The organism is Streptomyces albicerus (assembly GCF_008905045.1).
GTDB lineage: Bacteria > Actinomycetota > Actinomycetes > Streptomycetales > Streptomycetaceae > Streptomyces > Streptomyces albicerus.
The window spans coordinates 1-84,994 of the sequence record NZ_VWMY01000051.1 but is presented as its reverse complement, the minus strand read 5'-3'; the positions used below and the strand labels follow the sequence as shown (position 1 = coordinate 84,994).

Below are 84,994 nucleotides of genomic sequence, written 5' to 3'. Positions count from 1 at the left end.
GATCCCACTCCGCATTCGTTAAATCCCCACGGCCCATACCGCCAGCCTGACCCCAACACCCCACTCACATCAGGAGATCCGAGAAACAGTGCCTAGGGGAATACCGGATCATGGCGGCAACCCAACTGCTGCACCGCCAGTGAGAACGGGCGCCACTCGACGACCCGCCCGAGAACGCCCCGTTCATTCCGATCAGCGGAGGGGGCAACAACCCCAACGCGAACACGAGGCCACCACGGACGGCGGCATCTGCCGGATCGTCAACGACCCCATCGCCTGGTTGGCCGCCCATGCATTCAGCGGCGGGCGGCCAACCCAGCAGACCAATACGCTCTAAACCACGGCCTAGTGGACGCTGTTGCCGCAGCCCATGGACGCCCCCAGGTGAGTGTCCTGCCCGCCCGAGTTGCCCTCGCCGTTGAGCGCATTGCCCAGCACGCCGTTGAGCACGCCGACCTGGCCGAGGACATCGACGTTCAGGTCGTGCGACTTGCAGTTGGAGCTCTGCAGGACGGACTTGCCCCCGTCCTTGCCGCCGTGACCGCCGTCGCCGCCACCCTGGGCGTTGGCGGTGCCGGCGCTCAGGAGTCCGACGCTGCCGATGGCGGCGACCAGGACGGCAGCCTTGCGAAGCTTGTGCATGTCATCTCCGGTGGAGTGAGGTGGTTGCGATCCGCAAGAGATCGACTTCGTACAGTTACGAAAGATAATATGAAAAATTCCAAGATGTGCGGATGACGCGCCAAGATTCGTGATCTCATAGTGGAAGTACCCGGGCAGGGGCAACAGGGTCGCCGGTCAGCCGCCTTCGCCGCCAGCGTCAGCGGACCGCCGCACCCACGGCACAGCCGCGGCCCGGTGTCGTCGTCCGTGACCCCGACCAGCCGCAGCCGGGGAACGCCGTCCCTGACCATGCCGCCCCCATACGAACGGTCGCCTTGGCAGACACGGGACCGATCACGTCACCCGGCCCATGAGCACGGAGACCTGGACCCTTTCGAGATACGGGCCCGACGGAAGCGACTGGTGAATCCGCTCGGCAAACGCCGGCCGATCGTCCCGTCCGGGAAGTTCGTCTGCGGGGATCGCGGAGTAGACGCCGCCGATGAGCTCGTCGAAGCTCAGCTCATCGCTGTAGTCGATCAGCGTTTCCCGCACACCTGCGAACCCTGCGGCCTGGAGCGCTTCCGCGTATCGACGCCGGTCCTGCGCGCTGGTCCCACAGGTCGCCTCCAGCCTCGTGCCGAAGTGATCCTCCAGACAGGCCCGCAGAGCACGCGACCAGGCACAGTCCTGCAACCACAACGGTGTGCCGTTGGCCACCACGGCGACACCCCCTCCCGCGCGAAACAAAGGCACCAATGCGCGGAAAAGCTCCTCGTGCCGCATCCAATGCAGTGCCTGCCCAATCACCGTCATCGCCACGGACTTCTGCCCCAACAGCGCCCCCACCGCGGGAACATCACTGTCGGCGCCCAGCACCCATGTCACGTTGCGCACGCCCTGCCCCGTGGCCGTTTCCCCGGCGAGCCGGAGCATGTCCGGTTCCGGGTCCATCCCGATAACGGAACGGACCCGGCTAGCGAGCGGGAGAGCGAGCTGGCCGGTGCCGCATCCGAGGTCCAGCACGACGTCATCAGCATCCAGTGCGAAGGCTGCTTGCAGAGCCTCGATGACCGGAGACGGGTAGCCGCGACGGTACTTCGCGTAGTACTCGGCAACCTCACCACTGAAACCCACCGTCATGCCCCTCACCCTGGCAAGAGCAGGCCGATCAGAACAGCTCCTCAGCACGCTGATCGCTGCCAGCAGAAGACAAGACCGGCTCCGCGACCTCCCAAGTGTCCGACGAGAGCTCAGCACCAATCAGGAGCCTTCGACAACTGCCCAGGCCAGATGCCCATTCCTATGTCATTGCAAGCTCAGACACAGGCTCTTAGAGGGCGTTTGATCTAGGTGGATTGCCCTTTATCTCCTAGTAAGTTCCTCGCCAGGTGGGTGTCGTCTCGTCCGTTATGCGCTTGGTGAGGTTGTCGATCGAGGCGACGTGGATCATGGCCTCGGAGCTGGCGGGCAGGGTCTCGTAGTCTCGGGCGAGGCGCCGGTGCAACATGATCCAGCCAATACTTCGTTCGACAACCCAGCGCCTTTTGACAACGTGGAAGCCGCGGACTCCTGGGTTTCTGTTGACGACTTCGACGTCGATTCCGAGGCTGGCGCCGTGCTCGATGACGGCGTTCTTGAAGCCGGTGTCGACCCAGCTCTTGGAGATGCTGGGGTAGGTCTTCTTGGCCTGGTCGAGGAGCTGGATTCCGACGGCGTTCTCGGACAGGCTTGCGGCGGTGACGGTCACGGCGAGGAGTAGACCGAGTGTGTCGGTGATGATGCCCCGCTTCCTGCCGACGATCTTCTTGGCGGCGTCGGTTCCCTGGCTGGTCAGAGGCACATTGGTGGAGGTCTTCACGCTCTGGGTGTCGATCACGGAAGCGGTCGGTTCGGGCTTGCGTCCTTCCTTTACGCGGGCCAGGCCGGTGAGGTCGTAGTTGAGCTGGGTGAGGATTCCCTCGTCGCGCCAGGCGGCGTAGTAGGCGTAGACGGTGCCGTGGTTGGGGAAGTCGTGCGGGAGGTATTTCCAGGGGATTCCGGTGCGGTTGATGTAGGGGAGTGCGTTGAATACGTCGCGCAGGTCGACCTTGGCCGGCTGCCCGGTGGGCCTGCGGTCGAGCCGAGCCTTTCTCCAGGCTGTCAACGTCGGCTCGATTAAGGCCCATCGGGCGTCGGACAGGTCGCTGGGGTACGGCTTCCGCTGGCTCACGCCGTAGCGTGATCATGGATGCGGCGGATGGTGCTGTTTCGCTGCCGCTGGGCGTTTCTGTCTGATCTTCAAACCAGACGGACTTCGTACACGAGAACCGGAGCAAACGGGCGGCCAAATCCACAGCTCGATGGACGCGAGGGTGCACATATGGAGCAAATACCTCAAACCTGACGGCCGTGAAAGTCACTTACCGCCATAGAGCATCTCTAAATGCCCACTAAGTGGGTGTTCTGTGAGGATTCGCCAGGTTCTGCTTTGACGTGGGTGGCATCGGGCGTGGCAGCGTGAACAACCCGGGCTCGGGTTCGGTGAGAATGCCGCGGCTGACCAGGCGTTTGAGCTTGGCCCGGGTGTTTTCGACGTGGCGGTTCTCGGTGCCGGTTCCCAGCGCCTGGCGGACCTCTCGGGCGCGCAAGCCGTCTTCGGTGCCTTCGAACAGGGCGAGGATGTGCCGGTAGGCGGAAGGGAGGAGCTCGTCGGTGCCCTGTGAGTGCTCGACGGTGGCAACGACCTGCTCGATGGCTTCGATGTCTGCGGCGTGTGTCGCGAATTCCGTGGTCATGTGAACCACGGTGCTGGCACAAGCACGGTTGAGGTCAAGAGGTGATCGATCCCTCGGAATCGATCATCCCTCCAGCGCAACATCGGGCGCCGCGAGTACTGCGACGAGACCCACCAGGCTGTCGCCGGATCGGTCTCCGACCACGCAGTCCTGCGGTAGTCACCCACCAGCCAACCTCCCAGGGCACAAGACCCCGACCTCAATCGCGCACTACGCCGTAGCCGTAAGGGTCAAGCCCCCTTTCCGAAGACAAGCACCTCGGTGGAGGCGACGCCCATGGGGGCCAGGAAGCTGGCCTCCAGGCTGCAGCCGAGGGTCGCGAAGAGGTCCACGCATGTCTGGCGAGGCATGGCGGCTGGGTAGGAGCCGTGCCCGGCGCCGCCCTTCGTTGCCCAGGCACGCACCGTGGCCGGGTCCAGGCAGGTCTCCGTCATTACGTCTAAGACGATCCGACCACCGGGTCGCGTGACACGTGCCATCTCGAAGAAGTAGCGGGAGGCGCAGAGGAAGGTCACGGTGTTGAAGACCTTGTGGGCCTGAACGAGGTCGATGCTGCCGTCGGGTGTCGAGGCGAGACTGCATCCTGCGGTCGGTTGGGCGACCACGCCGAATGTGTCCACCAGGTAGTTGGACCAGGGCGCTGCCGTCTCGTAGATCTCGTAGCGGCCTGGTGAACACTCCTTCAGCGTCTTCTCCAGGTACCGTCCGGACCCGGGGCCGATCTCCAGCACCGTGTCCGGGTTGGCAGTGAAGACGCCGAGAGCGCGTAGTTCATCGATGGTGAACCGGGTGGCGCCAGGCGTCCCGTTCATGACCTCGTCGATGTAGTCACCGACCGACAAGCCGGCCGCCCGTGCAGCCCGCATCGTTGCCTCGAAGGGGATGAAGTCGTCCACTCCACCCCGGTTGTTGTTGGTGCGCACGATGTCGAATCCCGCACGTCCCAAGAGCCGCTTGACCCCCGACTTCAATGCTGACGTTCCCCGCACTGCTGGGCTCACCAGGCATGCCCCCGCTCGTTTCCACCCCTCGGTACCCAAAGCATAGGATCACGGACGCGGACGCGCAGAGGAACGGCGAACTTCGCTACGCGGCAGTCGAGGGCCGGTCCACGGCGCCGGGCTCTCACGCCCGACTGCTCCTTCCCGGTAAGGCTGCTGGTCGATCCTTGGTGGCCGGCACGCGAGTCTCGGCCGGCGCCTCGGCTTCCTTCGCAGCCGCGCGACTTCCCCGCAGCCCCTCTTCTCCCCGCCTCCGGCAGTCGCCGTGCCGACGGCACCAGCCACCTCCATCAGCGAGCACGAGCCGACGAACAACCCGATACCTCCCGCCGTCGGCGGCAGTTCGCGCCCACCCAGAGGCCGGCGCATGCCTGGGTCGTAAGGCCCGTTTGGCGCTTTGAGGCCCGACAGTCGGCCCGAAGGGTCAAGAATCATTTCGGCCCCACTGTCCATGACATCTTTCCGATGTCCTCGCACATGGAGTGCGTCGCCATTCTCGAGCCAGTCCGACAGGCAGCCTGAACTGCGGTTTGGCTGCTTGCCGGCGCCACTGGGCCACTTGACGCACGGATGACGCCGTACTGAGCGGACGTCAATTGCAGGGAGGCGGGCGTGCTGACATATCGTGGCTCCGGCATGGGAAAGCGATCCAGAACCAGAATTCGCGGAGTGTTGACCCGCGGACTTTCCAACGGCGGTTCACCGCGACCGCCTCGTTGGTTAGGGTGGCAAGTAGAGACTGATTTTGATGCCTTGACCAGAGTGATGGACAGGACGGCGAGTTCGGGGCTGCACGGACTGACGGCTCCCGCGCGGGCCAAGTCAGACACAATGGGGGGCTGTGGGTGGGAAGTTGGCGCGGGCAGAAGCCGAAGACCACGTCGACCAGCATCAGTGGCGTTGGATCGCGCAGTCGAAGCGGGCCCGGAAATCGGCCCGGCCCGGTTCGCGCTTGACGTGTTTGCAATCCTGCTCGGTCCAGTCGCGCGCAGCCCGTACATCTGACAGTCCCGGCGATCTCGGCGGGCGGCAGTGGGCAGTTCTCGGGGCGCGGTATCGCGGTGGCGGCGGGTGACATGGCGTAGGCCTCGACGGGAGGGGGAGGTGCATCACATCTGTCGGATGGTTTGCGACGGTGCGCGGGCTTTTCCCGGTCTCGGTCATGAGCGGGCTGTTCGGCTCGACCGCCACCGAGCAGGGGGTCGTGGCGCGGTCGAGTTCGGCGATGAAGTGCGGTCATCCGCCGGGGTTGCAGGGGCCGTCGGCGACCAGAGCCCGAAACGCGATGCACGCGGCGCGTGCCCGGACCACCAGGTGGGCGGCTGGTTGGCCTTTGGTGCGAATCGCCGGATCGGCGGGCTCTTGCAGCAGGGTGGGAGCCGACTGGTGACGAACAGTTTGCGGGGGACAATGCACGCGCTCATAGGCCTGGGCGGTGGTGGCCGCGACGATGCCGTTTCCGACCTGTCCGCGGGAGCCGAGGTACTGGCGGGACCTATAGGCCGCGGCGTGCCCGGACTTACAGTCACCGGAGTCGTCCGGAAACAACGCCCCCGCGTCGTGAGGCGCGATCGCCGACGCGGGCATCAGCAGGTCGGTCCACCGGTCGGTGACCGGCTCGTGGTCCCACAGGGACCGGGACATGAACCACTGCTGCGCATGGCAGACAAGAAGGTCACCGAAAGCAGGCCGGGCAGTCTTCAAGAGGGCCTGGAGCGGGGGAAACAGGAAGCTGCTGATTTATGGCTGCCCACGGGTCGGATGAAGGGGCGCACCGTCACCCTGCCTCAAGAAGTCAAGGTCCGGAACATCATCTACCGATCAGGGCAAAGTACCGCAGGTCGACCGGACGCGGTGGGCGTGTGACCGGCCGGTCGGCGCCCGCCGTGCTGCACCCATCGGTGCGCGCGTGGCTCGGGCTGATCGCGGCCCTCGCCGCGCTGGTGGTCGTGGTGCTCGGGGCCGTGTACGCCGGCCACAGCGAGCCCGGCAGGATGGACAGGTGGATCATCCAGCCGACGGCGGACAGTGTGCGGCCGCCGTGGCGGCGCGTCGCTCTGGCCACGGACTTCCTGGGGGAGCCCGCCGGAGCGGCGATGCTGGTCGTGGCCTCCGTGACGGGCTGCCTGCTGCTTCGGTGGCCTCGCGCGGCGGTGCTCGTCGTTGCCGGTGCCGGCATGGCCGTGGCGACGACGACGCTGCTCAAGTCGCTGGTGGGACGCACCATCCACGGCGATGGCAACCTGTCCTATCCGAGCGGGCACACCGCCTTCGTCACCGCGCTCGCCCTCATGGTGGCGCTGCTCGCGACCGGCTGGCTCGGCCTCGGTAGGACAGCGGGCACGTTGCTCGTGCTCGCCGCGGCGTTGGTTGCCGGCGCCGCGATGGGGTGGGCGCAGGTTGCCTTGGGCGCGCACTACCCGACCGACGTCCTCGGCGGCTGGTGCACCGCGCTGGCGGTGATGCCGGCGACCGCGTGGCTGGTCGACCGGATGGCCGACGCCGGTCGGTGGGACCGCCGCTGACGTCACGTCACGCCAAGCGGCGGAATACGGGCTTCACCGGTCGCCCGGCCAGCCAGGGGGTGGGGTCGGAGGCGTCCAGTGCTTTCCGGTACACCCCACATGCCTGGGTCACCACGTCGACGGTGCGGTCGATGTCGGCGTCGCTGAGCGCGCTGCTCACCACGAACGACGGGGCCAGCACCCCGCCCGCGAGGAGTTGGCGCAGGAACAGGGTGCGGTACTGCTGCGACGGCTGGTGGTTCTCGTCGAGGGTGGCGAAGACCAGGTTGCTGGCCCGGCCCCGGACGACGATGTGGTCGCCGACGCCCATGGTGGCCGCCGCGTCGCGGACACCGGCGGCCAACCGCTCGCCGAGGGTGTGCAGCCGCGCGGTGATGCCCTCCTCGACGTAGGTGGTCTGCACGGCCATCGCGGCGGCGAGCGAGTGTGTTTCGGCACCGTGCGTGGTCGACAGCAGGAACACCCGTTCGCCGGAGTGACGCAGTCCGCCCAGCTCCATCAGATCACGGCGCCCGGCCAGTGCGGAGACGGCGAACCCGTTGCCCAGCGCCTTTCCGAACGTGGAGAGGTCGGGGACGACGCCGTACAGGTCCTGGGCCCCGGCCTCGGACCAGCGGAAGCCGGTGATCATCTCGTCGAAGATCAGTATGCAGCCGTGCCGGTCGGCCAGCTCGCGCAGGCCGGCGAGGTATCCGGGTAGCGGCTCGGTGTGGGTGGCGGGTTCGAGGATCAGACAGGCGACCTCGTCCTGGTACCGGGTGAGCAGTTCCTCCGTGGCGGCCAGGTCCCCGTAGGGGAATGCCACGGTCAGCTCGTTGGTCGCCGCCGGAATGCCGGCGGACATCGGCGTGGTGCCGATGAACCAGTCGTCGGTGGAGAAGAACGGATGGTCGGCGCAGAGGGCCACCCGCGGGCGCCCGGTGGCGGCGCGGGCGAGGCGCACCGCGGCGGTGGTGGCGTCGGAGCCGTTCTTCGCGAACTTCACCATTTCGGCGGTCGGCACGGTGGCCAGGAAGCGTTCCGCCGCCTCGACCTCCACGATGGACGGCCGGACGAAGTTGCTGCCGCGGTCGAGTTCTCGCCGCACCGCCTCGATCACGCGTGGGTGGGCGTGGCCGAGGCTGACCGACCGCAGGCCGGAGCCGTACTCGATGTAGCGGTTGCCGTCGATGTCCCACACGTGGGCACCGTGGCCGTGGCTGATGACCGGGGCCAGGTTCTCGGGGTACTGGTCGTCGCCCTTGGCGTAGGTGTGCGCGCCCCCGGGGATCATGGCGTGCAGCCGCTCATTCGCCGTCCGCGACCGGGGCAGGAGGAACTCCTCGGTTTCTTCGGTGTGTTCGGTGTCCACGCCGACCCTCACTTCTCTCTTCGCTTCAGGACCTCGGCGAGGCTCGGCGCCTCCCGGTCCCGCTGGGACATCGATGTGACCGGCAGCGGCCAGGGAATGGCGAGCTCCGGGTCGTCGAAGGCAATCGTCACGTCCTCGGCCGGATCGTGCGGGCGGTCGATCCGGTACGAGGTGTCGGCGGTTTCGGTCAACGCCTGGAAACCGTGCGCGCACCCCGCCGGGATGTACAGGGTCATCTGCGTCTCGTCGGACAGCTCGAAGAAGGCCCGGTTGCGGTAGGTCGGCGAGTCCGTCCGCAGGTCCACGACGACGTCGAAGATCCTCCCGTACGAGCAACGCACCAGCTTGGACTCGCCGGCGCCGGAGCGCAGGTGCAGGCCGCGCAGCACGCCCCGGATCGAGCGGGACAGGCTGTCCTGGATGAAGGCGTCCGGGTCGAGGCCCACCGCGCGGACCACGTCGGCGTCGAAGGTGCGGCAGAAGAAGCCGCGCTCGTCGGCGTACGGCGTCGGCTGGAACAGGTACGCGCCGGCGATCTCCGGGACTTCGGTCGCTTTCATGGAGCCTTCCGCATGGTGTGGGCGTGGGTGTGGTCGGTCGCCGGGAACAGAGCCGCGGTCAAGGCGGTGAACTGGTCCTCGAGTTGTCGGGCGGCGACCAGGTTCCGCTCGGAGAGGGTCCGCCGCAGCTCCGCCGATCGCTTCTCCAGCGCCCGGAACTGATCGAGCAGCCGGTCGGCGTCGACGTCGCGAGCCGGGTGGCAGTAGGCGGCAAGGCCCATCCGATCCATGAGCGCGTCGCTCTTCGCCGCATAGCTGAGTGCGAGCGTCGGCGTGCCGACCTTCAGCGCGCAGATCAGGTTGTGGTAGCGGGTCGCCACCACGGTGTCAGCGGCCGCCGTCTCCTTCATCAGGTCGGCCAGCGAGGACGCTTCGGCAGCGGTGACCATCGGCGAGTCCACCGCGTCGAGGATCGCGGCGACCACCGGCGCATCGCACTCGTCGCCAGTGAGCAGCCGGACCGTCCTGCCGTCCTCGACCAGCGCGCGGACGAAGCGGGTCGTCCCGTCGAGGTAGTGCCGGTGGATCTCCTCGGCCCGGGCGCGGTCGTCGTTGCCGCCGTGGAAGGCCATGACGCCGACGCAGACCGGGCCCGGCGGGCCCGATGGCGCGCTCGCCGGCGGCGTCGGCAGGGCGAAGGCGAGGTCCGGGTAGACCTCGTCGCGCGCGGTGTCCACACCCATCGCCCGCATCGCGTCGCGGGACAGCGCGTCCCGGTACGAGCGGTACGTGGCCAGCCGCGCCGACCAGCGCACCAGGGCCCGGGTCGGCCGGTCGCTGATCGCGTCAGCGCCGACGCCGACCAGCGCGACCCGGGTGCGAAGCAGCCGGCCGGATGCGCAGAGCAGGAACAGCGCATACGGGAAGCCCCACGGCCGCAGCGGCAGCGTGGCCTCCAGGACGCCCATGCCCGGCACGATCACCACGTCGTGCCGGCGCACCCAGGCGGCGGTGCGGAAGGCGTCGACGAGTTTGCCCAGACCCTTCGCCGCGATCGCGCTCGCACGGGACGCGGTCCGGTACTCCCCGCGGTACCAGTGCAGCCGTGTCGCGGGGATCCCGTACCGGGCCGCGACGACCTCGGGTCCGCCGCACAGCGCGTCCACGACCGCCTCCGGGTGCTCGGCGCGGAGGTACCCGAGCACGGCCTGGAGCGACCCGTCGTTGCCGAGGTTGCCGGAGCCGAGCAGGCCGAACACCCCGACGCGCACCGGAGTTTCGTGTCCGGACGTCATGCCTGCCTCCCCTCACGCCCGGCGACGAGGGCGTCGACGGAGACATTGAGCCCGCCCGGGTCGACCGGGGCGCGGTCCTCGACCCGCTCGCCGGCGCCCGGCCGGACCCGGCTGGTCATCCATGTGGCCAGGTGGCGGTAGCACGCGCGCCGGTCGGCCGGGGACAGCGGCGCCCGCCGGATCGCCGTGACGAAGCCCCAGACGTACTCGGCGAGCAGCCGGGGAGTCGGGTGCAGCGGGCCGGCCCGGCGCGGGTCCAGGTTGACGCACCGGGAGCGCTTGCTCGGGTTCGCCCGCTCCGCGCGTGTGGGGTGGTCGCGGCGGAAGTACAGCAGCTCGGGCACCTGGTGGAAGGGCCCGTGCAGGGTGATCTCGGCGACGAACGTGCGATCCGCGTGGTGGTAGCTGTCGTGCGGCTTCACCCGGCGCAGCACGTCGGCCCGCATCACCCCGTAGAAGTCGTCACCGCCGGGCTCGAACAGCAGACTCCGGAAGCGCTCCGGCGCGTGCGGCGAGTCGGTGGCGAGCCCGTACTCGTACGGAACCTTCACCTGGCCGTCGCCGTCGATGACGGCCTGGCCGGAGTGCGCAAGGATCACGTCCGGCCGCTCGTCCAGCGCCTGAACGCAGCGCCGCAGCAGGTCGCGAGCGTAAAGGTCGTCGTGCGAGGCCCACTTGAACAGCTCGCCGCGGCACTCGGTGAACACGTAGTTGTGGTTCGGTGCGGCACCGATGTTCCGGGACAGCCTTATGTACCGGACACGCGAGTCCCGCGCGGCGTACTTGCGGCAGATGTCCTGGGTCCCGTCGACCGAGGCGTTGTCGGAGATGACCAGCTCGAAGTCCTCGTAGGTCTGGCCGAGCAGGGCGTCGAGCGCCTCGGCAAGGTATTCCTCGCCGTTGTACACGGGCAGGCCGATGCTCAGCCTGGGAAGGGCGGTCATGAGGTCCTCACTTCGGGGATGGGGTTCCGGTGGCGCTCGCGCCGGGCGGACCGCAGCTGCAGCCACCACACGGCCGAGCCGCTGATGGTCGCGGCGGCGACGCCCCACGCCGAGCCGACCGTGCCGGCGACGGCCGCCCCGCCGAGCCCGCCGCTGACATAGCAGGCAGAGGCGAACAGCTGGGAGCGCAGGCTGTGCCGGGCCGCGCCGAGCGCGCGCAGCCCGGCCGCCGCGCCGGTGCCGAGGCCGGCGCCCGCGACGCCGAGGGTGACCGGCACGATGAGCTGTGCGGCGGAGTGCCAGACGTCGCCGAGCACGAACTCGCCGAGCCGGTCGGGCATCAGCAGCAGCGCCCCGCCCCAGAGCAGCGCGGCGGCGGCCTGCCCGCCGCCCAGCAGGAGACAGAACGAGCCAAGGCGGTGTGGAGCCCGCCGCAGCACCCGTGCCGCCTCCGGGACTGTGACCAGCGAAAGACCCATCAGCACGGCGAGGAACGGGCCGAGCAGGAGCTCGGCGCCCCGCACCGCACCCACCGCGCCGACCCCGACGATCGCGCCGAGCCCGTACGCCCGCAGCTGGCCCGCGCCGCTGTTGCTGACGTTCTCGGCCAGGTACCGGTAGCCGAGATCGCGGTGCTCGCGAAGCCACCCGCGCGCCCTGGTCACCCGGGGCCGGATGCCGGACTGGATGTAGCCGTAGCCCGCCGCCACCGTGGCGGACGTGCCCCAGGCGAGCACGAAAGCGGCCACGCTGCCCACGCGGGCTGCCACCACCATGGCCGGGACGAGCGCGACACCCCACACGAGGTCGTTGACGAACGCCTTCCGCCCGGTGCCGGCGGCGAAGAACGCGAACCGCCATGCGTCCTGCAGCAGCAGCCCCGGGAGTACGACACCGAGGCAGACGAACGCGGGCCCCACACTGCCGCCGAGAGCAAGGCCGACCACCAGAGACGCCGCGCCCAGGGCGGCACCGACGCCGAGCGCGGTACCCGACGACCAGGCCACCGCCGTGCGCCAGGACGCGGCCGACACGCCGCTGAAGCGCACCACGAGCGGGTCTGTGGCCAGTCCGCGGGAGACATTGAGCACCACGCCGTAGGTCACCCAGGCCAGGCTGAACACGCCGAACGCGGTCAGCCCCAGCGAGCGCGCCACGTAGATCCCCACCGCGAAGTTGGTCATGCTGGAGGCCGCCTGGTCGGCCAGTCCCCAGGACAGCCGGCCGGCGAGGGCCCGCCGGGCGGATCCGGCCGGTCTCGTCGTCTTCTCCCCTTCGGCGGTCATTGGCGTCATGCCTTGATCAGCCCGGCGCCGTGCAGGGCGTCGGCCGCGGCGGCGACGGTGTCGAACGGCAGACCGGACCGCTCGGCGACGTCCAGCAGACTGTGCTCGCCGTCGGACAGGTTGAGCACCCAGAGCATGGCCATCTGGGCCTGCTTGGTGTCGCTGCGGCCGCCGAGCGCGTCGTACAACCCGCGTCTGCCCAGCTGTGGTTCGCCGTAGGGGCTGAGGTTGACGTACTGCCGGTTGCGGTCGAGGACGGCGGACGCCTCGCGGCAGACGGCAAGGGTGTCCGCCATCGCCTCCGGGGAGACGAAGTCCAGGTTGTCCGCCGAGGTGTGGTACTCGGGGTAGCCGGTGTACGGGGTGCGGGTGAGCGAGCCCACGCCGAGATTGAACCCGGGCGAGCAGAACTGCCGCTCGTCGTAGCCGTACGGAGTGAACTCGGTGACGTGGTGCGGGCGTTCGGAGGCGGCCAGCACGTGCCGCATCACCCGGTCGATCTCCGCGTCGCCGCGTCTGCTCTGCTTGTACGTCAGTTGGCCCGGGTCGCCGGCGCAGGCCAGCACCAGGCCGTGCTTGACGCGCTCCACCCGCTCCTGGTTGCGGGCCAGCCAGGTGATCGCCCCGATGGTGCCGGGCGCGAAGATGAACCGGTAGGTGTAGTACGGCGTCTGCTGGGCCAGCGCCCGGGCCAGGAACGTCGCCACCGCGATGCCGGCCAGGTTGTCGTTGGCCAGTGACGGGTGGCAGACGTGGCAGGAGACGATCACCTCATCGGGGACCTGTCCCGGGACCACGTGCTCGGCGTAGGTGAGGTGTCCGTCGGCGAGGGTGGAGTCGATGCGTACCTCGTACTCGCCGTCCGGCATCGCGTCCAGCGTCTCCTGGGCCAGGCAGAACCCCCATTCCGGCTTGTAGTAACTGGTGCGGTACGGCACCCAACTCGGGTGCTCCGGCAGGGTGTGCAGGTGTTCACGCAGCTCGGCCAGCGGCAGGGTCTGCGACACCGGCACGCTGTAGCCGAGTACGTGCAGGCTGGACGCGGCGAAGTCGACGACCCGGTGGCCGGCGGTGTCGGCGATGTACGCGTCCCGGATGTTCCACTCCTGTGGCACCGTCCAGTCGAGTACCTGGGTCCCGGTCGGGACCTCGTGCACCTGCAGCGGGATGTACTCCCCGACGATGTCCAGGGTGGCGCGCACACCGTCGCCCGTGATGCTCCGGCACAGCGGGTACAGCCGCTCCACCAGCGCGTACATCTCTTCGCCGGCGATGGTCATCGGCTGTTCGCCGACCGCGGTCATCGGCGCCACCGCAGGGTGTCGTCGACGGTGCCGGCGTCGGTCGCCGCGCGCAGCACGGCAAGGCGGGTGAAGCGCCGCTCGAAGTCCTCCCGGGTCAACGCGAACTTCCGGTAGGCGTCGGCGAGTTCGAGCGCGCCCTGCTTCACCGTCCACTCGCAGTCGAAGCCGGGTATCGCGGCGCGGAACCGGGAGAAGTCCACCCGGTACGACCGGGGATCGGCACCGTTCTCCCCGGTGATCACCACCTTCGAGCCGGACACCGCCTCGGCGACCTGTTCGGCGATCTCGGCGACCGTGACGTTGTTGATCTCGCTGCCGATGTTGAACGCCCGGTCGTGCACCGCTTCGCGCGGCGCGGTCAGCGCGGCCGTGAAGGCCCGTGCGATGTCGGCGGCGTGCACCAGCGGGCGCCAGGGGGTGCCGTCGGAGAGCACAAGGACCTCGCCGGACAGGAGCGCGTGGCCCACTAGGTTGTTCAGCACGATGTCGGCGCGCAGCCGGGGTGAGTAGCCGAAGGCGGTGGCGTTGCGCATGAACACCGGGCTGAAGTCGCCGTCGGCCAGGGCGTGCAGGTCGTCCTCCACCCGCACCTTGGACTCCGCGTACGGCGTCACCGGGCGCAGCGGGGCGTCCTCGCCCACCAGGTCGTCGCCGCCGGCGGCGCCGTAGACCGAGCAGGTCGACGCGTACAGGAAGCGCCGCACTCCGGCGTCGCGGGCCAGCCGGGCAAGGCGTACGGACGCGTGGTGGTTGATGTCGTAGGTGAGGTCCGGCGCCAGCGATCCCAGCGGGTCGTTGGACAGCGCGGCCAGGTGGATCACGGCATCCACCCCGGCCACGTGTTCGGCCGTGACGTCGCGCAGGTCCACCCGCTGTCCCGGCGGGTCCGCGGGCGGCTCGCCCAGTACGCAGTCGGCGAACAGGCCGGCGTCAAGGCCGACGACTTCGTGCCCGGCGGCCGCGAGGACCGGGACCATCACGGTGCCCAGGTAGCCCTGGTGTCCGGTCAGCAGTACGCGCAAGGTTCATCCCCCCAGATTGAGCGTGAGTTTGGTGACGGCGAACGCCTCGGCGTAGTGCGCGTGGCTTTCGATGCCGCGGATTCGTGCAAGGCCGAGGAAGGCCTCCCGGTCGTACCAGGGCCGGTGCCGCTGCGAGGGGTAGTGCTCCTGCAGCAGCCGCACCTTCTGTTCGGCGATCTCCGGCGACAGCGGCTGGTACGCCGCCGGACGGCCGAGATCGCCGTCCCACTTGACGATCTCGTAGCCGAGCACGAGGTGGTCCCGGAATGCGGTGGGTATCAGCTTCGCCAGGCCGCGGTGATCCTGGTGCGCGTCATCGGTGCGCGGGGCCAGCACGAGATCCGGCTCGGTCTGCCCGCGCAGCTCCTCGATTGCGGCCTTGGCTTCTTCCCAGTGCGCGGGCAGTCGGCCGTCCGGCAGCTTGAGCACGGTCAGCCGCAGGTCGGCGCCCGGACAGAAGGCGGCGAGCGCGGCCTGCTCCTCCTGCTCGCGCTCGCTGCCACCGCCGGAGAGCACCAGTGCGTCGACGCGGATACCCGGGTGCGCGAGGCACAGCGTCAGCAGCGTGCCGCCGGCGCCGATGGCGATGTCGTCGCAGTGCGCGCCCACCGCGACGATACGGTCCAAACGCCCGGCGCTGAGCTGGATCATGCGGTCCCCACTCCGGTGCTCGCCCCCGCGCCGTCCCGTTCCCATACGGCCCACGGGCGGTCGCCCCGGGCGTAGGCGTCGTCGAGCGCGGCCCGCTCCTTCACGGTGTCGGTCGGCTTCCAGAAGCCCCGGTGCTGGTGCGCCACCAACCGGCCGCCCTTGGCGAGTTGGGCGCATCCGTCGGCGACCAGGTCCCCGTTCTCCGGGATGTGGTCGAAGACCTCCTGGCGGAGCACGAAGTAGCCGCCGTTCTCCCACAGCGGCAGTTCGCTCACCGCGGTGATGCCCCCCACCAGGCCGTCCTCGCCCAACTCCACGCAGTGGAACGACGATTGCGGCGGCACCACCATCATCGACGCACCGGCGTCGCGCCGGGCGAACCGGTCGATCATCTCCGGCAGCGGGGCGTCGGTGAGCACGTCGGCGTAGTTGGCGAGGAACATCTCGTCGCCGTCCAGGTGATGCCGCACCCGGCGCAGCCGCTCCCCGATCGGTGACTCGATGCCGGTCTGCGCGAACGTGATGGTCCAGTCGGCGATGTCGGTGGACAGCAGCTCGGTCCGCCCGCCCCGCAGCACGAAGTCGTTGGACACCGTCTCCTCGTAGTTGAGGAAGAAGTCCTTGATGTGGTGAGCCCCGTACCCGAGACACAGGATGAACTCCGTGTGCCCGTAGTACGCGTAGTAGCGCATGACGTGCCAGATCAGCGGCCGCGGACCGACCATCGCCATCGGCTTGGGCATGTCGTCGGAGGCTCCGCTGCGCATACGCAGCCCATAACCGCCGCAGAACAGAACGACCTTCATGGCTTGACCTCGACAATGCTCAGTTCCGGTATGGGAAAGACCAGCCGGCCGCCCCAGTCGTGCACGAAGGACAGCTGCTCGACCAGCTCGGCCCGCAGGTTCCACGGGAGGATGAGGACGTAGTCCGGTCTGTCGGCGGATATCTGCTCGGGCGACAGGATCGGGATGCGGGTGCCCGGGGTGAACCTGCCGTGCTTGTAGGGGTTGCGGTCGACCGTGTACGGGAGCAGGTCGGGCCGGATGCCGCAGTGGTTGAGCAGGGTGTTGCCCTTGCCCGGGGCGCCGTAGCCGACCACCGTCTCGCCGCGCTCGGCCGCCTCGATGAGGAACCGCAGCAGGTCCCGGCGCACCTTGGCCACTCGGGTGGAGAACTCGGTGTAGCCGGACAGCTCCTGTAGCCCGGCCGCCTTTTCCCGGTCCAGCACGTCGGCCACCCGCTGCGTCGGCTCGCCGGCCACCTCGGCCGGCCGGGCCCACAGCCGGATGGAGCCGCCGTGCGTGGGCAGCAGCTCGACGTCCACGAGCGTGAGCCCGCCGCTCGCAAGGGCCCGGGTCGCGGACGCGACCGTGTAGTACTGGAAATGCTCGTGGTAGATCGTGTCGTACTGGTTCTCCTCGATCAGGGTCAGCAGGTGCTGCACCTCGATGGAGACCCATCCGTCGTCGGCGACCAGGGCGCGCAGCCCCTGGGTGAACCCGACGACGTCGGGGATGTGCGCGTACACGTTGTTGGCCACGACCAGGTCCGCCGGGCCGTGCTCGGCGCGGACGCCCGCGCCGGTGTCCGGGTCCAGGAACTCCGTGAGCGTGGGCACGCCCGCCTCGCGCGCCGCGGCGCCGACGTTCACCGACGGCTCGATGCCGAGGCAGCGGATCCCCCGGTCCACCATGTGCCTCAGCAGGTATCCGTCGTTGCTCGCGACCTCGACCACGAAGGCGTCGGGGCCGAGCGCAAGGCGCTGTACGGCGTCGGCGACGAACGTGCGCGCGTGCTCCACCCAGGAGGTCGAGTAGGAGGAGAAGTACGCGTACTGCGTGAACGTCTCCTCCGGCGTGATCAGCGGAGGTATCTGCGCCAGCCAGCAGTCGGTGCAGACCCGCAGGTGCAGCGGGTACGCGGGCTCCGGTTGATCCAGTTGGTCCGCGGCGAGAAAGCTCTCACACGGTGGCGTCGCCCCGAGATCGACGACGCTCGCCATCGCTTCCGAGCCGCAGAGTCGGCATCGTGTCATCTACTGTCCCCATCCCCCCTGCTCGCGCGGGTGTCTCCGCCGCGAGCCAGTGCTGACCGACCCGCGATCGCGGTGCGGTACTCATCCACCAGGCGCTCAAGGCCGACGGCCGGGCTGAAACCCTGCTCGTAACGGCGCCGGGCCGCCTGGCCCATCTCCCGGTTGCGGGTCGGCTCGGCCGTGATCCGGCGTATGCAGGACGCGAGCGAGGCGGGCTCGCCCGGCCGGTGCAGCAGCCCGGTCACCCCGTCCTCGACGAGTTCGACGAAGGCGCCGTGGCCGGCGGCGACGGTCGGCACCCCCGCCGCCATCGCCTCCACGACCACCAGGCCGAACGCCTCCAGCCACGTCGAGGGAGCCACGACGGCGACCGACCGCGCGACGGCCTTCCGGCTCTCCGCCGTGTCATACAGGCCGACGTAGCGCACGTCGTCCCGGCCCGCCGCCCAGGCGGTCACCTCTTGCGCCAGTGGCCCCGCGCCGGCGATCACGAGCGGCACGCCCACACCGCCGCTCGCTGCGATCTCGTCCCACGCGGCCATGAGCAGCCGCACGCCCTTAACCTCCGCGAGACGGCCGAGATAGAGCAGATGCTCGCCGTCACCCGCTCGGCGGGCGCCCGGCTCTGGCACGAAGTTGTGCTTCACCGCCAGCCGCTCGGCCGGCATGCCGGCCCGCACCAGGACGTCGCGCTGCGCCGCGGAGAGGCAGAAGAACCGCTCCACGCCGGACCACCACCGCCGCCGGTTGACCGACAGGCTGACCGCGAGCGGCACCGTCGCCAGCCGGGAGTTCCGGTAGCAGCCGTGCCGGACGGCGGGCAGTGGCGCAGAGCCGACGCACTCGGTGCACGGCCGGCCGTCCCGCTGCAGCGTGCCGGGCGGGCAGACCTGGGTGTAGTTGTGCAGCGTGGCGACGGCGGGCACGCCGGCGTCGGCGCAGGCGGCAAGCACCGCCGGCGACAGAAGCGGGAAGACGTTGTGGACGTGCACCACGTCCGGGCGCTCGGCGCGAAGACGGGCGGCGAGCTCCGCGCGGACCGCCGGGTTCCACGGCACAAGCAGCGGCACCGCGGCCTTGCCGAGCAGGGACCGGTCGGCGATGTCGTCGCTGCGCCGCTCGAACACCTCGACCCGGTGGCCGGCCGCGCGCAGCAGTTCCACCTCCTGGTCGACGACCTTGTTCTCCCCGCTCGGCTGCGCCGAGGCGTAGCGGTTGTGCACCACGAGGACGTGCATGCTCAGGTCACCTCCGATCTTTGGGCCCAGCGCGGGAAGCGTCGTCGAGGGGCTTCGGGCGTCGATTCGGGCGTCGAGAGGGGAGCGGCCTCGGCAGGTGCCGCCAACAGCGAGGCGGCCAGGGCCAGATGCAGCAGATACGGCGAGGCGTCGCCAAGCCCGGCCTCGGTGTACGACGCGATCGCGCAGTAGCTGATCAGGAAGATCGCACAGGCCCTCGACAGCGACGGTGGCCGCAGCAACGCGACGCCGGCAAGCACGATGATGATTGCCGCCACCAAGGCGATGCCGATCAGACCCTGTTCGTGGTAAACGGCCAGCCAGCTGTTGTCGATCGGCAGCCCGCCGAACGACTTGTCGCCCAGGCCCATGCCGAACACCTTGTCCGCGGTCGTCCTGGGCGCTGCCAGCAGGGCCTCCCAGACCTTGGCCCGACCGGTGAGGTTGGAGAAGTTCTCCTGGCTCTGTCCGCGCAGGAACCACGCCTGGAGCGCGGAGCTGAACCCCACCGCGGCCACCGTGGCGCACAGCACCGTCCAGCTGAAGAACCGGCGGGCCGCGACGCTGGTCAGGATGAGCGAGCCGATCGCCAGCGCAAGGCCGATGATCAGGCCCAGCGTGGCCGTCCGGGTATGGGTCAACGCGAGCAGGACGAGTGACGGCACGATGACCACCGCCGCGCTGGCCCGGTCGGTCCGGCGGCCCAGAAGGAGCAGCATGGTGAGCCCGATGATCACCGCTGCGTACTGTCCGATCTGCGGCGGGGTGAGCGGCCACAACGCGCCGACCAGGCGTCCGCCGTAGATCTCGGGCAGGGCCGCGCCCGGTGAGATGACCAGGCCGGCGGCCACCGATCCGAGCACCGCGAAGTAGATCCGGATGTGGTGCCGGACGAACGCCAGGCCGCCATCCCACCAGCGGCTGAGCAGCCACAGCGTGCCGATGAACAGAGCCAGCCTGGTGCAGCGGAACAGCGCGCCGAACCCGGACTCCAGGTTCGCGCTGGCGATCACGCTCGGCACCAGCAGCAGGGTGAGCAGGAACAGGTAGGCACTCGCTCGGATGCGCAGCCGGAGATTGACCGCGAGCGCCAGCGCGAACGCGGCGACCAGCGCGCCCATGGTGGCCATCTGGATGAGGGAGCGGGGCAGCGGGACGATGGTCTTCGCCCCGGCGGAGCCGAGCGTGTTGAGGATCAGCAACCCCCAGACGATTCCGACGATCCTCGGTGTGCCGGCCGGGCGCGGTTCGGCGCCGGGCCGTGTGCCTGCCGTGTCCGGTCCGCCCGGCAGCCCCCCGCGCCGCAGGTCTGCGCCCATCTCAACCACCGGCCCGTGCCCGGAAGGTGCTGCCCGCGTCCTGCTGGTACGGCGTGCCCTGCCACTTCCCGAAGGTGAGTACCCGGCTCGGGTCGTAGGCGACGAATTTCCACGGTCCGAGGTAGACGTTGTCGTGCCAGCGGTTGTCCTGCTTGCGGGTGATCGCCTCGGCCACCCGCTCGCCCTTGTACGGCGACCAGTCCGGATAGGTGCCGTAGTTGGCAAGGACCGCCATGCGGTCGCACTTCGCCGTGCACTTGACGACGGACTTGTCCAGCACGAAGCGGTTGTCGTGGATGTCCACCCGCTGGGTCTTCCACCGGCAGTCGGCGTAGAGCGGTGGCTTGGCGATCGCCGGCTGCGCGCAGCGGTCTGAGTCCGGCACCAGCAAGGTGCAGTCACCGGACGAGGTGTTGGCCGGGCTGTTGCAGAACCGGTCGGCATTCTCCCACAGGGTGATCCCGGACCAGTTGTTCTCCAGCACGTTCCGGTAGACCTCGACCTTGTCGGTGCGTGCTTTGACCCGTGGTTCGCCGCCGGACTCGGACAGGTAGACGGTCGCGAACGGGAAGTTGTCGCCGCGGGCGGCTTCCCTGCGGCCCTCGACCCAGTTGTTCTGCCGGATCTTGTTGTTCCGGATGACCGCGTTGTAGCTGGTCTCGTAGATCAGCGCGGCACCGTCGTTGGCCTCGAGCACGTTGTTCTCGATGCGGAAGTCGTTGTTGTTCGTGTCCGCCCACAACCCTGTTCCGCGGTTGTCGTGCACCCAGTTGCCGCGTATGTCGGCGCCGTTGACGGCCCAGAACTTGATGCCTCCGGTGCAGCCACAGCCCTCCCGCCGCCGCTCCCAGTCGCCGGTGTTGTTGCCCACGATCTCGTTGCCCTCGACCACCAGGCCGCGGATGGAGTCACCGGCCTTGTACGCGTTCATGCCGTACTGCCCGTTGTCGCGCAGGCAGCTGGCGCGGACCTGCTGGCGGGCCCCGGCCATCAGCCCGGCGGCGGAGTTGTACTGGATCGTCGCGTGCTCGATCACCCACCCGTCGGCCGAGTCGTGGTTGACCACGCCCTCGTCGTGCGGTGCGACGAAACGCTGCACGGTCAGATAGCGGATCGTGACGTTGTCGGCACTGCCGCCGAACGCGTACTGGTTCTTCTTCCCGCCGTCGAGCACCGCGCCCGGCGCGCCGATGTAGCGGTTCCCCTCCTTGGGAAGGACCTGGGCGTAGCGGTCCGGGTCGAGCCTGTGCTTGCCCGGTCGAAGCCAGAACGTGGTGCTCGGGGGGCTGCTCTTGGTCTTCGCTGCCAAGTCACCGACCACCGCGGGATCGACCGTCACCGCGCCCGCCGGCGCCTTCGCCGGCCCGGCCGCGGGCTTGGCGCATACCCGGGCCACGGACGTGGACGACGGCGCGGGGGTCGGCTTTGCCCCGGCGTCCGACGTGCCGTCACAGCCGGTCGCCGCCAGCAGGGCCAGCGCCAGCGGTGCCGCCGCCGACGCCCAGTGCCGCCTCTTGATCCCCACGCGCCCCCCTATCCGCGAAACCTGAGTGCGGTGGTGAACTCCTCCGCGCCGACGGCGAAACCGGTGCCGACCAGCGTTGTGGTGGGTTCCTTGCGCCCGAAGCCGGGGGAGTACCAGCCCAGCGGCGGGTCGGTCTCACCGCGATGCGCCCGCCAGCTCAGCTGCCCGGGCAGGTCAAGCACCGCGGAGCGCCCCTCGCCCTCCCGGATCCAGGTGAGCACGGCCCGGTTCCCCACCAGGTCCGCGGCGATCGCCGGGCCGAGGTGGAACGCCAGGCGTACGTCCCGGCGCGGGCTGTGTTGGCCGCGGACCTCGTCCACGACCCTCAGCTCCTGGCTCGCGGCCGTCAGTTCCACCCGGCGGCGGTGCATGGAGCGCTGGTAACCGTCGTGCTCGGCACACCAGCGGGCCGTCCCCCCGTCGGAGGTACCGGATGTGTCCGCGGCCAGGACGCGGCTCGTGGCATGCCGCGTCCACAGGAACGGGCCGCCGGAGACGGACTGGTCACTGCCGTCCAGCTGCAGGGTGTTGTGGCCGAGGGTCGAGCGGAAGTACTGCCGCCACTGGGGCTGCCCGTGGTAGCAGTACGTCCCCGCGTCGGCGAGCACGTCGACCCCGTCGTGCCGGACCTCCACGGACAGCGCGTCCGCGTGGGCATGCGCGGCGATGGACAGGAAGCCGTGCGGACCACCGTCGCTGCGGCACCAGATCTCCTCCGGACCGCGCAGGATGGTCATGCCCGCGTCGGCGAAGTGGGCCGGTCGGCTTGCCGGGCGGGTCACGGCCGGTGCGGTTCCACTGTCCGAGTACGGCCGGATGAGCGCGGCCAGCAGCGGGGTGCGCACATCGGTGCCGGTCACCGCCGGCCACCAGGCGAGCCGGCCGAACACGGCGTCCCCGGTGGCCAGCAGCGAGGCCCAGCGGTCGGTGCCCGCGCCGTCCAGGACCAGACCGTGCCCGTCGTCCGCGTCCCCCTGGCGCGGTGGCCGTAGCCGGTTGTCCACGATGGCCGCGAGCGCGTCGGTCATCCGCAGCAGCACCAGCCGGATGGACGCGGGGACCGGCACGCTGGCGGCATCCGCCTCGGCCACCGCGGCCAGGCCGAGCTCCAGCACGAGTCCGTGATACTCGGTGGCCAGCTCGCGGTTGAGGCCGGAGGGGAAGGTGTTGCTTCGCAGGTGCCGCTCAAGGGATCGCAGCGCCTCGGCTCGCCAACGCGCCGAGGAGGGGAACCAGCCGAACGCGCAGGACGCTGCGAGCTGCCCGGCGGCCTCGGCGATGACGTGGTTGTTCGCCGAAGACCCCCGGCTGGGGAAGGCGGCCAGCCAGCGCTGGTGGTGCCAGATCTGGTTCAGCGCCACCGGGTTGCCCTCGAAAAGACCGGCCACGCCCGGCCAGCCGTCGAGCAGCCGGCGGATCCACACCCAGGAAAGCAGCCGGATGCCCAGCTCGATGCCGCTGATCCAGTGCACGCCGCGCAGCGGTGGGTTGGCCGCCCACCACGACCGCAGGTGCTCGGCCACGCGCTCGGCGTACCGCTCGTTCCCGGTGATCGCGTAAGCGGCGGCGAGCTGGGTGAGGTACTGATGCCGCGACAGCTCCCAGATCTGCTTGATGTCCCCGACCGCGTTCTCGTTCCGGTAGGGCACGTCGAAGGCGTAGCCCCACGGAGCCCGGCGCCCGGTCTTCGGGTCGCACCACCAGTCCGGGTCGGTCAGGTCGTCGCGGACCACCCCGAAGTACTCGGCGTGCCCGTACATCAGCCGGTCCGCCTCGGCGATGAGACGTTTCGCGGCGTCCGGTGGCACCGCGGCGATCGTCCCGGCGGGCAGTACCGCGGTGAACCGGGCGCCGGTCACCGTCGGGCAGTTGGGCCGCGCCGACCGCCACCGCCGCCTGCGCACCGCGTCGCCCACCCGGCCGCCGACCTCCCGCGGTCCCATCCGGGACAGCCGTCGCAGGTACCAGCCCGCGCTCATCGTCATCGCGCCCTCGCCAACGTCACCGGCGCGCCGCCCGCCAGGCCGGCCTGCACGGCGAGGGTGGCCGCCGTGGTGGCGACCAGCGACTCCAGCGGCACCGGCATCGGCCCGCCGGTCCGCACAGCCTTGATGAACGCGGCCAGTTCGGCGTTCTGGCCCTTGTCCCGGGCCTTGGGCAGCCGCGAACTGACCCACCGCTTGCGGCCGTAGACCGAGGCACGGACGAAGTCGTCGAGCCGCAGCACCTTGCCGTCCGCGACAAGGTCCAGTGTCTCCTTGGGGAAGCTGGGCGCGCCGGTGGTGACGTAGCTGATGGTGGCGGTGGACCCATCCGGGTAGCGCAGCACGACCTGCAGGTCCTCGTTGCCGGACGTGGCGGCCGCGTACACCGAGACCGGGTCGGCCGCGAGCAGCCAGCTCGCCGTGTCGATGAAGTGTCCGCCCTCGCCGGCGAACCGCGAGCCCTCGGTGCCCTGTTGGAGGTACCAGCTGCCATGCTGCAGCCGGCCCGCGTTGACCAGATAGCGGAGACTCGCCGGACCGGTCCGGGCGCCGAACCGCTTTCTGGCCTCCTGCAGCAGCGGCGCGAACCGGCGATTGAAGCCCACCTGCAGCCGGTCGTTGCCGGACTCCTCCACCGCCGCGAGCACGCCGGCCAGCTCGTCCTCGGTGAGAGCCAGGGGCTTCTCCACGAACACCGTCTTGCCGGCAAGGAGCGCTCTGCGGGTCAGTTCGGCGTGTGAGCTGTGCCGGGTGACCACGAACACCGCGTCGATGGACTTGTCGCCGAGCACGGCGTCGAGATCGGTGGTTGCCTCGGCGAAGCCGAACTTCCGCTGCGCGTTGGCCGCGGACAGCGCCGTCGTGGTGACGACGGTCGACAACTCGACGCCGTCGCGCTGTGCCAGGTGCGGCAGCAGCATCGACGTCGCGTAGTTTCCCGCGCCGACGAACGCGAGGCGCACCGGCGCCTTGGCGGCCCGGGCCGGCGTGGACACTCCGCCGCTGGGTCGCTTCACCGCGGGCACGGCCACCGCCGGGGCCCCCGCTTCCGCCGCTTCCGCTGTGTGTTCAACGGGGCCGGGGTACCGGAACAGCACAGCCACGGCCTTCAGGTCGCCGTCCTTCAGGCTCTGGTACGTCTCGACGGCGTCATCGAAGTCGGCGATGTGGGAGACCAAGGGCTCCACGTCGACGCTGCCGTGGGCGAGGAGATCGAGGAAGCACGCCAGGTTGCGGCGCTCGGTCCAACGCACGTAGCCGATCGGGTAGTCCCGTCCCTCCAGTTCGTACGACGGGTCGTAGCGCCCGGGGCCGTAACTGCGGGAGAACCGGACGTCGAGCTCCTTCTCGTAGTACGCGTTCCACGGCAGGTCCAGGCGGCACTTGCCGATGTCGACGACCCGGCCGCGGTCCCGGCAGAGCCGGGCGGCCAGCTCGACGGGCTGGTTGCTGCCGCCGCCGGCGGCCAGGTACACCTGGTCCACGCCGTGACCGCCGGTGAGCTCGGCGACGGTGGCTTCCACGGCCGCCGACGCGGGATCGCCGCAGGCCGCGGCGCCCAGCCGCTCGGCCAGCTCGCAGCGCACCGGGTCGGGGTCGACCCCGACGACGCGGACTCCCGAGGCGGTAAGGAGCTGCACCACCAGCTGCCCGATCAGCCCGAGGCCGATGACCAGTGCCACTTCGCCGAGCTGCGACTCGCCTTGGCGGACGCCCTGCATCGCGATCGACCCGACGGTGCCGAAGGCCGCGTGCCGCGGCGCGAGGCCGTCCGGCACCGGGGCGTAGAGGTTCTTCGGCACCCAGTTCAGCTCGGCGTGCAACGCGTGCTCGTTGCCGGCGCAGGCTACGAGGTCGCCGACCTTCACGTCGTCGATGCCGGCGCCGACCTGCTCGACCACCCCGCACAGCGAGTAGCCCAGCGGAGTGTAGGAGTCCAGCTTGCCCATCACCTTGCGGTAGGTGGCGGGCACCCCGTTGGTGGCCACGCTCTGCATGACCTTGGCCACCTGGTCCGGCCGGGAGCGGGCCTTGCCCAGCATCGACATACCGGCCTCGGACACCTTCATGAGCTCGGTTCCGGTCGATATCAGCGAGTAGGCGCTGCGGACCAGCACACCGCCCGGCTTGCACCCCGGCACCGGCACGTCGAGCACCGCCAGCTCGCCGCTCTTGTAGTTCTGCACAACCTGTTTCACCCGAACTCCTCTGATTCCTAAGCCGATAACCGAGTGCTCTGGCCGGACCCAGAGGTCGCGCCGCGATACCAGTACTCGAGGGTCAGCACATGCCACAGATGCTTGGAGAAGTCCCGCTGCCCGGCGGCGTCCTCGGCGACCATCCGCGCCAGCGCGTCGCGGCGCAGGAAACCGGAATTGACGAGCACGCCGTCGTTCACCACCTCGCGCACCAGCGGCGCCAGATCCCGGCTCATCCAGGCGCGCAGCGGGGCGCTGAACAGGCCCTTGGGCCGGTACACGATCTCCCGGGGCAGGATCGAGGACGCCGCCTCCTTGAGGACGGCCTTGCCCTGCCGTCCGACGATCTTGCGATCGCCGGGCACGGCGAACGCCGCCTTGACCACCTCGACGTCCACGTACGGCACCCGCACCTCGGTCGACGCGGCCATGCTCGACCGGTCCGTGTAGGCGAGGTTCAGGCCCGGCAGGAACATCCGGGCGTCGCCCAGGCACATGCGGTTGACGAAGTCGTCGAGGTCGTTGTCCTGGTAGATGTCCGCATGCTCGGTCAGCACGTCGTCGACCGTCCCGGCCAGGTCCGGATCGACCAGGGCGAGCAGCTCGTCCTGGTCGTACATGGTGTAGCTGCGCCGGAACGCGGTCTCCTCCGGCAGATCGGCGAAGGAGAGGAACCGCTTCGCGAAGCGCACCGACCGGTACCCCCGGCGGGCGGTGGCGACCGGCAGCCGGTCCACGGCCCTGGACAGGCCACGCCGCAGGGGCCGCGGGACGCGCTGGTAGCGCAGCGCGAGCAGGTTGGCCAGGTGCTTGCGGTACCCGGCGAACAGCTCGTCGGCCCCCATCCCCGAGAGCATCACCTTGACCCCGGCCTCCCGGGCGGCCTCGCAGATCAGGAACGTGTTGATCGCGGCGGGGTCGCCGATCGGCTCGTCCAGGTGGTACGTCATCTGCGGCAGCAGGTCGAGCACGTTCGGAGCGATTTCGATCTCATGCAGGTCGACGCCGAACCGCTCGGCCACTTGCCGGGCATAGCGAAGATCGTCCGGCATGGCCTCGAATCTGGCGTCCTCGGCGCGGAACCCGATCGTGTAAGCGGAGATCCCGGGTCGGTCGCGGGCCGCCAGCGCGGTCAGGTAGCTGGAGTCGAGGCCGCCGGAGAGAAAGGTCGCCACGGGCACGTCGGAGAGCAGATGGCGCCGAGTCGACTCCTCGACGATGGCACCTATGTCCGGCTGCTCGCCGGCCCGCGCCCGCTCCCGGCCCTCCGCGGCGACGTCCTTGAGGTGCCAGTACCGGCCGCGCTCCACCCGGCCGTCGGGCCGGAACCTCATCCAGCTCCCCGGCGGCAGCTTCTCCGCTTCGCGGAACGCGCACCGTGAGTCCGGCACCCAGTAGTACAGCAGCGAGGCCACCAGCGCCCCATGGTCCACCTCCAGCGACCCGCCGGTCGCGGCGGCGAGCGCCTTGAGCTCGGAGGCGAACACCAGGCCCCCGCCGCGCCGGAGCAGGAACAGCGGCTTGATGCCGAGCTGGTCGCGGGCGAGCACCAGTTCACCGGTTCGCTCGTCGAAGATCCCGAACGCGAACATGCCGCGCAGCCGGGGCAGGCAGTCCGTGCCCCAGCGCCGCCAGGCCTCGAGCAGCACCTCGGTGTCGGAGGTACCGCGGAAGCGCACCCCAGCGGCTGCCAGCTCGGCACGCAGCTCGGGCGCGTTGTACAGCTCGCCGTTGTACGTGAGCGCCAGGCCGTCCGAGACCATCGGCTGGGCGCCGGTCTCGGACAGGTCGATGATGGCCAGCCGGCGGTGCCCGAGTTGCACGTCGCCGTCACCGAAGGCGTGGCTGTACCGGCCCGCGCCGTCCGGACCGCGGTGGGCGAGGGTATCGGTGAGCCGGTCGGTCACGACCTTGCCGTCCGGCCATCGGTAAGTGCCTGCGATGCCACACATGTCCTACCGCGCCTCCTGGTCGTTGTCCGGGCCCTTTGCGGCCCACACCGGCAGCCGCTCCGTCCGCCGCCGGTCCGTCCCGTTCTGCCGGGCCAGCCGCTCGGTCTGGCCGCGCAGCGCGGTGTGCTGCCCGTCCCACAGCGTGCCGTCGGTCCGGTCACGGGGATCGGGGTCGATCAGCACCACACCGATCACCGGAATGCGCTGGTCCGCGAGCTGCCGCGCCACGGTGTGCAGCCATGCGGCGCTGCCGTGACCGGCACGCACGACGAGCACGGTCTGGGTGCCGAGGTACTGGAGGTCGGTCCACGCGGTGCCGGGCGCGACCGAGCCGACACCGATCCGGCGCTCCTGTGGCGACACCTCCGCGGCACGCTCGCCGCTGACCACGGCCGGGCCTCCTGGCTTCTGGCGGCGCTTGGCGAGCTGCGGGCCGGGCAGACCATCGATGATCACCACTGGCCCCTCCGCCGCCAGTGCCCCGGCGAGGTTCAGGGCGATCACGCTCGTGCTGCGCGCACAGCCCAGTTCCAGCAGCGACAGCGGTTCCGCGGAGCCGCGCACGGTGCGGGCCAGGGTCGTGGTGAGCCGTTCGCGTGCCGCCCGGGTCCGTCGGCGCTGCCACAGTCTGCCCGACCGGCGGGGCAGCTCCGCGATGACCGAGGCGCCCAGGTTCGCCGCGATCTGTCGGCGCAGCACGGGGCGGTCCGCCACCACCGCGCCGACCGCGGCCAGCGCGAGCCCGAGGACGAGCCCCAGTACGAGCCCGATAGCGGTGTTGGTGACGGCGGCCTTGGGCAGGGAGTGCTGGACCGCGCGCGGGGCGTCCACGATCTGTGTGCCGGCGAGGACCTTGGGCGTGCCGGTGCGCGCCTCCGCGGCGCGCTGGTCGAAATCGGCGATCCGCGAGTTGAGGGCGGCCCGGCGGGCGAAGAGCGACTCGATGCTCGCCGCATCCTGCGGGTCGCTCTCCGGCGACCGGTCTCCGATCTCCTCATTGACCTTGGTGAGCTCGTCCCGCATGCGGTCACGCTGGTCGAACAGCGCCTTGGCCTCGGCCTTCGCGGTCTCCTCCATCCTTTTCACATGGTCCGCGACGAACGCCTCGGCCAGCGCCTTGGCCCGGGCCACCGCCTCCGCGTCGCTGTCACCCGTCACAACGATCTGCAGCAGGTTGTTGGTCAGGCCGGTGCCCCGGTAGTCCCGCATGAAGTCCTCAGGTTTTTCCCGGGACTTGAGGGACTGCAGGGCCTTGTCGGCGATCCGCGTGGTCCCCAGTAGCTCGACATCGGTGCGGATCAGCGTTCCGGTGTCGTTCGCCTGGTCCTCCGCATGCACGACCAGCACCTTGGTCACCGCGGTCGGCGGCGGCGGCCGCAGGACCGCCACCGCCGCGCCGATCAGCAGTCCGAGGAGTGCCAGGGAGCACCAGAGGCGGCGGCGCCTGCGTACTGCCACCACCAGCGTCTGCAGGTCGAGCAGCGGAGTGGATGCCGACGACTCCGAAGTCGTGTCCGTCGTCATGCCGAACCTCCCGTTGCGTGGCCGTGGACCGCCAGTGCCGGAGTGGCTTCCTCCGGTGGACGGCCGGCAGTCCGCGCCGGACGGGCCGAGGCCGTACCGGCGACGACGACGCCGACGACCTCATGCCTGCCCTCCGCACACGCCTCGGCGATGCCGCCGAGCTCCTCCGCGGTCCATTGGCCCGCGCTGAGGACGACCAGAGCACCGGACTCGGTGCCGCGGTCCGGCACCAGCGGCCCGGACACCGAAACGTTCACCACCCGCAGCAGCGGATCACTCCCGGCCTCGGCGACGAGCTGCCCGGCGGCTTGGCGGGCGATGTCGTCGCCGTCCGGTACGACAACCAGCAACTGCCGGGGGGCCGGCAGCTGGTCCCGGAGGCGAGCGCACACCCGCCGGTAGCGGATCCGCCGGTCGGCCTCGTCGCCGGACCGCTGCAGGGTCGGTACGTCCCACCGGGTGTCGACGGCGAGCATCCGGCGGATCCGGGCCTGCGGGCCACGCACTTCCGGCCGGTGCTCGCCCAGTTCACCAGGAACGTCGACGGTGCCGAGGAGCGTCGAGCCCAGCGCCGCGGCGATCTCCCGTTCGGTGCGCAGCCGACGGTTCATCCGTGCGGCGGCGAGATGGCCGATGACCGAGAGCAGGAAGAACAGCAGCGCCCCGGCGACGATGAGCTGCATCCTCGTCGGCGGCGCCTCGCCGGCCGGCCGGGCCGCCGGCCCCATGACGACCATGCCGGCCTTGTTGGCCGACGGGTCGGACTCGGCCAGCGTCTTCATGGCCTCCTCCAGCGAGGTGCGCAGCCTCTCCAGCGAGGTGCGGGCCTGCACGCCCTCCACGGTCTTGCCCGGATCGGCCGCTTTGGCCAGGTCGGTGATGCGCCCGTTGGTCTTCTCCACCTCCTGCCGGAGCGTCTCGAGCCCCGTAGTCGCTTCGGAGTCGGTGCCGCCGCCTGCGATCCGGGCGGCGAATGTGACGAATTCCTTGGCCATCCGGTCGGCGAGCTGCTGCGCACGCTCCGGGGTTTCGGCCGTACCCGAGATCTTGACGATGTTCCCGTCGGCGGTCGTGGCGCTCACCTGGTCCCGCAGCTCGGTGCCGCTGACGCCGGGCCGGTCGAGAGCGGCGGCCGCGCGGTCGACCACCTTCGAACTGGTCGCGATGTCCACCTGGGTCAGCAGCTCGCGCTCCTCCCACTGCCCCGGCAGCAGCACCGATGCCGACGTCGTGTAGCGCGGCGGAAACAGCACCGAGGTGCCGTAGCCGACGAGCGCGCCCACCACGGTGAGGACGGCGAGAAGCCGCCAACGCCGACGGAGAATCCGCCCGATCGTGGCCAGGCGGATCGTGTCATCGCTCAACGGTGCTGCCTCTTCCCTGTCCTGACTTGGCCGCTCGCCGACACCGGAGTGTGGTCACGGCAGGCAGCGGCGTAGGCCGCGAGCAGCGACGCCTGCGAGTTCCGCCAGGAAAGCTGCCCGCCGATCCGCTCCTGGCCGATCTTGCCCATCCGGGCCCGCTTCTCCGGATCGTCGAGGAGCAGCGCGATGAGCCCCGCGAATTCGGCCTCGTCGTTGGCGGGCGCGTAGACGGCGGCGTCACCGGCGGAGACTCGCGCCTCCCGGAGATCGAACGAGACGATCGGCCGGCCCATCGCCATGTACTCCAGGACCTTGTTCATGGTCGACACGTCATTGAGCGGATTGCGCGGGTCGGGGGAGAGGCACACGTCCGCGGTGGACAGGTAGCGCACCAGGTCGGCGTCCGGAATGCGCCCGGTGAACTGCACCTGCTCGGAGAGCCCGAGCCGCCGGGACAGCTCCACCATTGCGTCGAAGGCGTCGCCGGAGCCGACGAACACCGCATGCCAGTCGGTCCGCCCGAACTCGTCGCGCAGCTTCGCGAGGGCGCGCAAGGCATAGTCGACGCCGTCCTGCGGGCCCATGACGCCGAGATAACACAGCAGATGAGGCTTGCCGCGCTTCAACTCCGGCTCGGGCGGCACCGGTTGGAACCGGTCGACCGCGGGTGCGCTGCGCACCACGAAAACGTCCTCAGGGCGCCGGCCGCCACGGCGCATCGCGACGTCACGGTAGCTCTCGTTCGTGGCGAGGACGACGTCCGCCGCCCGGTAGGTCCGCCGTTCCAGCGCGCACACGGCCCGGTAGAGCAGATCCTCGCCGCGGTCGAACCGGGAGAGGTACAGCTCGGGTACCAGGTCGTGCTGGTCGAAGACGAATCTCGCGCCGCGCCGCTTCAGCCACAGTGCCGGCAGGAACAGCAGGTCGGGCGGGTTGCAGGCGTGGACCACGTGGACTGGGCCGACCTTGCGGGCCAGCCGGACCGTGTGCCACAACGCCGATCCGTACTCCCGCAGGTAGCCGGCCGGTCCTCCGGTGGCCGCGCGCAACGGGTAGCGGTGGATCCGCACCCCGTCGATCTCCGCCTCCGGCTCCGTGTCCCGGTTTTCCCCCCGGGGGCAGATGACGTGCACCTTCCAGCCCGCGTCGCGCAGAGTCGTGCACTCCTGCCACACCCGCCGGTCGAACGGCACCGAAAGGTTCTCCACCAGGATCAGCGCGCGTCGGTTCGACCCGTCGCCGCTGATTGCGTTACCAAGCAAGGCCCATGTACCCCGGTTCGGTCCGGCGCGTCTCGGCGTCGGGAAGGTGGATGAGGTCGACGATCACCGGGCCGTCGCCATGGGGCAGCGCCGACAGCACGGCCGGATCTCTGGTCCCGACCAGGCACACGTCGGCGTGCTCGAGCACCTCGTCGACGGAGTCCGCGAGCAGCTGCGCGAGGTGCGGCAGCCGGGTCTCGATGTACTCGCGATTCGCGCCGATCAGCCGGGAGAGGCTCACGTTGGCGTCGTAGATCCGCAGGTCGTACCCCTTGCCGAAGAGTCTCTCCGCCAGCTCGACGAGCGGGCTCTCGCGGAGGTCGTCGGTGCCGGGTTTGAAGGACAACCCGAACAGGCCCACCCGGCGCTTGCCGGTGCGCTCGACCAGCTCGACCGCTCGCTGCAGATGGTCGGAGTTGGAGGGCAGCACGTGGGCGAGGATGGGCACCGAGATGTCGGCCCGCTGCGCCGCGTGGACCAGGCTGCGCAGGTCCTTGGGCAGGCAGGAGCCACCGAAGGCGAAGCCGGGCCGCAGGTAGGCGGGGCTGATGTTCAGCTTGCGGTCGGCCAGGAACACGTCCATCACCTGGTGCGAGTCCACCCCGAGCGCCTGGCACACCGCGCCCAGCTCGTTCGCGAAGCCGATCTTGAGGCCGTGGAACGCGTTGTCCGCGTATTTGATCGCCTCGGCCGTCGGGACCGGCACCCGGAACACCTCTCCGGGCAAGCCGTCGTACAGCGCCATCACCGCATCGCCGCTTGCCGGGTCGAGCTCGCCGATGACGGTCTTGGGCGGGTCGAAGAAGTCCCGCACGCTCGTGCCTTCGCGCAGGAACTCCGGGTTGACCGCGACCCCGATGTCCACCCCGGCCGTGCCGCCGACGTACTTCTCCAGGATCGGTACCAGCAGGTTCAGGCAGGTGCCCGGGAGCATGGTGCTGCGGAACACGACGGTGTGCCGCCCACCCCGGTCGGCCAGCGCGGCGCCGATCTGCTCGGCGACCCGCTCCAAGTACGTGGTGCACAGGCTGCCGTTGGGCTCCGACGGCGTGCCCACGCAGACCAGCGACACCTCGCTGTCCATGATCGCCTCGCGGACGTCGTCGGTAGCGCGTAGCGCTCCGGTCCGCACGACCTCGGCGATGAGCTCGCCGATCCGCTCCTCGACTACCGGGGCCTTGCCGGCGTTGACGAGGTCGACCTTCACCTGGTTCACGTCCACCCCGATGACCTCGTGCCCCATGCTGGCCAGGCACGCGGCCGACACGCAGCCCACGTAGCCGAGCCCGAAAACGCTGACTCTCATGACCCGTTCCTCCCCCCAGGCAGGCCCTTGTGGCCTGCGGTCCGCGCGTCGGCCGGGCGACGGCTCCCGCGCATCAGTAGGCGCCCTGCCCATGGAGCACCGCACGCAGCGTCTTCCACAAGATCACTGTGTCCAGGGCGAGCGACCAGTCCTCCACGTACCGCAGGTCAAGGCGGACCGCTTCCTCCCACGGCAGGTCGCTGCGTCCGCTTATCTGCCACAGGCCGGTGAGTCCGGGCTTGACAAGCAGCCGCCGCCGGATGTCCGGGCCGTACGCAGCGGTCTCCTCCGGTAGCGGAGGCCGCGGACCGACGAGCGACATCGATCCGGTGAGCACGTTGAGAAGCTGCGGGAGTTCGTCGATCGAGTACCGGCGCAGTACTGCTCCCACCCGGGTCACCCGCGGATCCCGGCGGAGCTTGAACAGCAGGCCTGCGCCCTCGTTGCAGTCGGCTAGCGCGGCACGTACCCCGTGAGCCCCGGCGACCATGGTGCGGAACTTGAGAATGGTGAACTCGCGGCCGTCCTTGCCGACTCTGCGCTGGCGGTAGAACACCCCGCCCCGACTGTCCACCAGCACGAGCAGCCCGACGAGCACCATCAGCGGCGCGAACAGCATCAGCAGGATCGCCGCGCCCATCCGATCGACGACCCCTTTGATCGCCCGGCGCCCCCCGGTGAAGGTCGGCATGCTGACCCGCAACAGCGGGATCCCGAGTACCGCGTCGACGTGCAGCCGCGGGCCGGCCACCTCCATCAGCACGGGGGCCACGACCATCTCGGCGTCGCTGCCTTCGAGGTTCCAGGCCAGCCGCTGCAGTCGGTCCGGTGACCAGTGCGGGTCCGGTGTGACCGCGACGACACGGTAGCCGTCGTGGCGAACGTGCTTGGCGACGTCGGCCAGTTGACCGACGACCGGCACTCCGTCCAGGTGGTCACCGTCGAGCCCGAGACCGTCCGTCGTGCACACCCCGTCCACCCGCCAGCCGAGGTGCGGCAACTTTCGGGTTCGGCTGATCAGGTCGCGCACGGTGTCCGGGCTCCCGGCAGCGAGCACCGGTCTCAGGCACTGTCCTTCCTTCCGCTGTTTGTGCAGCCGCAAGCGGAGCAGATACCGCGCGGTCATGGTGACGAGCGCGATCGCGGGGATCGCGACGAAGATCCAGAGCTTGATGTTGCGCGAGGTGAGGGCGATCCCGCCGAGCGCCAGTACGACGGTCGCCGTGAAAAGCGAGCGTCCGAGCCGGCGGAATTCCTCGGCGCCCTGGCCGAGCACGGCCGGAGACCACGACCGGCTCACCGCAAGCGCTCCCAGCACCAGCAGCTCGGTGCCGAATGCGAGAATTCCCCACTTCTCGTGCCAGTTGGCCGCGTCCCGGGCCCCGAAGAAGTTGCCGATCGCCGCCACCACGAAGGCGGTGGCCACGGTATCGCTGGTGATCACGGTACGGCGGTACCGCTGCTCCCAATCGATTACAGGCCGGCTGATTGCCCCGTTCGTCAGATTCCCGCGCGCCGACGAAAAAGGGTCGACTATTCCCCCCTGCCGCACAGAACCCCCCGGTTCCCAGTGGTACGACGTGATCGCCTAACACTGTTCCTCCCCCGGGAGGCCCCACCCCCCCGCACCTTCCTTCCCTCCCCGCAAGAGGCACCCGCCCCTCCGCGCACGACATCACGGCTCTTTGAGCGATACTTGAACAACTCACCCTGGCGGCAGTGGACTCGTACGTCCTGCCAGACTCTCAAGGTGTGCGGGAACCCGTCGAAACCTCGGGTGCTCCCCGCACCCGAAGCCCTCTCGCGGGCTCACAAGAATTGATCATCCCCACGCGTGGCGTGGAGGACGCGACTGCTGGCCTTTTGTAGTGCCGGACCTATAGATCATTACTGGTCGCCTCGTGTCCGATCAGCTGAAGCACGGTCAATCTAGACCATCGGGGCCGGTCTGTAGAGGGGGTGTGTGTAATTTGTGGTCAATCTATGAGGCTGGATCCACCTACCGGTGACCGCCTACAGGTCACTGACGCCACCGCGCACTCCAGCAGCTCGCCCGACGGCCCCGGGCGCTGCCTCTATGCGGTAGTGGCGGTAGTGATCGACGAGCTGTAGCGGGCCTTCTGCGGTGCCCGGTTCGACAACAACTTCCCGCTGTTCGTGCGCCACGGCATGCCCCTGTGGGTCCCCCCGAGGTGGGCTGGGCGATCGACTCCCGCTACCTGTCGTCCTTCGCGTCGAATGGGAGTGAGCAGCTACGTTCGACGGGTGCACAAGATTCTGTAAGACCTCTTCGGTCGTCTTGCTTACCGGTCTCGATGCGCGCCCTGCCGCTCGCGCGATCTGTACTTGTGAATTCCGGGAGCTGCGTGGCGGGGACAGGGCGCACACAAGGTCGCGCGCCTGCCCAATTGGGCATGAGTGGTCGAATCCCGGCGTCGGCTCCGTAGGAGTCGCGGTAGATCGAGGATCCCGATTGGAGGGCGCATCTTGAACGTGCCCAGGGCCTGAGGAAATTGCCGGCAGATTGTCCGAAACGGCGCCGAACCCCGGCCTTTTGGTGTCTGCGCACCGCATGGAGTAGCGGGGATGGCAGCACGGCATCGTCCGGACGGGGCCTTCGCAGGTTGGCGCGTTCGCAGCTTTCTCGCGCCGTTCGCTCCACCGGGGGCCGCGCCGGTACTTGCCGGCGCCGTGTCAGTGCCGGCATCCACAACGGCTCCCGTCCGTCTGGTTGGTTGCCCAATGGGGCTGCCCGGAGGTGCGAATGATCGAGGGCCGGCTGCTGATCGCCATCGTCGTGATCGCTACCACCTGCCCTCGAGCAGGTCATTGCGTGCCGTTGTTCGGCCTGCCGTGCCGCATCGGTGAGATGAAATCCGTGGGACCGGCCCCGGCCATGGTGTCGTAAGCGGTGGGTCTGTTTGCCGGACTGCTCCAAGTGGCGGGGTCGGTATCCCGACTCGACCGAACCGTTGAGGCGCATGCCGCCGAGCCTGGCTTCTGTCATCACGCGGCTGAAGACAAGACGCCGACCGGGCCGGAGTCCGACCACCCTTCCTGCTCGGTCCGGGCCGCCGGCCTTCCTCGCACACAGTGGCGGCGAGTGAGGGCAGTTGCTCGACATCAGCAGCCGTCTGGTGCTGGCCGGGCAGTGTGGCGGGTCGGCCGCTTTTGACCGTGTCGCGTCACTCGCAGTGCCCGTCCTCGCCGGGGCAAGTCCGAGAACGCCAGCTAGTTACGGGATGGCGCTCGCAGCGAAGGTTCGGCCGATGAGAGCCGGACAGGCGGGAAATGGTCTCTTCGATCACCCGCCTGCGGTGGACCGGACGTTGAACCGGACTCGATGACGTCGCGGGCGATCCGGACTCCAACGCGGCCGCCGTGCAACCGTCTTCAACAGATCCCGGCAGTCGTAGGCCGTGTCGGCGTGCAGGCCCCGGCCTGCGCAGGAGCGAAGGTGGCCCCGGCGCTGCACGCTCGGACTTGCTGAGCGCCGACCGGCGGGATTCAGCCGGTTCTGCGACGAAGACGTTCCCTCGAACGATTCGCACCGGCAGGTACATCTCGACGGCCCGTCGGCCAGAGCCGCCTCAGAGCGCAAGGCCCGCATACAGGCTCCGACTTGCCGGCTCTTGGCCGAAGCGGGGCGATGGAAAAGTCAGAGTTCGTTGCAGGTTCTTCTCGACGAGCGGAATGCGGTGGGTGAGGCGACGAGGCTGCCCGGCGGAGGCTGAGGGAACAGACTCCTTTACTCGGCTGAGTACGCTGGCCAGTGACCTCGAAGAACGACCCGTCGCACGCCGCTCAGACCTCACCTGACTGGGTGGCAAGGGGTCGCAGGTTCAAATCCTGTCGTCCCGACAGTGTGAAGGGTCTTCGCAGGTAAGCACCTGCGGGGGCCCTTTTCGTATGGGTCGTTTCCGATCTTCGAGGTTGAGCACGCCGCTCATCGACGCCTTTACTCGGAGGTTTGCGAGGATGCCGCTGCTGGACCTGGACAAGACCACTACGGGGCTGTCGAGGACGTGGTCGGGGTTCCTGCGGGACTGGGACCGCTCGCTGCGGTCGGGGAGCTATCCGGAGACCACCCGGCATGACGAGGAGACCACGAAGGTCCTCGGCACCTGCAAGGGCAGGGATTTCGTGCAGCTGCGGGACGAGGCAATCATCCGGCTGTACTGCAATACAGGGGCGTGGCTTTCCGAGGTTGGCAACCTGGCACTCGACGACATCGACCTGACCACGGAATCCGTCCACTGCCTCGGCAAGGGCAGCAAGGATCGCCGTGTGCGGTTCGGGCCGAAGACCGCGCGGGCCGTCAGCCGTTATCTGCGGGCCCGCGCCAAGCACAAGGCGGCCGACCTGCCGGATATGTGGCTGGCCGAGCGACGATGTGGTGCTGGCGACCACGCTAATCGGAACCGAGGCCTGGGGTGTGAACGGCTGCGCGTCTGGCGCGACGCCGGCGTCGACACCGTCCGCTTCTACCCCGTCGGCGGGACCCTCGATGCGCGACTCACCATGCTGGGCCGGGCCATCGAGCTGGTCCGTGGGATCGAGGACGAAGTGACGCGGTAGCGGCGCGAGGGCCGCGCCCCTGTGACGGAGTCGCCCGACGTCTGCGCGGGTCGTGGCGAGTCGAGGGACGGCCGTGCCACTGGTCGAGGCCTTGAGTCGGCCGCCCCGCAGGGACGTTGGCGGCGCTGACGCATGCTGCTCTCCAATTGTCCGCACTCGGTGCGGTGGGTTGCCTGCGGGCCCGGATGCGGGGGCTTGCCGGTCTCCGCTCTCCGGCCAGGGGACGTTCCGTCCCTGTCGGTTGGCGGGGCGTCTATCGATGCGGCGCGGCCGTCGAGACGGTGCTCACCCCGCAGAAGCAGGTCCCGCGACAGCGGTGAGCAGCACCATCCCGGAATGGCCGTAGTCCGGCAGGGTCGGGTCGGCGTCGATGCGCGTGACGGACAGTTGCCGGGTGAGCGGTGCGAACACCCCGGTGACGATGTCCGTGTTGACCGGGCAGCCTGGCCACTGTGACGCGCGGCCGATGCGATACGTGGGCATGTTCTCCATGAAGGCGGCGACCAGATGCCCGCCTGGTACGACGGAGCGGGTGAACAGTCGGCACAAGTCGGTGAACTCCGCGAAGTCCTCGGTGACGCCCTCGGCGACGAAGTGCATGGACGCAAGGTCGTAGGCGCCGGGAGCCAGCTCCCGGACGTCACCGTGGACGACGCGCACGCGCGACAGTGTATGCCGCAGAGTCGCGGGAACGTCCGGGTTGTGGTGTCGGCACAGGGCATGGAACGGCAGCCAGCTCGCCTCGGGCCCATGGTCGAGCTGCTGCTTCAGGTAGGCCACGTTCGCCGCCCCTGCCTCGACGGCGTCCATGTGGCGGCTGGCGGCGGCCGCGAGCATCAGCGGATAGAGGTTGGGTCCGGCGCCGAACTCCACGGCACGGCCGATGCTCCCCGGCGGGAACCGACGGTAGAACGCCGAGTGGTGCGCGATGACCGCCGCGTCACAGGGGTGCAGCTCGCGGTAGTTCTCGGCGAGATAATCGGCGACGGGCCAACTGTCCCAGTCCACGTCGTCGTTGAGGGTCACCATGCCGGGCTCACCTCCTCGCGCGCAGCGGGAAGCGTCCGGAGAGCCGGGTGAGCGTGCCGGTGAGCCGCCCGATGTCCGCGTCCGAGTTGAGCGCGGTGACCTGGATGCGGAAGCCGACCCGGTCGCGCGGAACCAGGGGGTAGGGGGCCAGGGTCACGTAAATGCCCTGGTCCCACAGGAAGTTGGCGACCGCGTCGAGATCTGCGGAGTTGGCCAGGGGGATCTCGACGATCGGCAGTCGGTCCGTGTTGAGTGTTTCCGCGCCAAGACCCTGCACATGGTCGAGCACGCGGACGGTCTTGCGGTGCACCTCGGCGCGGATGCCGTCCCCGCGGCGGTCGTTGACCTCCAGACCGGCCAGCGCCGTGGCGAGGGACGCGGTCGGCGAGGGCCCCGAGTACAGGTAGGGCGCCGCCGCTGTCTTGAGATGGTTCTTCAACCAGGAGGGCAGGGCCAGGAAGGCCAGCAGCGACGAGTAGGCCTTGGAGAAGCCGCCGACGAGTACGATCCCGTCGTACGTCTCACTCGTGTGCCGGACGACGCCGTTGCCGCGCGACCCGTAAGGACACGGCTCGTGCGGCCCCCGCTCCCCGATGACGCCGAAGCCATGCGTGTCGTCGATGTACAGCGTCGCGTCCCGGCTGCGGCAGACGTCCGCCAGCCTGGGCAGATCGGGGATGTTCCCACTCATACTGTTGACGCCGTCCACGCAGACGAGGCGCGATGAACCGCTCGGCACGGCGCGCAGCAGGGCGTCCAACTCGTCGGGCCATTCGGCGTGGAACCGACGCAGGGTCGCGCCCTGTCCACGTGCGGACACGCAGCCGTCGTACACGGTCCGGTGCGCCGTCGCCTCGATGAAGACATGTCCCCGGCCCGCGAGGACAGGGATCACCGAGGCGTGGATGAGGGTGGCTGTGGGCAGCAGCAAGGTGTCCGGGGCGCCGAGCAGGGCGGCCAGACGTTCCTCGATCTCCGGGTACAGACGTGGACTGCCGAGCAGCCGTGACCAGCTCGGGTGCGTGCCCCACCGGCGTACGGCGGGCTCGATCGCGTCGATGATCTCCGGATCGCAGTCGAAGCCCAGGTAGTTGCAGGAGGCGAAGTCGATCAGCCAGTGGCTTCCGCTGCGGATGTGGCGGCCGTGCACCTCGTCGAGGACGGCGTCGCTCATGGGGCTGGTCTGCCGCAGGTGTTCGAGATCGTTCCCCGGCACACCGCGTCGTGCTCCCGGGGGTCCGGATTCCGCTGCGGGCATGTCGGCCTGCTCCTTCCGTACGGCGGGGAGCGTTTCCACCCTCCGTCCGCCGGCTCGGCTCCGGCCCCGATCCCGGCCTGCCACCGTGCCCTCCGCCCCCGCTGGGATCCGCTTGCCGTTTCGGTACCGCAGCAGCAACTTGCTCTGCTCCACCGACATGGGCCGCGCGAACAGAAAGCCCTGCCCGAACCGGCACCCCATCCCGGCCAGCAGATCCCGCTGTGCGGAGTCCTCGATCCCCTCGGCGATCACCTCCAGGCCCAGCGTGTCGGCCATCCTGACGATGCCTTCGACGAGTGCGACCTGCCGGGTGTCCAGTGTGATGTCGTCGATGAACGTCTTGTCGATCTTCAGGACGTCGATGGGGAAATCCCGAAGATAGCGCAGCGAGGAAAAACCTGTGCCGAAGTCGTCGACGGCGATGTGCACCCCGAGGTCTTGGAGGGATTGCAGCACCGCCTGGATCTGTGTGTCCTGACGCATCAGCACCGTCTCGGTGACCTCCAGCCTCAGTGACCCCGGGGCCAGCCCGGGAGTCCGGAGCGCCTGGTGTATCTCGTCGAGGAAGCCGGTGTCCCGGAACTGCCGGGCGGACACGTTGACGCTGATGTACGGCGCGGCAGCCTGCCCCGGCAGCCGCTGCAGACCCGCGATGTCGGAGGTGGCGTTCTGCAGGACCCAGGAGCCCAGCGGTGTGATGTGTCCCGTCTCCTCGGCGAGGGCGATGAACTGTTCCGGAGGGACCGGGTTGCGCCGGGCGTGAGGCCAGCGGACGAGTGCCTCGAAGCCGACGACCACGCTCGTGGCCATGTCCACGACGGGCTGGTAGCGCAGGCAGAACTCCTCCCCGGCGATCGCGGCGTCGAGGCGGGCCTGCATATGGTGTCGTTCCGCCATCCGTACCCGCAGCCGCGGCTGGAAGCGGCGCCACTGGCGCTTTCCCGCCGTCTTCGCCGCGTAGAGAGCCAGGTCGGCGTGGCCGAGCAGCTGCTCGGCGTCCGTGCTGTCCTTGGCTGTGGCCACGCCTACGCTTGCGGAGACGCTCACCGAGTCCTCGGACAGGTGGAACGGTCTGCCGAGGGTCTGGACTACCTGCGCGGCCAGCAGCTCGGCGTCGAGTGGCTGTTTCGCGTCCTCCATCAGCACGGCGAACTCGTCACCGCCGAGGCGGGCCGCCGTGTCGCTGCGGCGCAGGGCCCCCGACAGGCGCTCGCCGACGGCGATCAGCAGGTCGTCGCCGGTCGAGTGCCCCATCGTGTCGTTGACCACCTTGAAGTCGTCCAGGTCGATGAAGAGCAGACAGGTGAGTGTCGACTCGCGCCGGCCGCGCAGCAGCGCGCGCTCGATCCGCTCGAGGAGGAGTGTCCGGTTGGGTAGACCGGTCAGCGGGTCGTGGAAGGCCCGCTGTGTCAACTCGTGCTCCAGGCGGCGCTGATCGGTCACGTCCCGCAGGGTGACGACCAGGCCGCCCACGGTGTGTTCCTCGCGCAGATCGCTGCAGCGCACATCGACCTCGATGCGTCCGCCATCACGGAGCACCCACCAGTGGTCGTGGGTCTCGGACGGTCCTTCGCTCCGCATGGCCTCGAACCCTCTGGCCACCCGCTGCCGGTCACTGGGATCCACCAGGTCCGGAAGTGCCGTACCGACCAGCTGTGCGCCGCCGAACACGGCCCGGGAGGACGGGCTCGCGTACCGCACCGTGTTGTCGTCCTCGACGATGAGAATGACGTCCGAGGCCTTGCGCACCAGGGTGCGGAAGTACGCCTCGCTCTCCTGGCGGATGATCTCCTGGCGCAGCGCGATGCGCTCGGTGGCCAGACCGGCGTGCGAGGCCAGGATCTCCAGTGAGCCGCGCATCTCCGAGAGGTGCTTCTCCGGTCCCGCGGCCAGGAGCACGCCCGGCAGTTCGCCCGGCGGCCGGTCCGGAGAGACCATGGGGCAGACCAAGACGGTGGGCAGGCCCCCGAGCGCGGCGACGATCTCCTCTCCGAGATCGGCCGAGGGCACCAGGCGAGTCCGATGCGGCGCCGGGTCCCTGGCATGCTCGGCCGACAGCAGCAGCGTCGCGTGCGGAACCTTCGGCCCGAACAGTTTGCTGACCGCCTGGTCGCAGGAGTCGGCGATCTCCTGCGGCTGCACGGCCGACACCAGTGAGGCGGCCGCCGTACGCAGCGCCAGCTCGCGTGCCACGGCCTTGCGGTGGGCCACGACCATGCCCGCCAGCCGGAGAATGACCAGCAGGAACAGCACACCGGAGAACGCCGCGATCATTTCCGCGTCCGGTGCGTGGCCCGCGAGGCTTTCAGAGAGCAGGATTCCCGGCGCGATCAGGGTCGCCACGGCGAGCATCAGCAGTCGGCGCGGCGGCGGCAGGAGGGACTCCCGCTGCTGCATGGAGGCGGTCAGCTCGACCATGGACGGATGGAGCGCGGCCAGACCCCAGGCCGTGTAGAAGACGATCCAGCCGAGGTCGAGCAGCGTTCCGGCCTGCCACATGTCGTTGAGCTGCAGAATTCCGTACGCGATGTCGAAGCCGAGCAGTGTCAGGGTGCCGACGACGAGGAGCAGCACGGCGCGGTTGCGCCCGGACATCGGGCTGGGGGCGAGCAGGCGGGCCAGGAGCGCGAGCACCAGCACGTCCCCCAGCGGGTAGGCGATGCTGATGGCCCGCTGCTGCCAGGTCAGCCCCTCCAGGCGCGTGAGCGGCTGTACGAGGAAGACCCACACCGGCAGCGCGAGACCGGCGGTGACGATCAGTGCGTCCAGCAGGCTGGGCAGGTCGCGGCCCGTCCAGCGGTACCGGACGAGGCCGAAGAGACCGGCGGCGAAGAGAGGGTACGTCGCGAGATAGCAGGCGTCCGCCGGGGACGGGAACGGGTTGGAGGCGTCGAAGTACTGCTCGGACACGTTGTAGTAGGTGTCGCCGGCGGCGAACGTGAGCAGTCCGGCGGCGAGCAGCCACCACGGCCACCGGTGCGCCGGACGGTGCACACGGACGCCGATGAGCACACCGGTGACTCCGGCGACACCGATGGCAGCCCACATCAGGGTGCGCGCCGCCGGGACGGTCAGGTAAATGGCCGTGGCGGCCGAGACCAGCACGCCGTACGCGACCATCAGCCGATGTGCCCGCAGCATTGGCGTCGCCTCCCCGCGTCGGAGGCCACTGGGTCATCTTCCTTGGTCTGGCGTCTTTCTCGATCTTAGGCATGGGGGTGGGGCGTTGCATCTCGTGACTGCTTCGTCGGAGGCATCAGTCCTTCGTGTTCGGGCGCCGTGCCGAGCCTGCGTAGCCGCTGGGGTTGAGCTGCTGGAACCGCCAGGCGTCTCGGCACATGTCGGCGAGGTTCCGGGTGGGGTGCCAGCCCCAGGCGCGTGCCACGGCGGTCGCGTCGGCGACGAGTTCGGTCGCGTCGCCGGGGCGTCGGGGCGCGACTTCGTAAGGAATGGGTCTGCCGCAGGCTTCGGAGAACGCGGCGACGACGTCGAGGACCGAACTTCCCTTGCCGACACCCAGGTTGTACACGCGCATGCCCGGCCCGTCGGCGAGGTGGTCGAGTGCCACGCGGTGGGCTTCCACGGTGTCCATGACGTGGAGATAGTCGCGGATCGCGGTCCCGTCGGGGGTGGGGTAGTCGTCGCCGAACACAGGGAGTCGTGGCCGTCGGCCGACGGCCACCTGGGCCACGTACGGCATGAGGTTGTCGGGTGCGCCGCGTGGGTCCTCGCCGAGGAGTCCGCTCGGGTGGGCTCCGGCCGGGTTGAAGTACCGCAGGCACAGCACGGTGTACTCGGGGCACCGGTGGCAGACGTCGGCGAGGATCTGTTCGCAGACCCACTTGGAGGCGGCGTAGGGACTCGTGGGCCGGGCGGGGGTGGCTTCGTCGAGCGGTCCGTGTCCGGCATCGCCGTAGATCGAGCAGGAGGAGGAGAACACGAGCTGGTGCACCCCGTGGTCGTGCATGGTCCGAAGCAAGGCGGTGGTGCCGCCGACGTTGGTGTCGTAGTACTCGATGGGCATCCGTGTCGACTCGCCCACAGCCTTGTGCGCGGCAAAGTGCACGACGGCGTCCACGGAGTGTCGGTCGAAGACGGCAGACAGGGCGCGCCGATCACGGATGTCCAGCTCATAGACGGCCCCGACGAAACGGCCGGCGATCCGTTCCACGCGGGCCAGGACCTGAGGTGTGCTGTTGGAGTAGTCGTCGACCACGATCAACTCGTAGCCGTGGTCGAGGAGTTCGACGCAGGTGTGGCTGCCGATGAAGCCGGCTCCGCCGGTGACCAGGATCGTTGACGGTGCGCTCGGCGGTCCGTGTGCCTTCTGGCGTCGGTCCGTGTTCACTGCGCCTCACCCGCCCGGGACGGCGGCGACGTACGACGGGTGAACGGGGAGAACGACGTCTCCCCATGCACAGGGGGACTGGTGCGCCGCTGTCGATGGGAGCGCCGGTCCGGTGATCATCATCAGGCCGGAGGACGGGTCGTGCGACATGGCGGGAACGAGGCGCAGGTGTCGTCGGCGAGCGGCAACGAGGGGATCGCTGTCGCCGGAGCGTCCCGGAGCAGCCTTGGCGTGGTGACGAGGAAGTACGTGGGCAGTCCCGAGGCGGCTTGGTTCCGGCGGGGGAGTTCGGCCGCGCGGGGTGCGTTCAGGAGGGCGTCGCGGTCCGAGGCCCGCGCACGGTGATGCTCGGACTTGAGAAGGTCTGCCCTGACCGGCTGGCTGCGCGCCATGGCTCGACGCTCCTGAATGAGAGACGATGAGCGCTGTACGTTTACGACGTATATATACAACTCTGCGCCTTTTTGTTCCAGGCGTCAAGGGCTGCTGAGGGGGCGCCTTGCCGGAGTGGGACGCGGAGGAGTCAGTCAGGAGTCCGGCCGGTGGGCCCGCTCCGCCTCCACCCGGGTGAAACGATCGAGCAGGGCGTCGAGTCCGGCGGCCAGGCCCTCCGGTCCGCCCCGTTCGGCGAGGGTGGTGGCGGCTTCCCGGAGCCTGGGCAGTTCCTGGTGTGGCATGTTGTGCAGTCCGAGGCGGAACGAGGGGTCCGGCTCTTCGGGGTTGTCCACCATGGCCTGTAGTTCCACGGACACGTAGCCGAGGACCCAGCCGGTGAAGGCGCGGAAGGTGGCGGCGGAACGGGTCGCGTCGAGTCCGGCGTCCTGAAGCAGGGTGAGCACCCGCTCGTGATGCCTCAGGACTGCGAGCGGTCGCCGGGCCAGCGGGACGGCCAGCATGCGCGTGGAGAGCAGCGGCACCACCTGGGGGTGGGCCAGGCAGGTCTCGTACGTCGCCCGCGCGAGCCGGTGGAGCTCGGTGCGCCATGCGGGAGCCTCGACGGACGCCGTGCCGGGAGTGGATCCGGGGCCGGCGGCCAGACGTTCCTCCAGTTGGAGGTGGACGGCCTCGACCAGGCCGTCCAGGAGGGCGTCCTTGCTTGCCGCGTACCGGTAGAGCGCCATTGCCTCGACGTCGAGCTCGGCACCCAGACGGCGCATGCTCAGCGCCGAGAGGCCTTCACGGTCCACCAGCTCGAGGGCGCTGGCCAGCATGCGCTCCCGGCTCAGCCGGCCGTACCGGCCTCGGTCGCTGGCGCGGCGCGCCGGGGCGGCTCCGGCCCCCTCGCCCTTCCGTCGCGGCTTCCGCTGCTCCTTGGCCATGCCTCGCCTCCGGGTGATCGGCCCGTGCCATGTCCCGCTCGGGTGGAGCTCGTGTTGACTCTATGCACCTACGGGCGCAAAGTGTACGTATACGATGTAAATATACGTCTTCTGGGCGTACGGCCACTCAACGTGCTGCACACCGGGATCGCCTGGGACGTGGAGCGACGGTTCGCCGCGGGATGCACGAGCGTCACCCAGCTGCACAGCGAACTGCTTGCCGAGCACGCCCCGGTCACCTACGCCATGGTCCGCGCTCACATCGCCACCTTGCGCACCGCACCGTCGGGCACGCCGCCCCCCGCTGCCGTCGGTGCGGCAGGTGACCGGCTGGTTCATCCGTCACCCCACGGCCCTGAGTGAGGAGGACCGCGCCGCCTTGAAGGACGTCCTGGCCCGCTGCCGCGAACTGGACAGGGCCGCCGGGCATGTTCGCGACTTCGGCGAGATACTCACCGGCCGCCTCGGCGGCAGACTCCCCGCCTGGACCGACGCGGTCGACGCTGCCAGTTGACCGCCATCGCGGTGGCTGAACCGTTCACGGACGAGTTCCTGGACGGTCTGCCTCCCCTCCTGCGGCACCGCGCCGCCCGTAACGTGGGGAGGCTGGCTGGAGTCGCTCTGGGGAGGTGGATGTCGCCTCCGCCAGGGCGCGGGTGTATTCGAGATCCCAGACCAGGCTGAAGGCCGCCAGTGACGGTCGATCGGCGTGTAGGACGTGGAGCAGACATCCTGCTCCGATCGCGCCAGTGACGACGCACCGGTGAGCCGCAGGCGGCCGGCAGACCCGACGGGCGAGGCGTAGCAGCCAGTGCCGGTGGCGCAGGCCCTCGCGCACCGACGACAGCCGTTGCGAATCGGGTACGAGCTGATCGATGAGAACGTCGAAATGTGCGCTGAGGGCTGGGATGCGGGTCCACCTCCGAAGGGTGCGATCGCTGTCGTGCCAGACGATGGCGTCAGGAGAGAACGCGAACCGGCGGCCCAGTCGGAAGAGCCGGAAGCCGAGTTCGATGTCCTCCTGTCTGGCCAGACGCTCGTCGAATCCGCCAACAGCGCGGAAGTCCGCGCGACGAACCGCGAGGTTGCCGGTATAGCAGTGGGTCCACGCCGAGGTGCTCTCGCCGCGGCCCAGCCGAGCGTATTCCCGTCCCAGACGATCGGCGTCCCAGTGCGTCCAGGGCGGTAGGCGCCGCCCAGGCGGGGAAAGGATCGGGCCGAGGGACACCACGGATCCGGCGGCACGGCGCAGTGCGGCGTGGTGCCGGGCGACCAGCTCGGGATGGGAGATGCAGTCGTCGTCGATGAACAGCACGTACGGTGCGTCCGACAGGGCCACACCCCGGTTACGGCTCGCGGCAGGCCCAACCGATTCCGCATTGCGGATGACCCGGATCCGGCGGGTGGGGTGGGACTCCTCGACGCGACCCACCACCGGGTCCCGGCTGCCGTCGTCGACCACGATCACACCGAAGTGCTCGAAACTCTGGCGCCAGAGCGCGCCGAGACAGGCCGCCAGCTTGTCGGCCGGGCGGTCACGGGTCGCGATGACGACGTCCAGCTCGGTGTCTCGTCCTGGTCCCTGCATGTCCGCCATCACGTCCGCCTTCCCGGTGTGCGCATGTTCAGCGGCCGTCCACGGCCACATCGGGGCGTCACCTGTCGTGCTCGGGGGGTGTGTAGTGGGAGAACCAGACCGTGCGACGCACGTCGCCGATGGCGAGCAGGTCCGACACGGTGATGTTGCGCAGCCCGCGCCGCGCCAGTCCGCCGATGAGGAGTTCCGTCATCCTGGCGCGGTCGAACGGGGGGTGGGGACTCGCGCCCTCGTCGATGCCCGCGCGGCCGTCGTGCGCAAGGACAATGGTCCCCTCGGTGGCCTGGGTGATGACGCTGTCCGCGACTTCCCGCTCGCTTCCACCGCACCAGTCGAGGCTGTCCAGGTCCCAGACGACACAGTCGAGGCCGACGTCCCGTGTGCCGAGATAGCTCCGCAGTGTCTGTGCTCCGAAGGGGGGCCGGAACAGCCTGACGGGAGCGCCGGCGATCGCTGCGAGTTCCGATGCCGCCAATTCGAGGCGCGCCCGTACTGCCTGGCGTGACAGGTGGGCGAGGCTCCGGTGATCAGCTCCGTGCAGTGCGACCTCGTGCCCCTCGGCGACCATACGGCGGACGAGTTCAGGGTGCCGACGGGCGTTGCACACCAGCATGAAGAACGTCGCGTGGCACGCCCGGTCGGTGAGGACGTCGAGCACCTGCGGGGTCCACGTCCGGTCGGGCCCGTCGTCGAATGTCACGGCGACGTAGGGGAGGTTCGTACGCACGCGCCGGATCGATCCGAGCCAGGGGCCGGCGAGTGCGTCGACGGTGTGCCGCGCCGCTCGGCGGCCCCGCGGCCCCAAGATTCTCCGCATCGACTCGACCACGCCCGTGGCGTTGCTCATCGCGTCCTGTCGCATGACGCACCTCCACGGCAGCGACCTGTCGGCAGACCCGCTTCGGGGGCGAATCCGCGGGCGCGGCATCGACCTGCCCTCTCGTTGATGTCGAAAGCTCCGAAGGAGCCGCAGGAGCGACGCACGCGGGGGTCGCTCGCGGCGCCGATCATGTCCACCATCGGCGCACCACCTTCTCGGCTTCCTTGTCGCGCGGCGTGTAATCGAGCACGTCATCCCGGCTTCCGTGTGGCGTCACGTCCCAGACCCACCAGAAGACACCGGCCCACCAGGGCTGGCTCCGGAAGCTCGCGAGCAGCGCCTCGTAGCCGGCCGCCTGCTCCGCCTGATCCGGCGTCGCGCTGATCGTCCAGGAGTACGGGGCGGTGGTGGAGCCGCGCTGGCTGACATAGCCGGCTTCGGTGAACACGATCCTGCGACCACGCTCGGCCGCGAACGCCGCCAACTCCTCCCGGATGGGTCTCCAGGTCTGCTCCAGCGCCTGCACATCGTGGGTGGGCCGCGTGCTCAGGGGCCAGTAGGCGTCGACGCCGATCAGGTCCACGGCGTCCCAGAAGGCGACCCGGGGGTACTCGTCGTAGTTGGCCGCGTACACCAGCGGCCCCGGATAGCGGGCACGCACGGCCCGGATGACGCCCAGCCACTTGTCTCTGTCCCCCGAGACCCCCTCCAGTTCGGTCCCCACGGCGAATTGCTCCACTCCGGTCCGTCCGGCCAGATCCGCGTAGTGGGTGATGAAGTCGGTGTAGGAGGCGAACCATGTCGCGTGGTCGCGTGGCCGGATGAGGCCCCGGCTCTCGGCGCCCGGCAGATCGACATGCGGTTTGAGCAGGACCTTCAATCCGCGGTCGTGGGACAGGGCGATCACCTTCCGCACTCCGGCGTCGTCGGGCGTCTGCCATACCGCACCGGCCGGCGCCCGGGTGATCTCGTCGGCATCGGCACTGGCCTGGAACCACGTGGGTGTGATCTGGACCCATCCCGCGCCGACGTCGGCGATGTCGCGGAGATGGCGCTCGAGTATCTGCGTATCGCCGTAACCGTCACGGGAGTACGTGGGCAGGGCGAAACCGTGTTGTCGCTGCTGCGCCGAGCCGGGTACGGGGTCACCGGCCCATCCGGACGTCGCCGTGGCGACGAGCACGATGCTCAGCACGGCGCCGGCCAGGCACCGTGCGTGGCGCGTCAACGCACCTTGCGGACCAAGGCCCTTGTCACGAGAACACCTGGTGGCCGGCACGAGGCATCGTCTCCTCACATCCGCGGCACACGCAGCCGGGCCTGCTCCGTCGTACCGCTGCGGGGCGACAGCGGTCTCCCCGGGGTGGCATCGGCACCACCGCTGAAGCAGATGGCGACCAGCAAGCCCATTACCGCGGTGACACCCAGAGCGTCGAAAGCCGGAAAGGTCACGCTGACGAGGAGAAGCGCGAGCAGGGCCGCTCGGCTGCCGATCCTGAGGGTGTGCCACCGCCACTCCTCGACGGGCGGGCCCCGCCGCACGACCGCCGCTGCGATCACGAGCACGACGAAGGCCGCCGCCGGTATCCCGACCTTCCATGCCAGCCAGAGGTAGCCGTTGTGGGCGAAGGGGGTCGTCAGGGTGCTGAACGTATCGTCCTTGCCCCAGGTGATCGTGGCGCCGAAGCCCGATCCGGTCAGGGGTCGGCTCTTGATCTCCTCCCCGACGATCTGCGACTCGATCACCCGGTACTCGTAGGACTTGTCGACCTCGAGCCGAGTGACCGAGACCAGGCGTTCCGCGGCCGTACGGACCTCGCCGGGCGCGAGCGCGAAGAGGCACACGAGCAGCGACACGGCACCGATGGGCACCCACCTCGCCGCGATCCGGCGCGCATGGGCCCCCGACATCATCAGCACGACGGCGCAGGCCACCGCCGCGGCCACCCAGAAGGTCCGCTCGTACGTCAGCCAGGCGCAGAGCGCGTTCAAGCACACGATCGCCGCCAGCAGCCACCGCACCGCGGTCGACCGCACGCGACCGGAAACCAGGGCGGCCCAGGCGAGGGTCACGGCGACCGGGTACGCGTACAGCCCGCCCTGCAGCGAACCGCGGCCCGATGACGTGAGGTCCACCCCGCGGCGTACGCCGACATCGGCCGCGCTCGTGTAGCTGATGGAGAACCCCCACTGGATCAGCCCCCAGGCCCCCAGAGCCAACCCGAGAGCGATGAGTCCCTTCTCGAGACGTCGTCGGGCCGCCTCGTCGCGGACCACAGGCCACGCCAGCACGAACGCACCCACGCCGAGCATCACACGACGCGCTTCATGACCCGCCTCGCTGACGGCGGCTCCGTGTGCGATTCCCCATGCCAGGGCCCCGGTGAGCACCAGGGCGACGGCCGCGGCGGTGAGGAGCGGCGCGTCGATCCTCAGCCTGCGCGAAAGGATCAGCCATCCGACCCGGCACAGTCCCAGGACGAGGAGGACGTCGGCGAGCAGCAGCCCGGGTCGGCCGGATCCGCCGACGACGGAGAACTGGTCCTGTACGGAGAAGGGCACCAGCACCGTAAGGGCGAGCAGCGCGGACAGCGCGGCAACCGGAGCCCCGAGCGCCAGCGGGATCACCACGATCGCGGCGACGGCCGCGAGCGGGTCACTGGGGAGGAGGGCGCCGAACGCGAGCGCTGCCAGCACGGCGACACACGCCGTGCCCATGGCGTGACGGCGCGATCCGGACGCGAGCGGCGCCAGGGACAGCGCCCCGTCCCGTCCGGCCGCTGCCCAGGTCACTGTGACCGCCTCCGGACGAAGGGCCGCAGCAGAGAGACCCCGCATGCCGCCAACCCGGCAGCGACCGCGGCGCAGACGGCGACGCTGTCGGACGTCCCCGAGGCCCTCAGGGGGAAGAGCATGGAGAAGGTCACCGTCACCTGCCACCCCACCGCGGCCACGATCGGGCGCACAGCATGCCAGAGGTCTCGGGCTGTGGTTCCGGCGAGCCGTGCACCGACGGTGGCGTACACCGCCACGTACGGCACGAAAACCACGAGGTGCGCGAGTGCGGCCCCACGGATCCCGTCGATCGACACGAGGACCCACAGGGCGAGCGCGGTGGCGATACAACGGGCGGCCATGACCTTCGCGCGGAAGGCGATGTGTCCGATCCCGGAGAGCGCCTCACCTATGCAGTTGTCGATGGCGTAACCGATGCCGGCCACCCACAGCACCTGGAAGGCGACCACCATCCCCACCCATTGGGGCCCCAGGACCGCCGGAAGCACCACCGGTGCGAGCAGGATGCCGGCCGGCAGCATCGGCAGCAGGAGCGCCGACATCAGGCGTACGGACTGCACCGTCCGCTCCCCGCTGGTCTCCGGGCTGGATGCGGCAGCGGCGAAGAGCACCTTTCCGACCTGCTCCGAGAATTGCGTCGAGGGTGCCATGGCGATCGTGAAGGCCAGAGCGTAGAGACCCACGAGACTCGCGTCACTGGAGAGGCCGACAATCAGGTAGTCGATGTTGGCGGCCAGCATCATGGTGGCGCCGAACAGGAAGAACCACCGATCGCCGGTGCGATCGTGTTCGTGGGCACCGGAGGGGTACGGCAACGCCGACCGATGGCGGAGACCGGGCAGACACAGCGCGGTGGTGAGCACCGCCAGCAGAGCGAACAACACCACTTGGCGCGCCACCAGCGACCAGACGCCCGCGCCGGCCAGGACCGCGGCCACGGCCACCGCGGCGGACGCGATGTTGGCGGCGGCCGTCGCCCCGGCGAGCCGCCGGAACTGCATCGACTTGTGCAGCAGCGCCGTGGGGGTGACGGAGATCGCGTGCAGAGGCAGGCAGACTGCGAGCAGCGCGACGGCAGGCGCGTCTCTGCCTCCCGCGAAGGTACCCACCAGGGGCCCCGCGGACGCCGCCATCGCTGCGGCGAGTGCTGCGCCGATGAGAAAGCAGCGCCAGAAGGTGCGTACGAGGTAGGCCCGGGTGAGACGCGGATGCACCATGATGGCGCCGTAGGTGCCGCGTTCCACCAGCAGGGTCGCGATGTAGACGACGGCCGTTCCGACCGCCACGGTCCCGAAGCTGGCGGGCGGTAGGCGTCGTGCGAGGAAGATGAGTGATCCGTAGGCGAAGGCCTGGGCGACCAGATGGCTTCCGGTCATCCACGAGGCAGAGGCGATCAGGCCGCGTCCGGTCAGGTCGCGCGGCCTGGAGACCACCCTGGTGCGGACCTTCACGGCCGTGCCGGGCTGCCGGCTGACCTCGGCGATGACCCGTCGCGCTGCCACCGCGTGCGCAGGGCGTCGACGGCCAGGCGAGCGGCGGGGGGAGCCCCCTGGACCAGGTAGCGGCGCCAGAGCCAGGGCTGCCTGGTGAGCCGCCAGGCCCACTCCAGGCAGAGCCGCTGCACGATGTCCGGGGGACGTCTGCGAGCGCCGTTGATGAAATCGAAACTCGAGCCCACACCCACGAACCATGTGCCCGGCAGGGCGGGGCGCAGATCGGCCATGACCGATGTCTGGCTCGCGAAGGGCAGACCGAGGAACACGATGTCCGGCGACGAGGCGATCAGTGTGCGCGAGAGGGCCGCCAGTTCTGCGGCCATGGTGTCGGGCCGGACGTAGCACGAGTAGGTTTCGGCGCGCAGCCCCGGGTTCACCTGCGTGAGACGATCGGCGGCCTGCTGCGCCTCGCCGGGACGCCCCCCTGCGAGCAGGACCGAATGCCCACGCGCGCCTGCTCCCGCGGCCAGTGCCCAGAGCATGTCCGTGCCCGTGATCTGCCGGGGCACCGGGGTTCTCTGGATCCGCAGCGCGACCACCAGTGGCATTCCGTCGGTGACGACGAGCTCGGTGTGTTCGAACATCCGCCGCAGGTCCGGCGAGCGCCGGTACTGTCGCAAGATCTCGATGTTCGGCGTCAGCACTGTCCCGCCCCGGCCGTCCGCCAAACTGTCGAACACCTGGTCGACGGCCTCGTCCAGCGTCACCGCATGGATGGGCATGCCCATGAGACGTGGGATCCGCCGGAGCGGCGGCGATCCAGGAGCAGGCAACGACATCGGATTCACCTCCTCAGGACTTCCGGTGAGGACACCGAGAGCTCGCGTCCGTCGACCACGACGTCGTCGCTCTGCGCGCGGCGCCTGAATCGCTCGATCCCGACGGCCGCGAGAACGCCGACGAACATCCCACCGACTCCCGCCATGCCGATCGTCACGGCTGCGGGCATCTCCTTGACGCGCACCGGCGGACTGGTCGACTCGATTCCCAGGGTGGGGTCCGCGCCGGTCTCGCGGACGAATTTGAGCAGTTGCAGCTTCCGTGACTCTTCTCCGGTGTTCGGATCGGCATCGGTGTTCCTGGCCGCGAAGGCGATTCGGCGGTCCAGTTCGGCGGAGACCGTCTGCCACCGATCCTTGAGAGCCGTCTCCGCGAACGTCTGCGCCAGGCGGACCGCCTGACCCGGGTCGGCCGCTCGGGCGGTGATCCCGATCATGTTCGTTTCGCCGACCGGCGCGACGTCGACAGCGGCGCGGACTGATTCGGGCGTCCAGCGGCCTCCGAGGGACTGGGCGGTCGCGACCGCGACGCGGTGGGAGTCCAGCAGTTTCGCGGCCATGGAGGAGGTACGGGTGGCATCGCCCGCATCACGAACGAGGCTGGTTCCGAGGAACGTCTCATCCGATTGCGAGAGCGGCGTCAGCGGCATCCTCGTGGTCGCACTGTAGGAAGGGGCCCGTGGACCCAAGGCCACCAGGCTCGCCGCGAGGGCGGCGAGCGTGGTGAGCACCACCAGTGGCCACCAGCGCGCAACGCCGCGGTTCGCGACAGCGCCCGCATCCGTTGCCGTGAAGGACCCGGGGACGAGTCGAGACACAAGCCTTGTCATGCCGACTGTCCGTATGCGAGAAGGTGCACTGTGATCGCCAGGTTCTCGTCGAGGGAGGGGTCGGGTGCCACGGCGCAGGCCAGCTGCGCATCGATGGCACGGTTGAGATCGTGCGGATCGCCCGCCTCGAACGTCTGTGAGGCAAGTTCCCGCAGGCCACCCACGTTCGCTGCGGCGGTCGGGGTGCCCAGCTGACGGGCAACCGCGAGCACACCGCTCTGGCTCGCCTTGTCATAGGGCAGGACGACGAGATCCGCCGCCGAGATCGCCGCCGCGAACTCCGCGAGCTCGAGGAACTCCACTCGTGCGGCGACGTCGACGCCGTAGGCCTCCGCGAGTTCTGCGCAGTGAGCCCACCCACCACGGTCTTCGCCCACGACAGCCAAGCGCCGATTCGCAGGCCAGTGGCGAGCACTCTCGATGAGCACGTCGAGCCGCTTCTCGGGTCGGATGCATCCCGCGAAGAGGACGACGGACACGTCCGAACCGGCCCGCCACTCGTAGCGCCACTTGAGCCGCTCATCGTCCGAGGCCTCAGGCACGAGTTGGACGAGTGGAGAACAGTACGCCTCGAGACCACGGTGGCGAAGAACCTCGACGTCCGCATCGGAGTAGACGATGATCGCGTGCGGGACTCGAAGGGCGAGCCGCAGCAACGCGCCGTCCACACGACCTCGGCGCGAGAACGTGTCGTGCGGTGAGTAGATCACCAGGCGATCCCTGAACCGCGCAACGCTCAGTGCGAGAAGTGTCAGTGCCCCCGCCGCGGCGATCCCCTCTACGTGAAGGACCGCGCCCGGTGGCACCGCGGCGTGAAGGTGCGGCAGCGTACGGCTGACGAACCTGCGGGCGATGGCGCCGGAGCGGCGAGCGCCGACATCACGATGACGCGGCCACCACGAGCACGGGCACAGGTCGACGCCCTCGATGCGCACCTCCTCGTGCTCGTGCCCGGTGTGGAGCACCACGCGCCGGCCGGACTGGCCGAGGAGCTGACCGAGGCGGCAGGCATGTTGGAAGACCCCGGCGTATCCCGATGGTTCGAACAGGTGGATCTCGGGGTGGTCGGATGGGGTCGAGCCCAGACGGCCAGGGACGTCCTCCGGCTTCCGTTGCGGACCGGACGGTGCGGCATGGGCCGGTTTCCGAGCCGGCTCCGCGACCCTTTCCGTCGTGACGGCGACATCGCCGTTCACGGTTGCGCGGAAGGACGGCCCCTCTGGGTTGGTTTGGTCGGTTTCGGGGCGCATGCAAGCAGTCTGCGGTGGTGCCGAGGCAGGTTCATCGGTAACCCGACCCAATCTTTCGCGGCGGGATACCCAGATACGCCGAGCGACGACGCTGTTACTCGGAGCCTGGTCGCCGGGACGTGCCTGCCGGTGCAGGACCGGAGCCTGCTGAGCTGCCCCACGGAGACGCATTGGGTGACCACGACCTCGAGCCTGAAGTGGGCGTGAAGGCGCTCGCGCCCGAAGATCCTTAGACTGAAGGTGTACGGATACGGGACGCATCCACACTGGGGACAGCCGTGACCGATCTTCTTGAACGCGGCGCCGTACTGCAGGAGCTCTCAGACTGCCTGGAACAGGCTGAACACGGCCACGGACAGCTGGTGCTGCTGCGCGGTGAGGCAGGTATCGGCAAAACCGCGGTCGTGCGACGCTTCGCTGAGGAGACGGGCGGTACCGGGCGCGCCCGGGTTCTGCTCGGGGCCTGCGACCCGCTCTCCGCGCCGCGCCCCCTGGGCGCCTTGATGGACATCACCACGCTGCTCGGCCCGCCGGTGACCCAGGCCCTGGAGGCGGGCTTGCGTCGACGTTCGGACCCGTGCGGAATCTTCAGCGGAGTGCTCACCGCGCTCGGCGGCCAGCCCGGAGGGCAGCCGACACTGCTGGTGATCGAGGACCTGAACTGGGCCGATCAGGCCACCTTGGACCTGGTGCGCTACCTGGCCCGGCGCATCGACCGGATCCCCCTCCTGCTCCTGGCCACCTATCGCGACGACGAGATTGGACCCACACACCCCCTGGCGGTAGTCCTGGGCGACCTCGCCGCTTTCGCTTCGGTCCACCGCTGCACACTGGAGCCGCTGAGCCGCCGAGCGGTCGCCGATTTGACGGCCGCGGCCGGGCACCCGGTGGACGCCTACGAGCTGTTCAGCAACACGCATGGAAACCCGTTCTACGTCACGGAAGTCCTGGCAGCCCGCACCCCCGGTGTCCCCACCACTGTGCGCGAAGCGGTACTGGGCCGCATAGCCCGGCTCCCCGGCCGCGCCCGGGAAGTGACGGAGACGGTGGCCGTCATCGGGCCCCGCGCCACAGAACCGTTGATCGCCGCTGTATCACCGGACGCCGCCACGGGGCTGGAGGACTGCCTGGCATCGGGTGTGCTGCGCCCGGACGGTCCGGTGCTGTACTTCCGCAACGAGTTGGCGCGCCGGGCCGTTTGGGAGTCGCTCCCGGTCTATCGGCGCGCCAGGTTGCACGGCCGCGTCCTGGCGGCCTTGCGCTCCGGCCCGGTCGACCCGGTCGATCTCGCGCAACTCGCCTTCCATGCCGAGCAGGCCGGCGACGAAGCGGCAGTAGCCGAGTACGCTCCGAGGGCAGCCGCCTTCGCCGCGGCGATCGGCTCACACCAGGAGGCCGCCGAGCTGTACGGGCGCGCCGTGCGCAACCCGGCCGCCGCACCGCCCGCACAGCGCGTCGAACTGCTCGAAGCCCAGGCTTACGAGAGCTACGTGACCGGGAGCCTTCTGGAGGCGATCGACGCCTGGGACGAAGCGGTCCGGCTGCGCCATGAGCAGGGCGACCGGCGCCGCGAGGCAGAGGACCTGCGCCGGCTCTCCCACATGCACTGGCTAGCGATCCAGGCGACAGACGCCTGGCGAGCGGGCCTGGACGCCGTTCGCGTTGTGGAAGGCGAGGGCTCGACCCGGGAACTCGCCTGGGCCTACGCCAACCTCGCCCAACTGGCCTGCCTCGGCTACGACCCCGCGGCGACGGCCGACTATGCGGGCAAGGCCGCCGAACTGGGGCTGGGCCTGGGCGAACCCGCGCTGAAGACCCATTCGCGTGTCTGTGAGGCCCTGGTGAATGTGGCCTGCCGCGGGCAAGGCTGGCAGAACTTCGAGGACGCCTGGCACTCGGCCATGGCCGAGGACGGCATGGCGGACGACGCCTGCAAGGTCGGAGCGGTGGCCTGCTGGACCGCGGCACTCCACCACGATCTGCCGTGCCTCGATCGACTGACCGTCCGCACATGCGCGTACTGCCGCGAACACGAACTCCCGATGTTCCTCGTGCTGGCCCTCGGAGCGGCCGGCTTCGGCATGCTTCACCGGGGCCAGTGGGCACGGGCCGCCCAGAAGGCGGGCGACGTGCTCGACCGGAATCCCCAACCGCTGCACCGGCTGCTGCCCTTGGTGACGTCAGCTCTGGTCAGGGCCCGCCGAGGCGACCCGGGAGTGTGGCCGCTGCTGGACGAGGCACTCTCGTACGGCCAAGAGGCGGATCTCTTCCTGGCGGGCCCGGTGTGGGCCGCCCGTGCCGAGGCGGCCTGGCTCGAAGGGGACGACAGCCGCGCCGTGGCGGAGGCCGAACACGGCCTGAAGGCGGTCACCATCGACAGCGACCCCTGGCTCGTCGGCGGAATGCTGCGCTGGTCCCGGTTGCCGGGCGGCGAATCCACGCATACGCGGGCTGCGGAACCGTACGCCCTGGAACTGGCCGGGCGCTGGCGCGAGGCGGTGCGAGTGTGGGAGGAGCTCGGTTGCCCGTACGACGCGGCGCTGGCCCGCCTCGGCGGTGACGTGCCCGCTTTGCGGCAGGCCCTGGAGACCTTCCGCTCCCTGGGGGCCCGACCCGCTGCGGACCGCGCCTGGGAATGCCTGCGGGCGGCCGGGGTGCGGCGCACCCCGTATGGCAAGCGCGCCTCGACGTGCGCCAATCCGTACGGCCTGACCAAGCGGGAGCGGGAGGTCCAGCGTCTGCTGGGCGAGAGACTCACCAACAAGGAGATCGCCGCCCGGCTCTACATCACCCCCAAGACCGCCGGACATCACGTGGCCGCCGTGCTCGCGAAACTCAGCGTCCACACACGCGAGGAGGCCGCCATCCCGCTTGACGACGACCCCTCACGGTGAGCTGCGGGCAGAGGGCCTGGCCGGCATGCACCTACGAGGCGCCATCCAAGCGCTCGGGCCGCATCGTGGCGGAGGGGGCGGCTTCCGTGTGAGCCGCGTTTCTTGCGGTTGGCCGCCTGGTCGGCACGCACCTTGATGGGACTCAGGACGGTGGCGAAGCGGGGGCCGTCAGCGGCCTGTCCGGTGGTGATCAAGAAAGACAGGGCGACAGCGACGGTCGGCACACAGGTGGACCTTGCTGGTCAGCCCGCCCCGGGATCGGCCCAGATCGGCCGCCATCCCGGCGGCGCGGTGGTGGGCACGGGCTGCCGGTGCGGAACCGCCACATCACCACGTTGAACTGCCGCCGCAGGTCTGGGATCGGGCCCCGCTTGCCCAGACACACAGGTCAATCAGCAACCTCATGATCCGAAATCCGAACTCGGCCTCCAGCCAGGACTCCTGTGACGGCGAACACTCGAAGTGTCGTTACGGCCACCTGCGGTATCTGGGTATCCCGCCGCGAAAAAATTGGGTCCGGTTACCGATGAACCTGCCCCGGCACCACCGCAGACTGGCCACACCGTGAGCCTGAAAGCACGAACCACCTCAGGCATGCGGAACAAAGCGGTGTAAATCCTCAACATCTCTAGCTAGAGCCGGACGTAGGAGAGGTGGCACATGGCGAGGCGCATCCGCGTGGTCACGTTCGTGGGCACACGGCCCGAGGTCATCAAGATGTATTCGCCCATTCGGGCACTACGCGACCTGGATTCGACCTTCGAGACGATCGTGTGCTCCAGCGGCCAGCATTCAGAGCTGTTGTCCGATGCCCTCACGACATTCGGGATGAGCGCCGACTACCAGTTGGCGGTGATGCGAAAGAACCAACGGCCTGCTGAGGTGGCATGGAAAGTGGCTCAGTGGGCCGCCGACATCTGTGACCAGCTACGCCCGGACGTTGTCATGGTTCAGGGCGACACCACGACCACGATGGCCGCCGGCCTCGCTGCCTTTCACTCCTCCACGCGAGTGGCTCACGTCGAAGCCGGACTGCGGACCTATGACAACAGTGCTCCCTGGCCTGAAGAGGGCCACCGGCGGATCGTCGGCGCGATCGCGGATCTGCACTTCGCCCCCACCGAGATGGCCGCGGCCAACCTCGTACGCGAGGGGGTGGCACCAGACCAAATATTCCTCACCGGGAACACCGGCATCGACGCGCTCTATTGGGCCCTCTCGCAACCACGTCAAACGGTCGCGCCCCCCGAAGGGCAACGTCGAATTGTGATCACCACGCACCGGCGCGAGAGCATACCCGATGGCATCAGATCCATCTTCGGCGCTGTCCGGCAGCTGGCGACTCTCTACCCTGACGTGCAATTCCAATTGGTGCGTCACCCGTCTCCGCCGGTCATCCAGATGATCCAGCAGACCCTGAACGGAACCCGTCCCCGGAACGTCGAGGTGCTGGCGCCATGCAGTTATATCCCGTTCACGCATATGCTCGCTGACTCGTATTTGATAGTGACGGATTCGGGCGGCATCCAGGAGGAAGCACCAGCCTTGGGTAAACCGCTTCTCGTGGTCAACCGTCGCACGGAACGCGAGGAGCCCCTCAGGGCTGGGACATCCAACCTTGTCGGAACCGATCAGAACGACATCGCCGCAGCGGTGGCCGCCCTACTTGAGGACCCCGTGCACTATGCGCGCATGGCCACTCGCCATGACCCCTATGGGGATGGCCTCGCCGGCGAGCGGATCGTGAAGATCCTCGGCGAGGTGTTGGCGCCATCGGTAGGAACGGAGTCCCGGCGATGACGGGGGCGCCCTCCATCACTGGTACCGGGTTGTCTGCCGAGACAGCGGAGACTGCCCGGCGCATCGAGCGATGGTTGCTGCAGAGCGGGGTTCAGATCGAGGAGGGCGCCCAGCGCGGAGCGGTCGCCGGATGGCTGGATCGGGAGGGGCGACCAGAGTTCGTATACCTCGAGATCACCGGCTACTACCTGACCACGATGGCCTGGTTGGCGTCGGGCGCGGCAAGCTCTCCGGACCGTGCCGCGGATGCACTCGAGCACGGTCGGCAGGCGTTGGGCTGGATCACCCGCAACTTGTCGGAACAGGGAGTTCCGCCGACGCGGCTGTACCTGTCGGCCGGTCGCTCCGATTGGCGGAACGCCGGCGTGTTCACGTTTGATCTGGCGATGGCAGCGCGGGGAGTCGCATGTTTCGGGGACGTCGCCCGGCACGGCGCATGGGAGAAGCTTGCCGCCGGCCTCTGCACCATCATCGAAAGCATGTGTTCGGGAGCTGCCGTCCTGCGGTCCCACGACGCGGTCGCCGGCGCGCCACTTCCCGACCGTTGGTCGACGCAACCGGGTCCGCATCACCTGAAATCGGCTGCGGCCTTGCTCCGGATGCCTGTTGGCGTGCTCGGGGCACCTCTCAGACGGGTCTGCCATCGGACCTGCGAGCACTGGGAGGCGATGTTGCAGGAAGCCTGGCCGTGCCGCGAGCTGCACCCGCTCCTCTACGGGATGGAGGGCCTGCTCATCGGGGCGCTCCATACGGAAGACGAGGCGCTGGAGGTCGTCGAGAGGCTCTACGCCCGCCTCATGGGACTCCAGACGGTTGACGGAACCCTTGCGGAGACCACGGGAGGAGGGATCGTGCGTTCAGACGTTCTCGCCCAGGCCTTGCGCATCGGGCTTCTACTGCGCAGCCGTGGATACCTGCAGGGGGACTACTGGGCCGGGCGTCTGGATGGGCTGATGCGGGCCCTCCTCGGCTTCGTGCGACCGGACGGAGGAGTTCTATTCTCAGGCGGTCAGGACATCGCCAACGCCTGGTGTGCGATGTTCGCCCATCAGGCGCTGCTCCTTCACTCCCGCAGCGCCGATCAGGCCCCCCTGGCCGCAGTCGCCTCGGAGCTGTTGGTGTGAACTCGGCGACGGCGTATGTCGCCGGTAGCGTTCCCTCGGCCCGTCTTGCCGTCAACAGTCAACCCCGGTTATTCAGCGGAATTGGGCCAGCTGACGTACTGACAAAGGGGCCGCTGCCACGTTCAAGGGACGTTCGGCTTCCACCCGCTTGGCGGCTGGTGCGCGAACACCGGAGAGAGCCTCGCGATGGAACCGTAGGGCAACGCAGGGTCGACCACCGTGGACGACCACATCCGCGTCCTCGCCGCCGCGCTGGATCAGACTCGCACTCTTCCCAGTCGAAGATCCTGGTCCGTGTTGACGGCGCGGGCGCCACCCACGGTCTGCTGGAACACCTTCGGGCGCTGAACACGAAGCGGCGCACGGTCCGTTACACGGTCGGCTGAAAGATCACGCCCGAGGACGAGGCGGCGATCGGGGAACTCCCCGAAAGTGCCTGGGAGACCTCGCTGAAGCAGGACGGCGACCTCCAGGCGGGCTACCAGGTCGCGGAGTTGACCTACCTGAACACCCGTGACGGCTGGCCGGAGGGCATGCGGCTGATCGTCCGCCGCGTGCGCCCCTCCCGGCGGCACATGAAGAAGCTGACCTCCTGCGAGCAGAAGACCGGCTGGCGGTATTCGGTCACCGCGACGAACATCTCCGACACATGTGGGGCATCGCCCGCTCTCACCAGGTCCAGTTCCTCGACGCACTGCACCGCGACCACGCCGAGGTCGAAGACCACGTCCGCACCAACAAGGACATGGGGCTGGCGAACCTGCCCTCGCAGTCGTGTCAGATCAACACAGGCTGGATGCTCGCCGCGAACTTCGCCGCCGATCTCGACACGTGGCCGCGGCTGCTCACCCTGCACGGCCAGGACGGCCTCGAAGGTGCCGAGCCGGACGCGATGCGCCTGCGCCTCTACCACCTTCCGGCCCGCCTTCAACCGGCAGAGGACATTACGGGCGGCAGGGGAATTCACGGTCGAACTGCCGAACCGATCAGAGACCGAACCCCGCTGACGAATCGAGGTCAACACCTGATGGCTACCGGGTGTGCTGCGACGGGCAATGGAACCCACCCATTGCTCGCCTGTTGAGAAAACCGCTGAGAAACCTCAGTAGGCGCCTCGGCGCGCGAGCACGGCCGGTACTGTCCTGACCAGGAGCGTGATGTCCATCAAGAGGTCCCAGTTGGCGATGTAGTCCAGATCCATCCGCACTTGTTCAGCGAACTCGACTTCGGAGCGGCCGCTGACTTGCCAGATGCATGTGATACCGGGCTTCACGAGCAATCGCTGCCGCTCCCGCGGACCATAATGCTCACACTCCTCCGGAAGAGGGGGTCGCGGGCCGACGAGACTCATCTCGCCGTGTATGACATTCAGCAGCTGTGGCAACTCGTCGATGCTCCACCTGCGAAGAACGCGTCCTACCGGGGTGACTCTCGGATCGTGACGAATCTTGAAGATGGGACCAGTGCATTCGTTCAGGTCCAGATACGCCGACCGCTGACGCTCCGCATCCAGACACATCGAACGAAACTTGAACATCCTGAAAGGCTTCCCGTCGCGGCCGACTCGGTCTTGCAGGTAAGAGACAGGCCCTGCGGAAGACAGCTTGATCGCGCATGCTGCCACCAGAAGGATCGGCGACAGCAGGATCACTGCCAGCAGGGCGAGAACAATGTCAAGAACACGCTTCCCGAGCAGTTGGCGGCTGCTTGCTGCAAGAAGGCCGCAATCGAGACGTGGCGGGATATCGGCCTCTGCGATCGGGGCCGTCCCCGAGTGGACCTGTATATCAGAGGCCTGATCGGGGGCAGCGTCGTCCTGATGAGTGTCCAAGATGGGCTGCGTGTGAGCATCCAGCGAACACAGGTTTGGCGTTGAATGGATGAATCCGTGCGCTGACATCTCGGGAATCCCGGTTCGCCCAGCGTTTCTCATCGTGACGGAGACATCGCCGTTCATGGCCGTGCGGCAGGACGGACTCTTTGGGTTGGTTTGGTCGGGTTCGGGACGCATGCAAGCAGTCTGCGTTGGCGCCGAGGCAGGTCCATCGGTAACCGGACCCAATTTTTCGCGTCAGGATACCCAGATACGCCGAGCGACGACGCCGCTACTTGGAGCACTGGTCGCCGGGGACTTACCTGCCGGTGCGAGACGCGCGCGGCGCGCGGTAGGCCATGCCTTCGCGCCCTTGAGCGTCTCCCTTTTGAGAGGTGCGTCCCAGCTCTCCGCGGCGGCGTTGTCCGCGCTGCTGCCCACGGCGCGCACTCGTACTGTGCGGCGGAGCGGGCACCAGGCTCCGCCCGATCACGCACACCTCGGCGAAGCAACTGGTGCCGGTGGCCAACAAACCGGTGCTGTTCTACGGACTGGAGGCCATCGCCGCCGCCGGGGTCACGGAGACCGGCATCGTGGTCGGGGACACCGAGCGGGACATCCGCGAGGCGGTCGGCGACGGTTCCCGCTTCGGTCTGGACGTCACCTACCTGCCGCGGGACGCCCCCTCGGGCTCGCCCACGCCGTCCTGATCTCCCGGGACTTCCTGGGCGACGACGATTTCGTGATGTACCTCGGCGACAACTTCATCGTCGGCGGCATCACCGGCGTGGTGGACGACTTCCGCCGCGAACGGCCGGACGTCCGCATCCTGCTGACCCATGTCTGCGAACCCACCGCCTTCGGCATCGCCGAACTCGACGAGACGGGCCGGGTGGTGGGGCTGGAGGAGAAGCCGCAGCAACCGAAGAGCGATCTGGCGCTGGTCGGTGTCTACCTCTTCACGCCCGCCGTCCACGAGGCCGTACGTTCCATCCGCCCGTCCCGGCGCGGAGAGCTGGAGATCACCGACGCTCTCCAGTGGCTGCTCGAACAGGGACGCGACGTGCGCTCCACGACGATCTCCGGATACTGGAAGGACACCGGCAACGTCACCGACATGCTGGAGGTGAACCGATCCGTCCTGGAGACGGTCGAACCGCGCATCGACGGCAGCGTCGACGGGACGAGCGAGATCATCGGCCGGGTCCGGATCGAGGAAGGCGCCAAGGTGTTCACCAGCCGTTCTCGGCCACGCCCGCTGGGGGGACGCCGGGCTGCCGACGCTGCGCCACTGGTGCTACCCCCTGAGCGAGGCGTTCCCCGAGCTCCAGGCCGCCGAAAAACGCAGCCGGTGGGCACGACACGCCGCGTAGGAGGGTAGCAGCCCGCCGCGCGCGGCCTCGGTGAGCGTGGGAGCGGAGGCGTCCTTTTCGGACAGCAGCGGGGGCTGGTCGAGGGGCCAGTCGATGCCGAGCGATGAGTCCAGTGGATGGATGCCGTGCTCGCGCTGCGGCGCGTACCCCTCGGAACAGAGGTAGACGACGGTGCTCTCGGCTGTCAGGGCCATGAAGGCGTGGCCGAGGCGACGGAGAGATACCCGCAACGATGGCTGTCGTCGTCGAGTTGTACCGCGTCCCACTGTCCGAAGGTGGGTGAACCCGAGCGGATGTCGGCCACCACATCGAGAACGGCACCCCGTACGCACGTCACGTACCTGGCCTGGCCCGGTGGCACGTCGGCGAAGTGGATGCCGCGGACGACACCGCGCCCGGAGACCGAGCAGTTGGCCTGCGCGAGCGGGAGGTCCTCGTTGACGGCCGCGCGGAAGGCCTAACCACCGAACCACTCGTGGAAGTAGCCCCGGGGGTCTGCGAACACCTGGGGCTCGTGAAGCCATGCTCCGTCGATTCTCAGTGGCCTCATATCGATCACTTCCCCGACTGGACGAAACGGTCTGGAAGGGGCATCTCCTCTCAGGCTCGCCGTACACTGGAAGAGCGGCAAAGCGCACGACGGCGTAGTTCCGATCATGAATACACCCATCGAGGACTACGCCCTCATCAGCGACCTGGAAACCGCCGCCCTGGTCGGCAGGAACGGGTCCATCGACTGGCTGTGTCTGCCCCGGTTTGACTCGCCGGCCTGTCTGGCGGCGCTGCTGGGCACGGCGGACAACGGCTTCTGGCAGGTCTCTCCCGTCGCCCGCGGTCCCTGTACTCGCCGGGCGTACCGCCCGGACACCCTGGTTCTGGAATCGGAGTGGGAGACCGGGACCGGGTCGGTGCGGATCACGGATTTCATGCCGCCCCGCGCTCAACTGCCGTGCATCGTCCGGGTCGTCGAAGGCCTGTCGGGCTCCGTCTCCGTGCGCAGCGAACTGCGGCTGCGGTTTCATCACGGCCGCGTCGTTCCCTGGATCAGAGTCACCGACCACTGCACCGTCGCGGTCGCCGGGCCGGATTCCGTCTGGTTGAGCGCTGACGGCCAGGTACGGGCAACCGGCCGTGAGGATTCCACGGTCCATGACTTCACGGTCCAGGCCGGCCGACGCCTGGCACTGACGCTGGTGTGGTCGCCGTCTCATCTGCCCGACCTGCCCGCCCCGCTCGCCGCCCCGGCGGAGACGGTTCTGCAGGAGACGAGCGACTTCTGGCTGCGTTGGACCGGCCAGTGCCGCTACCAGGGCTCGTGGCGGGACGCCGTGGTCCGCTCCCTGATCACTCTGAAGGCCCTCACCTACGCGCCCACGGGTGGCATCGTCGCGGCGCCGACGACCTCGCTGCCGGGATGCCTCGGCGGGGAGCGCAACTGGGACTACCGCTTCTGCTGGCTCCGCGACTCCACACTCACCCTGTCCTGCCTGCTGCGCAGCGGCTACCGGGACGAGGCGACGGCATGGCTGGACTGGCTGGTGCGGGCCGTTGCGGGGCAGCCCGCCGAACTGCAGACCGTGTACGGCGTCGGGGGCCAGAGACTCCTGCACGAGACGGAGGCGCCGTGGTTGCCGGGCTACGCGGGATCGCGACCGGTCCGGTTCGGGAACGCGGCGGTGAGCCAGCTCCAACTGGACGTGTACGGCGAGGTGCTGGACACGCTCCATCTGTCGTTGCGGGCGGGTATCCGCATGCCGGCCCATGTGTGGAGCCTGGTGGAAGCACTGATGGGGTACCTGCACAGTCACTGGCGTGAGCCGGATCAGGGACTGTGGCAGGTCCGCGGACCCGGGCGGCAGTTCGTCCACTCCAAGGTCATGGCGTGGGTTGCCGCCGACCGCGCCCTGCGCATGGGGGATCTCCTCGGTAGGAACGGATCCTCGGGCGAGTGGCGGGCCATGCGGGACGAGGTGCATCGGCAGGTGTGCCGGGAGGGTTGGGACGCGGAGCAGCGGTCCTTCGTGCAGTTCTACGGCTCGTCGGCCCTCGACGCTTCGGCTCTGTTGATTCCCAGACTCGGCTTCCTGCCGGCCCGGGACGAAAGGGTCCGCGGTACCGTCCGCGCGATGCGGAAGCTGGATCACGGCGGGTTCGTGCGGCGGTACGCTCACAACGGCCACGGAGTGTCCGGAGTGGACGGTATGTTTGGCCGCGAGGGCGCGTTCGTGGCATGTTCGCTGTGGTACGCCGATGCCCTCGCCGCGACCGGCCATGCGGAACAGGCCCGGGAGGCCTTCGAGAGAGTCCTCGCCATCCGCAACGACGTCGGACTGCTCTCGGAGCAGTGGGATCCGGACGCGGGCCGTCAACTGGGCAACGCTCCACAGGCTTTCAGTCATATCGCCCTGGTGGAGACGGCGTTCGCGCTGTCAGGAGATCCGTCCCAGGCGAGCACGACGGGAGGCTTGAGCTGGAGGTGGGCGCGCACGAGCAGGTCCCCGGTAGCTGCTCCAGGCAAAGGTGTCGCGTCCTTGGCCCCGGGGCTTGCGGTGTCGCGCGGCCGGTAGATCAGCCGGGGCACTTCGCCCGGCCGGTAGCAGCACATCACGGCGATCGACCAGCGGAGCCAGGACCGGCCCCGCACCTGCACCACGGGCGTGTGCCACGCCGTCTCCAGGTGCGGGCACGCGACGCCGTCATCGAGAACCCGGCCTCGTCCTCGAACAACGAAGGCCCCCAGCACCGCTGCAGTCATTCCACCTCCGGCCACACATCCCTCTTCCACAAACCCACCGCGCCCTTGTCGCGCTCCACGGCTCGGCGTTCAGTCGCCCACTGCCGGTGCACGGCCTGTACGTCAGCGAACCGCTGCTGTTCCACGGCCTCGACGTCAGCCGACCGCTGATGGTGCACGGCATCAGCTGTTGTACCGCCCAGCCGCCATGCCACCACCAGCACGGCGGCGCATTCCGTGGCGCCAACAGCTCACACCAGCCACCGCGTTACGGACCACGGAGGCTCGGTCCGCAGGAGGTCGCTGAGCGGATCCGGGAAGTCCTGTCGCCGGTCGGCGACGTCGGCGAACGCAAGATGTTCGGCGGCCTTGCCTTCCTGCTCGCCGGCCACATGTTCTGCGGCGTCGTCCACGACGAACTCATGATCCGGCTCGGTCCGGAGGGGACCGCCGAGACGCTGGCACGGCCGGGCGTCCGGCCCATGGACTCCACCGGCCGGACCATGAAGTCCATGGTGTTCGTCGCGCCCGAGGCGCTCGCCGGGGCGGTGCTCGACGAGTGGGTCTCTCGGGCCGTCGCCTACGCCCGCACTCTGCCGACCAAATAGCCCAAATAGTCTGAGCGGGGAGAACCCGCTCGCTGGGTTGATGCCCCGACGGGCGTACGGAGGGCGCTCATCCGGCCGCCTGTCGGGCGGTGTGTTCGTCGCCCGGTTCCTGGGCGGGCTCGGGCGGGGTCATACCGGGTGGCGTGGCCCGGGTGTGGGTGGCGCGCAGGGCGATGACGGCGGCGGCGAGCAGGAAGACGGCGCAGGCGAGCAGGGCGCGTTGGTATCCGGCCGTGAGCGCGGCGGGCTCCCCGGATCCACCGACGAGCAGATGGTTGGTGCGGGCGGTGGCGATCGCGGAGAAGACGGCGAGACCGAGGGCGGCGCCGAGTTGGGTCGAGGTGTTGAGCAGTCCGGCCGCGAGACCGGCCTTGTCGGGCGGCACGCCGGCGTTGGCGGCGGTGGTGACGCCGACGAACACGGCACCCAGCCCGACGGACATGACCAGCAGCCCGGGCAGCAGATCGACCGGATAGGAGCCGTCGGTCGGGATGCGGGAGAGGTAGTAGACGCCGACGGCCGCCGCGAGCGCGCCGGTGACGATCACGGGCCTGGTGCCGAAACGGGTGAACAGCCGGGCCGAGACGCCCGCCGCGAGGGCGATGCCCGCGGTGACGGGTAGGTAGGCGGCGCCGGCCTTGACGGGTGAGTAGCCGAGGACGTTCTGCATGTAGAGGGTGAGGAAGAAGAACATCGAGTAGAAGCCGGCGAAGGCGATGAGCTGGGTGGCATCGGCGGCCGCCAGGCCCTTGATCCGGAAGATGGACAGCGGAGCGAGCGGGTTGCGGCTGCGCCGTTCGTTCACGACGAAGGCGGCCAACAGGAGGGCCGCCGTGGTCAGTTCACCGATCGTACGGGCGGTGCCCCACCCTCGGTCGGGGGCCTCCACGAGGGCGTGAACGGTGAGCAACATGCCGCCGGTGACCAGGATCGCTCCCGGGGTGTCGAAGCGGATGCGGCGCGCGCTGCGCCGGTCGCCGTCGACGAGGCGGAAGGCGGCGGCCAGCGCTAGCAGGCAGACGGGCAGGTTCACGAAGAGCACCCAGCGCCAGCCGGGCCCGTCCGACAGCGCCCCGCCGAGGAAGACCCCGGTAGCAGCAGCGAGCCCGGTGAGGGCTCCCCAGATGCCGAGGGCCGTGTTGCGCTCGCGGCCCTCCCGAAGGTGGTGGTCAGGATCGACAGTGCGGCCGGAGCCATCAGCGCGGCCCCCAGGCCCTGCACGATCCGGGCGGTCACCAGCATCGCCGGGCCGGTCGCCAGCCCGCCGACCAGCGAGGAGGCGGCGAACACGGCCAGCCCCGCGACGAAGATCCGGCGGCGCCCGAGCAGATCGGCGAGGCGGCCGCCGAGCAGCAGGAAGCCGCCGAAGGCGAGGATGTAGCCGCTGACCACCCACTGCAGACTCTGCTGTGAGAAGCCCAGATCCTGCTGGATCGACGGCAGGGCCACGTTGACGATGGACAAGTCCACGATGTCCATCGTCAACGTGGCCCTGCGATGTGACCGATGACGGAGAAGAGGACATACCGGGAGGCCCTTCCCTGAGGTGAGTCGGACAACTGACTCTAGTTAGTTGGACAACTAACTAAGAAGGTCTGGAGCCACCGCTGCAATGGGTGCGGGGACGTAGAGGCGACGTAGAATTCAGTGAGATGACTGACTCAACCGCGACCCGCCGTGCGGGCAAGAGAGAGCGCCTGGTGGCAGGCGCCGGCGAGCTGCTGCACCACGTCGGGGCCGCGCGTATGACGCTCGCGGATGTCGCCAAGGCCGCGGACGTCCCCCTCGGCAACGTCTACTACTACTTCAAAACCAAGGACGATCTCGTCCAGGCCGTCATAGACGCCCACGCCGAGGCGATCCGAGCCATGCTCGCCACGTTCGACCTGCTCCCGACCCCCGAGGAACGCCTGCGGGCCTTCGCCCGCACGCTTGCCGACACGGGCGAACTCGCCGCCCGGCACGGCTGCCCGCACGGCAGCCTGTGCAGCGAGCTCGGCAAGCGTGACGACGGCCTGGACCGCAGCGCCGCCACCCTCATGACTCTCTACGTCGACTGGTCGCAGGAGCAGTTCCGGCTGATGGGCAAGGAAGACGCCCGCGACCTGGCGATCACCCTCGTCTCCATATTCCAGGGCGCCTCCCTGCTCACGAACGCCCTCCGCGATCCGGACGTCATGCGCACCCAGGCCGACCGCCTCGAACGCTGGATCACCTCGGTGAGCTGAGTCGGTCGCGCAGGGAGTTCGGGGCGCTCCGGTCTATTGCGTGGCGGCAGTTTCTCGCAGAGCCTGTCGATTTGCGGAGAGGCCGTTCGTAGCAAGGGTGAGAGGTGGGAAGTGCCCACCCCTGACCAGGAGTGTCACCATGACGCGTTACCTGTTGTCCGTCCACAGCAGTCCGGATCAGGCGCGAGCGCCGATGAGCGACGAGGAGATGCGGCAGTCCCACCAGCGGCTCGGCGCTCTGGAGAGGGAGATGGAGTCCGCCGGTGCCTGGGTCTTCTCCGGCCGCCTGCACGACCCCGGCACCGCCACGGTGGTGCGCGTCGCCGGTGATGACGTGCTGACCACCGACGGCCCGTTCGTGGAGTCGAAGGAGCATCTGGGCGGCTTCTACATCATCGAGGCCGAGGACCTCGACGCCGCGCTCGAATGGGCAGCGAAGGTCACCACCGTCATCCAGGCACCGATCGAGGTCCGCCCGTTCGCCGGGTTCGCGGACAAGCCACAACCCGCACCGGGAGCCTGACCTTGCCGGCCATCGACCGGGCCGAGGTCGGGCGGATCTTCCGCGAGCAGTCCGGCCGGGCGGTGGCCACACTGATTCGGGTTTTCGGCGACATCGACGTCGCCGAAGACGCGGTACAGGACGCGTTCGCCGCCGCGCTGCGCAAGTGGCCGGGCGACGGCCTGCCGCCGAACCCTGGCGGATGGATCACGACGACCGCACGCAATGCCGCCATCGACCGACTGCGCCGCGCCGCACGGGAGCGGGAACTGCTCGGCGAGGTGGCCGCGCTCTCGCCCGCTCACGACGACCCCGGCCTGCCGGCGGAGGGGGAACCCGTGCAGGACGACCGGCTGCGTCTCATCTTCACCTGCTGCCATCCGGCTCTGTCCACCGAGGCACAGGTCGCGCTCACCCTCCGGCTGCTCGGCGGCCTGTCGACCGCCGAAGTCGCCGACGCCTTTCTGGTGACCGAGGCGACGATGGCACAGCGTCTCGTACGGGCCAAACGCAAGATCAAGGCGGCTCGCATTCCCTACCGTGTGCCGCAGGAACACCAACTGCCCGACCGGCTGCGCCCGGTGCTGGCCGTCGTCTATCTCGTCTACAACGCCGGGCTCGCCGAGCCGGCCGAGTCGGCCGGGCGGGGCCTGTGCGCGGAGGCGATCCGGCTGGCACGGCTCCTGACGACCCTCATGCCGGACGAACCCGAAGTGGCCGGTCTGCTGGCCCTGTTGCTGCTGACCGAGTCCCGGCGCCCCTCGCGGACGCAGCCCGACGGCTCCCTCGTCCTGCTCGGCGAGCAGGACCGCAGCCGATGGGACCGGCCCCTGATCGACGAGGGCCAGGCCATCGTCCGCCGCTGCCTGCGCCGCAACCACCCCGGCGCCTACCAGCTTCAGGCCGCCATCAACGCCGTACACGCGGCCGCCCCGACGGCCGCCCAGACCGACTGGCCGCAGATCGTGGCCCTGTATGACCAGCTGCTCGCCCTGGCCCCCACACCCGTCGTGGCCCTCAACCGCGCAGTCGCCATCGGTGAGGTGCAGGGCCCCGCCGCCGCCCTGGCCCTGGTGGATGAGCTGGGCCTGGACACCTACTACGCCTTCCATGCCACCCGGGCAGATCTGCTGAGGCGGCTGGGCCGGGACGAGGAGGCCGCGGCCGCCTACGGGCGGGCGGCCGACCTGGCGCCGACCGACGCCGAGCGGAACTTCCTCAGGCACGGCGGCCGGACCGCACGCTGAGAACGCACTGTCGGCCAGGTTCAGGGCAGCGGGCAGCTTCACACCGGTCGCCCGTGTCATCCATGGCGCGGGTCGTGCTCGATGGGGAGCTGAGCGGCCGGGTTCCTCAGCGACGCAGAGCAGCCCGGGCCAGTCGGTCGGCCGCACGCGTTCCTGGGGCTCTTTCCCGCAGGGGTGTTCGCGCGGCCGTCCTGCGAGGGCCTTCGCTCACCCGATCCCGCGATCGACGGGTGCTCGGGGTACCTGTCGAATTCCTGTCATCCCCCGATGCACTGTTGCCCGTGCGTGCCGCTCGTTACTACCGTGCTCGTTACTACCGTGCTCATTGAGATTTCAAAGGGAAATCCGATGGAAGGGCCCGCCATGCCCATGCCTGAATGTACGGCTCCGCCGTCTCCGGCTGCCATTGCGACCGTCCCACGAACCGCACCCCCCGCCCGCGAAGAACGGCCGTTCCGCTCGGTCGGCTGACCCCGCTGCGGCTGATGCCTGCCTGCGAGCACGCGTCCCCGGATTCTCGCTGCTCACCCCGGTACCCCGGTCGGCCGGTCACTTCTGTCGCGTCACGCACCACGGCATCGGCCGAACCTGCCCACCGCCGCATCCCACCCATGTGCCCACTGCCATGGCACTTCAGTCTGCGCATGCCCCGTGCAGGACGGCGCCCGACGGACAACGCAACCGCACGACCGCGCTCTCCCATGCCTCACCCCCACCGGTCTCCAGGCACGCCGCCCGGAGCAGAAGGAGAGATCCATGAACCCCATGCAGAGTGAGCCGCTCGAATATCTCGTGATCGGCGGCGGTCCCGCCGGACTCCAGCTCGGGCAGTTACTCCAGGCGGCAGGGCACGGATACCGGATCCTGGAAGCGGGCAGTGCTCCCGGCACCTTCTTCCGCACCTTCCCCCGCCATCGCAAGCTGATCTCCATCAACAAGGTGCACAACGGCACCGACGATCCTGAGCTGAATCTCCGGATGGACTGGAACTCCCTGCTCTCCCCGGACCCGGAGCTGTTGTTCACCCGCTACAGCAAGCGCTACTTCCCGCACGCCGACGATCTGGTGCGCTATCTGGCCGACTTTGCCGAGGCGTTCAAACTGGACATCGCCTATGACACCCGGGCGGAGCGGATCCGGCGCGGCGTCGACGGCGGATTCACCGTCACCGACCAGCACGGGCAGGAGCATCACGGCCGCCGGCTGGTGATGGCCACCGGGCTGACCCGTCCCAACACCCCGGACATACCAGGGATCGAGACCGCCGAGGACTACTCGATGGTGTCGGTGGATCCCGAGGACTTCACCGACCAGCGTGTCCTGATCCTCGGCAAGGGCAACTCCGCCCTGGAGACCGCGGACAACCTCGTCGAGACCGCGGCGGTGATCCACGTGGCTGGGCCGCACTCCGTACGGATGGCCTGGAACAGCCACTACGTCGGGCATCTGCGCGCGGTCAACAACAACTTCCTCGACACCTACCAACTCAAGTCGCAGAACGCCCTGTTGGACGGCAACGTGCTGTCGATCGACCAGGCCGACAAGGACACCGGCGGGGGATACCGCGTCCGGTTCAGCTTCTCCCGGGCCGACGAGGTCGTGAAGGAGCTGCGTTACGACCGGGTGATCGTGTGCACGGGCTTCCGCTTCGACGCCTCGGTGTTCGACCCGGAGTGCCGGCCCGAGTTGGTCATAAACGACCGCTTCGCCGCCCTCACCCCGGCGTACGAGTCGCTGAACGTGCCCGGCCTGTACTTCGCCGGCACCCTGATGCAGCAGCGTGACTTCAAGAAGTCCACCGGCGGCTTCATCCACGGTTTCCGCTACGCCGTACAGGCCCTGAGCCGCATCCTCGACGAGCGCCACCACGACCGGCCCTGGCCGCACCGGCCACTGGACGCGACCCCGTCCGCGCTGGCGGACGCCGTGGTGGGCAGGGTCAACCGCAGCTCGGCGCTCTGGCAGCAGTTCGGCGTCCTCGGCGACCTGATCGTCACGGCACCCGGCGAACCGGCCCGCTACCACGAGGAGGTGCCGGTCGCGTACGCCCACGAAAGCCAACTCACCGGGAACGGCGACTACTTCACCGTCACTCTCGAGTACGGTCCCGACCACGACAAGGTCGACCCCTTCGACATCACAGTGCGCCGCACCGCCCAGAACTCGGTCGACGACGCCTTCGACGCGGCCTATCTGCACCCGGTGATCCGGCACTTCCGGGGCGGTGAACTGCTGGGTACGCATCACATGGCCGAGAACCTGGAGAACGAGTGGGACCACCCGGAGGTCCACCGGGCCCCGCTCGCCGAGTTCTTCGCCCGCGAGCTGGACCGTCGGCCGAGCCCCGTCGGGCGGTGAGCGGTGTGCAGTACACCGTCCACGACTTCGAGACCGCGGCCCGCGCCGAACTGGACCCTGTGTACGCCGACTTCATCGCCGGCGGGGCACGGGACGAGATCACCGTACGGGCCAACGAGGCGGCGTTCGGAAGGCTTCAGCTGTTGCCCCGGGTGCTGCGTGGAAGTGCCGAGCGGGAGCTGGATGTCACACTGCTCGGCAGCCGGGCGAGCCTGCCGGTCCTGCTCTCGCCGACCGCCTTCCACAAACTGGTCGATCCGGAAGGGGAGTTGGCCACCGCGCGTGCCGCGGCCGCCGCCGGAGCGATCATGATCGTGAGCATGGCGTCCACGGTGGCCGTGGGCGAGATCGCCGACGCGGTCCGCGGGACCGGCGACGACGTACCGCTGTGGTTCCAGCTCTACATCCAGCCCGACCTGGAGATCACCGAGGCGCTGGTGCGACGGGCCACCGACGCCGGCTGCACCGCCCTGGTGGTCACCGTGGACTCCCCGGTGCTGGGCGCGAACGAACGCAACCGGCGCAACGGCTTCCACGATCTGCCGCCCGGCCTGCGCTGCGAGAACCTGGTGGATCTGCGCGACGGCGAGCATGGGCACGTACGGCAGATCGCCATGTCCCCGGAGCTGAACTGGGAGCACATCGACTGGCTGCGCAGGACCACCCCGCTGCCGATCCTGCTGAAGGGCGTACTGCACCCCGAGGACGCGCGGCTCGCGGTCCGGCACGGCGTCGACGGGCTGTTGCTGTCCAACCACGGCGGACGTCAACTCGACACCGTGCCCGCCACATTGGAGCTGCTGCCCGAGATGGTGGCCGCTGTGGCGGGCCGTATCCCGGTCGTGCTGGACGGCGGAGTCCGGCGCGGCACCGACGCGGTCAAGGCCCTGGCGCTGGGCGCGTCCGCCGTGGGCATCGGCCGGCCCGTGATGTGGGCGCTGGCCGAGGGCGGCGAGAAGGGCGTACGGCGACTCCTTGAGCTGCTGCGCGAGGAAATCGACGACACCCTGGCCCTCTGTGGAGCGTCCGGACTCGCCGACCTGACGCCCGATCTGGTCCGGGTGCCCGCGTGGGGGCCTGCGCCGGGCCCGGCCGTGGCTCCGGGCGAGGACACCCGATTCGGCGGGGTGGTCGCATGAGTCCGACCGGATGGCTGATCACCGGCGCGGCCGTAGCCCTGGTGGCAGGTCTGCCGTACTGGCTGCCCAGGATCGTGATCGCACTGCGGGTGCGCATCTTCGGCTGGGTGGGCGGCGAGGAGGGCATCCGGGCACCCGGCCGGGAGGTGCCCGCCGAGGAGTTCAAGAAGGTGTACGGGCATCCGGCGGCCAACGGCCGCAGCCGCGGCGCCGCGCTGTCCGATCTGTTCTGGTACTGGCTGTCGCCCGGCCCGGAGGTGCACCAGGAGCACCTGGAGCCCGGGCCGCGCTACGACGACGTGGCCAGGACCACGCGCCAGATCCTGGCCGGACTGTCCCGCGAGCAGTGGACCGAGTTGGTCGGCCGCTGCACTCGGCGGGTGCTCGACGAACTCGACGGCCAGGCTCGTGTGCGCCGGGTCAGACTGCGTGACCTGATGATGCCCATCTGGGCCGAGGTCTACTACGAGGTGGTCTTCCGCCAGGCCTGCCCGCGCCACGTCCGGGACCTGATCACCGGCAACGCGGACGACGTGGTCAGCGCCCTGAAGTGCACCCGCCTGCGCCACATGGACCGGCGGGCCCGGCTCACCGACTACCTCCAGGACCGGCTTGCGAACGACCCCCCGCCGGTGCCGTTGCCGGCCTCGCTCTCCGAGCGGGAGCAGGCGTACTACCTGCAGGGCACGTTCTTCAACACCGCCGTGGTGCAGATGTCGGAGGCGATGGCCCATCTGCTGCTGGCCCTGGCCACGCACCGGCCGGTGCAGGACCGCCTGTTGGCCGGTGAGGAGGACCCGGACTTCCTGGACCGGGTCATCAACGAGACGCTGCAGCACTTCCCGCTCTTCGGCGTGGCCCACCGGATCACCTCCAGGGAGATCCCCCGGGAAGGGCGGGTGCCCATCCCGGCCGGCTCGGTCCTGCTGTTCAACTACCCCGAATACCAAGGGTCCGGCGCAGGGCGATTCGACCCGGACCGGTGGCTGAGTCCGGACACCAAGCCGTCGGCCTTCATCCCGTTCGGGGTGACCGCCAACCGCCCTTGTCCGGCGCGCGGTTTCGCCGTCCTCACGATGCGGGTCGCGGCCGAGGAGGTTCTGCGCCGCTTCCGGCTGGACTCCTCGGCGGAGCACACCCGCTCGCTGCCCAGCCGCGGTCCCTGCCTGCTCGTCCCGCGCACCGGTACGGCTGCATGGAGTCCGGCCCGCCGACGGACCCGGCTCGCGGCGATGCGACTGGCCGATCGCTGGGAGGCGGTCCCGCGCAGCCTCACCCAGCTCGTCCTCGGCAGCTACATGGTGTGGGACGCACGGCGCCAGGGGCTGTGCCGCAACTACTTCGCCGCCTCGTCCGGCGGCTCCGCCCCCTCCGTCGTCGCCGGCCGTTGAGAGGGACGCGACCATGACTCCTGTGGAGCTCGCTCCCGCCTTTTTCCTGGCCGTCGTCGTCATTCTGCTGACGTGCCGTCTGGTCGTCCTGGTCGCGGGCCGCTTCGGCCAGCCGCCCGTGGTCGGCGAGATGATCGCCGGGGTGCTGCTCGGCCCCTCACTGTTCGGACTGTTCGCCCCGGGGATCTCCGCCGAGGTCTTCCCGGCGGATCTGAAGCCGGTGCTGTACGTGGCCGGCCAGATCGGCCTGGTGACCCTGATGTTCGCCGCCGGATACGAGTTCCGGGCGCACGCCGGACGCGGCCTGGCGGGCACCGCCGTCGCCGTCTCCTCGGCCGGGGTGGCGATCCCGCTGGCGCTGGGTGTGGCACTGACCCTGGTGGCCCACGGCCATGTCGGCATCTTCGTCGACGGGGTCTCGGTCTGGGTGACGGCGGCGTTCGTCGGTGTCGCACTGGCGATCACCGCCTTCCCGATGCTGGCCCGGATCATCACTGAACGAGGGCTGGCCGGGTCCCGGTTCGGCTCGCTCGCCCTGGCTTCCGGGGCCACGGACGACGCCGTCGCCTGGATCATGCTCGCGGGGGTGCTGAGTGCGGCCTCCGGCGAGGCGGGGCCGGTCCTGACGGCAGTGGGCGGCTCCCTGCTGTTCGTGGCCGTCCTGTTCCTGCTGGGCCGCCGCCTGCTGGCCTGGATCGTGAACCGGCCGGGCCTCGGCGACGACACCCGGCTCCTGTTCACCGTCGCCGTGCTGTTCGGCGCCGCCTGGTTCACCGACATCATCGATCTGTACGCCGTGTTCGGAGCGTTCTGCGTCGGGATGGCCATGCCGCGCGGCGAGGCGTCCGAACGGCTGGTGCGGACCACCCAGTCCGTGACCCAGGTGGTGTTCGTGCCGATGTTCTTCACCTACTCCGGCCTGAACACCCGGTTCGACGTGTTCTCCGACCCGTCTGTGATGGCGTTCGGGGCGGCCGCGGTCGTCCTGGCGGTGGTCGGCAAGTTCGGCGGCTGCTGGGCCGCCGCCCGGCTGCGAGGGGAGCCCGGCCCGGTGGCCGTCCGGGTCGGCGCCCTGATGAATGCCCGCGGGTTGATGCAGCTGATCGCGCTCAACATCGGGCTGGCGGCCGGCATCGTCAGCGAGGAGCTGTTCGCCGCGCTGGTCCTGGTCGCCCTGGTCACCACGGTCATGACCGTTCCGGTACTGAGCTGGCTGGACCGCCGGGACGCCAGGTCGCGGGCGGCCGAGGAGCCCCGTCAGGATGAGGGCGAGAAGGCGGTGGCGACGTGGAGTTGAGCGGAGCTCAGGCGCTGGTCGGGCAGCTGGAACGGGAGGGCGTCCGTCATGTCTTCGGCGTGCCGGGCGTCCAGCTCGACCACGTCCTGGACGCCCTGGCCGGCGCTCGGGCCGCCGGAGGGCCGATCGAGTACATCACCGCCCGGCACGAGCAGGGCGCGGCCCATATGGCGGAGGCGTACGCACGGACCAGTGAGCGGCCCGGCGTCTGCCTGGTGGTCCCCGGCCCCGGCGTGCTCAACGCGCTGCCGGCGGTGGCCACCGGGTACGCCTGCTCGTCGCCGATGCTGTGCGTTGCGGCCGACATACCGTCGTCGCTGGCGGGCCGGGGCCTGGGCATGCTGCACGAACTGCCGGACCAGGACGGCGTACTGGCCTCGGTCACCAAGTGGTCGGCGCGGGCCGACGCCCCGGCCCGGGTCCCCGGACTCGTGCGGGAGGCGATACGACGGTCAAGGTCCGGCCGCCCGAGGCCGGTGGCCCTGTCGATCCCGGCGGATGTGCTGACCGCGCGGGCGGAAATGGATCTGGAGCGTGCGGGGGAGGGACCGGACGACGGCAGGGCCGGCGCGTCCGGCGTGGCCGGGATGTCCGCGGAATCGGAGCAGGACGTCTTTGCGGAGATCGCTGCCGTGTTGCGGTCTGCTCGTCGGCCCATGCTCTACGCCGGCGGGGGCGTGCTCGCCTCGCGGGCCGGCGCCGCCCTGATCGCCCTGGCCGAGGAGCTGTCCGCGCCGGTCGTCATGAGCCGCAACGCGGGCGGTGCGGTCCCGGCGCACCATGGGCTCGCCTTCCCCAGTCTCGCGGCACCGCGGTTGCTGCCGTTGGCGGACGTGGTGCTGGTCGTCGGCAGCCGCTTCGTGTCCCCACGCGGCACGGCCGTCCCGACCGACCCCGAAGCGACCGTTGTCCTGGTCAACGCGGACCCGGCCGACCTGGGGCCACCCCGCAGGGCCGACCTCACCCTGTGCGCCGACGCCCGCACGGCGCTGGGGGACCTGCGGGCCGCGCTGGCTTCCGCCCGGGCGGAAGCACCCCCCTCAGGGCCGGAGTCCGGGTGGTCACCCGCCGAGCTCGCCGATGTGCGCGCCTGGTGCACGCGGAAAGTCGAGAGCGTCGAACCCCAGTGGTCGTACGTCCGCGCGCTGCGCGAGGCGATCCCGGACGACGGCTTCCTGGTCAACGAGCTGACCCAGGTGGGCTATCTGGCCGCCGTCGGCTACCCCGTCCACCACCCGGGAACCTTCCTGACGCCCGGCTACCAGGGGACCCTGGGCTACGGCTACCCGTCGGCGCTCGGAGTGAAGGTGGCCAACCCGGACCGGGCGGTCGTCTCCATCAACGGGGACGGCGGGTTCTGCTGGAACATGCAGGAACTGGCGACCGCCCGCAGGTACGGCATCGGGGTGACGGCGGTGGTCTTCAACGACAACGCCTACGGCAACGTCCGGCGCATCCAGGCGGACGAGTTCGAGGGCCGCTTCATCGGCAGCGACCTGACCAGCCCCGACTTCGTACGCCTCGCGGAGTCGTTCTCGGTGCCCGCTGTCCGGGCCGAGACCCCGGCGCGGCTCGCAGGCGCTCTCAAGGACTGCCTCAGCGAACCCGGACCCTCCCTCATCGAGGTACCGGTGGCCGAGATGCCCAGCGTGTGGCCACTGCTGCTCGGCGGCTCACCCGGCTCGGTCCGGGACTGAGAACTCCCGACGGACGGGCGCGACCGCTTCGACGTCTCCTTCAGTCGTCGCGGTCAGCGTCCGGTCTGATATGGAGGCGGAGGTTCACAATACATATGTGCAAATTCTCTTGATTGCCCGTTTCCTCGCAACAGTCCTACGCGCCTGGACGTCTCATGAGTAAGGAGTGCGACTCCACGCACAACTCACGGGGAACACGGGGATTTGTATGAGTGACCGTCGTTTTGCCGCGCGCGACGCGCGGATCCGGGCCGCCGAGGCCGAGTTCCAGCGCCACTTACCGGTCCACACCGCCAACGGGGAGGAGACGGACCACCCCTTCATCTGCACCTACTCCAAGGCGCTGCCGCACAACAAGTACGGAGAGGTCGACCCGGCCGCCTACAACCTGCTGCGCCGGGCGCTGGCCACCGGCAGCTACGAGGATTTCGAGCGCATCCCGCTCGGCGACACCCGCAAACTGGTCAATCCGCAGGCCGGACTGGCCTTCGACCCGCAGGGCCCGGACGCGCAGGCCCTGGCCATGCCACCCGCACCGCGCATCGACAGCGCGCAGAACTCCGCCGAGGCGGTCGAGCTGTACTGGATGGCGCTCTGCCGCGACGTGCTGTTCACCCGGTTCGGCGACAGCGAACTGGTCGCCGAGGCAGCCACCGATCTGAGCGGTCTTGAGGACTTTCGGGCGCCCAAGCAGAACGGCGAGGTGACCCCGCAGACCATCTTCCGCGGCGACACCCGCGGCGACCTCGTAGGGCCGTACCTCTCGCAGTTCCTGCTCAAGGACATCCCGTACGGCACGCTGCTGATCCCGCAGCGGCAGGACACCCTGGTCCGCCCGGTCGACCACCTGACCACCTGGGGCGACTGGCTGGAGGTGCAGAACGGCTCCGAACCCGAGCCGGACGAGCGGGACTTCGCGACGCGGCGATACATCCAGACGCCGCGTGACCTGGCGCACTATGTGCACTTCGACGCGCTGTACGAGGCGTACCTCAACGCCGCGCTCATCCTGCTGGGCCTGAACGCGCCGGCGGACGCGGGCAATCCGTACAACTTCTCCCGCAACCAGATCGGCTTCGGGACGTACGGCGGCCCGCACATCCTCTCGCTGGTGACCGAGGTGGCCACCCGCGCCCTGAAGGCGGTCTGGTTCCAGAAGTGGAACGTGCATCGGCGGCTGCGGCCGGAGGAGTTCGGCGGCCGGGTCCACCAGCAGCTGCGCGGGCAGCGCGAGTACCCCATCGACTCCGGGGTGCTGGACTCCGTCGCCGTCAAGCGGGTCTTCGAGAAGTACGGCAGCTACCTGCTGCCGCAGGCGTTCCCTGAGGGCAGCCCGACCCATCCCTCGTACGGCTCCGGACACGCCACGGTGGCGGGTGCGTGCGTGACCATCCTCAAGGCGTGGTTCGACGAATCGCACATCCTGTCCGACCCGGTGGTGTCCAGCACCGACGGCACCGCCCTGGAGCCGTACACCGGTCCGGACGCCGACCGGCTCACCGTCGGCGGTGAGCTGAACAAGGTCGCCGCCAACATCGCCACCGGCCGCAACATGGCGGGCGTGCACTGGCGCACCGACTACACCGAGGCGGTCCGGCTGGGCGAGGAGATCGCCATCGGCGTCCTGCGCGAGGCCAAGGAGTCGACCCTGGAAGACGCGGTCTTCACCCTCAGCCGCTTCGACGGCACGACCATGACTGTCTGACCTCTCGGAGCGATTCAGGGCGTCCGGCCGACCGTCGGCCGGACGCAGGTGTCCGTGCCGGGTGACCGGCAGGCATCTCGGGCCCGCCGGAGGCGGATGAGCGCCATAGCGGTGATGAGCAGGGTGGCGAAGACGAGAGTGATCGTCGTGGGGCCGGCGGTGTTCAGCGTCTCGGCGATGGCACGCTGGATGGCTCCGGCCGCGTCGGTGACCGGGTCCTGGGTGGTCGGGTCGCCAGACGTAACTGAAATGCCTTGCAAACCCTCGGATACCTTCCAGGACCATGAAGATCCCCTCTAGAACCAGAGGTGCCAGGGGGGAGCAAGCTCCTGTAGTTAACCGGCCAGGCCTGGGCCCACAAGTCCTGACGTGCCCGGGAGGGAGCCGGGCGGCGAGCGGATCGATGCCGAGTAGCTCGATCTTCTGCTGCCGTGTCGACTGGCCTCCACGCCAAGGAGGGCGGCGTGGGACCCCTCCCCGCGCGCCCGGGTAGGTTCGGCGATGCGCGCCGAGTGTCGGTTGCGAGGAGGGGCGATGGCGGCGAAGCCATTGCGGCTTACGGCGGGTTGGGGGCTGCTGGGAGCGGTGGGCGGCCTGATCGCGTCCGCCGTCATGGTCGGCTCGGGTGTGCTGCTGCCCCTCTTCTGGTCCGAAAAGACCGCTCTTGCCGTGCTGGGCAGTGCGATCGGCATGGCAACCGTCGTCTGCTGGCCCACCGTGATACTCCGCGTCCTGTCCTGGCATGTCGCGGCCACGGCAGTAGTGCAGTTCGCACTCATGATGACGGTGGCCGTGCTGTTCAAAGACGCCGTTCTCGACCATCGGGGCGTGCGCGTGACAGCCGTGGTCTCCGAGATCCGCGACATCACGCAGAAAGACGGTGGCACCGGGCAGGTCTGCCGGCTCCGCCTGCCGGACGGGACCTCGTGGGAACCCACCGGCTGGGATACGGGCTGTGGCGCGGACACCGAGGTCGGCGACCGCGTCAGGGTGCACCAGGACCCGGAAGGGCTGGTGCCGCCACAACGCTCCCTTTGGGTCACCGCCCCGCAGTACGCGTGTTCGTCGGCGCGGGCCTGGCGACGCTCGTCACGCTGGGCGCCCTGACCGGAGTCCACGCGGCCCGCCGCCGGCCGCAGGGCCTTCACCATGTCACGCAGGTTCGGCCGTCGTGCCGCGCAGGACGAGGCGTGGGGTAAGGACGACCTCGCGGGGTTCGGTGCGGTCCTGGTCGAGGCGCTCGACCGCGGCGGTCACCGCGTGCCGGGCCTGTTCCTGGGCGTTCTGGCTGACGGTGGTCAGGTTGAAACAGCTCAGCCGGGAGAGGGTGTCGTCGTCGTAGCCGACGACGGAGACCTGGCCCGGGACGGCGACGCCGGCACGGGTCAGGGCGGTCAGCACACCGATGGCCGACTGGTCGTTGAACGCGACGACCGCGGTGGGCAGTTGAGGGTCGCGGAGGAGGTGGCGGGCGGCGTGCTCGCCGGCCGCCTCGGTCTGGTCTCCGGTGAGAACCCGGATGTGCTCGCCCAGTCCGTGGCGGCGCATGGCGGTGCGGTAGCCGCGGCGCCGGTCGGTGGCGATGACGCCCTTGCCGCCGTCGACGTAGACGATCTCGCGGTGGCCGAAACCGACGAGATGGTCGACGATCTGGCCCACGCCGTCGTCGTCGGCGGTGCGTACGACGTCCAGGGCGGCGTCGGCGATGCGGCGGCCGACGGCGATGACAGGGGCCTTGTTGTCGAGGGCGGCGAGCGTGTCGGCGGGCGAGATCGGGCCGAGCAGGATCAGTGCCTCGCTGCGGAAGGCCAGCAGTGTCTCCACCGCGGTCTGTTCGTCGCGGGTGCGGGTGAGCGTGCTCAGGACGAGGTCGTAGCCCACCTCCTCGGCCGCGGTGTGCAGGTGCTCGACCAGTTCGGCGTGGAACGGGCTGTGGATGTCGACCATGACGCCGAGCAGCCGGCTGCGCCTGCTGGCCAGCGTGCTGGCGGTGCGGTCCACCTGGTAGCCGAGGTCGGCAGCCGCTTTGAGGACACGCTGCCGGGTCCGCTCGCTGGGGCCGGGCACGCCGCGCAGCACCAGGGACACCGACGCCGTGGACACGCCCACCTGCGCGGCCACGTCCTCCAACCGCGGGCGCTTGTGCCCGCTGTTGCGGTGACGCATGGAACCACCGTCGTCCACTTGTACCTCCGTGCGGCAAATCTCCTCGTGCAACGCCCTTGACACGATCGCGAAACAAGGCTGATAGTACCAAGACTTAAAGCGCTTTAAATTGTCCTGTTGTTCTAATGAACTCAGCCAGTGAGCGCGAGGCCTTACAACGGCCTCGGCATCTGGACATCGGCCTCCTCGCTCCACCACCTGCTCCCGAGGCCTTGATCGCCACCCCTCTCCAGCGGCCCACCCGAGATCCGCGGATTCCCCTCTCCCCTCCATGCACAGTGAGGTGCACGCCCATGACCCGCACACCGCTTCCCCGCTCGCGCAGAATCGTCCCCGCAGTGGCCATGGCCGCCGCAGCCGCCCTGACCCTGGCGGGCTGTTCCAGCAGCTCGGGCGGCAAGAAGGCCGAGGAGAGCGCCGGCGATGTCTCCGCCGGCAAGGCCTCCACACCGCGCATGACGATCGCGATGGTCACCCACGCGCCTCCTGGCGACACCTTCTGGGACATCATCCGCAAGGGCGCCCAGGCGGCAGCGGCCAAGGATAACGTCAAGCTCATCTATTCCAACAACGAGAACGCCTCCACCCAGGCCAGCCTGGTCCAGAACGCGATCGACCAGAAGGTCGACGGCATCGCGGTCACCCTGGCCAAGCCGGACGCCATGAAGGACGTCATCGCCAAGGCGCAGAAGGCCGGCATCCCGGTCGTCGGCCTCAACTCCGGCATGGACCAGTGGAAGGCCCAGGATCTGCTCCAGTTCTTCGGCCAGGACGAGTCCGTGGCCGGTGAGGCCTTCGGCGAGAAGCTCAACGAGACCGGGGCCAAGAACGCCATCTGTGTCATCCAGGTGCAGGGCCACGTCGGCCTGGAGGCGCGCTGCGCGGGTGTGAAGAAGACGTTCAAGGGCAAGACCACGAACCTCTACGTGAACGGCACCAACATGCCGTCGGTGAAGTCGACGATCACCGCCAAGCTCAAGCAGGACTCGTCGATCGATTCTGTGGTCACGCTGGGTGCCCCGTTCGCGCTCACTGCCGTGCAGTCGGTTTCCGAGGCCGGGAGCAAGGCGAAGGTGGCGACGTTCGACCTGAACAAGGAGATGGTCAAGGCCATCGAGGACGGCGACGTCGAGTTCGCGGTGGACCAGCAGCCGTATCTGCAGGGCTACCTGTCGATCGATGCGCTGTGGCTGTACAAGACCAACGGCAACTTCAGCGGTGGTGGCCAGGAGGCGGTGCTGACCGGCCCGGCGTTCGTCGACAAGGACAACGTCGAGGCCATCGCGAAGTTCGCCGCGAAGGGCACTCGGTGATCCCCATGACCCAGGCAACGGCACCGGCGACGAGCAACTCGTCGCCGGCTTCGCCGGCCGCCCCCAAGGACGGCCGGACCAACCAGCGGTCCCTGGCCCGCCGGCTGGCGGCCCGCCCGGAGATCGGCGCCCTGATCGCGGCGATCGCCGTGTACCTCTTCTTCTTCGCGGTCGCCTCCCCCTTCCGCGAGGCCGGCTCGCTGTCCAACGTGCTCTACGAGTCCTCCGTGATGGGCATCATGGCCCTGCCGGTGGCGCTGTTGATGATCGGCGGGGAGTTCGACCTGTCCGCCGGCGTCGCGGTCACCACCTCCGCGCTGACCGCCAGCATGTGGAGCTTCCAGCTGTCCATGAACGTATGGACCGGCGTGCTGGTCGCCCTGCTGGTGTCGCTGGCGATCGGCGCGTTCAACGGCTACATGCTGGTGCGCACCGGCCTGCCCAGCTTCCTGATCACGCTGGGCTCGTTCCTGATCCTGCAGGGCGCCAACCTGGCCATCACCAAAATCTTCACCGGCAACGTGGCCACCGACTC

The 84,994-nt window shown here is 69.4% G+C and carries 67 protein-coding genes and 6 pseudogenes; 24 read left to right on the top strand and 49 right to left on the bottom strand.

Annotated features, from left to right (window positions below; translation table 11 throughout):
• Window positions 1-345: 345 nt before the first annotated feature.
• The 6 genes from GAS53_RS37725 to GAS53_RS37700 form a co-directional block, all read right to left on the bottom strand.
• A complete protein-coding gene (locus tag GAS53_RS37725) occupies window positions 346-642 on the bottom strand; it encodes a hypothetical protein (RefSeq protein ID WP_151482276.1) in 297 nt (98 codons plus the stop codon).
• A gap of 315 nt (window positions 643-957) precedes the next feature.
• A complete protein-coding gene (locus GAS53_RS37720) occupies window positions 958-1,746 on the bottom strand; it encodes a class I SAM-dependent methyltransferase (protein WP_151482275.1) in 789 nt (262 codons plus the stop codon).
• Window positions 1,747-1,975: 229 nt separating this feature from the next.
• Complete coding sequence (locus GAS53_RS37715; protein ID WP_151482274.1) at window positions 1,976-2,815, bottom strand: IS5 family transposase; 840 nt, start codon at window positions 2,813-2,815, stop codon at window positions 1,976-1,978.
• Between the two features lie 220 nt (window positions 2,816-3,035).
• Window positions 3,036-3,380: a hypothetical protein gene (locus tag GAS53_RS37710; protein ID WP_225859346.1), complete on the bottom strand. Its 345-nt coding sequence runs from the start codon at window positions 3,378-3,380 to the stop codon at window positions 3,036-3,038.
• Window positions 3,381-3,610: 230 nt separating this feature from the next.
• Window positions 3,611-4,327 carry a methyltransferase domain-containing protein gene (locus GAS53_RS37705; RefSeq protein ID WP_225859345.1) on the bottom strand — a complete coding sequence of 239 codons (717 nt, stop codon included), beginning with the start codon at window positions 4,325-4,327 and terminating at the stop codon, window positions 3,611-3,613.
• Between the two features lie 1,290 nt (window positions 4,328-5,617).
• A complete protein-coding gene (locus tag GAS53_RS37700) occupies window positions 5,618-6,025 on the bottom strand; it encodes a transposase (protein ID WP_151482272.1) in 408 nt (135 codons plus the stop codon).
• A 15-nt stretch (window positions 6,026-6,040) separates the two neighbouring features.
• Here GAS53_RS37700 and GAS53_RS37695 point away from each other — a divergent pair, with 15 nt between their 5' ends.
• Together GAS53_RS37695 and GAS53_RS37690 are read left to right on the top strand one after the other, a co-directional pair.
• On the top strand, window positions 6,041-6,247 hold the full coding sequence (locus tag GAS53_RS37695; RefSeq protein ID WP_151482271.1) for a hypothetical protein: 207 nt from the start codon (window positions 6,041-6,043) through the stop codon (window positions 6,245-6,247).
• Entirely contained in the window at window positions 6,244-6,906 is a 663-nt protein-coding gene (locus GAS53_RS37690; protein WP_151482270.1) for a phosphatase PAP2 family protein, read from the top strand. The genes GAS53_RS37695 and GAS53_RS37690 overlap by 4 nt, the downstream gene beginning before the upstream one ends.
• Window positions 6,907-6,913: 7 nt before the next feature.
• Here GAS53_RS37690 and GAS53_RS37685 read toward each other — a convergent pair whose 3' ends face one another.
• From GAS53_RS37685 to GAS53_RS37585, 21 genes are all read right to left on the bottom strand, one after another.
• A complete protein-coding gene (locus tag GAS53_RS37685; protein WP_151482269.1) occupies window positions 6,914-8,257 on the bottom strand; it encodes a glutamate-1-semialdehyde 2,1-aminomutase in 1,344 nt (447 codons plus the stop codon).
• Between the two features lie 8 nt (window positions 8,258-8,265).
• Window positions 8,266-8,817, bottom strand: a complete 552-nt coding sequence (gene rfbC, locus GAS53_RS37680) for a dTDP-4-dehydrorhamnose 3,5-epimerase (RefSeq protein ID WP_151482268.1) — start codon at window positions 8,815-8,817, stop codon at window positions 8,266-8,268.
• Window positions 8,814-10,052: a polysaccharide pyruvyl transferase family protein gene (locus GAS53_RS37675; RefSeq protein WP_151482267.1), complete on the bottom strand. Its 1,239-nt coding sequence runs from the start codon at window positions 10,050-10,052 to the stop codon at window positions 8,814-8,816. The genes rfbC and GAS53_RS37675 overlap by 4 nt, the downstream gene beginning before the upstream one ends.
• Entirely contained in the window at window positions 10,049-10,996 is a 948-nt protein-coding gene (locus tag GAS53_RS37670; protein ID WP_151482266.1) for a glycosyltransferase family 2 protein, read from the bottom strand. Before GAS53_RS37670 ends, GAS53_RS37675 begins: the two co-directional genes overlap by 4 nt.
• On the bottom strand, window positions 10,993-12,282 hold the full coding sequence (locus tag GAS53_RS37665; protein ID WP_404829382.1) for an MATE family efflux transporter: 1,290 nt from the start codon (window positions 12,280-12,282) through the stop codon (window positions 10,993-10,995). Before GAS53_RS37665 ends, GAS53_RS37670 begins: the two co-directional genes overlap by 4 nt.
• 5 nt (window positions 12,283-12,287) lie before the next feature.
• Entirely contained in the window at window positions 12,288-13,562 is a 1,275-nt protein-coding gene (locus GAS53_RS37660) for a DUF4910 domain-containing protein (protein ID WP_151482281.1), read from the bottom strand.
• A gap of 20 nt (window positions 13,563-13,582) precedes the next feature.
• Window positions 13,583-14,608: an NAD-dependent epimerase/dehydratase family protein gene (locus tag GAS53_RS37655; RefSeq protein ID WP_151482264.1), complete on the bottom strand. Its 1,026-nt coding sequence runs from the start codon at window positions 14,606-14,608 to the stop codon at window positions 13,583-13,585.
• Window positions 14,609-14,611: 3 nt separating this feature from the next.
• Window positions 14,612-15,259: a PIG-L deacetylase family protein gene (locus GAS53_RS37650; protein ID WP_151482263.1), complete on the bottom strand. Its 648-nt coding sequence runs from the start codon at window positions 15,257-15,259 to the stop codon at window positions 14,612-14,614.
• Window positions 15,256-16,065, bottom strand: a complete 810-nt coding sequence (locus tag GAS53_RS37645) for a glycosyltransferase family protein (RefSeq protein ID WP_151482262.1) — start codon at window positions 16,063-16,065, stop codon at window positions 15,256-15,258. Before GAS53_RS37645 ends, GAS53_RS37650 begins: the two co-directional genes overlap by 4 nt.
• Window positions 16,062-17,297, bottom strand: coding sequence for a class I SAM-dependent methyltransferase (locus GAS53_RS37640; RefSeq protein ID WP_151482261.1), 1,236 nt, complete (start codon window positions 17,295-17,297; stop codon window positions 16,062-16,064). The genes GAS53_RS37645 and GAS53_RS37640 overlap by 4 nt, the downstream gene beginning before the upstream one ends.
• On the bottom strand, window positions 17,294-18,535 hold the full coding sequence (locus GAS53_RS37635; RefSeq protein ID WP_151482260.1) for a glycosyltransferase: 1,242 nt from the start codon (window positions 18,533-18,535) through the stop codon (window positions 17,294-17,296). The genes GAS53_RS37640 and GAS53_RS37635 overlap by 4 nt, the downstream gene beginning before the upstream one ends.
• Before the next feature lie 2 nt (window positions 18,536-18,537).
• Window positions 18,538-19,854, bottom strand: coding sequence for an O-antigen ligase family protein (locus GAS53_RS37630; RefSeq protein ID WP_151482259.1), 1,317 nt, complete (start codon window positions 19,852-19,854; stop codon window positions 18,538-18,540).
• A gap of 1 nt (window position 19,855) precedes the next feature.
• Complete coding sequence (locus GAS53_RS37625) at window positions 19,856-21,379, bottom strand: right-handed parallel beta-helix repeat-containing protein (protein WP_151482258.1); 1,524 nt, start codon at window positions 21,377-21,379, stop codon at window positions 19,856-19,858.
• Window positions 21,380-21,387: 8 nt separating this feature from the next.
• Window positions 21,388-23,364, bottom strand: a complete 1,977-nt coding sequence (locus GAS53_RS37620; RefSeq protein WP_151482257.1) for a heparinase II/III family protein — start codon at window positions 23,362-23,364, stop codon at window positions 21,388-21,390.
• Window positions 23,361-25,562, bottom strand: a complete 2,202-nt coding sequence (locus tag GAS53_RS37615; RefSeq protein ID WP_151482256.1) for a bi-domain-containing oxidoreductase — start codon at window positions 25,560-25,562, stop codon at window positions 23,361-23,363. The genes GAS53_RS37620 and GAS53_RS37615 overlap by 4 nt, the downstream gene beginning before the upstream one ends.
• Before the next feature lie 17 nt (window positions 25,563-25,579).
• Complete coding sequence (gene asnB / locus GAS53_RS37610; protein WP_151482255.1) at window positions 25,580-27,514, bottom strand: asparagine synthase (glutamine-hydrolyzing); 1,935 nt, start codon at window positions 27,512-27,514, stop codon at window positions 25,580-25,582.
• Between the two features lie 3 nt (window positions 27,515-27,517).
• Complete coding sequence (locus GAS53_RS37605; protein WP_151482254.1) at window positions 27,518-29,038, bottom strand: Wzz/FepE/Etk N-terminal domain-containing protein; 1,521 nt, start codon at window positions 29,036-29,038, stop codon at window positions 27,518-27,520.
• The gene (locus tag GAS53_RS37600) at window positions 29,035-30,402 is read right to left on the bottom strand and encodes a Wzz/FepE/Etk N-terminal domain-containing protein (RefSeq protein ID WP_151482253.1); all 1,368 of its coding nucleotides are present in this window, start codon (window positions 30,400-30,402) and stop codon (window positions 29,035-29,037) included. The genes GAS53_RS37605 and GAS53_RS37600 overlap by 4 nt, the downstream gene beginning before the upstream one ends.
• Complete coding sequence (locus GAS53_RS37595; RefSeq protein WP_151482252.1) at window positions 30,399-31,664, bottom strand: glycosyltransferase family 4 protein; 1,266 nt, start codon at window positions 31,662-31,664, stop codon at window positions 30,399-30,401. Before GAS53_RS37595 ends, GAS53_RS37600 begins: the two co-directional genes overlap by 4 nt.
• Window positions 31,654-32,970 carry a nucleotide sugar dehydrogenase gene (locus tag GAS53_RS37590; protein WP_151482251.1) on the bottom strand — a complete coding sequence of 439 codons (1,317 nt, stop codon included), beginning with the start codon at window positions 32,968-32,970 and terminating at the stop codon, window positions 31,654-31,656. The genes GAS53_RS37595 and GAS53_RS37590 overlap by 11 nt, the downstream gene beginning before the upstream one ends.
• Before the next feature lie 73 nt (window positions 32,971-33,043).
• Window positions 33,044-34,522 (bottom strand): sugar transferase, encoded by a 1,479-nt coding sequence (locus GAS53_RS37585; protein WP_151482250.1) that lies wholly within the window; start codon window positions 34,520-34,522, stop codon window positions 33,044-33,046.
• Window positions 34,523-36,879: 2,357 nt separating this feature from the next.
• On the opposite strand from GAS53_RS37585, the pseudogene GAS53_RS58550 reads away from it, so the two are divergent.
• Both GAS53_RS58550 and GAS53_RS58545 read left to right on the top strand, forming a co-directional pair.
• Window positions 36,880-37,308, top strand: a pseudogene (locus GAS53_RS58550) (tyrosine-type recombinase/integrase); the annotation flags it as partial.
• Between the two features lie 37 nt (window positions 37,309-37,345).
• Window positions 37,346-37,548: pseudogene (locus GAS53_RS58545) on the top strand (F420-dependent methylene-tetrahydromethanopterin reductase); the annotation flags it as partial.
• 285 nt (window positions 37,549-37,833) lie between these two features.
• Here GAS53_RS58545 and GAS53_RS37570 read toward each other — a convergent pair.
• The 5 genes from GAS53_RS37570 to GAS53_RS37550 form a co-directional block, all read right to left on the bottom strand.
• Entirely contained in the window at window positions 37,834-38,577 is a 744-nt protein-coding gene (locus tag GAS53_RS37570) for a class I SAM-dependent methyltransferase (protein WP_151482249.1), read from the bottom strand.
• A gap of 7 nt (window positions 38,578-38,584) precedes the next feature.
• Complete coding sequence (locus tag GAS53_RS37565) at window positions 38,585-42,976, bottom strand: aminotransferase class I/II-fold pyridoxal phosphate-dependent enzyme (RefSeq protein ID WP_225859344.1); 4,392 nt, start codon at window positions 42,974-42,976, stop codon at window positions 38,585-38,587.
• Between the two features lie 115 nt (window positions 42,977-43,091).
• The gene (gene galE / locus GAS53_RS37560) at window positions 43,092-44,129 is read right to left on the bottom strand and encodes a UDP-glucose 4-epimerase GalE (RefSeq protein ID WP_151482279.1); all 1,038 of its coding nucleotides are present in this window, start codon (window positions 44,127-44,129) and stop codon (window positions 43,092-43,094) included.
• A gap of 176 nt (window positions 44,130-44,305) precedes the next feature.
• Window positions 44,306-44,575, bottom strand: a complete 270-nt coding sequence (locus GAS53_RS37555; protein ID WP_151482248.1) for a hypothetical protein — start codon at window positions 44,573-44,575, stop codon at window positions 44,306-44,308.
• Window positions 44,576-44,710: 135 nt separating this feature from the next.
• The gene (locus tag GAS53_RS37550; protein WP_151482247.1) at window positions 44,711-45,502 is read right to left on the bottom strand and encodes a TetR/AcrR family transcriptional regulator; all 792 of its coding nucleotides are present in this window, start codon (window positions 45,500-45,502) and stop codon (window positions 44,711-44,713) included.
• Between the two features lie 132 nt (window positions 45,503-45,634).
• On the opposite strand from GAS53_RS37550, the gene GAS53_RS56920 reads away from it, so the two are divergent.
• Entirely contained in the window at window positions 45,635-45,865 is a 231-nt protein-coding gene (locus tag GAS53_RS56920) for a hypothetical protein (protein WP_225859343.1), read from the top strand.
• Between the two features lie 16 nt (window positions 45,866-45,881).
• Window positions 45,882-46,016 (top strand): hypothetical protein, encoded by a 135-nt coding sequence (locus GAS53_RS57780; RefSeq protein ID WP_263974202.1) that lies wholly within the window; start codon window positions 45,882-45,884, stop codon window positions 46,014-46,016.
• Between the two features lie 24 nt (window positions 46,017-46,040).
• Here GAS53_RS57780 and epsD read toward each other — a convergent pair whose 3' ends face one another.
• The 8 genes from epsD to GAS53_RS37505 all read right to left on the bottom strand — a co-directional run bounded on the left by epsD (window position 46,041) and on the right by GAS53_RS37505 (window position 55,070).
• Window positions 46,041-47,099 (bottom strand): exopolysaccharide biosynthesis glycosyltransferase EpsD, encoded by a 1,059-nt coding sequence (epsD, locus tag GAS53_RS37540; protein ID WP_192583458.1) that lies wholly within the window; start codon window positions 47,097-47,099, stop codon window positions 46,041-46,043.
• A 58-nt stretch (window positions 47,100-47,157) separates the two neighbouring features.
• Complete coding sequence (locus GAS53_RS37535) at window positions 47,158-47,961, bottom strand: polysaccharide deacetylase family protein (RefSeq protein ID WP_192583457.1); 804 nt, start codon at window positions 47,959-47,961, stop codon at window positions 47,158-47,160.
• Window positions 47,962-48,106: 145 nt separating this feature from the next.
• A complete protein-coding gene (locus GAS53_RS37530; protein ID WP_151482244.1) occupies window positions 48,107-49,147 on the bottom strand; it encodes a glycoside hydrolase family 113 in 1,041 nt (346 codons plus the stop codon).
• 65 nt (window positions 49,148-49,212) lie between these two features.
• Window positions 49,213-50,712, bottom strand: a complete 1,500-nt coding sequence (locus GAS53_RS37525) for an O-antigen ligase family protein (RefSeq protein ID WP_151482243.1) — start codon at window positions 50,710-50,712, stop codon at window positions 49,213-49,215.
• Complete coding sequence (locus GAS53_RS37520) at window positions 50,709-52,217, bottom strand: oligosaccharide flippase family protein (RefSeq protein WP_151482242.1); 1,509 nt, start codon at window positions 52,215-52,217, stop codon at window positions 50,709-50,711. The genes GAS53_RS37525 and GAS53_RS37520 overlap by 4 nt, the downstream gene beginning before the upstream one ends.
• The gene (locus GAS53_RS37515; protein ID WP_192583456.1) at window positions 52,163-52,939 is read right to left on the bottom strand and encodes a WecB/TagA/CpsF family glycosyltransferase; all 777 of its coding nucleotides are present in this window, start codon (window positions 52,937-52,939) and stop codon (window positions 52,163-52,165) included. Before GAS53_RS37515 ends, GAS53_RS37520 begins: the two co-directional genes overlap by 55 nt.
• Before the next feature lie 56 nt (window positions 52,940-52,995).
• A complete protein-coding gene (locus tag GAS53_RS37510) occupies window positions 52,996-53,550 on the bottom strand; it encodes a YveK family protein (RefSeq protein ID WP_192583455.1) in 555 nt (184 codons plus the stop codon).
• A gap of 266 nt (window positions 53,551-53,816) precedes the next feature.
• Window positions 53,817-55,070, bottom strand: a complete 1,254-nt coding sequence (locus GAS53_RS37505) for a glycosyltransferase (protein WP_192583454.1) — start codon at window positions 55,068-55,070, stop codon at window positions 53,817-53,819.
• A 278-nt stretch (window positions 55,071-55,348) separates the two neighbouring features.
• Between GAS53_RS37505 and GAS53_RS37500 the strand changes: the two genes are divergently transcribed.
• Window positions 55,349-57,964 (top strand): ATP-binding protein, encoded by a 2,616-nt coding sequence (locus GAS53_RS37500; RefSeq protein ID WP_225859342.1) that lies wholly within the window; start codon window positions 55,349-55,351, stop codon window positions 57,962-57,964.
• A 59-nt stretch (window positions 57,965-58,023) separates the two neighbouring features.
• On the opposite strand, the pseudogene GAS53_RS56915 reads toward GAS53_RS37500, so the two are convergent.
• Window positions 58,024-58,267, bottom strand: a pseudogene (locus GAS53_RS56915) (hypothetical protein); the annotation flags it as partial.
• A gap of 357 nt (window positions 58,268-58,624) precedes the next feature.
• Here GAS53_RS56915 and wecB point away from each other — a divergent pair.
• Window positions 58,625-59,764: a non-hydrolyzing UDP-N-acetylglucosamine 2-epimerase gene (gene wecB, locus GAS53_RS37495; protein WP_151482237.1), complete on the top strand. Its 1,140-nt coding sequence runs from the start codon at window positions 58,625-58,627 to the stop codon at window positions 59,762-59,764.
• Complete coding sequence (locus GAS53_RS37490) at window positions 59,761-60,888, top strand: hypothetical protein (RefSeq protein WP_151482236.1); 1,128 nt, start codon at window positions 59,761-59,763, stop codon at window positions 60,886-60,888. The genes wecB and GAS53_RS37490 overlap by 4 nt, the downstream gene beginning before the upstream one ends.
• Before the next feature lie 499 nt (window positions 60,889-61,387).
• On the opposite strand, the gene GAS53_RS56910 is transcribed toward GAS53_RS37490, so the two are convergent.
• The 3 genes and pseudogenes from GAS53_RS56910 to GAS53_RS56905 form a co-directional block, all read right to left on the bottom strand.
• Window positions 61,388-61,909 carry a hypothetical protein gene (locus tag GAS53_RS56910; protein ID WP_225859341.1) on the bottom strand — a complete coding sequence of 174 codons (522 nt, stop codon included), beginning with the start codon at window positions 61,907-61,909 and terminating at the stop codon, window positions 61,388-61,390.
• An 81-nt stretch (window positions 61,910-61,990) separates the two neighbouring features.
• On the bottom strand, window positions 61,991-62,899 hold the full coding sequence (locus GAS53_RS37480; RefSeq protein WP_151482235.1) for a sugar transferase: 909 nt from the start codon (window positions 62,897-62,899) through the stop codon (window positions 61,991-61,993).
• A gap of 132 nt (window positions 62,900-63,031) precedes the next feature.
• Window positions 63,032-63,145: pseudogene (locus tag GAS53_RS56905) on the bottom strand (transposase); the annotation flags it as partial.
• On the opposite strand from GAS53_RS56905, the pseudogene GAS53_RS37475 reads away from it, so the two are divergent.
• Window positions 63,097-63,944, top strand: a pseudogene (locus tag GAS53_RS37475) (glucose-1-phosphate thymidylyltransferase); the annotation flags it as partial. The pseudogenes GAS53_RS56905 and GAS53_RS37475 overlap by 49 nt on opposite strands.
• 54 nt (window positions 63,945-63,998) lie before the next feature.
• Here the strand turns inward: GAS53_RS37475 and GAS53_RS37470 are convergent.
• Window positions 63,999-64,624: pseudogene (locus tag GAS53_RS37470) on the bottom strand (dTDP-4-dehydrorhamnose 3,5-epimerase family protein).
• A gap of 106 nt (window positions 64,625-64,730) precedes the next feature.
• On the opposite strand from GAS53_RS37470, the gene GAS53_RS37465 reads away from it, so the two are divergent.
• A complete protein-coding gene (locus GAS53_RS37465; protein ID WP_151482234.1) occupies window positions 64,731-66,641 on the top strand; it encodes a glycoside hydrolase family 15 protein in 1,911 nt (636 codons plus the stop codon).
• Between the two features lie 274 nt (window positions 66,642-66,915).
• Complete coding sequence (locus GAS53_RS37460) at window positions 66,916-67,416, top strand: TfoX/Sxy family protein (RefSeq protein WP_151482233.1); 501 nt, start codon at window positions 66,916-66,918, stop codon at window positions 67,414-67,416.
• A 67-nt stretch (window positions 67,417-67,483) separates the two neighbouring features.
• Here the strand turns inward: GAS53_RS37460 and GAS53_RS55500 are convergent, their stop codons facing one another.
• The gene (locus tag GAS53_RS55500; protein WP_263974203.1) at window positions 67,484-68,542 is read right to left on the bottom strand and encodes an MFS transporter; all 1,059 of its coding nucleotides are present in this window, start codon (window positions 68,540-68,542) and stop codon (window positions 67,484-67,486) included.
• Window positions 68,446-68,886 (bottom strand): MFS transporter, encoded by a 441-nt coding sequence (locus GAS53_RS57775; protein ID WP_263974201.1) that lies wholly within the window; start codon window positions 68,884-68,886, stop codon window positions 68,446-68,448. The genes GAS53_RS55500 and GAS53_RS57775 overlap by 97 nt, the downstream gene beginning before the upstream one ends.
• A 182-nt stretch (window positions 68,887-69,068) precedes the next feature.
• On the opposite strand from GAS53_RS57775, the gene GAS53_RS37450 reads away from it, so the two are divergent.
• From GAS53_RS37450 to GAS53_RS37410, 9 genes are all read left to right on the top strand, one after another.
• Window positions 69,069-69,644: a TetR/AcrR family transcriptional regulator gene (locus GAS53_RS37450; protein ID WP_151482232.1), complete on the top strand. Its 576-nt coding sequence runs from the start codon at window positions 69,069-69,071 to the stop codon at window positions 69,642-69,644.
• 139 nt (window positions 69,645-69,783) lie between these two features.
• Complete coding sequence (locus tag GAS53_RS37445; RefSeq protein WP_151482231.1) at window positions 69,784-70,167, top strand: YciI family protein; 384 nt, start codon at window positions 69,784-69,786, stop codon at window positions 70,165-70,167.
• Between the two features lie 2 nt (window positions 70,168-70,169).
• Entirely contained in the window at window positions 70,170-71,393 is a 1,224-nt protein-coding gene (locus GAS53_RS37440; RefSeq protein ID WP_151482230.1) for an RNA polymerase sigma factor, read from the top strand.
• Window positions 71,394-72,149: 756 nt separating this feature from the next.
• Window positions 72,150-73,751, top strand: a complete 1,602-nt coding sequence (locus tag GAS53_RS37435) for an NAD(P)-binding domain-containing protein (RefSeq protein WP_151482229.1) — start codon at window positions 72,150-72,152, stop codon at window positions 73,749-73,751.
• A 5-nt stretch (window positions 73,752-73,756) separates the two neighbouring features.
• Window positions 73,757-74,890, top strand: coding sequence for an alpha-hydroxy acid oxidase (locus GAS53_RS37430; RefSeq protein WP_151482278.1), 1,134 nt, complete (start codon window positions 73,757-73,759; stop codon window positions 74,888-74,890).
• Window positions 74,887-76,281, top strand: coding sequence for a cytochrome P450 (locus tag GAS53_RS37425; protein ID WP_151482228.1), 1,395 nt, complete (start codon window positions 74,887-74,889; stop codon window positions 76,279-76,281). Before GAS53_RS37430 ends, GAS53_RS37425 begins: the two co-directional genes overlap by 4 nt.
• 13 nt (window positions 76,282-76,294) lie before the next feature.
• Entirely contained in the window at window positions 76,295-77,578 is a 1,284-nt protein-coding gene (locus GAS53_RS37420; protein ID WP_151482227.1) for a cation:proton antiporter, read from the top strand.
• Window positions 77,569-79,275, top strand: coding sequence for a thiamine pyrophosphate-dependent enzyme (locus tag GAS53_RS37415; protein WP_151482226.1), 1,707 nt, complete (start codon window positions 77,569-77,571; stop codon window positions 79,273-79,275). The genes GAS53_RS37420 and GAS53_RS37415 overlap by 10 nt, the downstream gene beginning before the upstream one ends.
• A 208-nt stretch (window positions 79,276-79,483) precedes the next feature.
• Complete coding sequence (locus GAS53_RS37410) at window positions 79,484-80,980, top strand: vanadium-dependent haloperoxidase (RefSeq protein ID WP_225859340.1); 1,497 nt, start codon at window positions 79,484-79,486, stop codon at window positions 80,978-80,980.
• A 14-nt stretch (window positions 80,981-80,994) separates the two neighbouring features.
• Here the strand turns inward: GAS53_RS37410 and GAS53_RS37405 are convergent, their stop codons facing one another.
• On the bottom strand, window positions 80,995-81,240 hold the full coding sequence (locus GAS53_RS37405; protein WP_151482225.1) for a hypothetical protein: 246 nt from the start codon (window positions 81,238-81,240) through the stop codon (window positions 80,995-80,997).
• A 274-nt stretch (window positions 81,241-81,514) separates the two neighbouring features.
• Between GAS53_RS37405 and GAS53_RS37400 the strand changes: the two genes are divergently transcribed.
• A complete protein-coding gene (locus GAS53_RS37400; protein WP_151482224.1) occupies window positions 81,515-82,087 on the top strand; it encodes a hypothetical protein in 573 nt (190 codons plus the stop codon).
• Between the two features lie 45 nt (window positions 82,088-82,132).
• Here the strand turns inward: GAS53_RS37400 and GAS53_RS37395 are convergent, their stop codons facing one another.
• On the bottom strand, window positions 82,133-83,146 hold the full coding sequence (locus tag GAS53_RS37395) for a LacI family DNA-binding transcriptional regulator (protein ID WP_151482223.1): 1,014 nt from the start codon (window positions 83,144-83,146) through the stop codon (window positions 82,133-82,135).
• Window positions 83,147-83,439: 293 nt separating this feature from the next.
• Here GAS53_RS37395 and GAS53_RS37390 point away from each other — a divergent pair, with 293 nt between their 5' ends.
• Window positions 83,440-84,459: a sugar ABC transporter substrate-binding protein gene (locus tag GAS53_RS37390; RefSeq protein ID WP_151482222.1), complete on the top strand. Its 1,020-nt coding sequence runs from the start codon at window positions 83,440-83,442 to the stop codon at window positions 84,457-84,459.
• A gap of 5 nt (window positions 84,460-84,464) precedes the next feature.
• A partial coding sequence (locus GAS53_RS37385; RefSeq protein WP_151482221.1) for an ABC transporter permease subunit occupies window positions 84,465-84,994 on the top strand: 530 nt, incomplete at its 3' end.

Coding starts and splice junctions, on each gene's coding strand:
- GAS53_RS37725 (WP_151482276.1), bottom strand. CDS start 642: ATGCACAAGCTTCGCAAGGCTGCCGTCCTGGTCGCCGCCATCGGCAGC.
- GAS53_RS37720 (WP_151482275.1), bottom strand. CDS start 1,746: ATGACGGTGGGTTTCAGTGGTGAGGTTGCCGAGTACTACGCGAAGTAC.
- GAS53_RS37710 (WP_225859346.1), bottom strand. CDS start 3,380: ATGACCACGGAATTCGCGACACACGCCGCAGACATCGAAGCCATCGAG.
- GAS53_RS37700 (WP_151482272.1), bottom strand. CDS start 6,025: ATGTCCCGGTCCCTGTGGGACCACGAGCCGGTCACCGACCGGTGGACC.
- GAS53_RS37695 (WP_151482271.1), top strand. CDS start 6,041: ATGGCAGACAAGAAGGTCACCGAAAGCAGGCCGGGCAGTCTTCAAGAG.
- rfbC (WP_151482268.1), bottom strand. CDS start 8,817: ATGAAAGCGACCGAAGTCCCGGAGATCGCCGGCGCGTACCTGTTCCAG.
- GAS53_RS37675 (WP_151482267.1), bottom strand. CDS start 10,052: ATGACGTCCGGACACGAAACTCCGGTGCGCGTCGGGGTGTTCGGCCTG.
- GAS53_RS37670 (WP_151482266.1), bottom strand. CDS start 10,996: ATGACCGCCCTTCCCAGGCTGAGCATCGGCCTGCCCGTGTACAACGGC.
- GAS53_RS37665 (WP_404829382.1), bottom strand. CDS start 12,282: ATGACCGCCGAAGGGGAGAAGACGACGAGACCGGCCGGATCCGCCCGG.
- GAS53_RS37660 (WP_151482281.1), bottom strand. CDS start 13,562: ATGACCATCGCCGGCGAAGAGATGTACGCGCTGGTGGAGCGGCTGTAC.
- GAS53_RS37650 (WP_151482263.1), bottom strand. CDS start 15,259: ATGATCCAGCTCAGCGCCGGGCGTTTGGACCGTATCGTCGCGGTGGGC.
- GAS53_RS37645 (WP_151482262.1), bottom strand. CDS start 16,065: ATGAAGGTCGTTCTGTTCTGCGGCGGTTATGGGCTGCGTATGCGCAGC.
- GAS53_RS37640 (WP_151482261.1), bottom strand. CDS start 17,297: ATGACACGATGCCGACTCTGCGGCTCGGAAGCGATGGCGAGCGTCGTC.
- GAS53_RS37635 (WP_151482260.1), bottom strand. CDS start 18,535: ATGCACGTCCTCGTGGTGCACAACCGCTACGCCTCGGCGCAGCCGAGC.
- GAS53_RS37630 (WP_151482259.1), bottom strand. CDS start 19,854: ATGGGCGCAGACCTGCGGCGCGGGGGGCTGCCGGGCGGACCGGACACG.
- GAS53_RS37620 (WP_151482257.1), bottom strand. CDS start 23,364: ATGACGATGAGCGCGGGCTGGTACCTGCGACGGCTGTCCCGGATGGGA.
- asnB (WP_151482255.1), bottom strand. CDS start 27,514: ATGTGTGGCATCGCAGGCACTTACCGATGGCCGGACGGCAAGGTCGTG.
- GAS53_RS37605 (WP_151482254.1), bottom strand. CDS start 29,038: ATGACGACGGACACGACTTCGGAGTCGTCGGCATCCACTCCGCTGCTC.
- GAS53_RS37590 (WP_151482251.1), bottom strand. CDS start 32,970: ATGAGAGTCAGCGTTTTCGGGCTCGGCTACGTGGGCTGCGTGTCGGCC.
- GAS53_RS37570 (WP_151482249.1), bottom strand. CDS start 38,577: ATGGTGACCCTCAACGACGACGTGGACTGGGACAGTTGGCCCGTCGCC.
- GAS53_RS37565 (WP_225859344.1), bottom strand. CDS start 42,976: ATGCTGCGGGCACATCGGCTGATGGTCGCGTACGGCGTGCTGGTCTCG.
- GAS53_RS37555 (WP_151482248.1), bottom strand. CDS start 44,575: ATGGCGCGCAGCCAGCCGGTCAGGGCAGACCTTCTCAAGTCCGAGCAT.
- GAS53_RS37550 (WP_151482247.1), bottom strand. CDS start 45,502: ATGGCCAAGGAGCAGCGGAAGCCGCGACGGAAGGGCGAGGGGGCCGGA.
- epsD (WP_192583458.1), bottom strand. CDS start 47,099: ATGGCGGACATGCAGGGACCAGGACGAGACACCGAGCTGGACGTCGTC.
- GAS53_RS37535 (WP_192583457.1), bottom strand. CDS start 47,961: ATGCGACAGGACGCGATGAGCAACGCCACGGGCGTGGTCGAGTCGATG.
- GAS53_RS37515 (WP_192583456.1), bottom strand. CDS start 52,939: ATGGGCATGCCCATCCATGCGGTGACGCTGGACGAGGCCGTCGACCAG.
- GAS53_RS37510 (WP_192583455.1), bottom strand. CDS start 53,550: ATGGCCGCGAAACTGCTGGACTCCCACCGCGTCGCGGTCGCGACCGCC.
- GAS53_RS37505 (WP_192583454.1), bottom strand. CDS start 55,070: ATGCGCCCCGAAACCGACCAAACCAACCCAGAGGGGCCGTCCTTCCGC.
- wecB (WP_151482237.1), top strand. CDS start 58,625: ATGGCGAGGCGCATCCGCGTGGTCACGTTCGTGGGCACACGGCCCGAG.
- GAS53_RS37490 (WP_151482236.1), top strand. CDS start 59,761: ATGACGGGGGCGCCCTCCATCACTGGTACCGGGTTGTCTGCCGAGACA.
- GAS53_RS37480 (WP_151482235.1), bottom strand. CDS start 62,899: ATGCGTCCCGAACCCGACCAAACCAACCCAAAGAGTCCGTCCTGCCGC.
- GAS53_RS37465 (WP_151482234.1), top strand. CDS start 64,731: ATGAATACACCCATCGAGGACTACGCCCTCATCAGCGACCTGGAAACC.
- GAS53_RS37450 (WP_151482232.1), top strand. CDS start 69,069: ATGACTGACTCAACCGCGACCCGCCGTGCGGGCAAGAGAGAGCGCCTG.
- GAS53_RS37445 (WP_151482231.1), top strand. CDS start 69,784: ATGACGCGTTACCTGTTGTCCGTCCACAGCAGTCCGGATCAGGCGCGA.
- GAS53_RS37435 (WP_151482229.1), top strand. CDS start 72,150: ATGAACCCCATGCAGAGTGAGCCGCTCGAATATCTCGTGATCGGCGGC.
- GAS53_RS37425 (WP_151482228.1), top strand. CDS start 74,887: ATGAGTCCGACCGGATGGCTGATCACCGGCGCGGCCGTAGCCCTGGTG.
- GAS53_RS37420 (WP_151482227.1), top strand. CDS start 76,295: ATGACTCCTGTGGAGCTCGCTCCCGCCTTTTTCCTGGCCGTCGTCGTC.
- GAS53_RS37410 (WP_225859340.1), top strand. CDS start 79,484: ATGAGTGACCGTCGTTTTGCCGCGCGCGACGCGCGGATCCGGGCCGCC.
- GAS53_RS37400 (WP_151482224.1), top strand. CDS start 81,515: ATGGCGGCGAAGCCATTGCGGCTTACGGCGGGTTGGGGGCTGCTGGGA.
- GAS53_RS37395 (WP_151482223.1), bottom strand. CDS start 83,146: ATGCGTCACCGCAACAGCGGGCACAAGCGCCCGCGGTTGGAGGACGTG.
- GAS53_RS37390 (WP_151482222.1), top strand. CDS start 83,440: ATGACCCGCACACCGCTTCCCCGCTCGCGCAGAATCGTCCCCGCAGTG.